General features: G+C 51.1%; 109 protein-coding genes, 8 tRNA genes, 2 other RNA genes and 1 riboswitch (2 of these 120 running past the window's edge). Of the genes, 55 read left to right on the top strand and 64 right to left on the bottom strand.

Annotated features, from left to right (window positions below; all coding sequences use genetic code 11):
* Window positions 1-2461 carry the 5' portion of an autotransporter domain-containing protein gene (locus A0G03_RS07845; RefSeq protein ID WP_048259243.1) on the bottom strand. 500 nt of this gene lie to the left of the window's left edge, so the window shows 2461 of its 2961 coding nt (coding positions 1-2461); its start codon is at window positions 2459-2461; its stop codon lies off the left edge, out of view.
* A 230-nt stretch (window positions 2462-2691) separates the two neighbouring features.
* On the opposite strand from A0G03_RS07845, the gene A0G03_RS07840 reads away from it, so the two are divergent.
* The 3 genes from A0G03_RS07840 (at window position 2692) to A0G03_RS07830 (ending at window position 5647) form a co-directional block, all read left to right on the top strand.
* Window positions 2692-2919, top strand: coding sequence for a DUF1272 domain-containing protein (locus A0G03_RS07840; protein WP_048259244.1), 228 nt, complete (start codon window positions 2692-2694; stop codon window positions 2917-2919).
* A gap of 167 nt (window positions 2920-3086) precedes the next feature.
* On the top strand, window positions 3087-3704 hold the full coding sequence (ypfH, locus tag A0G03_RS07835) for an esterase (RefSeq protein ID WP_048259245.1): 618 nt from the start codon (window positions 3087-3089) through the stop codon (window positions 3702-3704).
* A gap of 272 nt (window positions 3705-3976) precedes the next feature.
* Window positions 3977-5647 carry a methyl-accepting chemotaxis protein gene (locus A0G03_RS07830; RefSeq protein WP_048259246.1) on the top strand — a complete coding sequence of 557 codons (1671 nt, stop codon included), beginning with the start codon at window positions 3977-3979 and terminating at the stop codon, window positions 5645-5647.
* 98 nt (window positions 5648-5745) lie between these two features.
* Here the strand turns inward: A0G03_RS07830 and A0G03_RS07825 are convergent, their stop codons facing one another.
* The 6 genes from A0G03_RS07825 to A0G03_RS07800 form a co-directional block, all read right to left on the bottom strand.
* Window positions 5746-6924, bottom strand: coding sequence for an acetyl-CoA C-acetyltransferase (locus tag A0G03_RS07825; RefSeq protein WP_048259247.1), 1179 nt, complete (start codon window positions 6922-6924; stop codon window positions 5746-5748).
* An 11-nt stretch (window positions 6925-6935) separates the two neighbouring features.
* Entirely contained in the window at window positions 6936-7583 is a 648-nt protein-coding gene (locus tag A0G03_RS07820) for a 3-oxoacid CoA-transferase subunit B (RefSeq protein WP_048259248.1), read from the bottom strand.
* Window positions 7583-8239: an acetate CoA-transferase subunit alpha gene (atoD, locus tag A0G03_RS07815; protein WP_048259249.1), complete on the bottom strand. Its 657-nt coding sequence runs from the start codon at window positions 8237-8239 to the stop codon at window positions 7583-7585. Before atoD ends, A0G03_RS07820 begins: the two co-directional genes overlap by 1 nt.
* Before the next feature lie 163 nt (window positions 8240-8402).
* Window positions 8403-8702 (bottom strand): AtuA-related protein, encoded by a 300-nt coding sequence (locus tag A0G03_RS07810; protein WP_011092873.1) that lies wholly within the window; start codon window positions 8700-8702, stop codon window positions 8403-8405.
* Window positions 8702-10042 carry an acyclic terpene utilization AtuA family protein gene (locus tag A0G03_RS07805; RefSeq protein ID WP_048259250.1) on the bottom strand — a complete coding sequence of 447 codons (1341 nt, stop codon included), beginning with the start codon at window positions 10040-10042 and terminating at the stop codon, window positions 8702-8704. The genes A0G03_RS07810 and A0G03_RS07805 overlap by 1 nt, the downstream gene beginning before the upstream one ends.
* Before the next feature lie 60 nt (window positions 10043-10102).
* Entirely contained in the window at window positions 10103-11425 is a 1323-nt protein-coding gene (locus tag A0G03_RS07800; RefSeq protein ID WP_048259251.1) for a CitMHS family transporter, read from the bottom strand.
* A gap of 608 nt (window positions 11426-12033) precedes the next feature.
* Here A0G03_RS07800 and A0G03_RS07795 point away from each other — a divergent pair.
* The gene (locus A0G03_RS07795; RefSeq protein ID WP_048259252.1) at window positions 12034-12933 is read left to right on the top strand and encodes a LysR family transcriptional regulator; all 900 of its coding nucleotides are present in this window, start codon (window positions 12034-12036) and stop codon (window positions 12931-12933) included.
* Window positions 12934-12995: 62 nt separating this feature from the next.
* Here A0G03_RS07795 and A0G03_RS07790 read toward each other — a convergent pair whose 3' ends face one another.
* The 4 genes from A0G03_RS07790 to A0G03_RS07775 are packed head-to-tail and all read right to left on the bottom strand — an operon-like array spanning window position 12996 to window position 15370.
* Entirely contained in the window at window positions 12996-13190 is a 195-nt protein-coding gene (locus A0G03_RS07790; protein ID WP_048259253.1) for a YpfN family protein, read from the bottom strand.
* Between the two features lie 2 nt (window positions 13191-13192).
* Window positions 13193-13867: a M15 family metallopeptidase gene (locus tag A0G03_RS07785; protein ID WP_048259254.1), complete on the bottom strand. Its 675-nt coding sequence runs from the start codon at window positions 13865-13867 to the stop codon at window positions 13193-13195.
* Window positions 13864-14991: a succinyl-diaminopimelate desuccinylase gene (dapE, locus tag A0G03_RS07780; protein WP_048259255.1), complete on the bottom strand. Its 1128-nt coding sequence runs from the start codon at window positions 14989-14991 to the stop codon at window positions 13864-13866. The genes A0G03_RS07785 and dapE overlap by 4 nt, the downstream gene beginning before the upstream one ends.
* Before the next feature lies 1 nt (window position 14992).
* Window positions 14993-15370, bottom strand: a complete 378-nt coding sequence (locus A0G03_RS07775) for an ArsC family reductase (RefSeq protein WP_048259256.1) — start codon at window positions 15368-15370, stop codon at window positions 14993-14995.
* 233 nt (window positions 15371-15603) lie between these two features.
* Between A0G03_RS07775 and ypfM the strand changes: the two genes are divergently transcribed.
* On the top strand, window positions 15604-15663 hold the full coding sequence (gene ypfM, locus A0G03_RS22105) for a protein YpfM (protein WP_143485675.1): 60 nt from the start codon (window positions 15604-15606) through the stop codon (window positions 15661-15663).
* A gap of 361 nt (window positions 15664-16024) precedes the next feature.
* Here the strand turns inward: ypfM and A0G03_RS07770 are convergent, their stop codons facing one another.
* Window positions 16025-16732 carry an aspartate/glutamate racemase family protein gene (locus A0G03_RS07770; RefSeq protein ID WP_048259257.1) on the bottom strand — a complete coding sequence of 236 codons (708 nt, stop codon included), beginning with the start codon at window positions 16730-16732 and terminating at the stop codon, window positions 16025-16027.
* A 217-nt stretch (window positions 16733-16949) separates the two neighbouring features.
* Between A0G03_RS07770 and cspE the strand changes: the two genes are divergently transcribed.
* On the top strand, window positions 16950-17159 hold the full coding sequence (cspE, locus tag A0G03_RS07765; protein WP_005976270.1) for a transcription antiterminator/RNA stability regulator CspE: 210 nt from the start codon (window positions 16950-16952) through the stop codon (window positions 17157-17159).
* Between the two features lie 64 nt (window positions 17160-17223).
* Here the strand turns inward: cspE and crcB are convergent, their stop codons facing one another.
* Complete coding sequence (gene crcB, locus A0G03_RS07760) at window positions 17224-17607, bottom strand: fluoride efflux transporter CrcB (RefSeq protein ID WP_048259258.1); 384 nt, start codon at window positions 17605-17607, stop codon at window positions 17224-17226.
* Window positions 17608-17706: 99 nt separating this feature from the next.
* Window positions 17707-17812, bottom strand: a riboswitch (Fluoride riboswitch).
* A 254-nt stretch (window positions 17813-18066) separates the two neighbouring features.
* On the opposite strand from crcB, the gene tatA reads away from it, so the two are divergent.
* Window positions 18067-18264: a Sec-independent protein translocase subunit TatA gene (gene tatA / locus A0G03_RS07755; RefSeq protein WP_048259259.1), complete on the top strand. Its 198-nt coding sequence runs from the start codon at window positions 18067-18069 to the stop codon at window positions 18262-18264.
* A gap of 82 nt (window positions 18265-18346) precedes the next feature.
* On the opposite strand, the gene lipA is transcribed toward tatA, so the two are convergent.
* From lipA to leuS, 13 genes are all read right to left on the bottom strand, one after another.
* On the bottom strand, window positions 18347-19312 hold the full coding sequence (lipA, locus tag A0G03_RS07750; RefSeq protein WP_048259260.1) for a lipoyl synthase: 966 nt from the start codon (window positions 19310-19312) through the stop codon (window positions 18347-18349).
* Window positions 19313-19539: 227 nt separating this feature from the next.
* Complete coding sequence (gene lipB, locus A0G03_RS07745; protein WP_189315247.1) at window positions 19540-20223, bottom strand: lipoyl(octanoyl) transferase LipB; 684 nt, start codon at window positions 20221-20223, stop codon at window positions 19540-19542.
* Window positions 20224-20369: 146 nt separating this feature from the next.
* Entirely contained in the window at window positions 20370-20633 is a 264-nt protein-coding gene (gene ybeD, locus A0G03_RS07740) for a DUF493 family protein YbeD (RefSeq protein WP_048259262.1), read from the bottom strand.
* Window positions 20634-20769: 136 nt separating this feature from the next.
* The gene (gene dacA / locus A0G03_RS07735) at window positions 20770-21981 is read right to left on the bottom strand and encodes a D-alanyl-D-alanine carboxypeptidase DacA (RefSeq protein ID WP_048259263.1); all 1212 of its coding nucleotides are present in this window, start codon (window positions 21979-21981) and stop codon (window positions 20770-20772) included.
* 165 nt (window positions 21982-22146) lie between these two features.
* A complete protein-coding gene (gene rlpA / locus A0G03_RS07730) occupies window positions 22147-23265 on the bottom strand; it encodes an endolytic peptidoglycan transglycosylase RlpA (RefSeq protein WP_048259264.1) in 1119 nt (372 codons plus the stop codon).
* A gap of 13 nt (window positions 23266-23278) precedes the next feature.
* On the bottom strand, window positions 23279-24391 hold the full coding sequence (gene mrdB, locus A0G03_RS07725) for a peptidoglycan glycosyltransferase MrdB (RefSeq protein ID WP_048259265.1): 1113 nt from the start codon (window positions 24389-24391) through the stop codon (window positions 23279-23281).
* A gap of 9 nt (window positions 24392-24400) precedes the next feature.
* Window positions 24401-26305, bottom strand: coding sequence for a peptidoglycan DD-transpeptidase MrdA (mrdA, locus tag A0G03_RS07720; RefSeq protein WP_048259266.1), 1905 nt, complete (start codon window positions 26303-26305; stop codon window positions 24401-24403).
* 33 nt (window positions 26306-26338) lie between these two features.
* Window positions 26339-26809, bottom strand: a complete 471-nt coding sequence (rlmH, locus tag A0G03_RS07715; protein WP_048259267.1) for a 23S rRNA (pseudouridine(1915)-N(3))-methyltransferase RlmH — start codon at window positions 26807-26809, stop codon at window positions 26339-26341.
* A 1-nt stretch (window position 26810) separates the two neighbouring features.
* Window positions 26811-27128, bottom strand: a complete 318-nt coding sequence (gene rsfS / locus A0G03_RS07710) for a ribosome silencing factor (protein ID WP_005976293.1) — start codon at window positions 27126-27128, stop codon at window positions 26811-26813.
* A 194-nt stretch (window positions 27129-27322) separates the two neighbouring features.
* Complete coding sequence (nadD, locus tag A0G03_RS07705; RefSeq protein ID WP_048259268.1) at window positions 27323-28012, bottom strand: nicotinate-nucleotide adenylyltransferase; 690 nt, start codon at window positions 28010-28012, stop codon at window positions 27323-27325.
* The gene (holA, locus tag A0G03_RS07700) at window positions 27979-29004 is read right to left on the bottom strand and encodes a DNA polymerase III subunit delta (RefSeq protein ID WP_048259269.1); all 1026 of its coding nucleotides are present in this window, start codon (window positions 29002-29004) and stop codon (window positions 27979-27981) included. Before holA ends, nadD begins: the two co-directional genes overlap by 34 nt.
* Window positions 29001-29555 carry an LPS assembly lipoprotein LptE gene (gene lptE / locus A0G03_RS07695; RefSeq protein WP_048259270.1) on the bottom strand — a complete coding sequence of 185 codons (555 nt, stop codon included), beginning with the start codon at window positions 29553-29555 and terminating at the stop codon, window positions 29001-29003. Before lptE ends, holA begins: the two co-directional genes overlap by 4 nt.
* Before the next feature lie 14 nt (window positions 29556-29569).
* Window positions 29570-32152 (bottom strand): leucine--tRNA ligase, encoded by a 2583-nt coding sequence (leuS, locus tag A0G03_RS07690; protein ID WP_048259271.1) that lies wholly within the window; start codon window positions 32150-32152, stop codon window positions 29570-29572.
* Window positions 32153-32461: 309 nt separating this feature from the next.
* On the opposite strand from leuS, the gene A0G03_RS07685 reads away from it, so the two are divergent.
* Window positions 32462-32944 carry a zinc ribbon-containing protein gene (locus A0G03_RS07685; protein ID WP_048259272.1) on the top strand — a complete coding sequence of 161 codons (483 nt, stop codon included), beginning with the start codon at window positions 32462-32464 and terminating at the stop codon, window positions 32942-32944.
* A gap of 52 nt (window positions 32945-32996) precedes the next feature.
* On the opposite strand, the gene A0G03_RS07680 is transcribed toward A0G03_RS07685, so the two are convergent.
* The 9 genes from A0G03_RS07680 to miaB form a co-directional block, all read right to left on the bottom strand.
* Window positions 32997-33722: an amino acid ABC transporter ATP-binding protein gene (locus tag A0G03_RS07680; RefSeq protein WP_048259273.1), complete on the bottom strand. Its 726-nt coding sequence runs from the start codon at window positions 33720-33722 to the stop codon at window positions 32997-32999.
* Complete coding sequence (gene gltK, locus A0G03_RS07675; RefSeq protein WP_048259274.1) at window positions 33722-34396, bottom strand: glutamate/aspartate ABC transporter permease GltK; 675 nt, start codon at window positions 34394-34396, stop codon at window positions 33722-33724. Before gltK ends, A0G03_RS07680 begins: the two co-directional genes overlap by 1 nt.
* Before the next feature lie 3 nt (window positions 34397-34399).
* Window positions 34400-35140, bottom strand: a complete 741-nt coding sequence (locus A0G03_RS07670) for an amino acid ABC transporter permease (RefSeq protein ID WP_048259275.1) — start codon at window positions 35138-35140, stop codon at window positions 34400-34402.
* 220 nt (window positions 35141-35360) lie between these two features.
* Window positions 35361-36257: an amino acid ABC transporter substrate-binding protein gene (locus A0G03_RS07665; RefSeq protein WP_048259276.1), complete on the bottom strand. Its 897-nt coding sequence runs from the start codon at window positions 36255-36257 to the stop codon at window positions 35361-35363.
* Between the two features lie 449 nt (window positions 36258-36706).
* Window positions 36707-38236 carry an apolipoprotein N-acyltransferase gene (lnt, locus tag A0G03_RS07660; protein WP_048259277.1) on the bottom strand — a complete coding sequence of 510 codons (1530 nt, stop codon included), beginning with the start codon at window positions 38234-38236 and terminating at the stop codon, window positions 36707-36709.
* A gap of 7 nt (window positions 38237-38243) precedes the next feature.
* Window positions 38244-39122 carry a CNNM family magnesium/cobalt transport protein CorC gene (gene corC / locus A0G03_RS07655; protein ID WP_010285415.1) on the bottom strand — a complete coding sequence of 293 codons (879 nt, stop codon included), beginning with the start codon at window positions 39120-39122 and terminating at the stop codon, window positions 38244-38246.
* A 128-nt stretch (window positions 39123-39250) separates the two neighbouring features.
* A complete protein-coding gene (gene ybeY / locus A0G03_RS07650) occupies window positions 39251-39730 on the bottom strand; it encodes an rRNA maturation RNase YbeY (RefSeq protein ID WP_039275337.1) in 480 nt (159 codons plus the stop codon).
* On the bottom strand, window positions 39727-40785 hold the full coding sequence (locus tag A0G03_RS07645) for a PhoH family protein (RefSeq protein ID WP_048259278.1): 1059 nt from the start codon (window positions 40783-40785) through the stop codon (window positions 39727-39729). Before A0G03_RS07645 ends, ybeY begins: the two co-directional genes overlap by 4 nt.
* Window positions 40786-41107: 322 nt before the next feature.
* Window positions 41108-42532: a tRNA (N6-isopentenyl adenosine(37)-C2)-methylthiotransferase MiaB gene (gene miaB, locus A0G03_RS07640; protein ID WP_048259279.1), complete on the bottom strand. Its 1425-nt coding sequence runs from the start codon at window positions 42530-42532 to the stop codon at window positions 41108-41110.
* Window positions 42533-42763: 231 nt separating this feature from the next.
* Between miaB and ubiF the strand changes: the two genes are divergently transcribed.
* A complete protein-coding gene (gene ubiF, locus A0G03_RS07635; protein ID WP_048259280.1) occupies window positions 42764-43930 on the top strand; it encodes a 3-demethoxyubiquinol 3-hydroxylase in 1167 nt (388 codons plus the stop codon).
* A 25-nt stretch (window positions 43931-43955) separates the two neighbouring features.
* On the opposite strand, the gene A0G03_RS07630 is transcribed toward ubiF, so the two are convergent.
* The 11 genes from A0G03_RS07630 to nagB form a co-directional block, all read right to left on the bottom strand.
* Window positions 43956-44588 (bottom strand): hypothetical protein, encoded by a 633-nt coding sequence (locus A0G03_RS07630; protein WP_048259281.1) that lies wholly within the window; start codon window positions 44586-44588, stop codon window positions 43956-43958.
* A 134-nt stretch (window positions 44589-44722) separates the two neighbouring features.
* Window positions 44723-44797 (bottom strand) — tRNA-Gln (locus tag A0G03_RS07625).
* 6 nt (window positions 44798-44803) lie between these two features.
* Window positions 44804-44880: transfer RNA gene (locus A0G03_RS07620), tRNA-Met, on the bottom strand.
* 50 nt (window positions 44881-44930) lie between these two features.
* A tRNA-Gln gene (locus A0G03_RS07615) sits at window positions 44931-45005 on the bottom strand.
* Window positions 45006-45041: 36 nt separating this feature from the next.
* Window positions 45042-45116: transfer RNA gene (locus tag A0G03_RS07610), tRNA-Gln, on the bottom strand.
* Window positions 45117-45172: 56 nt separating this feature from the next.
* Window positions 45173-45257: transfer RNA gene (locus tag A0G03_RS07605), tRNA-Leu, on the bottom strand.
* Window positions 45258-45264: 7 nt separating this feature from the next.
* Window positions 45265-45341: transfer RNA gene (locus A0G03_RS07600), tRNA-Met, on the bottom strand.
* A gap of 218 nt (window positions 45342-45559) precedes the next feature.
* On the bottom strand, window positions 45560-47224 hold the full coding sequence (asnB, locus tag A0G03_RS07595; RefSeq protein ID WP_048259291.1) for an asparagine synthase B: 1665 nt from the start codon (window positions 47222-47224) through the stop codon (window positions 45560-45562).
* A gap of 203 nt (window positions 47225-47427) precedes the next feature.
* Window positions 47428-48651, bottom strand: a complete 1224-nt coding sequence (gene nagC / locus A0G03_RS07590; protein WP_048259454.1) for a DNA-binding transcriptional regulator NagC — start codon at window positions 48649-48651, stop codon at window positions 47428-47430.
* A 111-nt stretch (window positions 48652-48762) separates the two neighbouring features.
* Window positions 48763-49908, bottom strand: coding sequence for an N-acetylglucosamine-6-phosphate deacetylase (gene nagA, locus A0G03_RS07585; protein ID WP_048259292.1), 1146 nt, complete (start codon window positions 49906-49908; stop codon window positions 48763-48765).
* Between the two features lie 19 nt (window positions 49909-49927).
* Window positions 49928-50728: a glucosamine-6-phosphate deaminase gene (nagB, locus tag A0G03_RS07580; protein ID WP_048259293.1), complete on the bottom strand. Its 801-nt coding sequence runs from the start codon at window positions 50726-50728 to the stop codon at window positions 49928-49930.
* Window positions 50729-51088: 360 nt separating this feature from the next.
* Between nagB and nagE the strand changes: the two genes are divergently transcribed.
* The gene (gene nagE, locus A0G03_RS07575) at window positions 51089-52585 is read left to right on the top strand and encodes an N-acetylglucosamine-specific PTS transporter subunit IIBC (RefSeq protein WP_048259294.1); all 1497 of its coding nucleotides are present in this window, start codon (window positions 51089-51091) and stop codon (window positions 52583-52585) included.
* A gap of 163 nt (window positions 52586-52748) precedes the next feature.
* Window positions 52749-54407: a glutamine--tRNA ligase gene (glnS, locus tag A0G03_RS07570; RefSeq protein WP_048259295.1), complete on the top strand. Its 1659-nt coding sequence runs from the start codon at window positions 52749-52751 to the stop codon at window positions 54405-54407.
* 63 nt (window positions 54408-54470) lie between these two features.
* On the opposite strand, the gene fur is transcribed toward glnS, so the two are convergent.
* Together fur and fldA are read right to left on the bottom strand one after the other, a co-directional pair.
* On the bottom strand, window positions 54471-54920 hold the full coding sequence (gene fur, locus A0G03_RS07565) for a ferric iron uptake transcriptional regulator (protein WP_048259296.1): 450 nt from the start codon (window positions 54918-54920) through the stop codon (window positions 54471-54473).
* Between the two features lie 329 nt (window positions 54921-55249).
* Window positions 55250-55777 (bottom strand): flavodoxin FldA, encoded by a 528-nt coding sequence (gene fldA / locus A0G03_RS07560; protein WP_048259297.1) that lies wholly within the window; start codon window positions 55775-55777, stop codon window positions 55250-55252.
* An 889-nt stretch (window positions 55778-56666) separates the two neighbouring features.
* On the opposite strand from fldA, the gene A0G03_RS07555 reads away from it, so the two are divergent.
* Complete coding sequence (locus tag A0G03_RS07555) at window positions 56667-58334, top strand: methyl-accepting chemotaxis protein (RefSeq protein WP_048259298.1); 1668 nt, start codon at window positions 56667-56669, stop codon at window positions 58332-58334.
* A 115-nt stretch (window positions 58335-58449) separates the two neighbouring features.
* Here A0G03_RS07555 and ybfE read toward each other — a convergent pair whose 3' ends face one another.
* Window positions 58450-58731: a LexA regulated protein gene (ybfE, locus tag A0G03_RS07550; protein WP_010285457.1), complete on the bottom strand. Its 282-nt coding sequence runs from the start codon at window positions 58729-58731 to the stop codon at window positions 58450-58452.
* 290 nt (window positions 58732-59021) lie between these two features.
* Window positions 59022-59789, bottom strand: coding sequence for an esterase (gene ybfF, locus A0G03_RS07545; RefSeq protein WP_048259299.1), 768 nt, complete (start codon window positions 59787-59789; stop codon window positions 59022-59024).
* Window positions 59790-60062: 273 nt separating this feature from the next.
* Here ybfF and seqA point away from each other — a divergent pair, with 273 nt between their 5' ends.
* Together seqA and pgm are read left to right on the top strand one after the other, a co-directional pair.
* Window positions 60063-60599 (top strand): replication initiation negative regulator SeqA, encoded by a 537-nt coding sequence (gene seqA / locus A0G03_RS07540; protein WP_048259300.1) that lies wholly within the window; start codon window positions 60063-60065, stop codon window positions 60597-60599.
* A gap of 114 nt (window positions 60600-60713) precedes the next feature.
* A complete protein-coding gene (pgm, locus tag A0G03_RS07535; RefSeq protein WP_048259301.1) occupies window positions 60714-62357 on the top strand; it encodes a phosphoglucomutase (alpha-D-glucose-1,6-bisphosphate-dependent) in 1644 nt (547 codons plus the stop codon).
* Window positions 62358-62421: 64 nt separating this feature from the next.
* Here pgm and A0G03_RS07530 read toward each other — a convergent pair whose 3' ends face one another.
* From A0G03_RS07530 to kdpF, 7 genes are all read right to left on the bottom strand, one after another.
* Window positions 62422-62850: an EamA family transporter gene (locus tag A0G03_RS07530; RefSeq protein WP_048259302.1), complete on the bottom strand. Its 429-nt coding sequence runs from the start codon at window positions 62848-62850 to the stop codon at window positions 62422-62424.
* Between the two features lie 82 nt (window positions 62851-62932).
* Window positions 62933-63613, bottom strand: coding sequence for a two-component system response regulator KdpE (gene kdpE, locus A0G03_RS07525; protein ID WP_048259303.1), 681 nt, complete (start codon window positions 63611-63613; stop codon window positions 62933-62935).
* Window positions 63614-63618: 5 nt separating this feature from the next.
* A complete protein-coding gene (gene kdpD, locus A0G03_RS07520; RefSeq protein WP_048259304.1) occupies window positions 63619-66366 on the bottom strand; it encodes a two-component system sensor histidine kinase KdpD in 2748 nt (915 codons plus the stop codon).
* Between the two features lie 102 nt (window positions 66367-66468).
* Window positions 66469-67044, bottom strand: coding sequence for a potassium-transporting ATPase subunit KdpC (gene kdpC, locus A0G03_RS07515; protein ID WP_048259305.1), 576 nt, complete (start codon window positions 67042-67044; stop codon window positions 66469-66471).
* A gap of 19 nt (window positions 67045-67063) precedes the next feature.
* Window positions 67064-69208, bottom strand: coding sequence for a potassium-transporting ATPase subunit KdpB (kdpB, locus tag A0G03_RS07510; protein WP_048259306.1), 2145 nt, complete (start codon window positions 69206-69208; stop codon window positions 67064-67066).
* A gap of 15 nt (window positions 69209-69223) precedes the next feature.
* Complete coding sequence (gene kdpA, locus A0G03_RS07505; RefSeq protein WP_048259307.1) at window positions 69224-70912, bottom strand: potassium-transporting ATPase subunit KdpA; 1689 nt, start codon at window positions 70910-70912, stop codon at window positions 69224-69226.
* Window positions 70912-71001 (bottom strand): K(+)-transporting ATPase subunit F, encoded by a 90-nt coding sequence (gene kdpF, locus A0G03_RS07500; protein WP_039290783.1) that lies wholly within the window; start codon window positions 70999-71001, stop codon window positions 70912-70914. The genes kdpA and kdpF overlap by 1 nt, the downstream gene beginning before the upstream one ends.
* A gap of 411 nt (window positions 71002-71412) precedes the next feature.
* On the opposite strand from kdpF, the gene A0G03_RS07495 reads away from it, so the two are divergent.
* Window positions 71413-71619, top strand: coding sequence for a YbfA family protein (locus A0G03_RS07495; protein WP_011092929.1), 207 nt, complete (start codon window positions 71413-71415; stop codon window positions 71617-71619).
* Between the two features lie 136 nt (window positions 71620-71755).
* Here the strand turns inward: A0G03_RS07495 and A0G03_RS07490 are convergent, their stop codons facing one another.
* The 3 genes from A0G03_RS07490 to A0G03_RS07480 form a co-directional block, all read right to left on the bottom strand.
* Complete coding sequence (locus A0G03_RS07490) at window positions 71756-73411, bottom strand: ABC transporter permease (protein ID WP_048259308.1); 1656 nt, start codon at window positions 73409-73411, stop codon at window positions 71756-71758.
* 199 nt (window positions 73412-73610) lie between these two features.
* Window positions 73611-74591, bottom strand: coding sequence for an ABC transporter substrate-binding protein (locus A0G03_RS07485; protein WP_048259309.1), 981 nt, complete (start codon window positions 74589-74591; stop codon window positions 73611-73613).
* A 17-nt stretch (window positions 74592-74608) separates the two neighbouring features.
* A complete protein-coding gene (locus A0G03_RS07480) occupies window positions 74609-75301 on the bottom strand; it encodes an ABC transporter ATP-binding protein (protein ID WP_048259310.1) in 693 nt (230 codons plus the stop codon).
* Window positions 75302-75709: 408 nt separating this feature from the next.
* Between A0G03_RS07480 and A0G03_RS07475 the strand changes: the two genes are divergently transcribed.
* From A0G03_RS07475 to A0G03_RS07420, 13 genes are all read left to right on the top strand, one after another.
* Window positions 75710-76669: a YbgA family protein gene (locus A0G03_RS07475; RefSeq protein WP_048259311.1), complete on the top strand. Its 960-nt coding sequence runs from the start codon at window positions 75710-75712 to the stop codon at window positions 76667-76669.
* A 21-nt stretch (window positions 76670-76690) separates the two neighbouring features.
* On the top strand, window positions 76691-78184 hold the full coding sequence (gene phrB / locus A0G03_RS07470) for a deoxyribodipyrimidine photo-lyase (RefSeq protein ID WP_048259312.1): 1494 nt from the start codon (window positions 76691-76693) through the stop codon (window positions 78182-78184).
* Window positions 78177-78920, top strand: a complete 744-nt coding sequence (locus tag A0G03_RS07465) for a type 2 GTP cyclohydrolase I (protein WP_048259313.1) — start codon at window positions 78177-78179, stop codon at window positions 78918-78920. The genes phrB and A0G03_RS07465 overlap by 8 nt, the downstream gene beginning before the upstream one ends.
* Window positions 78921-79076: 156 nt before the next feature.
* Entirely contained in the window at window positions 79077-79733 is a 657-nt protein-coding gene (gene pxpB, locus A0G03_RS07460; protein WP_072062007.1) for a 5-oxoprolinase subunit PxpB, read from the top strand.
* The gene (gene pxpC / locus A0G03_RS07455) at window positions 79727-80671 is read left to right on the top strand and encodes a 5-oxoprolinase subunit PxpC (protein WP_048259314.1); all 945 of its coding nucleotides are present in this window, start codon (window positions 79727-79729) and stop codon (window positions 80669-80671) included. The genes pxpB and pxpC overlap by 7 nt, the downstream gene beginning before the upstream one ends.
* Window positions 80661-81398 (top strand): 5-oxoprolinase subunit PxpA, encoded by a 738-nt coding sequence (gene pxpA, locus A0G03_RS07450; protein WP_048259315.1) that lies wholly within the window; start codon window positions 80661-80663, stop codon window positions 81396-81398. Before pxpC ends, pxpA begins: the two co-directional genes overlap by 11 nt.
* 29 nt (window positions 81399-81427) lie before the next feature.
* Entirely contained in the window at window positions 81428-82075 is a 648-nt protein-coding gene (gene pcp, locus A0G03_RS07445; protein ID WP_048259316.1) for a pyroglutamyl-peptidase I, read from the top strand.
* A gap of 52 nt (window positions 82076-82127) precedes the next feature.
* Window positions 82128-82919 (top strand): endonuclease VIII, encoded by a 792-nt coding sequence (nei, locus tag A0G03_RS07440; RefSeq protein ID WP_048259317.1) that lies wholly within the window; start codon window positions 82128-82130, stop codon window positions 82917-82919.
* 151 nt (window positions 82920-83070) lie between these two features.
* Window positions 83071-83157: a hypothetical protein gene (locus tag A0G03_RS22100; protein WP_425273338.1), complete on the top strand. Its 87-nt coding sequence runs from the start codon at window positions 83071-83073 to the stop codon at window positions 83155-83157.
* A gap of 74 nt (window positions 83158-83231) precedes the next feature.
* On the top strand, window positions 83232-83441 hold the full coding sequence (locus A0G03_RS21910; protein ID WP_048259318.1) for a type I restriction-modification system subunit M N-terminal domain-containing protein: 210 nt from the start codon (window positions 83232-83234) through the stop codon (window positions 83439-83441).
* 2 nt (window positions 83442-83443) lie between these two features.
* Window positions 83444-85297, top strand: a complete 1854-nt coding sequence (locus A0G03_RS07430) for a DUF262 domain-containing protein (protein ID WP_048259319.1) — start codon at window positions 83444-83446, stop codon at window positions 85295-85297.
* Window positions 85290-86300: a virulence RhuM family protein gene (locus tag A0G03_RS07425; RefSeq protein ID WP_048259320.1), complete on the top strand. Its 1011-nt coding sequence runs from the start codon at window positions 85290-85292 to the stop codon at window positions 86298-86300. The genes A0G03_RS07430 and A0G03_RS07425 overlap by 8 nt, the downstream gene beginning before the upstream one ends.
* Before the next feature lie 4 nt (window positions 86301-86304).
* The gene (locus A0G03_RS07420) at window positions 86305-86556 is read left to right on the top strand and encodes a hypothetical protein (RefSeq protein WP_048259321.1); all 252 of its coding nucleotides are present in this window, start codon (window positions 86305-86307) and stop codon (window positions 86554-86556) included.
* 204 nt (window positions 86557-86760) lie between these two features.
* On the opposite strand, the gene A0G03_RS07410 is transcribed toward A0G03_RS07420, so the two are convergent.
* On the bottom strand, window positions 86761-88047 hold the full coding sequence (locus A0G03_RS07410) for a citrate synthase (RefSeq protein ID WP_048259322.1): 1287 nt from the start codon (window positions 88045-88047) through the stop codon (window positions 86761-86763).
* Between the two features lie 651 nt (window positions 88048-88698).
* Here A0G03_RS07410 and sdhC point away from each other — a divergent pair.
* The 24 genes from sdhC (at window position 88699) to A0G03_RS07290 (ending at window position 109708) form a co-directional block, all read left to right on the top strand.
* A complete protein-coding gene (gene sdhC, locus A0G03_RS07405) occupies window positions 88699-89088 on the top strand; it encodes a succinate dehydrogenase cytochrome b556 subunit (RefSeq protein ID WP_039275597.1) in 390 nt (129 codons plus the stop codon).
* Window positions 89082-89429 carry a succinate dehydrogenase membrane anchor subunit gene (gene sdhD / locus A0G03_RS07400; RefSeq protein ID WP_048259323.1) on the top strand — a complete coding sequence of 116 codons (348 nt, stop codon included), beginning with the start codon at window positions 89082-89084 and terminating at the stop codon, window positions 89427-89429. The genes sdhC and sdhD overlap by 7 nt, the downstream gene beginning before the upstream one ends.
* Window positions 89429-91195 (top strand): succinate dehydrogenase flavoprotein subunit, encoded by a 1767-nt coding sequence (sdhA, locus tag A0G03_RS07395; RefSeq protein WP_048259324.1) that lies wholly within the window; start codon window positions 89429-89431, stop codon window positions 91193-91195. The genes sdhD and sdhA overlap by 1 nt, the downstream gene beginning before the upstream one ends.
* Window positions 91196-91211: 16 nt before the next feature.
* The gene (locus A0G03_RS07390; protein WP_048259325.1) at window positions 91212-91928 is read left to right on the top strand and encodes a succinate dehydrogenase iron-sulfur subunit; all 717 of its coding nucleotides are present in this window, start codon (window positions 91212-91214) and stop codon (window positions 91926-91928) included.
* Between the two features lie 274 nt (window positions 91929-92202).
* Window positions 92203-95010 (top strand): 2-oxoglutarate dehydrogenase E1 component, encoded by a 2808-nt coding sequence (gene sucA, locus A0G03_RS07385; RefSeq protein ID WP_048259326.1) that lies wholly within the window; start codon window positions 92203-92205, stop codon window positions 95008-95010.
* A gap of 15 nt (window positions 95011-95025) precedes the next feature.
* Window positions 95026-96252: a 2-oxoglutarate dehydrogenase complex dihydrolipoyllysine-residue succinyltransferase gene (gene odhB / locus A0G03_RS07380; RefSeq protein WP_048259327.1), complete on the top strand. Its 1227-nt coding sequence runs from the start codon at window positions 95026-95028 to the stop codon at window positions 96250-96252.
* A 201-nt stretch (window positions 96253-96453) separates the two neighbouring features.
* Window positions 96454-97620 carry an ADP-forming succinate--CoA ligase subunit beta gene (gene sucC / locus A0G03_RS07375; RefSeq protein WP_011092948.1) on the top strand — a complete coding sequence of 389 codons (1167 nt, stop codon included), beginning with the start codon at window positions 96454-96456 and terminating at the stop codon, window positions 97618-97620.
* The gene (gene sucD, locus A0G03_RS07370) at window positions 97620-98492 is read left to right on the top strand and encodes a succinate--CoA ligase subunit alpha (protein WP_048259328.1); all 873 of its coding nucleotides are present in this window, start codon (window positions 97620-97622) and stop codon (window positions 98490-98492) included. The genes sucC and sucD overlap by 1 nt, the downstream gene beginning before the upstream one ends.
* 728 nt (window positions 98493-99220) lie before the next feature.
* Window positions 99221-100789: a cytochrome ubiquinol oxidase subunit I gene (gene cydA, locus A0G03_RS07365; RefSeq protein WP_048259329.1), complete on the top strand. Its 1569-nt coding sequence runs from the start codon at window positions 99221-99223 to the stop codon at window positions 100787-100789.
* Between the two features lie 13 nt (window positions 100790-100802).
* Complete coding sequence (gene cydB / locus A0G03_RS07360; protein ID WP_048259330.1) at window positions 100803-101942, top strand: cytochrome d ubiquinol oxidase subunit II; 1140 nt, start codon at window positions 100803-100805, stop codon at window positions 101940-101942.
* A gap of 16 nt (window positions 101943-101958) precedes the next feature.
* The gene (cydX, locus tag A0G03_RS07355) at window positions 101959-102075 is read left to right on the top strand and encodes a cytochrome bd-I oxidase subunit CydX (protein WP_011092952.1); all 117 of its coding nucleotides are present in this window, start codon (window positions 101959-101961) and stop codon (window positions 102073-102075) included.
* Window positions 102072-102365 carry a cyd operon protein YbgE gene (ybgE, locus tag A0G03_RS07350; RefSeq protein ID WP_039302106.1) on the top strand — a complete coding sequence of 98 codons (294 nt, stop codon included), beginning with the start codon at window positions 102072-102074 and terminating at the stop codon, window positions 102363-102365. Before cydX ends, ybgE begins: the two co-directional genes overlap by 4 nt.
* 133 nt (window positions 102366-102498) lie before the next feature.
* Window positions 102499-102903, top strand: a complete 405-nt coding sequence (gene ybgC, locus A0G03_RS07345; RefSeq protein ID WP_048259331.1) for a tol-pal system-associated acyl-CoA thioesterase — start codon at window positions 102499-102501, stop codon at window positions 102901-102903.
* Window positions 102900-103586, top strand: a complete 687-nt coding sequence (tolQ, locus tag A0G03_RS07340) for a Tol-Pal system protein TolQ (RefSeq protein WP_011092955.1) — start codon at window positions 102900-102902, stop codon at window positions 103584-103586. Before ybgC ends, tolQ begins: the two co-directional genes overlap by 4 nt.
* Before the next feature lie 12 nt (window positions 103587-103598).
* A complete protein-coding gene (gene tolR / locus A0G03_RS07335) occupies window positions 103599-104024 on the top strand; it encodes a colicin uptake protein TolR (RefSeq protein ID WP_011092956.1) in 426 nt (141 codons plus the stop codon).
* 64 nt (window positions 104025-104088) lie between these two features.
* Window positions 104089-105276 (top strand): cell envelope integrity protein TolA, encoded by a 1188-nt coding sequence (gene tolA, locus A0G03_RS07330; protein WP_048259332.1) that lies wholly within the window; start codon window positions 104089-104091, stop codon window positions 105274-105276.
* Between the two features lie 138 nt (window positions 105277-105414).
* Window positions 105415-106707 (top strand): Tol-Pal system beta propeller repeat protein TolB, encoded by a 1293-nt coding sequence (gene tolB, locus A0G03_RS07325; RefSeq protein WP_048259333.1) that lies wholly within the window; start codon window positions 105415-105417, stop codon window positions 106705-106707.
* Window positions 106708-106747: 40 nt separating this feature from the next.
* Complete coding sequence (pal, locus tag A0G03_RS07320; RefSeq protein WP_011092959.1) at window positions 106748-107257, top strand: peptidoglycan-associated lipoprotein Pal; 510 nt, start codon at window positions 106748-106750, stop codon at window positions 107255-107257.
* A 9-nt stretch (window positions 107258-107266) separates the two neighbouring features.
* On the top strand, window positions 107267-108043 hold the full coding sequence (cpoB, locus tag A0G03_RS07315; protein WP_048259334.1) for a cell division protein CpoB: 777 nt from the start codon (window positions 107267-107269) through the stop codon (window positions 108041-108043).
* A gap of 175 nt (window positions 108044-108218) precedes the next feature.
* A tRNA-Lys gene (locus A0G03_RS07310) sits at window positions 108219-108294 on the top strand.
* A 44-nt stretch (window positions 108295-108338) separates the two neighbouring features.
* Window positions 108339-108414, top strand: a tRNA-Lys gene (locus tag A0G03_RS07305).
* A gap of 52 nt (window positions 108415-108466) precedes the next feature.
* A non-coding RNA gene (locus A0G03_RS07300) (RtT sRNA) lies at window positions 108467-108595 on the top strand.
* A gap of 53 nt (window positions 108596-108648) precedes the next feature.
* Window positions 108649-108756: non-coding RNA, RtT sRNA (locus A0G03_RS07295), on the top strand.
* Window positions 108757-108991: 235 nt separating this feature from the next.
* Window positions 108992-109708, top strand: coding sequence for a DUF554 domain-containing protein (locus tag A0G03_RS07290; RefSeq protein WP_048259335.1), 717 nt, complete (start codon window positions 108992-108994; stop codon window positions 109706-109708).
* 13 nt (window positions 109709-109721) lie between these two features.
* Here the strand turns inward: A0G03_RS07290 and A0G03_RS07285 are convergent, their stop codons facing one another.
* Window positions 109722-110120, bottom strand: a complete 399-nt coding sequence (locus A0G03_RS07285) for a YjaA family stress response protein (RefSeq protein ID WP_048259336.1) — start codon at window positions 110118-110120, stop codon at window positions 109722-109724.
* A 214-nt stretch (window positions 110121-110334) separates the two neighbouring features.
* On the opposite strand from A0G03_RS07285, the gene nadA reads away from it, so the two are divergent.
* Together nadA and pnuC are read left to right on the top strand one after the other, a co-directional pair.
* Complete coding sequence (gene nadA / locus A0G03_RS07280; RefSeq protein ID WP_048259337.1) at window positions 110335-111396, top strand: quinolinate synthase NadA; 1062 nt, start codon at window positions 110335-110337, stop codon at window positions 111394-111396.
* A 58-nt stretch (window positions 111397-111454) separates the two neighbouring features.
* Complete coding sequence (gene pnuC / locus A0G03_RS07275) at window positions 111455-112180, top strand: nicotinamide riboside transporter PnuC (RefSeq protein WP_048259338.1); 726 nt, start codon at window positions 111455-111457, stop codon at window positions 112178-112180.
* Between the two features lie 7 nt (window positions 112181-112187).
* On the opposite strand, the gene zitB is transcribed toward pnuC, so the two are convergent.
* Window positions 112188-113135: a CDF family zinc transporter ZitB gene (gene zitB / locus A0G03_RS07270; protein ID WP_048259339.1), complete on the bottom strand. Its 948-nt coding sequence runs from the start codon at window positions 113133-113135 to the stop codon at window positions 112188-112190.
* 294 nt (window positions 113136-113429) lie between these two features.
* Between zitB and aroG the strand changes: the two genes are divergently transcribed.
* Entirely contained in the window at window positions 113430-114485 is a 1056-nt protein-coding gene (gene aroG / locus A0G03_RS07265) for a 3-deoxy-7-phosphoheptulonate synthase AroG (RefSeq protein WP_048259456.1), read from the top strand.
* A gap of 73 nt (window positions 114486-114558) precedes the next feature.
* Here aroG and gpmA read toward each other — a convergent pair whose 3' ends face one another.
* Window positions 114559-114645, bottom strand: partial view of a 2,3-diphosphoglycerate-dependent phosphoglycerate mutase gene (gpmA, locus tag A0G03_RS07260; protein ID WP_048259340.1) — the 3' portion only. It continues 666 nt past the right edge of the window; only the last 87 of its 753 coding nucleotides appear in the window; its start codon lies beyond the right edge, outside the window; it ends in the stop codon at window positions 114559-114561.

Here is a 114645-nt window from a genome sequence, read left to right as displayed (position 1 = left end):
TGCTGGAAACGGCTTCGACATTATTCAGCAAGATAGAACGCTTCAGCTTATCGCGGCCGTGCTGATAGCTCAGGTTGCCCTGAACGAACCATTCCGGCGTGAGGTTGTAGCGCGCGTAGGTCATTACTCCGTGCAGCTCATTCTCACTACTGCCGCCGCTACCGTCGTAGTCTGCTTTGATCTGGCTGTTGGTATAGGCAATCCCGGCGCGTAATCCTGGGGTGTTGAAATCGGTATCCGTACCGATGGCCGTCAGGGTGATATCGTAATGGCTACCCAGATAGCCGGACTGTTTCAGATCGCCGCGCAGCTTTCCGGTTTCAATCCATAGCCCGTAGTTCTTCCCGTTCCCTAACAGATCAAGTCGGTTATTCAGTAACTGGTTCTGGTAATCCAGGCTGTTAAACAGAATGGCATTGCTGGATGCATGCGCCTGACCAGACAGTGAATCCAGCGCGATGGCTGCGGCACTCGCGCTGCCTAACTGCTGGAATGCGGCGGCTTTCGTCAGCAAACTGGATTGCTGCTCGCTGGTCGAGGATAAGGCTGACCAGCGGTCGGCAACCTGTAGCGCCGATTCGATATTGGCAGCGGTCTGCAATTGTGCGGCGCTTTGCAAGCCGCTGTTGATGACCGCGTCTACGGTATTGAGGCGGCTGAATGCGCCCGTGACATCGTTGCTGCCGTAAGTCAGGTTTCCTGTCAGGAATAGCCCGAGGTCGGTGGTGCTAAAAGTGCCGCTGATGCCCTGATTGCTGTGCAGCAGCGTTTCCTGCGTTTGGACGATGTAGGTGTTGCTGGGCAGGCCAACGCGTAATCCACCATTTAACGTAGCCGTTCCCTCTATGGTAAACGGATTTGCCAGTGTCACGTTCAGCAGGCCGCTGCTGCCCTGAGTATAGTTACCTGCGACGGTCAGTCCGCCTTCTGCTGTGGTGGCAACGATACCCGTATTATTCACATTACCGCCAATCCGGCCTTTTCCTGCTAGCGTGCCGAAGCCGGATACGCTGGCGTTACCCGCAATTGATCCGTCAACGTACAAACGGTTGGCGGTGATTTGTGTATCACCTTTATAAGTGTTGGTGCCGGTCAAATGCAGAGTGCCACCCGCATTGCTGGCGCCGTTGACGATCAGGCCGTAGTCGCCGCTGATATCGTTAGCGAACGTGTAATCGCCTGCGGTTAAACGAGCGGTGAAGTTATCGGCATAAAACATTGCCGGGCCTTTTACGGCTTTATCGACGTCCAGATCGCCCCAGCCAAAGGTATCGTTATAAGGGCGTCCGTTGGCGGTATCGGCTACCGCGATATAAGCGGGATGGAAAATACTTCCTGTGACGTTACCTCCGCTGTCCCTGATGATTTCGTAGTAAGAATTCTCTGCGTCGTATCGGGTATAGCCATCGGTGTGGTAGGCCGCGGTGGTGAGTAATGTCTGTTGCAGGTTGTAGCCGGTCATCCACGGATAGGCCGCCTGTACTCGGGATGCCCCGCCTGCAACGCGTGGTGCGGCAAAAGAGGTGCCGTGCGAACGTTCAGACGAACTGCTGCCTGCAACGGGATAATCCACATAGCCTGGCGCACTCATGCAGTAGGCCGCGACATTGCCGCACTTATCAAAAAGGTAAAGTTCAGCAGGGCGCTCGGTTCCTTCCTGCCCGACCCATTCAGGGATGTAGCCAGTAACGGCGAGAATGCCTTTTTGCAGCGAGGCATCACCAAAAATCAGTGGGATCTGAGTATTAGGCGAGGGGGTGGAACCAGCATTATTCCCCGTGGCGACAATGCTCAGTGCTTCGGCATCGACGATGCTTTTCAATTCGTTACGGACTAAGAGATAGCTAAAGTTGTTACTGGCATTATTCAGCTCTGCGGTGGTGGTGAGTCGCTCATCCGCGGCGTAGGACATATTGATAATTTTCACGCCTGAATTGAGCAGCCAATTCACGGCGGACGTCGTGTTTTGATAGTTAAAGCGATTGTTTGCCGATGCTTGTGCGATGTAGAGTTCGCTATCTGGTGCCACGCCTCCCGCATAGCTTTCCGTCGCCAAACCAGCCAGCGCCAGTGCGACCAGCGTACCGTGCCCGTTAACGCCTTGATCATCGTTAAGTTGCGGGCTGCCTCCAATAAACGATGAAAAATGCAGGTTGCCGTAATTAAATTCTGGCCGACCAGCTTCCAGACCGGAATCAATAATTCCGACTTTAACGGCGGAGGCTGTCGGCGTTTCCGGCGTGGTTGGCGTCGTGGGTGTGGTAGGTGTCGTCGGTGTTGTTGGGGATGGTGACGTTGGCGCGACGCTGGCGGTTTCACCGCCGCCTCCTCCGCTACTGCCACAACCTGCCAACATCAGCAATGCGATACTGATATTGGCAGCGATGATGGATTGCCGAAATGTTTTTCTTTTTAACGACGCATTCTTTTTTAATGAAAATAGCTGCGCTGCTGCTGTCATTTTATTTTCCCTGCATTTCTAGAACATGGAACCGCCTCCCAAATAAAAAGGGATTTGGAAAGTAAGGTTGACGTTAATGCGATGCATTATTTCGGGGTATAAACCTTATTTGCATGAAGGGCGGTTTCTGGTAGAAAAGAACCTCAGTCTCCTTCACTGATCTTTGTGCAATAACCACGGAAAAGTGACAGCGAGAGCGCCATAATTTTTTGTTGAATCAGGATAAGCCGATGCTGGAATTACGCCCTAACTGTGAACATTGCGACTGTGATTTGCCGCCGGACGCCGAAACGTATATCTGCTCCTATGAGTGCACGTTCTGTCCTGACTGTGCGGATTCCGTATTTCACCACGCCTGCCCGAACTGCGGTGGGGGATTGGTCAAACGGCCGGTGCGTCCGGCGCGTTGTTTGACGAACGATCCAGCCTCAACGATCCGTATTATCAAACCGCACTGACAGGACGAGGCTGTGAGGTTTTCCCTCTGTCATTGCAAAAAATGGAACATCTCGTTCAGTAATTCCCGATTTCTCCTGTCAGTACGCGGCGTATAGTGAGAATTAACCCTACTTTATGACGACTGTCGCCAGGTGTTGCGTTTGACGCATGCCTTCAGGAGAGAAACGTGAATCAAGATTATGTTGTTGTTCAGCAACCCTCAGAAGCAAATCGATTAATCCTGCTGTTTCATGGCGTAGGTGATACCGCCGCAGGCATGGCGCAGATTGGGCGCTATTTTGCTGCCGCCTTACCGCAGGCGATTGTGGTCAGTATTGCCGGGCCGTTCAGTACTGGCTATGGCGACGGGCGGCAGTGGTTCTCTGTTCAGGGCGTCACGGAAGAGAATCGGTTATCTCGTATTGAAGCAAACTTGCCGCGTTTTGTGGATACCGTGCGCCACTGGCAGGAACAAAGTGGCATTAGCGCGGAACAAATCGTGCTGGTGGGGTTCTCGCAGGGGAGCATCATGTCGCTGGAAGCGTTGAAGTCTGAGTCCTCGCTGGCTGGGCATATTATTGCGTTCAGCGGCCGCTTTGCCGTTTTACCAGAAAAAGCCTTTGCTGATGTCGCGGTGCATCTGATTCACGGTGAAGCAGATGGCGTCATTGTGGTTGGGCATGCTCATGCTGCCGCCCATCGCTTTCAGGAACTCGGGACGTCGTTTACGTTGGATATCGCACCCGGTGTCGGGCACGGTATTGATGAGCAGATGCTGAAGCAGGCGCTGGTTTATCTGAAATAAATATACTCATCAGATTATCTTATTGGTGATGTTTGATGTGGCAGTGTTCGTTATCATTACGTACGGTGTGCGTAATGATTTTTCGGCGCTGCCACTATTTAATGTAGAGAGTATATTTTCTGGAATGAGATTTTATCCATATTAAAAATAATATAATCCATATTCTGATGTTAAATAATATAGGCAATGTTTTTATTTGTGTTGAGTGTTCAATATTTCCCTTCTTTTTTCGGATATAAATATCACATCCTTATGGAAAAAGAGGGTGTGCCATGTTTAAGCGTATAAAAGTCATTACTATCCTTGTTATTTTATTGTTTGTATTAGGAATATCTCAGTTTTTAACAGGGGCGCTATCCGTTCGAGCATTGATGAGCGATAGAGACAGTTTCCTTGTTTCTCAACGCTCTAACCAGAATGTGGCCGCCTTTACTGATGCCTGGATTATGATGAATCAGACGCGCATCGCTATCGGTTCTATTATACAAAACATGATGATGGGGAATGCGGATAAAGAGGCCATGCAGGCGCTTTTACAGCAGGCTAAATCACAACTGGCCGCCTCAGAGAGTAGTTATAAACACTATTTGTCTCTGCCTAATACACCCGGATTGGATGACGCGTTATCCAAAAAACTTGAGGCGAGTTATACCGCTTACGACAAACTACTGAATGATATTGTGGATTCGCTTTCCGGTGGATTGGCGGGGGCGGCGATGAAATTGAGTAGTGGGGCGACGCCGTTTAACGTGGCGATGCAGGATGCCTACATAACTTGGCGTGCGGCACAAAATCAGCTGTCGGATGATGGCTTACAGGAAAACCACGTCGCATTTGAAACGATGCTGTGGCTTTTGGGCGCACTGTCTGTGGTCGTCGTGCTGGTGATTATTCTCAGTTGGATCGGGTTGCAGCGCATTCTTTTGCACCCGCTGCGTACGCTCATGCGGCATATCAGCGCTATCGCCGAGGGTAATCTGACGCATCATATTGATACCGCAGGTCGTAATGAGATGAGCCAACTGGCGGCGGGGCTGCACGATATGCAGCAGTCATTAATCCGTACCGTGAGTCTGGTTCGTGACAGTTCCAACTCCATTCATTCCGGGGCCAGTGAAATTTCGGTAGGCAGCAACGATCTGTCTTCGCGTACGGAGCAACAGGCCGCATCGCTACAGGAAACGGCGGCCAGCATGGAGCAGCTAACCTCAACGGTGAAACAGAATTCAGACAACGCGCGTCAGGCTACGCTGCTGGCAAAAAATGCGTCAGAAACGGCCAACAAAGGTGGCACTGTCGTCGATAATGTCGTGAAAACGATGAATGAGATCTCTGACAGTTCACAAAAAATCGCCCATATTACCAGCGTGATTGATAGCATTGCTTTCCAAACCAATATTCTGGCGTTGAATGCGGCGGTAGAAGCGGCGCGAGCGGGTGAGCAGGGGCGGGGCTTTGCCGTGGTGGCGGGAGAAGTACGCACGCTGGCACAGCGCAGTGCTCAGGCTGCCAAAGAGATCAAATCGCTGATTGATGATTCGGTTAGTCGTGCCAATACTGGTTCTGTGCAGGTGAAAGACGCGGGCGATACGATGAAAGAAATCGTCAGCGCCGTGAGCCGGGTGACGGATATTATGGGCGAAATCGCGTCGGCGTCGGATGAACAAAGCCGAGGGATCGATCAGGTCGGGCAGGCGGTTAATGAAATGGATCGCGTTACGCAGCAAAACGCCTCGCTGGTTGAAGAATCGGCTTCTGCTGCGGCAGCATTGGAAGAGCAGGCTAGATTTTTGCAGAATGCGGTTGAGGTGTTCAAAATTGATCAGGCTGCTACGCAGGAACACCGTGCGGCGAGCGCACCTTCTCTTACTGCATTACCGAAATCGCTTTTGCCCAAACCCACATCTGCTGGCTCATCGAATGCGAATTGGGAAACGTTTTAACTGAGGAATCGTGTTGCTGTTCCCCAAAATGTGTAGCACGAAGAAAGCAATGCAGGCCGTAATGGCCTGCATTGTCTTTTGACTGGCAACAACCCGCTTTAAACGCGTTCGACGATCATCGCGATACCTTGCCCACCGCCGATGCACAGCGTCGCCAATCCCAGCGTTTTGTTATAGCTGTGCAGCGCATGTACCAGCGTGACGAGAATACGCGCACCGCTCGCACCGATAGGGTGGCCCAGAGCAATGGCACCGCCGTTCACGTTCACTTTCTCTGGATCGAGTTGCAGATCGCGCTGTACCGCTAGAAACTGTGCGGCAAAGGCTTCATTGGCTTCAATCAGGTCGATATCACCGATCGTCAGCCCAGCCTTGAGCAGCGCTTTCTGCGTTGCCGGAATCGGCCCCAGCCCCATTACTTCACTCGGTACTCCAGCAGACGCCCAACTGCGGATCCGCGCCAGCGGGGTAATCCCCTGTTTTTTCGCTTCGGATTCACGCATTAACACCAGCGTCGCGGCGGCATCGTTAATGCCGGACGCATTGCCAGCGGTGACTGTGCCGTTAGCGGAAAACGCCGGACGTAACGCAGCCAGCGATGCCAGCGTGGTATCTGCACGAGGGAATTCATCCCGATCGAAAATCCGCGTCTCTTTTTTGCTACGCAGTGACAGCGGGGTAATTTCGGCTTTGAAGCGACCCGCTTCAATCGCGGCGACGGCTTTCTGCTGCGATGCCAGCGCTACCTGATCCTGTTCTTCTCGCGTGAGCTGGTAGCGCTCGGCGATATTTTCCGCTGTGGTGCCCATGTGGTAATCGTTAAACGCACACCACAGGCCATCCTTAATCATGATGTCAACAAGCTTGCCGTCTCCCATGCGGTAACCGTGGCGCGCTTTCTCCAGCAGGTAAGGCGCGGCGCTCATGTTTTCCATCCCGCCAGTCACGCAGACCTGATTATCGCCGGACAGAATAGACTGTGCGCCCAGCACAACCGCCTTCAGACCGGAGCCACATACTTTGCTGATGGTCAGTGAAGGTGTTTCAAAAGACAGACCGGCAGCCAGGCTGGCTTGATGTGCGGGGTTTTGGCCCAGGCCGGCTTGCAGCACGTTGCCGAGAATCACTTCATCAATCGCCAGCGTGTCCGGCAGCGTAGACAGACAGTCACGGATGGTGGCAGATGCCATGTCGATGGCAGAGGTGTTGGCCAGACTGCCTGCAAATTTACCAATTGCGGTGCGCTTGGCATTAACAATAACAACGGAGTCGTTCATGATCGCCTCGATTAATGAATGCTGAATGGTTTTACATCGGCGGACACGATGAAGTTCGCCTCGGTTTTTTGGCGCAGTTCGTCCACGGTGATGTCGGGGCTGATTTCGGTCAGCACCATCTGCTGGTCGATAAACTGGAAGACCGCCAGTTCAGTGACGACCATGCTGACTTTATTGGCGGCGGTCAGCGGGTAGGTGCATTGGTGCAATAGTTTTGCATCGCCATTTTTGGCGCAGTGCTCAAGGGCGATGATGACCTTCTTCGCCCCGACCACCAGATCCATCGCGCCGCCCATGCCAGGCACCATTTTTCCCGGCACCATCCAGTTGGCGAGGTTGGCGTGTTCATCGACCTGCAAGCCGCCCAGCACGCAGACATCGACATGGCCGCCGCGAATCAGCGCAAAGGAAAAGGCGCTGTCGAACATTGCCGCACCCGGCACCATGCCGCATGCCTGACCTCCGGCGTTAACCAGATTGCCATCCGGTTCGGTAATCGCGCCGAGCCCTAAAAAGCCGTTCTCTGATTGGAAGGTAACTTCGATGCCGTGCGGCACGTAATTCGCGACTTTGGTGGGTAAGCCAATCCCTAAATTCACCACGTCACCGTTTTTCAGTTCCAGCGCGACGCGGCGGGCGATTAATTCTTTCGCATCCATTATTTCTCTCCCAAATAAAGGTGATCGACCAGCGCCGCTGGGGTGACAATACATTCCGGCGCAAGTTGGCCAACTGGAATAACTTGCTCGCATTGCGCTACGACTTTCTTCGCTGCTAGCGCAATAAGCGGATTAAAATTACGGGCAGTGAGGTGATAAATAAGGTTTCCGCTGGTGTCGGCAATGCTGGCCTGTAATATGGCGAGATCTGCCTTGATTGGCAGTTCTAATAAATAGGTAATATCGTCAATTGTTATTTTTTGTTTATTCTCTTCGACGATGGTGCCAACTCCGGTAGGTGTCAGAAAACCGCCTAAGCCCGCGCCGCCGCTGCGAATACGCTCCGCCAGCGTCCCTTGTGGCACCAGCTCTACGTCAAGCTCGCCGGAGAGCATACGGCGTCCGGTTTCCGGGTTAGTACCAATGTGTGAAGTAATCAGTTTTTTTACCTGACCACTGACAATTAACGGCCCAACGCCGGTATCGACAAACCCGGTATCATTTCCAATCAGCGTTAAATCAGAGACGCCGGATTTAATGATTTCATCTACCAATAATTTCGGTGTTCCGACGCCCATAAAACCACCGAACATAATTGTCATTCCGTCAAATAAATAAGAACGGAAATGTCTGGCATCAATGACTTTATTGTTCATTGCATATTTACTCTTAAATAATGACTCTGAAAGTTGTTGCTCTGAAAAATGGCCGCACGAATCCCCGCAGGTAAATAAATACCTGCTAATCATTGCGGCACATGTACGTTATTTAGCGGGAACAGAGGGAATTGAATAACTCCACCTGTTCCCTGTTATCGGATTAGATATCTATATCCAGTATGGCTGAGCTCAATCCTTTACCGTGCATGTCCAGCGCCAGTGAGCGCGTGACGCCGCCGCCGAGTGCGCCGTACATGACGAAGTTCAGTGCGCCGATGCTCGGTAGCTCATAGCGGACGACATCACCCGTCACGATATCGGCAAACCAGGATTTCACTTTTTCGGCAGTGATCTTCTCTTTTAGCACTTCATAATCTTCCGCACGGTAAGCAATCAGCGAAATATTGGAGGTATTTCCTTTATCACCGGTACGAGAGTGAGCAATTTCACGCAGTTTCATTATTTAATCTCCAGATAATCAACGGCTGGTGTGACGCAGGCGCGAGACAGCAGGGTGGAATCCATCGCCAGTATTTCTTTCACTGATTTGTTAACACCGCCGCCGCCTGCCGGGCCGTTGGTATAGAGCGTTTCGACTTCGTTGCCTACTTTCACCGCCTGTGCTCTGGAGGTGCAGCGTGCTGCGACGCGAGCGCGAACTTCATACGGCTCGCTGCTTTGCGACCGCTGTGCGCCGTGCAGTGAATCAACGCCGATCAAGTCGTAGCGCACTTCCTGAGGATCAAGCTGGCACAGGGCAAAACGTCCTTTGACGATATCCAGCGCTAAACGGCCACGCGCCACTGCACCGGGACCGGCGTAAGAAATTTCACCTTCGCCGATGAACCCGTCCTGATAGCCGACAGACACTTTCAGCGTGTCGGTTTTTGCGCGTCCGGTTGCACCCTGTACACGCACACGGTTCTCACCGTCTTGCGTAAATGTTACGTGGCTGAAATCGGCAATCACGTCTGGGGTGATGTAGCTGTCCGGGCGGTGGATTTCGTACAGCAGCTGTTCTTTACAGGTATCCACACAGACGCAGCCGCCGGAATCTTCAACCTTGGTGATCACGGCGCTGCCATCTTCGGTAATTTCCGCAATCGGGAAGCCCAGACGGTCAAGATTCGGGATGTCTTTAACACCGGGATCGGCATAGTAACCGCCAGTGATTTGTCCTGCGCATTCCAGCAGGTGGCCGAGGCAGGTGCCTTTGCCCAGACGATCCCAGTCATCGGCAGCCCAGTCGAATTCATACATCATCGCGGACAGAAACAGAGATGGATCGGAAACGCGACCGGCGATAATGACGTCCGCACCCTGACGCAACGCTTCAACCAGCGCATCTGCACCCAGATAGGCATTGGCGGAAAGAATGTCTTTACCGCAGCGTGAAACCGGTAGGCCAATCTCATCCAATTTGGAATCTTGTGCGATCAGCACCGAGTGCACATCATCACCAGTGACGATCGCAATCTTCAGCTTGTCTGCACCGAGTTCTTTGGCGATTTCCAATACGCGCTGACCGGCGGCGACAGGGTTCGCCGATCCCATATTGGTGATGATCTTGATACCTTTTTCCAGGCAGAGCGGCAGCACGGCGTGCATACGGTCGGCCAGTAGTTCGTTGTAGCCTTTTTCCGGGTTCTGCTGTTTCTGCTTTTGGCCGATAGCGATAGTACGCTCCGCCAGACATTCAAATACCAGATACTGAATGTCGCCTTTTTGAGCCAGTTCTACGGCCGGTTCGATGCGATCGCCAGCATAGCCAGCGCCAGAACCAATACGAATTGTTTTCATAAACTTACCTTTATCAATGAAATGTGTCTGTTGGCGTAATCAAGGGGAATCGTGTGTTCCCTACAAGGGGAAGACCCCGAAGATGACGCAGGCGAACGTCATGATGACGCTGGCGGCCCAGAGCACAGGAATAGAGAACTTCTGGTGGTCGGCGAGATCGACACCCGCGAGACTGACCAGCAGGAAGGTGGCTGGCGTCAGCGGGCTAACCGGGAAGCCGGTGGTCATCTGTCCTAATACGGAAGCTTGTGCGACCTGAATCGGCGGTACGCCCAGCATGTCCACGGTGTGGGCAATCACTGGCATGATGCCGAAGTAGTACGAATCAGGGTCGAACACCAGACTCAGCGGCATGGAGATCAGGCCGACGATAAACGGAATGTGGGAGGCAAAAGATTCCGGCACAAAGCTGACTGCCGAGAGCGACATGGCTTTCAACATGCCCGTACCGCTCATGATGCCGGTGAAGGCACCCGCCGCGAACAGAATGCTGGCCATCATCAGTGCGGCTTTAGCGTGGGCGTTAATACGCTCTTTCTGCATTTCAACGTTGGGGTAGTTGAACATCAGCGCCAGCGTCAGGGCGATCATGAAGGCGACCGTCGGTGAAATTTTGGTAAACACCATGGTGCCGATAACAGCAAGAACCAGCGCAATGTTGACCCAGAACATCTTCGGACGACGCAGCACTTTTTCTGCATCGGTCAGCTCTTTCACATGCTCTTCAGCCGTGATGGATCGCGAGCCACCTGCCAGTGGATTACCTGCTGCCAGCCCCAGACGTTTCTCTTCTTTCTTGCCCCAGTAATAGCCCATGAGCACCATGAACGTCAGGCCACAGACCTGTGCCGGGATGAGTGGAATGAACAGGTCGTGTGTGGTGGTGTTCAACGCGGCGGCGGCACGGATCATCGGCCCGGTCCACGGCAGGAAGTTAACCCCCGCGCTGAGTGCCGTAATGCCGACCAGAATACGCTTATCCATACCGAGCTTATTAAACAGCGGTAGCATGGCAGGAATGGTGATCAGGAACGTGACGGCACCGTTGCCGTCCAGGTGTGCAATCAGTGCTAACACGCCCGTACCGATAATGATTTTTACCGGGTTGGTGCCGACCATGCGTAAGATCCCTTTGATAATAGGATCAAACATACCGGCATCGGTGACTACACCGAAGAAGGCGATGGCAAAAACAAACATCGCTGCCATCGGTGCCAGCTTGGTGATGCCGTCCACGACGTATTTCGCGGTATCGGTGCCGCTACCTGCGGCAAGTGCACCGAGAACCGGAATAACGATGAGCGCCACCAGAGGCGACATTCGCTTTGTCATGATGAAAAATAGCAGGGTAGCTATGGTGAGTACCCCGATGAGAGCCAGCATAAAAGTTCCTCATTAGTATAATTTACCCGTCATACTTCACGCTGCTTGTGCGTTGGCCGCCCTTACTCACCCCAGTCACTTACCTGAGTAAGTTCCTGAGGATTCGCTCGGTTGCCGCCTTCACGCAACGCGAATTATTTAGGGGACTGTATGTTGCCCATATGTTTCATTTACAATAAATTAAACAACTCAATAACAATCCATGTAATAATTAACAAATAAAAAATGAATGCTTATCCCAGAGTCATTTGATTTTTTGTCTGCGCTATTTTTATCACCTCTGCCCCTCTTTATACTAACTCGTAATAGCAATGGTTTTATTCGTAAATCTGATGGGTTTATTTCATTTGTTAATGGAATTAATTGTTCTGGTTTTCTTATTAATGGCTAATTGGTTGATTTGGTTTGTATAGTTAGGTCTTTTTGTTCAATTGTTTTTTACGGTTTGTGATATTTATCTAGAATGTCCATTTTTATGAATGCCGGACGTTGTTTGAATGGAATTAAATAAATGCGGGAAGGATCATAAAAATAGTAGGTGCCATTCGTTTTCTATTGAATTTGTTCCTTTCTTACCGGAGACTTCATTTTATTTATATAAAAACACTATGAACCTATCGATAAAACAATTACGCGCCTTTATCGCACTGACTGAGACTGATAATTTCACGCGTGCCGCTCAGAAAATAAATCTCTCTCAGCCTGCATTTAGTTCATTAATTGCCGGGCTAGAGGAAGAAGTCGGCTATCGGCTATTTGACCGTGATACACGCAAAGTGCAGCTCAACGCCGACGGCCTCCATTTCATTGATATCGCCCGTCGACTGGTGCAAACCCACGATGATGCCGTGGGTGAAATCAAGTCTTATGCCACAGGCTATAAAGGGAAAATTGTGCTGGCGGTACTGCCGTCAATGGCGGTGGAATGGTTGCCTCAGGTGCTAGCGCAATATCACCGCGCTTACCCCAAGATTAAGGTTGAACTGCTGGATACGCAGTGGGATCGCTGTCTGAAAGCCGTGCTGGATGGGCGTGCCGACCTGGCGCTGACGGCAGGGCAGCCGTCAGCGGGAACGTTCAGCTCCCGTATGCTGTTCGCCGACAGTTTTTATTTGATCTGCCATAATTCGCATCCGCTGGCGCAGCAAAACAGTGTTGATGTGGTCGACGTGGCGCAATACCCGTTTGTCGGGTTTTGCAAAGGCACCAGCATCCGGCAGTACACCGATCAGCTTATCGAACCGGAGGGTTTTAACTACGTGCTGGAAGTGCGTCAGTTAACCACCATGATGGGGCTAGTGGCGGCAAATTATGGCGTAAGTATTGTGACGGGGCTGACGCTGTTCCAGTTCCAACACAAAGATATCGCGATTATTCCATTCCGGGATTTATCGTTGCAGCGTGGCATCTATCTGGTAACGGATAAAGAACGCCAGCTTTCGGTGTGCGCAAAAGAGTTTTATGATTTTCTTCTGGATCGTGCGGAAAGTTTTGTTCCCGCTGCGTGAGAATCCAAACTGCCTGCAACGCGAGCTTAGCTGGCGTGCAGACAGTTTGGTGATGACAGGCGTCAGGGTTTTTTCTTCGGCCAGTCGTCGTCTTCTTCATTGTCCCATTTATCGTTGTTGTCACGATGCGGCGGCAATTTCGGTTTGTTGAGCAGAAAACGCGTATGGTCAACGTTGCGTAATTCTTTGATGCCGTTAATCAGCATGCCTATCAGGATAATCAGGATTATCCACCAGTAATCAGCCAGCCATGCCATGGTCACGCCTCATCAACGTTATGAATGTAACGGGTAAACAGCTGCGGCAAGTGCTGGCAAAGCCAGTGGTAGCCTGCAATGTCTTCATCTTGCCAGGCGGCAAGGATGAGGTCCGGTGTAAGCTGTTCTTCCGCATACTGTGCTAATGGATAATAGCTGATATGCCAGGGTTCGACTGCGACACCGCCGAGATCGTGCGCATAAGGCCGGTAAAAACCGTATTCATGCATGTGCGCGCTCAGCCACGTGTTCAGTGCGGAAAAATAGCCACCTTCTTCATACTCCCACGGCTCCAACTGGAGCGCGCTGTCTGCGGGTAATAAATCCGGGTCGTAGATATCAAGATCGCTGCCCCAATGGTGACGGCTGGAGCCGGGCATCGCAGACCAGCGCAGAATGGCTTCACAGCGTTCGCCGTCGTCCAGAGACGAGATATCTAGCGGTTGGCTGTTGGCATCCATGACGGCACGTTCGCCACGAAACTTGCTATTCCAGATCTGACGCTGGCGCTCGAAATCGCGAAACGTGCTGGCGGGCTGTAGGTTAAATCCCGCTGTTTTTGCCGCATGCTGTAGCGCCAGAAACGCCGTTACTGCCTCCGGCTGAAGACGATGACGACCGTGTAAAGCGACCAGATGCTGGTCACTTTTACCGGTTAACATTGCTGGCGTCATCATGCGATGAGCTGCTCCATAATGCGCTGGTACATCCGGCTCAGTAGTTGCAGGTCTGCCGCGCTGACGCATTCGTCCACTTTGTGGATCGTGGCATTGACGGGGCCGAGTTCAACAACCTGCGCACCCATGCGGGCAATGAAACGGCCATCGGAAGTGCCGCCATTGGTCAGCAGCTCTGGGGTGACTTCGTTGTAATGTCTGACGGCATTCACCACGGCATCGACCAGCTCGCCGCGTGCGGTCAGGAATGGCTGTCCGGAGAGTTTCCAGTCGATGGTGTAATCAAGCTGGTGGCGATCCAGTAATTCCGCCACGCGCTGCTGGATTAACACATCCGTTAATTCGGTGCTGAAGCGGAAATTGAACTGCACAAACAGTTCGCCGGGGATGACGTTATTGCTACCTGTGCCGGCCTGAATATTGGCGATTTGCATGGTGGTTGGCGGGAAGAAATCGTTGCCCTGATCCCACTCGGTGGCGATCAGTTCGTTTAACGCTGGTGCTGCACGATGAACGGGGTTGTCCGCCAGATGAGGATAGGCAACGTGCCCTTGCACGCCGTGTACGCGCAGATTCGCGGTGATAGAGCCGCGACGACCGTTTTTCACCACATCGCCCACGACATGCGTGCTGGACGGCTCGCCGACCAGACAGTAGTCCAACCGCTCATTACGTGCCATCAGCGCGTCGACCACTTTTACGGTGCCGTTAACGGCACTGGCTTCTTCGTCTGACGTAATCAGAAACGCTAAGCGCCCCTGATGGTTAGGATGGGCTGCTACAAAGCGCTCGGCGGCAATCACCATGGCTGCCAGTGAACCTTTCATATCTGCCGCGCCGCGACCATACAGCATACCGTCACGAATGATGGGCTCAAACGGCGGATGCTGCCAGTGGCTTTCATCGCCGCTGGGAACTACGTCAGTGTGCCCCGCGAAGGCCAGAGTCTTCCCTGTGCCGCGCCATGCCCAGAAATTTTGGGTATCGCCAAAATCCATCGCTTCGACGGTAAAGCCAATTGCCGTCAGGCGTTCAATCATGAGTGCCTGACAGCCCTCGTCATTCGGACTGAGGGAAGGGCGTTTAAGTAACTGTTGAGCGAGCTCTATGACTGGGCAAGACACGTTATTTGTTCTCCGCAATAAATTTCTGATAGCTGTCGATACTAAATCCAAGCAGCGCATTGCCGTCATTGGCAATCAGTAAAGGCCGTTTAATCACTGCTGGCTGTTCCAGCATGATGTTTTTAGCGGCCTCTGCGCTGTCGAGAGTATCGCTGTTGATCCGTTCACGCAGTTCTTCGCTGAGCTTACGCCAGGTCGTTCCGCGCGTGTTGAGTAAAGCCTGAAACCCCAGTTGATCGATAAAACGCTGTAGCAACTGTGCATCCAGACCGTCGACGCGGTAATCATGAAACTGATACGCCACCTGTTGATCTTCCAGCCAGCGGCGCGCTTTCTTCATGGTGTCACAGTTTTTAATGCCGTATAGGGTCAGCGCCATAGGGGTAAAATCCTTTCTGCTTATTGAGTTGCATGACGATTGCTGTGTAGGACAGCATGGCCTGATTGGGCACAATCGTGCGATAGCCCAGCATGCCGAAAAAAGGCGGGGAGATCTACTGTGAACTGCGTTGCAGAAATAGACGGTAGTACACTTTTTATACTTTCATAACACTTTTACCTGATTAAAAAGTGTGCGTATAATATGTCGCCGTTAATCACCAAGAGGTTCGCATGGTAGAAGCAGAAGTGAGTACTTGGAAAGATTTTATTGAAGCAATGTTACGCAAATAATAACGAGAAGTACCGATAGTCATTGCATACCAGGAATAAAATCATACGAATAAAGCAGTATTGAGTCTCTCAATACTGCTTTTTTTCTATCCCCGTCATACTTCAAGCTGCATATACGTTGGCAATACTCGGTCCATATCTGAACCTCGCCCTGAAGGGCCACCGCTAGCGGCGTTCAAATTGGCTAAGCCAATCTGTCCTCGCTCACCCCAGTCACTTACCTGAGTAAGCTCCTGGGGATTCACTGTGTCGCCGCCTTCCTGCAACTCGAATTATTTAGGGGTAAAAAGGGGAAACTTGAGTAAATAAAAGAGGGTATTATTGGTCAGCGTGTGAATCTCGTTTTTCTCTATTTAATTCATCAGGATGACTGGTTAAGTGCAAATTTCGCTGCGGCGATGGCGTGGAGGTAACTGGTATCAAAAAGAGGAACTGTCGCATCTCCAGTGCTGATTAATAGCGGGATCTCTGTACAACCCAGAATGATGCCTTCCGCTCCTTGCTGTTCAAGCTGCTTGATAATTTCCCGATAAACCTGCCGCGATGTGTCGTTAATGTTCCCAAGGCACAGTTCGTCGTAAATGATGCGATTAACTAATTCTTTCCCCGTTTGGTCAGGAACAATCACGTCCACACCAAACCGTTCCTGAATGCGCTGGCGATAGAAATCCTGCTCCATTGTGTAGCGGGTACCGAGCAAACCGACTTTCTTCAATCCGTGCTGTTTCAGGCTGGCACCGGTGGCATCGGCAATATGCAAAAGGGGAAGCTGACTGGTGCGTTCAACCTCATCAGCGACTTTATGCATGGTGTTGGTACAGATGACGATAGCGTCTGCCCCCGCCTGGCGTAACCCTGCGGCGATATTACCCAGTACGGCTGCTGCCTGCGCCCAATCACCTTGTGACTGCAATTGTTCGATCTCATGAAAATCGACACTGTGCAGAATGATTTTGGCGGAGTGCAGGCCACCAAGTTGGTTTTTCACATATTCATTGATAATGCGGTAATACGGGATCGTGGATTCCCAACTCATACCCCCGATCAGACCCAGCGTTTTGCTTACCATGGTGCTTCCTTTGATATCATAAAAAGTGATGAATCGGTCCGAGCTGAGCTCTCTGCGTTCTGCATCGAGTTAAAATAGGGCAGCGAAGTCGCTCGGTATACATTTTTAGCGAATTTTATCACTTTTTATCCAACTTCAACTGGACAAAAGGTCAATCTATTGTTGTACTGTACCTGACACAGATTTTGTGTCTTTCATTCATGTAAAGGTAAGTTTGATGTCTAAGATTAAAGGTAGTGTTAAGTGGTTTAATGAGTCGAAAGGCTTCGGTTTCATTACTCCAGAAGACGGTAGCAAAGATGTGTTCGTACACTTCTCTGCAATCCAGAGCAATGGTTTCAAAACTCTGGCTGAAGGTCAGCGTGTAGAGTTCGAAATCACTGACGGTGCCAAAGGTCCTTCTGCTGCTAACGTTAACGCTATTTAATTATACCGATTTCGTGAAAAACCCGCCAATGGCGGGTTTTTTTTGCTTTATTTTCCACGTGATATCAGTGTGTTGTCACCCAGGTGACCAAGGTAAACGCCAATGCGGTCATAAGTAATGAGCCCGCCAAATTCAACAGCACGTGTAACCCCGCCGCAGCCAGCTGTCCGCTTTGCAGAAACATCACGACTTCTGCGGAAAAGGTCGAGAACGTCGTTAAGCCGCCGCACAGCCCAGTAGTAATCAATATTTTCCAGTCCTGATCGAGATGAGGATGGCGCAGGAAGAAGGCTAACGCGCCGCCAATAACGAAAGCCCCAATCAAGTTGGCAAGCAGAGTGCCCAACGGTAGCGTTGGATACAGGCTGTTAAACTTAACGCCCAACTGCCAGCGCGCCACGCTACCGACTCCGCCACCGATAAATACCGCGAGTAATGTACTAAACATAGAGACCTTTCTTGGATTGCTTTTGCATGGATTATTTTCGCATGGATTGTTTTGCGATCTCGGAGAGTCTTGGGCAGGACGCTACGCCCTCTCTGCGAGGTGGACGTAGACATCATTAGCCGAGCGGCGGTTGTACCCTATTTTTCAGGCCGCCAGCGTTTTTATCGGCGTTAGGGTAGGGAGGAATGTCATCTCCGCTTTAGTGTGAAAAGTTTACGCCGTCAGACGGGATTTTTGTAGTGATGCAGGGCGGAAAGTTGTAAAGCAATCTGAATGCACGCGAAAGCGCCGTCTTACTTTGTTACAGATGGCAATTGTGTCGTGCTGCGTAAGGTTTTACATAGAGGACATAGGATACAAAGAGTTTTTTCGACAACCATTTTTTCGACAACAATAGTTCGACAAGTACGTGTTCTCGTTCGCTGGCGTCTCCAGCCTCTGTAAATCAGGTAGGTTTGTATGGAAGGTATCAGTATTGCCAAACTGTTGGTAATTGGCGCATTAATCATTCTGCTGTTCGGTACGAATAAACTTCGTAGCTTGGGCGGCGATTTAGGTACGGCGATTAAAGGCTTCAAGAAGGCGATGAATGATGATCAACCAGCCAAGACGGATGAAACGGCTGCGCTGAATGATTCGTCTCGCAAAGAATCCTGATCGCACTCCAGATAAAAAAACGGACGGCAATTGCCGTCCGTTTTTTATTCCACACAAAAAATGTGTAAAAAACTATGAGCGCTTATTTTACTTCGATGCCCTTGGCCTGTAAGTCGGCATGGTAGGACGAGCGAACAAACGGGCCGCAGGCAGCGTGGGTAAAGCCCATCGCCATCGCTTCGGCTTTCATCTCATCGAACTCATCCGGGCTGACGTAGCGCTGCACGGGAAGGTGATGACGGCTCGGCTGTAAATATTGTCCCAGCGTTAGCATGGTCACCCCGTGGCGGCGCAGATCGCGCATAACTTCCACAATTTCAGCATTGGTTTCCCCCAATCCAACCATCAGGCCAGATTTAGTCGGGATATCCGGGTGCGCGCTCTTGAAGTTTTCCAGCAGCTTCAGCGACCATTCATAGTTCGCACCAGGGCGAACCTGACGGTAAACGCGTGGCACGTTTTCCAGATTGTGGTTGAACACATCAGGTGGCGTGGCGGTCAAGATTTCCAACGCACGATCCATACGACCACGGAAATCTGGTACCAGCGTTTCAATACGAATATGTGGATTTTTGCGGCGAATAGCGCTAATGCAATCCGCAAAGTGCTGAGCACCACCGTCGCGCAGGTCATCGCGGTCAACGGAGGTGATCACGACATAGCGTAAGCCCATATCGTGGATCGTCTGTGCCAGTTTCTCAGGCTCATTGGCATCCGGCGTGAGCGGGCGACCGTGGGCAACGTCACAGAACGGGCAGCGACGCGTACAAATGGCACCCAGAATCATGAAGGTCGCGGTGCCATGGTTGAAGCACTCGGTCAGATTCGGACAGGACGCTTCTTCGCAAACTGAGTGCAACCCGTTTTTGCGCATTGCCGCTTTGATTCCCTGAATACGGCTCGAATCTGCCGGAAGTTTAATCTTCATCCATTCAGGTTTGCGCAGAAGCTCTTGGCGTTCGGTGACGACGGTACGTACCGGAATTAGGGCCATCTTATCGGCATCGCGGTATTTGACACCGCGTTCGATCTGAATCGGTTTACTCATGTTTGCGTAAGTTCCAGTTCTGAATCGTTTCTTTAAATTTATTATTCAAATTCAAAGGATTATGTTTTTTGTTAAACTTTTTTTTAAAAAACTATAAAAATTATATCATCTTGCCTAATCACAATCAGCCCTTGCACGATCAAAATGAAGAAATTATGTGAATAAAATGTAATTTATCAAAAAACGGTCGTCTAACTAACTGATTTTTATTGACAGAATGAAACAGGTTAACCAAAAAGCGGCTTACCCTGAACGTCCAGATTCCACGGAATATATTCGGGTGCGGAATAGCCGACTAACTGCAAAAAGGTCTTCACCAGCACGGGCGAGGTGTCATCCAGCGTCACGCCTGGCACCAGATCGCTTAGCTGCGTCATTTCCATACCCGCGTAACCACAGGGGTTGATGCGCAGGAAAGGAGAGAGATCCATGGCGATATTGAGCGCAAGCCCGTGGAAAGAGCAACCTTTACGAATACGCAGCCCTAGCGAACAGATTTTACGCTCACCTACGTAGACGCCGGGTGCATCAGGGCGCGCATGGGCTTCAATCTGGAAATGTGCCAGTGTACCAATCACGGTATTTTCAATCGTGGTAACGAGTTGGCGAACGCCGAGCTTGCGACGTTTCAGGTCAATCAACACGTACATCACCTGCTGACCAGGGCCGTGGTAGGTCACCTGGCCGCCTCGATCGCTCTGAATCACGGGAATATCGCCGGGCATCAGTACATGTTCGGCTTTGCCAGCCTGACCTTGTGTGAATACGCGAGGATGCTGAACCAGCCAGATTTCATCTGGGGTTTTATCATCACGTCGGTCGGTGAAGTTATGCATCGCCAGAGAGACGGGTTCATACGGTTGCACGCCGAATTGACGTACGATGATCTTATCCTGTAGCAAGTGTGTCATCTTCAGGTTAAGGAAAGGTGGGGTGATTATAACGGCGGGAAGCCTCAGCGAACAGCACTATGCAAAATTACACAACACAAAGCTGTGGTCACAAAACCATAGTTACGCAGCCGTGCCGCACTCGCCAATGTTCCCGCACTGTCTTCTTACAACACCATCCGCACGATGTCGATATTGCCCAGTTCTTCGTACAGCGTTTCCACCTGCTCAATGTGAGTCGCCGTGATGGTGATGGAAACAGAGTGATAATTCCCTTTGCTGCTGGGTTTGATCTGCGCAGTGTAGTCGCCAGGCGCATGACGCTGTACCACTTCAACGACCAGATCGACTAACTCCGGCTTTGCTTCACCCATGACCTTGTAAGTAAAAACGCACGGGAATTCAAGCAGTTCGTTTAATTTGGTTTTCATTTGCGCTCCAGATAGGGTAATACCGTCGGTATTAGCACTGACATATGTACATCATACTAGAAAATATAACTCCCGCATTCTGCGGGAGTTAAGGATACGACTTATATGGGGACGTTTTGGCCCCAGACAAGGTGGATTAGCCGAACCAGTGATGGAACATCAGTTTGATGTAATCGATCATGCGGCCAAAGATTCCGCCTTCTTTCACTTCGTTCATCACCACCAGCGGGCGCTGATCGACGGTCTTGCCATCCAGTTGGAAGTTGATGGAACCCACAACCTGATTTTTGGCTAATGGTGCATGCAGTTCTGTGTTGTCCAGAACATAGCTGGCTTTCAGATCTTTCATGCGGCCGCGCGGAATGGTCAGGTAGGCATCTTTCTCCACGCCCAACGCAACGCGATCGTTGTCGCCAAACCAAACTGGCTCAGAAGCGAATTCTTTACCTGCTTTCAACGGTGCGACGGTTTCAAAGAAGCGGAAGCCCCAGGTCAGCAGTTTTTTGCTTTCTGATTCACGTCCTTTAGCATTACGCCCGCCCAGTACCGCCGAAATCAGGCGCATCTGGCCTTCTGTTGCCGAAGCGACCAGATTAAAGCCGGCTGATGACGTATGGCCCGTTTTGATGCCGTCAACATTCAGGCTGGAATCCCACAGCAAGCCGTTACGGTTAGGCTGGCGAATATTGTTGAACGTGAACTCTTTCTCTTTGTAGGTCGCGTACTCTTCTGGAACATCTCGGATTAACGCCTGACCGATCAAGGCCATATCACGCGCTGAACTGAACTGGCCGGGTGCATCCAGACCGTGCACGGTTTCAAAGTTGGTGTTTTGCAATCCCAGCGCTTTAACGTAACCGTTCATCAGGTTAACGAAAGCATCTTGGCTACCCGCAACGTAGTCGGCCATCGCGACGCAGGCATCGTTACCGGATTGCAGGATAATGCCGCGATTTAATTGGGAAACAGGCACACGGTCGCCTGGCTTCAGGAACATCAGGGAAGAACCCTGGAAGGTTGGGTTACCCGTTGCCCAGGCATCTTTACCGACGGTAACGATGTCGTTCGGGCTGATTTTTCCTGATTTAATCGATTGACCAATGACGTAGCTGGTCATCATCTTCGTTAAGCTGGCCGGATCGCGGCGCGTGTCGGCATTCATTTCCGCCAACACTTTCCCAGAGTTGTAATCAATCAGGATGTAGGATTCAGCATCGATTTGCGGGACGCCGGGGATCATCGTTTTAAGATTGATATCTTCGGCATAGGCAAAGGAAGAGGCACTAATGACGAGCAGTGCGCCAAGCGCAGTACGCTTAGTAAAACGAGACGTGTTTACAGTATTCATGATTGGAACAACAACATCCGTGGGTATGAGTTAAAAACGAGCCACACTATAGCAGATGGGGAAAGGGCAGGCATCAGGCATTACGTTACGTGATTTTGCAAAAGGGCGGTATGTTCAATGCCATAGCCGCCGCTTTTGCTTCGTGAGCCTGCCGATTATCCGTTACTAGAGAGTGCCGGGTGCGGCGGTAATAAACGACTGCTGCTGAGCTTCGACTGACAAACGTTGTTGAAGTTCAGCGGCTTGCTGACGATTCTGGAATGGCCCCAGTTGGATACGGTACAGCCCACCACTTGCCGTGACTTTACCCGCCACACGGAAGCGTTCACTTAGGCTGCGCTGCCAGGTTTGCGCTCGCTGCTGATCGCTCAAGGCACCGACCTGTACCACATAGCGACCTGTAGTAGCAGAGGACGTTGTTGCTGCAGGAGCGGTAACCGCAGCGGCAGCTGGCGCGATGTTCATTGGCGCAGTGGATGGTGTTGCGGTTGGCGTCACGTTTGACTCAACCACGCCAGCACGCAGTGCAGAAGGCGCCCCTAAAAAACCGCCGCCGTGCGATGGTGCGCTGCTCTGCGGCTGAGCATTTTCTGTTGGTGTGCTCAGGCTGCTATTGCTGATCGGGCGAACGGCGCTGTTGGCGGTGGGGGACGTCGTTTCCATCATGGGCGTACCCAGTCCGCTGGCACCAAAGCTCGGGCGTTCCGGCAGGGAGAAGCTTTGCTTGGCAACGGTGGTGCCTACGGTTCCTGGACCGGAGAGCGTGCCGTCAGGCGCGACGCTGATGAAATCCACTTTTACTTTGGTGTTGTTAGAAATGTTGAGTCGATCGCCTGCCGCTTTCGACAGGTCGATGATTCTGCCCGGCGTGTAAGGCCCGCGGTCGTTGACTCGAACAACCAGACGGCGACCGTTGCTTAGGTTAGTCACGCGCACATAGCTCGGTAGGGGCAGCGTCGGGTGGGCAGCAGTTATTGCATTAGGGTCAAAAACTTCGCCGATTGACGTGCGGTTACCGCTGGCTTCTTCGCCGTACCATGTTGCTAAACCCGCTTCGCTAAAGTTTTGCGGATCTTTGACAATTTTATAGGTCTTGCCTTTGATGCTGTAGTCTTGCAGAGTACCCTGATTGTAGGGTTCATAACGAGGTTCTGCACCACCGATCTCTTCCGTCGGTCCGCTGTAAACTTGGGTGACTGGCGGCGCTGGTTGCCGCTGTTCCGTTGTGGTACAGGCCGCAAGCGCCAGAGTTGCTACGCCGACCCAAAGCCAATCCTTACGCATTGCTCACCTCGTGTTATAAATTCTTAGATAGCAGTTTGCGGTGAGTATGTATCGACATGACGATACCGAACCCCGCCATTAAGACGACCAGCGCCGACCCGCCGTAGCTGATTAGCGGTAGCGGCACGCCAACGACAGGAAGTATACCGCTAACCATCCCGATATTGACGAAAACATAGAAGAACAGAATTAACATCAGCCCGCCGACCATAACCCGGCCAAACGAGGTTTGCGCATTAGCGGCGATCATCAGACCGCGCATGATCATGAACAGATACATCGCGAGCAGAATCAAGACGCCAATTAACCCGAGCTCTTCTGCCAGCACAGCAAAGATAAAGTCAGTGTGTCGCTCTGGCAGAAACTCTAACTGAGACTGTGTGCCATGCAGCCAGCCTTTTCCAGACAAGCCACCTGAGCCTATGGCAATTTTCGACTGAATAATATGGTATCCGGCACCGAGGGGATCGCTTTCTGGATCGAGCAGCATCATGACTCTGGCGCGCTGATAATCATGCATAAGGAAGAACCAGAGTAGCGGAATAAACGCGGCGAGTAGCAGCACGGCGATGCCAATTAAGCTCCAGCTCATCCCCCCTAGAAAAAGGACAAACAACCCGGATAACGCGACCAGAATTGAGGTGCCTAAATCCGGCTGTGCGGCAACCAACAACGTAGGAACAAAAATCAGAATCAGTGCGATCGCCGTATTTTTTAGCGACGGCGGGCACATATCACGGTTGATAAAACGAGCAACCATCAGAGGTACGGCGATCTTGGCTATTTCCGATGGCTGGAAACGAATGAAACCCAAGTCCAGCCAGCGCTGTGCGCCTTTACTGATTTGTCCAAAAATATCCACGATTAGCAGTAAAATCACACAGACTACGTAGAGATAGGGGGCCCAGCCTTCGTATACGCGCGGGGGGATTTGCGCCATCACGATCATCACCGTAAATCCCAGCACAATTTGAATGACTTTTCGCTCCATCATGCCGACGTCTTGCCCGCTAGCGCTCCACAAGACAAATAGGCTATAGCCCAGCAGTGCCAGAATGCAGAGAAGAAATGGCAGATCGATGTGGATTTTCGCCCAGAACGATCCCTTTTGTTGGCTATCGGTCATGAATGTCTGTTACTCACTTTCGCTACCCGGTGGCGCAGGTGGCGCACTAGGTAAATCGGTATTGTTATCACCCAGCAGGATATGATCGAGGATCTGGCGGGTGATGGTGCCAACGGTCGGGCCTGCGCCACCGTTTTCCAGAATAATCGACATCGCTACTTTAGGGTCCTTATACGGGGCAAACGCAACCATTAATTTATGGTCTCGCAGATGTTCTGCGATCTTGTGCGCATTATAGGTTTCGTTTTCTTTCAGGCCAAAGACCTGTGCCGTACCGGATTTTGCTGCAATTTTATAAGGTGCATCATCGAAACTTTTGTGGGCAGTTCCGTTAGGCCTATTCGCTACGCCATACATGCCGTCCTTCGCCACTTCCCAATAACCTGAGTGGATGTTGCCAATCTGCTGATTTTCGGTCTGTTTGAAAGGTATGATCGCGCCATTTTCCCGCGAGCTATAAAGCAGATGCGGCGTTTTGACCTGGCCGTCATTGATCAGCGTAACCAAGGCTTTATTCATCTGGATAGGCGTCGCAGTCCAGTAGCCTTGACCAATCCCGACTGGAATAGTATCACCCTGATACCAGGGTTTTTTGAATCGTCCTAATTTCCACTCTCGCGTTGGCATATTGCCTTTGCTTTCTTCCGAAATATCGATACCGGTTCTTTCGCCGTAACCAAATTTGGTCATCCATTCAGACAAGCGATCGATACCCATGTCATAAGCGACCTGATAGAAGAAGGTATCCGCGGACTCTTCCAATGATTTGGTGAGGTTAAGGCGACCATGGCCCCATTTTTTCCAGTCACGGAAGCGTTTTTCTGAGCCAGGCAATTGCCACCAGCCGGGATCGAACAGGCTGGTGTTAGTGGTGATCACACCTGCGGTCAGGGCGGAAACCGCGATATAGGGTTTAACGGTAGAGGCTGGAGGATAAATCCCCTGTGTTGCACGGTTGATCAACGGACGATTAGGATCGTTTTGTAATTTTGCATAATTTTTGGTGGAAATTCCGTCGACAAACAGGTTGGGGTCGTAACTGGGCGTGGAAACCATCGCCAGAATACCGCCGTCGCGTGGGTCGGTCACGATCACGGCGGCGCGGCTGCCTTCCAGCAATTTTTCAATGTAGATTTGCAGGCTTAGGTCCAGCGTCAGATAAATATCACGCCCAGCCTGCGGTGGCTGTTCGTGGAGCTGGCGGATCACTCGGCCACGGTTGTTAACTTCAACTTCTTCATAACCGGGTTTGCCGTGGAGCAGATCTTCGTAATGACGCTCAATACCCAGCTTGCCAATGTCACGCGTGGCGGCGTAATCGGCAATTTTTTCTTCTTTGGTCAGTCGCTCCACTTCTTTGTCGGTGATTTTGGAGACATAGCCTGTGACGTGGGTTAGTGCAGATCCATAAGGATAATAGCGGCGTTGATAGCCCTTAACCTCAACGCCGGGGAAGCGGTATTGGTTGACGGCAAAACGGGCAACTTGAATCTCATCGAGTCCGGTTTTTACCGGAATAGAGGTAAAGCGGCGTGAACGCTTGCGCTCTTTTTCAAAATTTTCCAGATCGCTATCGGTCAGATCGACGACCGGGCGCAGCGCTTCCAGCGTATCGTTAAGGTTGTCGACTTTGTCGGGCACCAGCTCTAATTGATAGATGGTGCGGTTCAACGCCAGCGGCGTACCGTTACGGTCGTAGATAATGCCGCGACTGGGCGCGATAGGAACCAGCTTAATGCGGTTCTCGTTGGAACGCGTGCGATAGTCATCAACACGCAAAATTTGCAGATGATAAAGATTAGCGACTAATACACCGGAAAGCAGCAAAATGCCCAGAAATGCCACCAAAGCGCGGCGCACGAACAGGGCAGACTCAGCCGTATAATCACGAAAGGGTTTACGTTCTACTTTCATCCAGTGTTATTTCACATGTTTCATCGTATCGCCTTACTCCCGGTGGTAAGGGTGATTAGTCGTAATGCTCCATGCACGATACAGGCTCTCCGCTACCAGTACACGCACCAACGGGTGTGGCAGCGTTAATGGTGAGAGTGACCAGCTTTGCTCCGCTGCGGCTTTGCACTCCGGCGAAAGCCCTTCAGGTCCGCCAATCAGCAGACTGACATCGCGCCCATCCTGTTTCCAGCGCTCCAACTGTTGCGCCAAATGCGGCGTCTCCCAGCGAGTACCTGGAATATCCAGCGTAACAATACGGTTGCCTTTGCCTACTGCCGCCAGCATCTGTTCGCCTTCGCGCTCCAGAATGCGTTTGATATCGGCATTTTTACCCCGCTTCCCCGCTGGGATTTCGAGCAATTCGAAAGGCATGTCTTTCGGGAAGCGCCGCATATAATCGGTGAAGCCAGTCTGCACCCAGTCGGGCATTTTGGTGCCAACGGCGACCAGTTGCAGTTTCATGCTAGCCCCACAGCTTTTCCAATTCGTATAACTGGCGGCTTTCTTCTTGCAATACATGAACCATCACGTCACCTAAATCGACAACAACCCAGTCAGAGGCATTTTCACCCTCAACGCCGAGTGGAATCAGACCCGCCGCGCGTGAGGATTGCACGACGTGGTCGGCAATAGATGCAACATGACGTGTAGATGTGCCCGTGCAGATAACCATGTAATCGGTGATGCTGGATTTACCCTGGACGTTGAGTACAACGATGTCCTGAGCTTTTAAGTCATCGACCTTATCAATAACGAAGTCTTGGAGTGCTTGACCTTGCAAAGGTTCCCCCTCAATGGCGTTCTGTCAGTAATTGATGAACGCGTGTGGCGCTGAATTGTTTAGGAAAAATGTAAATCACCGAGTAATTGCCGAGAATTTCCGTTTTTCCCGGTGATTGAAACCAGCCGCGGAGTATATCACGCGCTTTTGCCGAGTGGTATAAAGCCCGTGGCTGATGGGTGGGAAAACCTGCGCTATTGGTACAGGCTGTGTTCGTTGATGTAACGGAGTACGACAGGCGGTAATAAATCGTGGCAATCCAGACCTTGCTGGCGTCGCTGGCGAATATCCGTTGCGGAAATAGTGACCAGCGGTGTGTCTGCCAGGAAGATTCGCCCATGCGGTTGCTGATGAAGATCCTCAGGCATGTGAGTCTGATGATCGTCAAGCCACTGTTGTAATTCTGGCGTTTCCAGCGTCGAGCGATAGCCGGGGCGAGCGCACACGAGCAAATGACAAACGCCGAGCAGATCCTGCCAGCGGTGCCAGTGGTGTAGCGTCAGCAGCGAGTCTTGCCCGATGATAAATCCCAACGGCGCATCATGGCCTTTTTCAGCTCGCAGTGCTTCCAGCGTATCAATGGTGTAGGAGGGCGTTTGCCGTTGCAGTTCACGATCGTCCACGGTAAAGAGCGGGTTGCCTTCCACAGCCAGTTCAGCCATATGAAAACGCTGCCGGGAACTGGCTTCGGGTTGTTGTCGATGTGGCGGAACGTTATTGGGCATCAGGACGACCTGAGTCAATCCCACTAGCTTTGCCAGCGCGGTGACCGGCTGAAGGTGTCCGTAATGAATGGGATCGAACGTGCCGCCAAAAAATGCTGTTAACGATGGCACTGCGGTGGGCTTATTCAGATGAATGCCTCCGGCAAGGCTTTGCCGCACAGCAGCATGGCAAGTGATTCAAGTTCAGACCAAACGGACTGACCATAGTCTTGCTTTAACGTTATCTCCACCTGCGCCAGCAATCGCACGGCCTGCTGTAGCTGCTGAAGAGAGAGACGCTGTAGTGCCTGAGTGAGCAGGTCACGCCGGTTTTGCCATACTTTTTGCTGATCGAATAACGTGCGCAGCGGTGTGTCTGACATGCGCCGTTTCAGCGCCAACAGCTGTAGCAATTCACGCTGCAGCGTACGCAGTAAAATGACGGGTTCGCAATCTTCCTGCTTTAGCTGCTGCAAAATGTGCCACGCGCGTTTGCCTTTTCCTGCCAGTAACGCATCAAGCCAATGGAACGGTGTGAAGTGAGCGGCATCGTTGACTGCATTTTCTACGCGTGGCAGGGTCAGCTTGCCATCGGGGTAAAGCAGCGCGAGCCGTTCTAACGCCTGAGACAGTGCGAGAAGGTTGCCTTCATAGCAATAGCAAATGAGCTGCGTGGCCTGTTCATCCAGCGTCAACTTCATGACTTTGGCGCGTTGAGCAACCCAGCGTGGGAGCTGTGCCTGTTCTGGCGTCAGGCAATTTATATAGACACTGTCTTGTGCCAGCGCTTTGAACCAGGCGCTGTTTTCCTGCGCTTTAGTCAACTTATGACCGCGCAGAATCAGCAAAATGTCGGGGTGTAACAATCCAGAGAGCTTGACCAGATTTTCGCTCATCGCTGCATTCGGGCCGTTTTCCGGCAAGATCAGCAGGAGAGATTGGCGCGAAGCAAACAGGCTGAGCGCCTGACAGGTACCGAAAACTGCATCCCAGTCGGTGTGCAGGTCTAGGATGAAGCTGAAATGCTCGCTGAATTCGTGTTGTTGAGCGACCCGTTTAATGCTGTCGAGACTTTCCTGCAGCAAGAGCGGGTCTGTACCAAAGACCAAATAACAACCGCGCAGCCCCTCATGGAGCTGCGCGGTGAGTTGTTCGGGGTAAAGCCGAATCATGAACGCTTGGCGGAAGTGATTGAGTCGGTGGACTGCAGCCGATTTTTGACTTCCTGGCTACCGTTGATGGTCAGCAATTTACGTACTAACTGCTGGGCAGCCTGCTCACGCATTTCCTGACGGACGATGTCCTGTTCGGCATCTTTCGCCAGTGCAGCCAGCGGGTTATCAAAGAACGTGCGGAACACCGTCACACTGAGCGGATAAATATCTTCACCCGGCATCAGCACTTGCGCCTGCAACGTCAGCACCATTTGGTATTCCGCTGTTTTACCATCCTGAAAAATAGAGACGGTATCGCGCGTTTCGCTTGAGCCCAGTACCCGCAGAGACGGGATATCCTGACGCGTCGCGTCGTCAACGATTTTCACATCGCTGAGACGGAGCTGCTCGCGCACTGAACGCGTTAGCGGGCCATAAGGGTCACTGCTGTCGAGCACCAGCGTTTGTAACTGCGCAGGCACTTGTGTCGTGCCGCGCAGATGAAAACCACAGCCAGCGGTGATTAACACTGCTAGCCCCAGCACCAACGTGAATAGACGATGTCGCACAGTTCCTCCTTGCCTTAACCCACAACCAGGTTAAGCAGTTTACCAGGGACATAAATCACTTTACGAACTGTGACGCCGTCCAGATATTTCGCGACCAGCGGTTCCTGAGCAGCGCGTTCGCGAACCTGTTCTTCGCTGGCGTCAGCGGCAACGGTAATTTTACCACGTACTTTACCGTTAACCTGAACGACGACAAGCTTGGAGTCTTCTACCATCGCGTTCTCATCAGCAACCGGCCACGGCGCAGTATCAACGTCGCCTTCACCTTGCAGCGCTTGCCACAGGGTAAAGCAGACGTGCGGCGTGAACGGATACAGCATACGAACGACGGCCAGCAGCGTTTCCTGCATCAGCGCGCGATCCTGATCGCTTTCCTGCGGCGCTTTTGCCAGCTTGTTCATCAGCTCCATGATGGCGGCGATCGCGGTGTTGAAGGTCTGGCGACGGCCGATATCATCGGTCACTTTAGCGATAGTTTTGTGCAGATCGCGACGCAGTGATTTCTGATCTTCGGTCAGTGTAGTGATATCCAGTGCTGTTACAGCACCTTTCGCGGTGTGCTCGAATGCCTGTCTCCAGACGCGTTTCAGGAAGCGGTTCGCGCCTTCTACGCCGGATTCCTGCCATTCCAGCGTCATTTCTGCCGGAGAAGCAAACATCATGAACAGACGAACGGTATCTGCACCGTATTTCTCTACCATGACCTGCGGGTCGATGCCGTTGTTTTTAGACTTCGACATTTTACTCATGCCTGCGTAGACCACGTCACGGCCTTCGTTATCTACGGCTTTAACGATGCGTCCTTTCTCATCACGATCAACGGTAACGTCGGTAGGAGAAACCCAGTTGCGTTCGCCGTTATTACCCAGATAGTAGAACGCATCGGCCAGCACCATGCCCTGACACAGCAGACGTTTGGCAGGTTCATCGGACGTAACCAGACCAGCGTCGCGCATCAGTTTGTGGAAGAAGCGGAAATACATCAGGTGCATGATGGCGTGTTCGATACCGCCAACATATTGATCAACGGGCAGCCAATAGTTGGCAGCAGCCGGATCCAGCATTCCTTGATCGTACTGCGGGCAGGTGTAGCGCGCGTAGTACCAGGAGGATTCCATAAAGGTGTCGAACGTGTCGGTTTCACGCAGCGCTGGCTGACCGTTAACGGTCGTCTTCGCCCATTCTGGGTTAGATTTCAGCGGGCTGGTGATGCCATCCATCACGACATCTTCCGGCAGAATGACCGGTAACTGATCTTCTGGCGTTGGGACAACGGTACCGTCTTCCAGCGTCACCATTGGAATTGGCGCGCCCCAGTAGCGCTGACGGGAGACACCCCAGTCGCGCAGGCGATAGTTAACTTTACGCTCACCAATGCCTTTTTCTACCAGCTTATCGGCAATGGCATTGAATCCAGCCTCGAAATCCAGTCCATCAAATTCACCGGAGTTGAACAGGCTGCCTTTTTCTGTCATCGCCTGAGCGGACAGATCGGGCTCGCTGCCATCGGCATTCAAAATAACTGGCTTGATAGATAGATCATATTTGGTGGCGAATTCCCAGTCGCGCTGGTCGTGGCCCGGAACGGCCATCACTGCGCCTGTGCCGTATTCCATCAGAACAAAGTTGGCAACCCAGATAGCGACTTTTTCACCGTTCAGTGGGTGAATGGCATACAGGCCGGTCGCCATGCCTTTTTTCTCCATCGTCGCCATATCAGCTTCAGCGACTTTGGTATTACGGCATTCTGCAATGAAATCAGCCAGCGCTGGATTTGTTGCGGCAGCTTGCGCTGCGAGAGGATGACCTGCGGCAACAGCAACGTAGGTCACGCCCATGAACGTATCTGGGCGAGTGGTGTAAACACTCAGTTTCTCTTCACTGTCTGCCACGTCAAAGGTGATTTCCACACCTTCGGAACGGCCGATCCAGTTACGCTGCATGGTTTTGACCTGCTCAGGCCAGCTTTCCAGCGTATCCAAATCATTCAGCAATTGGTCTGCATAAGCGGTGATTTTGATAAACCACTGCGGAATCTCTTTACGTTCAACCTTGGTATCGCAGCGCCAGCAGCAGCCGTCGATAACCTGTTCGTTCGCCAGCACGGTCTGGTCGTTCGGACACCAGTTAACGGCGGAGGTTTTTTTATAAACCAGACCTTTTTCGTACAGCTTGGTGAAGAACCACTGTTCCCAACGATAGTAGTCGGGTTTACAGGTCGCGACTTCACGATCCCAGTCATAGCCAAAGCCCAGTAGTTTAAGCTGGTTTTTCATGTAATCGATGTTGGCGTATGTCCAAGGGGCTGGCGCAGTATTATTTTTGACCGCAGCACCTTCAGCAGGCAGGCCAAACGCATCCCAACCGATCGGTTGCAGAACGTTTTTCCCCAGCATGCGCTGATAGCGGGAAATCACGTCGCCGATGGTGTAGTTACGGACGTGGCCCATATGTAGTCGGCCAGAAGGGTAGGGCAGCATGGAAAGGCAATAGTATTTTTCCTTGCCGGGCTGTTCGGTGACTTTAAATGTCTGCTTCTCTTGCCAGTGAAGCTGGACGTCCGCTTCTATCTCTTCTGGGCGGTATTGCTCTTGCATGGCTGCCAGGGGTCCTGTTTAGTGAAGAATCGCTACGTGAGTAGCCTCTTCTGATTCATAACAAAAGATCCGCATAGCATAGCCGTAAGCGGCGCGGGCAACAACACCCAGCGCCCGACTGAGGAATATTTCTGATCTGTAAGCAACATACTGCGAGGGATTGCGCAAATTGGCGACAATTCCTCAGACAGGTGGAAAAAATAATCTAAAATAGAGAGAGATAGGCAACGTATCGGTTTTTGGCCTGATGTGTCAGACGGCGAATCGTCGTTCTTTATCACCTTTCAACCCGCTTATTCAGGAGGAAGCATGAATAAAATAGCCCGCTATTACCGCGAGTTAATGGCTTCAGTGACGGCTCGGCTGAACGACGGTGAACGCGATCTCGACAGTCTGGTGCTGAGCGCCCGTAAAACCTTGCAGGAAAGCTCGGAACTGACGCAGAAAGAAATAGAACAGATAATTCAAGCTGTTCAGCGCGATCTGGAAGAGTTTGGCCGCAGCTACAGTGAAAATCAGAATGAATTTACCGACAGCGTTTTTATGCGAGTGATCAAGGAAAGCCTGTGGCAGGAACTGGCGGATATTACGGATAAAACGCAGTTGGAGTGGCGTGAGATCTTCAAAGATGTGAATCATCACGGGGTGTACCACAGTGGTGAAGTCGTGGGGCTAGGTAATCTGGTCTGCGAAAACTGCCATCACCACATCGCGTTCTACACGCCTGAAGTGTTGCCGCTCTGCCCGAAATGCTCACATGATTTGTTCCATCGCCAGCCGTTTCAACCGTAAGGCTGTTGTAAGTGCTAAATAAGCGTGCCTCGCGGCACGCTGTATCTGATAATTAATGCAGGATTTTCGCCAGGAAGTCTTTCGCGCGTTCGGACTGTGGGTTATTGAAGAAATCATCCTTGCGGGTGTCCTCAACAATTTTTCCCTCATCCATAAAGATCACTCGGTGCGCCACTTTACGGGCAAAGCCCATTTCATGGGTGACGACCATCATGGTCATGCCTTCTTGTGCCAATTCAACCATGACGTCCAGTACTTCGTTGATCATCTCTGGGTCGAGCGCAGATGTCGGTTCATCAAATAACATTGCGATAGGATCCATACACAATGCGCGGGCAATTGCGACACGCTGCTGCTGGCCGCCGGAAAGCTGCCCTGGATACTTGTTAGCGTGCGCCGACAGCCCTACACGTTCCAACAGCTTCTGCGCTTTGGTTTTAGCTTCCTCGCGTTTGCGTTTTAGTACTTTTACCTGCGCTAGCGTCAGATTTTCGATAATCGACAGATGCGGGAACAGTTCAAAGTGCTGGAACACCATTCCCACTTTGGAACGTAACTGGGCCAGATTGGTTTTTTTATCGTTAACGATAATGCCATTGACGGTAATGTCACCTTTTTGAATTGGTTCCAAGCCGTTTACGGTTTTGATCAGGGTTGATTTGCCCGAGCCAGAAGGCCCGCAGACGACTACGACTTCACCTTTTTTTACTTCTGTGGAGCAGTCGGCTAGCACCTGAAATTGGCCGTACCATTTAGAGATATTTTTCAGGGAAATCATCAAACCGTCCTTTTTTTCAGGTAACTGACCAGCATTGAGGCAGTAATGCTGAAGAGAAAATAAATGAACCCAGCAAATAGGATCATTTCAACTTGTGTTCCGTCACGCTCGCCAATGGTTGAGGCGGTACGGAAGAAATCAGCGAGGCTGAGCACGTAAACCAGTGAGGTATCCTGAAACAGAACAATCCCTTGCGTCAGCAACAGTGGCACCATAGCGCGGAATGCCTGTGGCAGAATAACCAGCTTCATGGATTGCCAGTGTGTCATCCCTAATGCTAACGCGGCGGAGGATTGACCGCGCGATACGCTGAGGATACCCGCACGAATGATTTCCGAATAATAGGCTGCCTCGAACAGCGAGAAGGCTACCATAGCTGAAATCAGTCGAATATCGGTTTTCGGCGATAGCCCAAGCACATTTTGTAATAAGCTAGGAACGACCAGATAGAACCACAGCAGAACCATGACGAGCGGAACGGAACGGAATAGGTTCACATACAGTTTGGCGAACCAGCTAATCGCCTTTATCGGCGACAGGCGCATCACCGCCAGAACCGTCCCCCAGACAATCCCGAATACTACCGCTGTTAGTGTAATTTTGAGTGTGACTACCATCCCCTGAATCAGGTACGGCATGCTTGGCCCAATTGAGCTCCAGTCAAATTCATACATGGTTTATTTGCTCCCCATATTGCCCGGCAAACGGGTTTTTCGCTCAACGACCTGCATGATCAACATAATGATGGCGTTGATGCCAACGTACGCCAGCGTGATGGCGGTAAAGGATTCATACGCATGGGCGGAATAGTCCAGCAGTTTCCCTGCCTGTGCCGCCATATCAACCAGACCAATCGTGGATGCGATAGCCGAGTTTTTTACCAGATTCAGCATTTCTGACGTCAGCGGCGGAACGATCACGCGATACGCATTGGGCAGTAACACATAGCGGTAAGTTTGTGGCAGCGTCAGACCCATCGCCAGCCCAGCGGCTTTTTGCCCGCGAGGTAGCGATTGGATGCCTGCTCTCACCTGCTCACACACGCGTGCAGCGGTAAAGAGCCCCAGACAAATCATTGATGATAGGAAGAACTGAATATTGGGGTCTAACTCGGCTTTAAACCACATACCGATGTCGACGGGAAGTAGCTCAGGAACCACCAGATACCAGGTAAAGAACTGTACAATCAGTGGGACGTTGCGAAATAGCTCGACGTAGCAAGTACCAATGCTCGAAAGAAAACGGTTCGGAACGGTACGTAAGATTCCAAATAAAGAACCAATGAGGAAGGCGATAATCCAGGCACAGATAGATAATGTGACGGTGACTTGCAGACCGGACAGAATCCACCCGAGGTAGGTTGTGTTGCCGAAGGGGGCGTCTTGTAGAAATATGCCCCAGTTCCAATCTATTGACATAACGAACTCCGGTAAAAAAAGGGTAGCGAAGCTACCCTGAAGATTGATGAGCGGCCATATTCCCGTTCTTTTTCAAACTACAGGCGTATTGTTTATTTTCCTGTTTATCGAAATTTCTCGGGGCAACATGTGATGGGGAACGACCATCACATGCCTGTCTGTCCTGCCACGAATCAGCAATCAGAGGGCAGAGTGATTCTGCCCTTATTCTCATTATTAATTAGTTTAGCGCTTTGTCATTTGGCGCTTTGAACAGCGCTTTCATTTCGTCTGACAGTGCAAAGTTCAAGTTAAGATCTTTTGGTGGAATCGGTTGTTTAAACCAGCGATCAAACCATTTTTCTGCTTCGCCAGAGGTTTGTACTTCGGCGATGGTGTCATCAACCAGTTTCTTGAATTGCGGATCGTCTTTACGCAGCATACAGCCGTAGGCTTCTTCAGACTGGGCTTTACCAACGATATCCCACTGATCGGCACTTTTCGCTTTTGCACGTTCGCCAGCCAGCAGAGCATCATCCATCATAAAGGCTACAGCACGGCCGCTTTCCAGCGTACGGAAGGAGTCGCCATGATCTTTTGCACTGATGATGCGCATCTTCATCTGTTTTTCTTCATTCAGCTTGTTCAGCAGAACTTCAGAGGTTGTACCGGAGGTCACTACGACAGTTTTACCTGCCAAGTCTGGGAAGTCTTTTACGCCGGAATCTTTTTTGGCTAACAGGCGCGTACCGACAACGAAAATGGTGTTAGAGAACGCGGCTTGTTTCTGACGCTCCAGATTGTTGGTCGTCGAACCACATTCCAAATCGAATGTACCGTTCTGTAACAGAGGGATACGGTTCTGAGAGGTGATAGGAAGTAGTTTGACCTGCAGGTTAGGCGCATCCAGTTTTTTCTTAATCGCTTCGACAATTTTGTCAGAGTAGGCCTGAGAATAGCCGACGACTTTCTGCGTATTATCGTAGTAAGAAAAAGGGACGGATGATTCACGGTGGCCAATGACGATCACGCCATTATCTTTGACCTTTTTCAATGTACCGGCCAGATCTTCAGCCTGGGCTGCACTGGCGGCAGTGCCAAGCAGAATCAGTGATAATGCCAGTTTACGCATTTGCATGTTCTAACTCCTTTGCTGTCGTTGCTGCAATAGTTATAGCGCTGTCATCAATAACCATAAGGTTAATGTGTCCGTTATCTTCAAGTTAACACTGTCTTCAAGTTGACATCGTATCGCTGAAGCACTCATGACACGTTGCTACTTCTCAGTGATAACGTTGCACCGTTAAAGCGCGAAGTTACTGCGTACACAGTTAAAAAGTAGCTGATTGTAAATAGATTGAAATGGAAATGTTTTCTTTTTGCGATATCCGCCGCACCAAATGGCAGCAAAGTCAGAGGTTGGCACCAAGTTGGTGCGTTACTTGCCCTGCGAGAGGGCTTTACGCTGACGTAATATCCAAAAAAATACAGAAACAACCCTTTACAGGGTAATAAGAGGCAAATACCGTGCCATAAATAAAAAAGGCATGCAAAAGCATGCCCTTAGGGAAGTGAGGAGAGAGCAGATTATCGGCGACGTAAACCGAAGAAGACCGCAGTGATGCCACCCAGCAGCGTAACGAACCAGAGCGGCCAGGAACCGAAGCGTGCATAAGGCGTTATCCCGGTTGCAGGAACCACCTGCGTGTCCAACACGGCACGCGTAAACTGCGGCAGACTGGCACTGATCTTGCCATCTGGCGCAATCACTGCGGTGACGCCGTTGTTGGTGCTACGAACCAGAGGGCGCCCTAATTCCAGCGCGCGCATGCGTGCCATCTGAAAGTGTTGCCATGGGCCGATTGAGCGGCCAAACCAGGCGTCGTTCGAGATGGTCAACAGCATATCGGTGTCTGGCCGAAAATTATCGCGCACCTGTTGGCCTAAGATGATTTCATAGCAAATAGCGGCATTAAGTTTGAAACCATGGACAGAAAGCTGTGGCTGAACATAGTCACCTCGGCTAAACGACGACATCGGCAGATCGAAGAACGGAGCCAGCGGGCGTAACAGCGTTTCTAGCGGGACAAACTCGCCGAAAGGCACCAGATGATTTTTGTTATAACGGTTCGTCGTAGGGTAGCTGTACGGCTTTTTGTCGCCGAGTACGATAATTGAGTTATAGAAATCAGTCTTGTTGCCATCACGCCGAATATCGACGATACCCGTAATCAGGCTGCTATCACGGCTACGCAGGATATCGTCAATCTGCTTCAGATACGTACCCTGACGGCTTTCAATATCGGGAATAGCGGTTTCCGGCCAGATAACGATAGGCGCCTTGTCCATATAGGGCAGGCTGTTATCCAGATAGATCCTCAGTGTATTCAACAACTCATCTTGTTCCCACTTCATCGCCTGCGGGATATCGCCTTGTACCAGCGCGACATTGACGGCTCGTTCAGGTTGCAGGGTATACCACTGCACGTTGCGCAGCGGCCATGATAAAACGAAAACACCGATAGCGATGGCCGCGGGTGCGATTTTTCGCTGATTGATGGCATAAACGAGCAGTCCGCTGAGGCACATCAATAGGAAGGTAATGGTGTCGATACCCAGAATGGGCGCGATACCTTTTAACGGGCCGTCAATTTGGCTGTAGCCGAATTGCAGCCACGGAAAGCCGGTGAGCACCCAGCCGCGCAGAAATTCGGTTAGCTGCCAGAGTACGGGAGCGGCAAGCGCCAGACGCCACAGCGTTGTTTTAGGCCACAAGCGTGAGAGCAGGGCAGAAAACAACAGAGGATAGAGCGACAAATAGGCGGCGAGTAAAATGACTATCGCAACATTGACAGGGCCCGGCATTCCGCCAAATTGCGCGATACTGACGTAAACCCAGTTTACGCCGCTGCCGAATAGACCAAATCCCCAACAAAACCCTATCCAGGCTGACTGGCGAGCGGTGCGGTTTAGCGTCAGCGCCTGCAGACCCATGAGCGAGATAACCGCCGCAGGCCAGAAATCAAAGGGAGAAAACGCCAGCGTGCCACAGGCACCAAATAAGAGCGCCAGCAGGGCTTTAACCTGCTGGCGTTGTAGAAACGAAGCGACAACCATTGCCAAATTATTCTTCCAATTTTGGTTGAGGGGCATTGTCAGGGATTCTGACATGAACCTGAATAATACGGCGACTGTCTGCCATCGCAACCTTAAACAGGTAACCTTCTATGTCGATGGTTTCGCCACGAGCAGGAAGATGGCCGAAAGACTGCATAACCAAGCCACCAATGGTGTCGACCTCATCATCGCTGAACCGGGTGCCGAAAGCCTCGTTAAAATCTTCGATATCGGTTAACGCCCGAACGGTGTAAGTCTGACGATTAAGCTGACGAATATCTCTGTCTTCTTCATCGTCGTATTCATCTTCAATTTCGCCGACGATCAGCTCAAGGATATCTTCAATCGTGACCAAGCCGGATACGCCACCAAATTCATCGATGACAATCGCCATGTGATAGCGCAGCGAGCGGAATTCATTCAGCATTCTATCAACGCGTTTACTTTCCGGCACAACAACAGCGGAACGCAGAACTTTATCCATACTGAACGGTTCGGAATCGCTGCGCATAAACGGCAGCAAATCCTTGGCCATCAGGATGCCTTCAATATGGTCTTTATCTTCGCTAATGACGGGGAAACGGGAGTGGGCGGATTCGATAATCACGTCCAGACACTCTTCCAGCGTTTGATCGCGCTTGAGCGTAATCATCTGTGAGCGAGGGATCATGATATCGCGCACACGCTGGTCGGCGATATCCATGACGCCTTCGAGCATATCTCGTGTTTCAGGATCGATCAGTTCATTCTGTTCGGAATCACGAATCAGAGTGAGTAAACCATTACGATCTTTTGGCTCGCCGTGAAAAAGCTGATTAAGAATAAGAGAAAAGAAGCCCTTTTTGGGACTGGGTGCATCGCTGTTTTGAGAATGGTCGTCGCTCATGCGTTTTAATTAACATCACTCTTGTTAAAGGATTATTGCCAGCAACTGGAAGCGGCACAGTGGCTGATGTGGAACAGATAAGTACCCGATATCTTCCCGATCTCGGGCCATATAAAATGTATTTCTATTTATTCGGTGAGGCCATCTTTTTCTGCAAGGTAAGGATCGGCATAACCCATACTTTGCATAATCTCGGTTTCCAGCGCTTCCATTTCTTCGGCTTCGCTGTCTTCGATGTGGTCATACCCTAGCAGATGCAGGCTACCATGGACAACCATGTGCGCCCAGTGCTCTTCTACGGTTTTTTCCTGCTCTGCGGCTTCGCGTTCTACAACCTGACGGCAGATGATTAAATCTCCAAGCAGAGGAAGCTCGACTTCAGGTGGTGCCTCGAAAGGAAACGACAGCACGTTGGTCGGCTTGTCCTTACCGCGATAGGTGTTATTCAGGTCGCGACTTTCGGCCTCATCCACGATACGGATGGTGACTTCAGAGACTTCCTGAAACTGCGGCAGAACGCCTTCCAACCAGCGCTGAAAGTCTTTTTCTTCCGGCAATCCCTGTGCTTGCTCGCTGGCGATTTGTAAATCGAGAATCACCTGACTCATTTTTGCTCCTGATCTGATGCTGCAGCCTGTGCTTCCCGTTTACGCTGTTCTGCTAAGGCGTCTTTACGTTTCTGGTCGGCATTTTCCCATGCTTCATAGGCATTCACAATCCGCGCAACTACCGGATGGCGTACCACGTCTTCGCTGTGGAAAAAGTTAAAGCTGATCTCTTCCACATCGGCCAGCACTTCAATCGCGTGGCGTAAGCCCGATTTCAGATTCTTTGGCAAGTCGATCTGTGTGACGTCACCGGTGATGACGGCTTTTGAGTTGAAGCCGATACGTGTCAGGAACATTTTCATCTGTTCGATGGTGGTGTTCTGGCTTTCATCCAGAATGATAAAGGCATCGTTCAGCGTTCGGCCACGCATGTAAGCCAGTGGTGCAACTTCAATCACGTTACGTTCGATTAGCTTCTCGACACGTTCAAAGCCCAGCATTTCAAACAGAGCATCATAGAGTGGACGCAGGTAGGGATCGACTTTCTGGCTCAGATCGCCAGGCAGGAAGCCCAGCTTCTCACCGGCTTCGACCGCTGGGCGCGTTAACAGAATACGGCGAATATCCTGACGCTCCAATGCATCCACGGCGGCTGCAACGGCTAAGTAGGTTTTCCCCGTTCCCGCTGGGCCAACGCCGAACGTGATGTCGTGATCGAGGATGTTGGCGACATACTGCGCCTGATTCGGCGTGCGCGGTTTGATTACGCCGCGTTTGGTGCGGATATTGACCACTTTGCCATAGTCAGGAGTGTGTTCCGCAGACTGCTCCAGCACGCGAGATTCTTTAATCGCAAGATGAATTTGCTCAGGATCGATATCACCGATGACGCCGCGCACTGGAGCCGTATCGACATACAGGCGTTGCAGGATATCGGCGGCAGCTTGCGTCAGCAGGTTCTTGCCGACCAGTTTGAACTGATTGTCTCGGCGATTGATTTCGATGCCTAAGCGACGCTCTAACTGTTTAATATTGTCATCAAACGGGCCGCAAAGGCTGAGCAGGCGTTGGTTATCTGCGGGTTCAAGGGCAATTTCTTTTGTTGTTACGTTCAAATTATTCCTCTTGAGCGTTACGGTGCTGGCACTCTTTCTACCCGCACAAAATGAACTGTTATTAGATGGCCTGATGTATCCGCCATGTGAGTGAATTATTCATCGTGAATGCCCGATGCTGCAAGTCACAATAATGATATTGGGATGCTGTCTCGCAAAAGCAAATGCAAGTGCCTTGAAATTGAAACAGATTGAAGGATAAGAATAGCCTGCTGTAAAAAATGTAGGAGCAGCAGCCCAAAGGGGACAGCAATAGTAGTCAGCCATAAAAAATGGGTGACAAAGCCACCCATCATTGTGCTTAGACTGGAATCAACGTTGATTACGGCTGGTAGAACCCAACGCCGATTTCATTCTCTTTACGAGTACGAGCAATCACGGAAGACGGTGATTCATGTACGCGCAGATCCATTTGATCTTCGGTCCGCACTACGATGCCGCGCAGCGAGTTGGTATAAACGTCAACAATTTCAACATCGACGAATTTACCGATCATATCCGGCGTGCCTTCGAAGTTGACGACGCGGTTATTTTCCGTGCGGCCAGATAGCTCCATCACGCTCTTACGCGAGGTGCCTTCCACCAGAATACGCTGGACGGTGCCCAGCATGAGGCGGCTAAATCGCATTGCCTGCTGGGTGATGCGTTCTTGAAGAAGGTACAGGCGCTGTTTTTTCTCTTCTTCCGGCACGTCATCGACCATATCCGCAGCCGGTGTTCCCGGACGGGCGGAATAGACAAAGCTATAGCTCATATCGAAATTCACATCGGCAATCAGCTTCATGGTTTGTTCAAAGTCAGCCTGCGTTTCGCCAGGGAAGCCGATGATAAAGTCAGAGCTAATCAGGATACCTGGACGCGCATTGTGCAGCTTACGGATGATGGCTTTGTATTCCAACGCAGTATGACGGCGTTTCATCATCGTCAGAACACGGTCAGAACCGCTTTGCACTGGTAAATGCAGGAAGCTGACCAGCTCCGGTGTGTCTTCATAAACGCTGATAATATCGTCTGTAAATTCAATCGGATGACTGGTGGTGAAACGAACACGGTCGATCCCGTCAATGGCGGCGACCAGACGCAGCAGTTCGGCAAAAGAACAGATTTCACCGTCATAGGTTTCGCCGCGGTAGGCGTTAACATTCTGCCCCAGAAGGTTAACTTCACGCACGCCTTGCGCGGCTAGTTGAGCGATTTCAAACAGCACATCATCGCACGGGCGACTGACTTCTTCGCCTCGGGTATAAGGCACAACGCAGAATGTGCAATATTTATTGCAGCCTTCCATGATGGAAACGAATGCTGTCGGCCCATCGGCACGCGGTTCTGGCAGGCGATCAAATTTTTCGATTTCAGGGAAACTGATGTCAACGATGGGGCTACGTGTGCCCTGAACGTGATTAATCATTTCCGGCAGGCGGTGCAAGGTTTGTGGGCCAAAAATAACGTCAACGTAGTGCGCACGTTCACGAATGTGTGCACCTTCCTGTGAGGCAACGCAGCCACCGACGCCAATAATCAGCTTCGGATTAAGATCTTTCAGCGCTTTCCAGCGACCAAGTTGATGGAAGACCTTTTCCTGCGCCTTTTCACGGATCGAGCAGGTATTGAGCAGTAAAACATCGGCTTCTTCAGCGATTTCAGTAAGCTCATAGCCGTGCGTACTTCCCAGTAAATCAGCCATCTTTGATGAATCGTACTCATTCATCTGACAGCCCCAGGTTTTAATATGCAGTTTTTTTGTCATCGACTTGCCATTACTCAGTGCGGAAGGAATAGGAAAAATTCCCCTCATTTAGGATGGGTATTGTAATCGTTAGCTGACGTTGTGACCAGTGCTGGAAGCCGCGCTGATTTGATAACCCCTTACTTTCTATAAAAATGCGGCTTTTCTGAAAAGTTACCCGCAAATCCAGTACACTATTTTCATGCATTTTTACTGGTGTGAATAAACCAGAATCAGAGGGGATTAGCCAATATGCATTACGATGCGATTGTGGTTGGCGGTGGAATGGTTGGCGCGGCCGCGGCGCTCGGGCTGGCACAGCAAGGATTTCAGGTTGCGGTGATTGAGCAGGAAATACTAACGCCATTTGATGCCACCAGTCCGCCAGATTTACGGATCTCAGCAATTGGCTATGCGTCGGTTGCGTTACTGAAAGAACTGGGTGCATGGCAGCGAGTGCAGCAGATGCGCAGCGCGCCTTACCGCCGGCTGGAAACCTGGGAATGGGCGAACGCCAGAGTAGTTTTCGATGCTGCCGACATTCACCTGCCTGAACTAGGTTTTATGGTGGAAAACCGTGTGCTGCAACTGGCACTCTGGGAAAGTTTGCAGGAGGAGAAGCGTTGCCAATGTTATTGCCCAGCGACGCCGCAGGGTCTGCAACGCACGGATGATGGCTGGTGTTTACAGCTTGCTGACGGGCAGAAGCTAACGGCTTCGTTGCTGATTGGTGCTGATGGCGCGAACTCTCAGGTTCGCCAGTGGGCAGGGATTGGCATCAGCGGCTGGCAGTATCGTCAGTCTTGTATGTTAATCGGCGTTGAAACTTCACAACCCCAGCAGGATGTTACCTGGCAGCAGTTCACACCGAGCGGCCCGCGTGCGTTTTTGCCGCTGTTTGACCAATGGGGATCGCTGGTGTGGTATGACAGCCCACAGCGTATTCGCCAGCTTCAGGCGATGCCACTTGCACAGTTGGATAAAGAAATTGCTATCGCGTTTCCTGAGCGGTTGGGCTCGGTCAAGGCGCTCTCTGCTGGGTCATTCCCGTTGGTCAGACGCCATGCGCAAACCTATATCAAGCCTGGCTTGGTACTGTTGGGGGATGCCGCGCATACCATCAATCCGCTGGCGGGGCAGGGCGTTAATCTGGGATATCGCGACGTTGAGGCGCTGCTGGATGTGTTGATTAACGCGCGTAATGCGGGAGAAGAATGGGCTTCTGAACGTGTATTACGGCGCTACCAGTGCCGCCGTATGCCGGATAATTTGATGATGCAAAGCGGGATGGATTTGTTCTATAACGCGTTCAGTAACGCATTACCGCCGCTGAGTTTTGCGCGCAACATGGCATTGATGGTCGCACAGCGCGCTGGTGTGTTAAAACAGCGCGCATTGAAATACGCCATTGGCGTCTGACTGATGATCATAGGGACACCGCCCGCTACAGTGCTGGCTCGGCGGTGAAGATAATATCGGTGTCCGCATTAGTGGTTGCCTTAAAGCGAACATTTCCTATCTGCCGAACACCTTTACCCGAGGTCTGGCTATCCTGAAGCAGGCCGAACATCATTTCGGTCATCTCAGGGCTTTCGAGACTATTTCCACCTGATAACGCGCCCTCACCCAATAGCGCAGAAAACGCGGCAGTGACGATTTGCAGATTCTGCCTTGTTGCTTCTGGGGATTCTGACGCGGCATTGAGTATCACGAGTCCATTAAGCTGTTGGCTTTTACTCTCTATCGACCCAATTAATCCGACGTGCTCGTTAAAAATGTGCTGGAAATCATCGACGGATGTTCCCTTTTCCACGTTAATAGCCAGTTTGAGCGGGATATTGAGTTTCGTCAGATTAGCATTCATCCGGTCAGCGAACGTTTGCGCTGACATCTTGAAAGAAGCTACTCCGGCAGCATAAGTTGGTGTGAGAAAGCAAAACAGCAATGCCACGCTGAGTAACAAAGTGGTTAACTGCGCACGTATGGCTGATCGCCACGACTTGCTGACGTTATTCTGCCGTGGCACCACAATGTGGCTGAAATCATGAGTAACAGAGGATATAGATAAAACCTTCATGACTGCCCTTTTGGGAAAATCGAATAATTGATTTGGATATGTTAGCACTAGACTATGTTAATACCAGACATAACAAAACGGGGCGACGTCTTTCGACTGTCGCCCCGTTTCTTTGCTGTTTTATCAGCTTAATTTGGCTGGGGTACGAGGATTCGAACCTCGGAATGCCGGAATCAGAATCCGGTGCCTTACCGCTTGGCGATACCCCAAAAATTTGGTGGCTACGACGGGAATCGAACCTGTGACCCCAGCATTATGAGTGCTGTGCTCTAACCAGCTGAGCTACGTAGCCAAATGTACTGCTGTTATCACTTCACCTAAAAACTTCTACTATCAAGTAGATGGCTGGGGTACCTGGATTCGAACCAGGGAATGCTGGTATCAAAAACCAGTGCCTTACCGCTTGGCGATACCCCAATAGGACAACATATTTTTCTAACACACTATTTGAAATGGCTGGGGTACCTGGATTCGAACCAGGGAATGCTGGTATCAAAAACCAGTGCCTTACCGCTTGGCGATACCCCAATCACAACAAACACTAACAAGCTTCGAAAAGCAATGTCAAACCGAGAAGATGATAATGGTGCGGGAGGCGAGACTTGAACTCGCACACCTTGCGGCGCCAGAACCTAAATCTGGTGCGTCTACCAATTTCGCCACTCCCGCAGAAAGATGGTGGCTACGACGGGAATCGAACCTGTGACCCCAGCATTATGAGTGCTGTGCTCTAACCAGCTGAGCTACGTAGCCATCTTTCCGCTTCACCTTCATCGGCGTTGCGGGGCGCATTATGCGTAGTTGGCCTAATTGCGTCAACTAGTTTTTTCCCGAAAAGTGTCCTCAATGTATCGTTTGTTTGGGTTGTGAACAGTATGGTGAGAAAAACGTCAAAAAGCACGCATTCCCAATCAATTAAGCGCACAAAAACGGGCCATGAAAGGCCCGTTGACTGATGAAATTAAATCGAATTATTTGTAGGCTGATTGGTGTACACCAACCGCGCGGCCTGATGGGTCATCCAGTTTTTTGAAGGATTCATCCCACTCAATCGCTTTAGCCGACGAACAGGCGACTGACGGGCCACCAGGGACACACTCTGCTGCACTCGGAACGGGGAACAGCTCTTCGAAGATTTCACGGTACAGGTAGGCTTCTTTGGAGCCTGGCGTGTTGTACGGGAAGCGGAAGCGTGCAGTTTCCAATTGTTGATCGGTAACCTGATTTGCAGCCACTTCTTTCAGAGTGTCGATCCAGCTGTAGCCCACGCCATCGGAGAACTGTTCTTTCTGACGCCAGGCAACGCTGTGCGGCAGATCAGATTCAAAGCACTCACGCAGGATGTGTTTTTCCATCTTGCCGTTGCCGCACATTTTGTCGCGCGGGTTGATGCGCATGGCGACATCGAGGAAGTTTTTGTCCAGGAATGGCACGCGAGCTTCCACGCCCCAAGCTGACATCGCTTTATTAGCGCGAGCGCAGTCATACTGGTGAAGTGCCAGCAGCTTACGTACGGTTTCTTCATGCAGCTCTTTGGCGTTTGGCGCTTTGTGGAAATAGAGGTAGCCGCCGAATACTTCGTCAGAACCTTCGCCTGACAGCACCATCTTGATGCCCATCGCTTTGATTTTACGCGACATCAGGTACATCGGCGTTGAGGCACGAATCGTGGTGACGTCATAGGTTTCGATGTGATAAATCACGTCGCGAATCGCATCTAGCCCTTCCTGCACGGTGAAATGAATTTCGTGGTGCACGGTACCGAGGTGTTTAGCGACTTCCTGCGCGGCTTTCAAATCTGGCGCACCTTCCAAACCAACGGCGAAAGAGTGCAACTGAGGCCACCAGGCTTCGCTGCGCGCGTCATCTTCTACGCGACGTGCAGCATATTTTTTGGTGATCGCGGAGATAACGGAAGAATCCAGGCCACCAGAGAGCAACACGCCGTAAGGCACGTCAGACATCAGGTGGCTTTTCACCGCTTCTTCCAGTGCATCGTGCAGCGCTACTTTATCCGTTTCGTTGTCTTTTACGGCATCGTAATCAAACCAGTCACGCTGGTAATATTCACGGATTTCACCGTCTTTGCTCCACAGGTAGCTGCCTGCTGGGAATTCTTTGATGGTACGGCAAACTGGCACCAGCGCTTTCATTTCAGAAGCGACGTACAGGTTACCGTGCTCATCGTAGCCCATGTACAGCGGGATAATACCAAGATGGTCACGACCGATCAGGTAGGCGTCTTTTTCGCTGTCATACAGCGCAAAAGCGAACATGCCGCGCAGTTCGTCCAGGAATTCAGGGCCTTTTTCCTGATACAGCGCAAGGATGACCTCGCAGTCGGAGCCAGTTTGAAACGCGTAACGGTCACCGTATTGCTGACGCAATGCCTGATGGTTATAAATTTCACCGTTAACGGCCAGAATGTGGGTGCGCTCGGCGTTGTAAAGCGGCTGTGCGCCCGTGTTGACGTCAACGATAGACAGACGTTCATGAGCCAGAATCGCTTTGTCGCTGGCATAAACGCCGGACCAGTCTGGTCCGCGGTGACGCATTAAACGGGATAATTCCAGTGCTTTCTTACGCAGTTCAACAGGATCGCTTTTCAGATCAAGCACACCAAAAATAGAACACATACATGACTCCCAGTAATTACGAATTCGACCTTAGTGCCATTGATTTAGCATCAAAACGCCATAGGAATTCAATATTATTTAATGAAAAAAGCAATTGGTGTGGTGTTTCGTTAATTTATTGGCTTTTTTGGTGTTGATTCGTCAAATTAATGCAGAGGAAAGGCCGGGTTTTTAGTGATTACATAATCCGGCCAGAAAGGGAATCAGGCGTTTTCGAGCAATTGTTGTAGCAGAACACCGTTTAGCATCGCACGTTTGACCAATGCGAAGGCGCTGATAGCCGAAAGATGGTTGAGGCTGGAGATCTCAATTGGCAGATTATGACGAAATTCTTTCAGTACCTGCGTGTTGATGCAGCGTTGAATCGCAGGAAGCAGCGTTTTTTCTGCTTCGGTAATTTCACCGGCAATCACAACTTTTTGTGGATTGAACAAATTGATCGCGATGGAAAGCGCTTTACCGAGATTGAGTCCAACTTGTTCGATCACATCTCGGGCGAGGTCATCGCCTCGGTTAGCCGCTTTGCAAATTGCTGAAATCGAACTGTTATTCGCAGAAAGCTTGCTGGGATAGCCCTGACGGAGCAGATGCTGTACGCGTTGTTCAATTGCGCCGTTGGCGACGACGGTTTCCAGACAGCCAAAGTTACCGCAATGGCAGCGATCGCCGAGTGGATCGATCTGAATATGACCAATCTCGCCGACGTTGCCGTTACTGCCGAGAAAAATTTGTCCGTTGACGAGAATTCCTGCGCCTGTACCTCGATGCACACGTACCAGAATAGAATCCAGTGAGTCGTGAGTGGCACCAAAATAGTGTTCCGCCAGTGCCAGACTGCGGATGTCGTGACCGACAAAGCTGGTGACATTGAAGTGGCGTTGCAGATTTTCGACCAGTTTCCAGTTATTCACGCTGATATGCGGCATATAGCGGACGATACCTGCAACCGGATCAACCAACCCCGGTAGCACCACAGAGATCGCAATAAGCTCGCGGATACGGCGCTGGTGGCTGGTAATAAAGTCGCTGATAGACTGAAATAGCGTGGCTTCCAGCGACTCCTGTGTTTTCTCTTGCAGCTCGTAGTGCATTTCTTCCAGCGCTTTTCCCTGCAAATCGTACAACGCGATGGTGGCGTCATAACGACCGAGACGTACGGCGATGGTATGGAAAGGGCGGTTTTCGGTGATAATTGAAATAGCGCGTCTGCCGCCAGTTGAAGCCTGCTGATCGACTTCTCTGATGAGCCCGCGTTCCAGAAGCTGGCGGGTTATTTTGGTGACGCTGGCGGGAGCAAGTTGGCTCTGCTCTGCTATTTGAATCCGTGAGATCGGGCCTTGCTGATCAATCAGGCGGTAAACCACCGCGCTGTTTAATTGCTTAACCAGATCGACATTCCCTATCTGCGCCTGTCCGCCTGTGGTCATTAAAAGGTTACTCGCTTCTTTAGGTATAACGCGTTTTTTCGTCAACACGGGGTAAACCTTATCTTGGTTTCCCCCCACGTATTTCCGTTTTACCTCAAGACGCTTTTCGCTTTATCCCCAAACAGGATTGCCGTTAACAAACGTCTTGAGAATGTGATAATCACGATCAAATGCGGTTAGATTGGCCACTTTACCGCTTTCAATACTGCCTAACTGGTGATCGACGCCGATGGCGCGAGCCGGATAGAGCGTTGCCATCCGAATGGCTTCATCCAGCGCGATACCTGCGTGTTCGACGCTGTTACGTACGGCTTCGATCATCGTCAGGGCCGAACCGCTCAGAGTGCCGTGTTCATCGACGCAGAGACCATCACGGTAGTATATGGTTTTACCAGCAAAAATGAACTGGTCAATATCTGCGCCCGCTGGTGCGGTGGCATCGGTCACCAGCACCAGCTTATCGCCCTTGATACGCTTACTGTTGCGAATATTGGCCCAGTCTACGTGACGTCCATCCGCGATAATGCCGCAATAAACTTCCGGAGCATCGTAAATCGCGCCGACGAGCCCAGGTTCGCGGCCAGTCAGATAAGGCATGGCGTTGAACAGGTGGGTGGCGAAGCGAATGCCTGCGGCAAAACCCTGCTTAGCCTGTTCCCAGGTCGCGTTAGAGTGTCCGGCGGAGACGATAATGCCTGCCGCAGTTAACTGGCGGATAACTGCCGGTTCGACTTCTTCCGGTGCCAGCGTGATTTTCGTAATCACCTCTGCGTTGGCACACAGAAAATCGACGAGCGCTTGTGTCGGTTTGCGGATAAAGGCAGGGTCATGTGTGCCTTTTTTTATCACGTTCAGCCACGGGCCTTCGAGGTGCAATCCAAGCGCTTGATGCTTATTCTGCGCCAGCCAGTCTCTCATCACGTTGACGCTGTGTTTCATGAACGCATCGCTGGAGGTAATCAGCGTGGGTAAAAAACTGGTACAGCCCGAACGCTGGTTCGCCTGCTGCATGATCTCCAACGTTTTGACGGAGATCGTGTCCAGCGAGTCGTTAAATTGCACACCGCCGCAGCCGTTCAGTTGGAGATCGATAAACCCCGGAGCGAGAAACGCACCGGCCAGATCGTGTTGTTCAATGTCGGCTGGGAGCTCAGCAAGCGGGCAGACTCGCTCGATCAGCCCATTAGCAATCACGACAGCGTGATTATCCAGAATCTGATGGCCGGTAAAAATCCGGCTATGGGTTAACGCGTACATCATCGACTCCCGCGATCGGTTAGAGGTTCTTCATACTTTCCGTTTCTAACTCACGGAAGTATTTAACGGTTTTTACCTTGAGCTCCATCGTTGACGGTTCGTCGCAGACCATGATGGCTTTGGCATGAAGTTGCAGACAGCTGATAGTCCACATGTGGTTGACGTTGCCTTCTACCGCAGCCTGTAGCGCCTGCGCCTTGTTACGACCGGTCACCAAAATCATCACTTCTTCAGCATCCAGCAGCGTACCGACACCCACAGTCAGGGCAAATTTAGGCACCAGACTGACGTCCCCGCCGAAGAAACGGGAATTTGCGATACGGGTTTCTTCCGTCAACGTTTTGATGCGGGTGCGGGAAGCCAAAGAGGAGGCTGGCTCATTGAAGGCGATATGTCCGTCATTGCCCACGCCGCCCATGAAAAGATGAATTTTCCCGTAGGACTTTATTTTCTCTTCATAGCGGCGACATTCTGCTGTGGTGTCTTCTGCGTTGCCGTTCAACAGGTTAATGTTTTCACGCTGAATATCAACGTGATTGAAGAAATTCTGATGCATGAAGGTATGATAGCTTTCCGAATGATCGGTTGGCAGGCCGACATATTCATCCATATTGAAGGTCACAACGTGTTTGAAGTTCACCAGACCCGCTTTGTGCATGGCGACCAGCGATTTATAGGCTTCCAGTGGTGAACTGCCAGTCGGTAGTCCAAGAATGAAAGGGCGCTCAGCGCTGGGCTTGAAAGCGTTAATTTTCTCAACGATGTGGCGGGCGGCCCATTTTCCGACGTCGGCGGCGGTAGTTAAGGGAATGAGTCTCATCAGCGCTCTCCTGATTTTTTAGTGGAATTAAATACGTTATTGCGTAAATCGCGCCGGTTGCGCGTTTTGTCTATGCATTAAAATTAGTCTACTCCGTTTTTTTTAATCTTGAAATAAGTTGGGGTTTTATTCAGGTATAAACTTTTTGTATGCAGTTTTTTGGTGATTTTTATCACATAATTACGGGGTTTAATTTGTGTAGCGAATTATTTTTCTTACACTCCTCTAAGAACCCTCGCTGGGTCTGTTTTTTCGACAATGACGCTTTTTGACAGTGAAGTTTTTCGGCAGTGAAATTTATTGGCAGGTTTGTTTGCCCCACAACATTTCATTTACCTCGCAAAGGTAAGAGAGGGAAAAGTGAGTACTCTGAGCTATTTACAAAAAGTCGGTCGGGCATTGATGGTGCCTGTCGCGACACTGCCTGCTGCCGCTATCCTGATGGGTATAGGTTACTGGATCGATCCGGTTGGTTGGGGAAGCGAGAACGCATTGGCGGCACTTCTTATTAAATCGGGTGAGGCGATTATCGGGCATATGGCGGTACTGTTTGCGGTCGGTGTCGCTTACGGTATGTCGAAAGATAAAGATGGCGCGGCAGCATTGACCGGTTTTGTCGGTTATCTGGTGCTGACCACGCTGTGTTCACCCGCTGTTGTCGCCATGATTCAGCGGATCCCTGTTGAACAGGTGCCCGCTGCGTTTGGCAAGATTGAAAACCAATTTATCGGAATCCTGGTTGGTGTGATGTCCGCTGAACTGTATAACCGCTTTAGTCAGGTGGAATTGCCTAAAGCGCTGTCGTTCTTCAGCGGGCGGCGTCTGGTGCCGATTCTGGTTTCTTTCCTGATGATTCTGGTGGCGTTCATTTTAATGTACGTCTGGCCGGTGATTTACAATGCGCTGGTATCGTTTGGTGAACACATTCAACAGTTGGGGTCGGCTGGTGCTGGGGTTTATGCCTTCTTTAACCGCTTACTGATTCCTGTTGGGTTACACCACGCGCTGAATTCCGTGTTCTGGTTTGACGTTGCGGGTATCAACGATATCCCTAACTTCCTGGCTGGTCAGCAGTCTATCGATTCAGGCAAAGCAGTGGTAGGGATCACCGGACGTTATCAGGCGGGTTTCTTCCCGATTATGATGTTCGGCCTGCCGGGAGCCGCGTTAGCGATCTACCACTGCGCGCGTCCTGAGAACAAAAGTAAAGTTGCCGGGATTATGCTGGCGGCGGCGTTTGCTTCGTTCTTCACTGGGATCACCGAGCCGCTGGAATTCTCATTCATGTTCGTGGCGCCAGTGATGTATTTCCTGCATGCGTTACTGACAGGGTTTTCCGTCTTTATCGCTGCCAGTATGCATTGGATTGCCGGGTTTGGCTTCAGTGCTGGTCTGGTGGATATGGTGCTGTCCTCGCGTAACCCGCTAGCCACCCAGTGGTACATGCTGATTGCACAAGGGCTGGTATTCTTCGTCATTTATTATGTGGTGTTCCGCTTCACAATTACTCGCTTCAATCTGTTAACACCGGGACGTGAACTGGCCGTGAGCGGTAGCGAATCCGATGGATATGACGTGAGTACTGCATCTGCGGGTGAGAAATCAAGCGATACGGCGACGTTGGCGCGTGGTTATTTGCAGGCGCTGGGCGGCAAAGCCAATCTGATCGGCATCGATGCCTGTATCACGCGTTTGCGTTTGAATGTGGCTGACTCCTCTCTGGTTGATGAGGCGCAGGCGAAACGTCTTGGTGCGGCAGGTGTTATTCGTCTGAATAAGCAGAGCGTGCAGATTGTTGTGGGCACACAGGCTGAATCAATCGCAACCGCGCTGAAAGCGGAACATGATAAAGCGTAATATGACATCGTTACTTGTTTAACGCGGCGTTATGTCGATGAAAGTGATGGGCGAGATAGCAATCTCGCCCTTTTTTTCGTTATGAATAATTAACGGTTGTTTCCCAGCGTAGCTTGTTGGATCATTGTCGGTTATACGTCGTTTTAGCATTGAGGAATGAAGAATGAGTGAGGCTGAAGCCCGCCCGACTAACTTTATCCGTCAGATTATTGATGAAGATCTGGCGTCCGGTAAGCATGACCATATTCAGACGCGTTTCCCGCCAGAGCCGAACGGCTATCTGCATATTGGGCATGCGAAGTCTATTTGCCTGAATTTTGGTATCGCACGTGACTATCAGGGGCAGTGCAATCTGCGTTTTGATGACACCAATCCGGTGAAAGAAGATATCGAATACGTTGAGTCGATCAAACGTGACGTCGAGTGGCTGGGTTTTTCATGGAGCGGCAGCGTTCGTTATTCTTCTGATTATTTCGATCAATTGCACGCTTATGCGGTTGAGCTGATCGGTAAAGGGCTGGCTTACGTTGATGAATTGACGCCCGAACAGATTCGTGAATACCGCGGCACGCTAACGGCGCCGGGTAAAAATAGCCCTTACCGCGATCGTACCGTGCAGGAAAACCTGGCACTGTTTGAAAAGATGCGCAACGGTGGGTTTGCTGAAGGTACAGCTTGTCTGCGTGCAAAAATCGATATGGCATCGTCCTTTATCGTGATGCGCGATCCGGTGTTATATCGCATTAAATTTGCCGATCACCATCAGACGGGCAATAAGTGGTGCATCTACCCGATGTATGATTTCACCCACTGCATTTCCGATGCGCTGGAAGGGATCACGCATTCGCTGTGTACGCTGGAATTCCAGGATAACCGTCGTCTGTACGACTGGGTGCTGGATAACATCACTATTCCTTGTCATCCGCGTCAGTACGAGTTCTCCCGTCTTAACCTTGAATACGCGATTATGTCTAAGCGTAAGCTGAATCAGCTGGTTGTGGAAAATGTCGTTGAAGGATGGGACGATCCGCGTATGCCGACCATTTCGGGTCTGCGTCGTCGTGGCTATAGTGCGTCTTCTATCCGTGAATTCTGTGTGCGCATCGGTGTAACGAAGCAGGATAACAACGTGGAAATGGCCGCGCTTGAATCCTGTATCCGTGATGATCTGAATGAAAATGCCCCGCGTGCGATGGCAGTGCTGGATCCGGTCAAAGTGGTTATCGAGAATCTGCCAGCCGAGCACGAAGAGTTTGTTGCGATGCCTAACCATCCGAATAAGCCAGAAATGGGCTCACGTCAGGTAGCATTCAGCCGTGAAGTTTATATCGATCGTGCTGACTTCCGTGAAGAAGCTAACAAACAGTACAAGCGTCTGGTCTTGGGTAAAGAAGTTCGCTTGCGTAATGCCTATGTGATCAAAGCCGATCGCATTGAAAAAGACGAGCAGGGCACTATCACCACCATTTACTGTAGCTATGATGCGGAAACGCTGAGCAAAGATCCGGCAGATGGTCGTAAAGTGAAGGGCGTCATCCACTGGGTTTCTGCGGCGCATGCGGTGCAAGCGGAATTCCGTTTGTACGATCGCCTATTCAGTGTGGCAAACCCTGCGGCGGCGGATGACTTCCTGTCAACGATTAACCCAGATTCACTGAAAATTACGCAAGGTTTTGTAGAAGCGAGTTTGGCGCAGGCCGAAGTAGAGAAAGCGTATCAGTTTGAACGTGAAGGTTACTTCTGTGCCGATCGCGTTTACTCCAGTGCAGAACACCTGGTGTTTAACCGTACGGTTGGACTACGTGATACCTGGGTAGGCTAAGGCCACCGGTAAGAAGACAAAAATAAAACCGCCTCGGCGGTTTTATTTTTTTATGCAGTCGATTTATCGTGTGGCGTCGTGCAGGGTTTCATCCTCGCGGCAATCCCCTTCACTGCAATGCCCATAGAGATACAAACTGTGGTTGGACAGTTTAATGCCATGTCTTTCTGCGATCTCGCGTTGACGTGCTTCGATAGATTCATCGCGAAATTCAATGACTTTGCCACAGTCGAGGCAAATTAAGTGATCGTGATGATGCTGCTGCGTCAATTCGAAGACGGATTTGCCACCTTCGAAGTTATGACGGGTTACTATGCCCGCATCATCAAACTGGTTGAGTACGCGATAGACGGTAGCAAGACCGATCTCTTCGCCCATATCAATCAGTCTCTTATATAAATCTTCCGCACTGACGTGATGGCAGACAGGATCCTGTAACACTTCCAGTATTTTCAGTCTTGGAAGAGTGACTTTCAGGCCGGCCTTCTTTAATGCGGTATTGTTGTCAGTCATGCGGGTTTAGTCCTGTTGCTTACTTATCAATGGAGGCTGCCTAGCCTATGACATCGGTCGGCTTAAAAAATGTAATCACGTCTCAATTATAGAACCGCGCATACAAAATGAAAACAAGGGAATGTTAACAATATTGTCCCCATTCACACTACTGATATACAACGCAATCCGTTGTTGATGAATGAGGAAATGGTTATGCACGTATAAAACCGATGGGATTATTGTACAGGTTTACTGATAGAAGTTAAAAAAATGTATCAATTATTATGAAAGGTTTTACCTATCAATGCTGTTTTGGCTCTGATAGGGGATATCAGAGCCAAAATGGCTTAGCCAACGAGCTCTTTCAGATTCAGTTCATCACTGATTTGCTTCACCCACGTCGTCACGCGTTCGTTGGTGAGTTCAGGCTGACGGTCTTCATCGATAGCTAAACCAATGAAGTGATTGTCGTCGGCAAGCCCTTTAGAGGCTTCAAAATAATAGCCTTCTGTTGGCCAGTGGCCGACAATCGTCGCGCCGCGAGGTTCAATGATGTCACGAATGGTGCCCATAGCATCACAGAAGTATTCCGCGTAGTCTTCCTGATCGCCGCAACCAAACAGAGCAACCAATTTTCCTGTGAAATCAACTTCTTCCAGTGACGGGAAAAAGTCATCCCAATCACATTGAGCTTCACCGTAATACCAGGTTGGAATACCCAATAGCAGAATATCGAAACCTTCGAGGTCTTCTTTGCTGCTCTTGGCGATGTCATGAACATCCGCAACGCCGCTGCCTAACTGCTGTTGGATCGTTTTGGCAATGTTTTCAGTGTTGCCCGTATCGCTGCCAAAGAATATTCCGATGAGTGCCATGAATTGAATAACCTCTTGATTCCTAATGGTATGGTGTAATATTTCACCCACTTATCCGTTAATAATAACAGACACTCACATCTGGAGAAACTCGTATCGGTAAGGAGGCGTAAATCAAGAGCGGGTGACATGCGGAGGCAAGGAAGGGAAATGAAAACCATCACTGTTAATGTTAAATTCCACAGGGTTAATAAGGTTTATGTTATCGTCTGAGAGTAAACGCACATTTCCTTAATATCGTCGCGGTTATTTATTTATAACAATGTTTCATTTTTTATGAATGTGCTTTTTATTTTTACAACTTGTACCGGTTGTAATTAAAAGCAGGCTTCTTTTTGTGAAAAATAAAAGTCACGGAACGGAACGTTACTATTCAGGAGAATTAAAATACATACAAAGGATAATGTTTTTTAGCGAATTGAAAACCTGTAACATTTTGCGGGAATATTCCTAATGAAAGGAAATAAGAATTATAACCATTTGCAGCTGAAACGATGCAATGCTGTGGTGATGATTTTATTCTTTTGATGTTAAAGAATAAAATTAAAACTCACCTCTCATTGCCTTGCTGCGAGAAGGTATATCCTTGCCAGCAGGTCTGTGGCGAGTATGGATGATGCTCTTACTTGCAACCCTCTGATTAAAATCCTTATATCTATAAAATAGGTGGGTTTATTCTCAATGTGAAAAATTATATTAATAAATATAGCGATAACGCTAAATATTCTCTGTATTTAGCCGATGAGTTAGCGTGGTTTTTGAGTTTTCAACTCGGTGAAATTTGAACGCTAGGGAGAAGTGACCTGTTTCATGGTGTGAATTTTCTGATTCATATCGGTTGATTAGCGATAAAAATCTTTTTAACCATTTTCCTGATTTGGAGTGAGCTATGAGACTTATAAAAAATATTGCCATCAGAACCGCTATGCTATGGGTGCTGGGCATTTTTTGCGTTCTTTGGGGCGGCGTATCGATATATACCATGTTCTCTTTTAAAGAGATGACGGCGACCTCGAAGACCAGCACCTTGCTGGTTCAGAACATGAATTTTATCAACCAGGGCAACGATCAATACTTCCGTATGGTAACCCGTCTGGCGCGCGCTGTTGACGCTCGTCGTAGTGGCGATAACGCAACCGCAGATAAAGAGCAGGCATCGGCGTTAGTTGCACTGGATAAACTGAAGTCTGATCTGGTGGCGTTTAATGCTATCGATCATGCGAGTCTGGACGATGCGCTGGTACAGGCTGTCAGCCGTGACTGGAATAATCTGGTTGTTCAAGGCGTTGAGCCGCTTTACCAAAAGGCCGCAGCCAACGCGCTGGATGACTACCAAAATCAGGCCAAGAACGTTGTGCCGCCATTGAGTCGCCAGTTTGGCGCATCTCTATCCGCGTTCAGTAACGCCAGCGCAGAGAAATTCGATGCGGCGGGTGTGCGTTTTGAACAAATTACCACGATTGGGCAGAACATTTTGCTGAGCGGGTTGTTTATCGGCCTTATCATGCTGTTCCTGACCGACCGTTATCTGGTGGTGTGTCTGGTTCGTCCGTTAAATGACCTGCGCTATCACTTTGGCGTGATTGCATCTGGTCATCTGGGTAAGCCAATTCTGGACTTTGGTAATAACTGTGTTGGTCGCCTTTTCCCATTGCTGCGTGAAATGCAGGGAAGCCTGGCCAGTACTGTTAGTACCATCAGAAACAGCACGGACTCTATCTATCAGGGCGCTTCTGAGATTGCCGCAGGCAATAACGATCTGTCTTCACGTACCGAAGAGCAGGCTTCCGCACTGGAAGAAACCGCAGCCAGCATGGAGCAACTGACGGCAACGGTGAAACAGAACGCCGAAAACGCCAACCACGCCAGCCAACTGGCATTACAAGCCTCGACAACGGCGAAGAAGGGCGGTGAGATTGTTGAGAACGTGGTGAAAACCATGGCGGAAATATCCGGTAGCTCAAGAAAAATCGCAGAAATCACCACCGTGATTAACGGTATTGCTTTCCAGACCAACATTCTGGCACTGAACGCAGCGGTAGAAGCGGCGCGTGCGGGTGAACAGGGACGTGGGTTTGCCGTGGTAGCAGGAGAAGTTCGTAGTCTGGCGCAGCGCAGTGCGCAGGCAGCGAAAGAGATTGAAGGGCTGATTTCTGAATCGGTTCGCTGTGTGGATACCGGCTCCAATCTGGTTAGCGATGCTGGTGACACCATGCAGGATATCGTTCGTGCAGTTACCAACGTGACGGATATCATGGGTGAAATCGCCTCTGCCTCGGAAGAGCAGAGCAAAGGTATAGCGCAGGTTGGTCAGGCCGTGGCGGAAATGGACAGCGTAACGCAGCAAAACGCCGCGTTGGTTGAACAGGCTTCTTCGGCAGCCTTGTCGCTGGAAGAACAGGCGGCGTTGTTGAACCAGACCGTGTCGCTGTTCCAACTGTCCGATTCGCAGTCAGCGCTGCAAGTGGCTGCAAAACCGGTGCAGAAAGCGCAGGCGATTGCGCCGCGCGCAAGCAAAGCGCTACCGGCCAGTAGCGACAACTGGGAAAAATTCTAGCTGTCGCTTTAATCCAGGATGGTATTTTTAGTCTTGGGTTAACGTTCAGGCGGCGTCAGAAATGGCGCCGCACAAGATGTGAATACTGCATTATGTGAATCGCGTGTTACGTCAATCAGGACTGCTGTTCGGCCAATTGTGCCAACAGCATCTCTTCAATCAATTCACTGCGGCTAATGTTCCGCTCTTCAGCAAGGCTGTTCAGGATATCGACGGCATCGCTGTTAATTTTTAATTCAACACGGCGCAAGCCACGAACTTTATCGCGACGTAGTTGATTACGCTTGTTAATTCTTAGTTGTTCGTCACGAGTGAGCGGGTTGGTCTTGGGGCGGCCCGGACGACGCTCATCTGCGAACAGATCCAGTGTGGTACGATCCGTTTGTTCTTTTGCCATAAGTAATGATACTGCAAGGTATTCGGACCAAAATACACCGCGCTGCCTGTCTTGTTCACAAATAAAACCGATGCCTATTCTTATCCTGCAACAGGATTGTCAGGTTGCGGTTTGCCTATATGTGGAACATGCCGGGAAGTGATGCGTGCATTTTGATGAAGTGGTTACAATGCTTGTGGCTGAATCAGCCGTCCCTCTACTGCGAGCGCCATCATACCCTAGCCACACTGGCGGCGACAACGGTTAACTGCCGTCGTCGCCATGAATCCGCCAGTGTGCGTACCGTCTGGTTAATTCGCGTCCAGAAAACGGTGGATAGCACGCAAAACCGCATCGGGTTTTTCTGAGTGAACCCAGTGGCCAGCGCCGCTGATGACATGCGCACGCGCGGTTGGGAATTGGCGCAGCAGTGAATCACGGTAGCGATCGTCCAAATAAGGGGAATCACCGCCACGAATGAACAGAATTGGCCCTTGCCAGACCGGAACCTCTTGCCAGCCCACGATGTTTTCGTACTCATCCCACAACACCGGCACATTAAAACGCCACTCTCCCTGCTGGAAGGATTTCAGCAAAAACTGAATCACCCCTTCTTCTTTTATATGCTGGCGCATGAGTGCTGTCGCTTCGGTACGTGATGTCAGACCGGCTTCCGTTACGGCGCGTAGCGCAGCGAAAATAGTGTCGTGGCGGCGCACCTGATAATCCACTGGTGCGATATCAATCGCGACTAGCTTGTCCAGCCGTTCGGGAATCAGTGCGCTGAGCGCCATGGCCACTTTTCCGCCCATCGAATGGCCAATAACAATAGCGCGTTCGATGTTCAGCTCGTCCAGCAGCGCCAGCACGTCCTGTGCCATCGCAGGATAGTTCATCTGTGGTGAACGCGGCGACAAACCGTGATTGCGTAAATCGATTTGCAGAATGTCATGCGTGTTTTGCAAATCCCGACCCAATACGCCAAGGTTATCTAATGTGCCAAACAGGCCATGAATCAGGACAACAGGGAGTTTATCTGTGGGCTGGTGCGCATTTTGCCAGCGATGATTCAATTTCATGGTGAAGTTCATTCAGAGAGACATGGGCTTAGGGTATCATGACTTTAGAATCGACGTTGTCACTGAAGGAACAGCATAGCTACTCGAAGGAATGTGAAAGGCATTGGGGCATAGTCCGACTTTTGGTATTGTCCCATTATGCCGCTGTTCGATAATGTTTGAACGCCTGTATAATCCTTTTGATTTGAGTCATCTACCCACCGATGTCGGGTTGCAGGAGGGAAACGCCTCTGTAATTTGCATGATAATGGGTAAAAACAGCACTGGATAAAGATGAAAACTATTGAAGTCGACGAAGAGCTTTATCGTTATATTGCCAGCCATACACAGCATATTGGTGAGAGCGCATCGGATATTTTACGGCGCATGCTGAAATTTACTGCTGGGCAGCCTATCGCAGCGCCAGCAGTAGAGGCGACGGCAACGGTGATATCTCAGCCTGCCGCTGCGCCAAGCCCGCGCGATCGGGTACGAACCCTTCGTGAGCTGCTGCTGTCGGATGAATACGCTGAACAGAATAAGGCTATCAATCGCTTTATGCTGGTTCTGTGCACACTGTATACCTTGTCGCCACAGGAATTTGCTGCCGCGACGGAATCGCTTCATGGCCGCACACGAGTCTACTTCGCGGGCGACCAACAGACATTGCTTCAGCATGGCACACACACAAAGCCTAAACATATTCCGGGCACGCCATACTGGGTGATTACCAACACGAATACTGGCCGTAAACGTAGCATGGTTGAGCACATCATGACGACGATGCAGTTACCTGCGGAACTGACAGAAAAAGTGTGTGGAACCATCTAATCATCTATCTATGCCCTAAATAATTCGAGTTGCGCGAAGTCAACGCACGGATTAAGGGGATAACATTAACCACTTATCTAACAACACTAACTACAGCGTTAGGGAGAAGCGCCAATGGCTAATCACCCAAGGGCCGGACAGCCTGCCCAGCAGAGCGATTTGATTAATGTGGCACAGTTAACGTCACAATATTATGTGCTGCGCCCGGAAGTCGGCAACACAGCGCACGCGGTGAAATTCGGTACGTCGGGCCATCGTGGTAGCGCGGGACGTCATAGCTTTAATGAACCGCACATTCTGGCGATTGCACAGGCGATTGCAGAAGAGCGTAAAAAGCAGGGCATCAGTGGCCCGTGTTATGTCGGTAAAGATACTCATGCGCTCTCCGAGCCTGCATTTATTTCTGTGCTGGAAGTGTTGGCTGCCAACGGTGTGGATGTCATCGTTCAGTTGGATAATGGTTTTACCCCAACGCCTGCGGTGTCTAACGCGATTCTGGTTCACAATCGTCAGGGCGGTGCGCTGGCGGACGGCATTGTGATTACGCCGTCCCATAACCCGCCGGAAGATGGCGGCATTAAATATAATCCACCGAACGGCGGCCCTGCGGACACCAACCTCACCAGCGTGATTGAGACGCGGGCGAATGCGTTGCTGGCAGATGAACTGCGTGACGTGAAACGCATTACGCTGGATCAAGCGTTGCAAAGCGGGCATGTCCACGAGCAGGATCTGGTTCAGGCCTATGTGGAAGGTCTGGCTAGCGTGGTAGACATGGCGGCGATTCAGCGCGCCGGTCTGAAGCTGGGTGTCGACCCGCTGGGTGGTTCCGGTATTGCTTACTGGCAGCGCATTGCAGAGCACTACAAACTGGATCTGACGCTGGTTAACGATGCTGTCGATCAGACATTCCGCTTTATGTCGCTGGATCATGACGGCGTGATCCGTATGGATTGCTCGTCAGAATTCGCCATGGCTGGGCTGCTAGCGCTGCGTGATAAATTTGATCTGGCGTTTGCCAACGATCCTGACTATGACCGTCATGGTATTGTCACCCCGGCAGGGCTGATGAACCCGAACCATTATCTGGCGGTGGCGATCAACTATCTGTTCCAGCATCGTCCACAGTGGGGACAATCTGTTGCCGTCGGCAAAACGCTGGTATCCAGTGCGATGATCGATCGCGTGGTGGCAGATTTGGGCCGCAAGCTGGTGGAAGTACCGGTTGGCTTCAAATGGTTCGTTGACGGTCTGTATGACGGCAGCTTTGGCTTCGGCGGTGAAGAAAGCGCGGGAGCTTCTTTCCTGCGCTTTGACGGTACGCCGTGGTCGACGGATAAAGACGGGATCATCATGTGTTTGCTGGCAGCAGAAATTACTGCCGTGACGGGTAAAAACCCGCAGCACCATTATGATGAGCTGGCACAACGCTTTGGTGCGCCGAGCTACAACCGTATTCAGGCTTCTGCAACGCATGCACAAAAAGCCGCGCTGTCTAAACTGTCGCCTGAGCAGGTATCAGCCAGCACGCTGGCAGGCGATCCGATTACTGCTCGCCTGACCGCTGCGCCGGGCAACGGGGCATCGATTGGTGGCCTGAAAGTGATGACGGAGAACGGCTGGTTTGCTGCGCGTCCTTCCGGTACGGAAGAAGCCTACAAGATCTACTGTGAGAGCTTCCTCGGGGTCGAACACCGTGAGCGCATCGAGAAAGAAGCGGTAGAGATTGTTAGTGCGGTGCTGGCAAGCGCCAAATAAGTGAAAAAGGCGCTGCTTGCAGCGCCTTTTTTAATCTCGTACAACCAGAAAATGCAGAACGCCTTTATCCTAACGCGACAAGTAACGCTCCCACCGAAATGAGCGCAACGCCGGCTCCCGCCACCAGTGAAATTTTTTCTCCCAGCAGGATGACCGCCAACACGACGGCAAATACCACGCTGAGCTTATCGATTGGTGCGACCTGTGCGACGTTACCGGTCTTCAACGCAACAAAGTAAAACAGCCACGACAAGGCACCCGCGACGCCACTGAGCACAATGAACAACAGCGCTTTCTTATTGGCAATAATCTCGCCGACTAGCACCAGCTTACCTTGTGCGACCACCACTCCCACCAGAAAAAGTGCCATGATGACGGCACGAATTGCGGTCGCCGTATTAGCGTCCAAATTTTGCAAACCGATCTTGCCAAATATCGCGACCATCGCGGCGCATACCGCAGACAGCAAGGCGTAAATCAACCAACTACTCATGACGATGTATTCCTGAAGAAATGACGGGCACGTACCGCGGGAGAGATTCTCCATGGGCGTCGCCTGATACAGAAAGATGATTTTACGGCATAAATCGATAACCGATAGCGGTTTCAGTCAATAGATGGCGCGGTCTGGCGGGGTCGCTTTCCAGCTTCTGGCGCAGATGCCCCATATAAATACGCAGATAGTGGCTGTGCTCGACGGCGTTTGGCCCCCAGACCTGCGTTAGGAGCTGGCGCTGCGTCAGTACTTTGCCTGGGCTAGCGAGTAAGGTTGCCAGCAGGCGAAATTCGATGGGCGTCAGGTGCAATTCCTGACCATCGCGATTTACCTGTCGGTTAAGTAAATCGACGGTGATCGTACCGAAACTTACCAGCGGCGTTTCCTGCTGAGTATGGCTGTGGCGACGCAGCGCGACGCGCAATCGTGCCAGTAACTCACCGATGCCAAACGGTTTGGTTAGGTAATCATCGGCACCTGCGTCCAACGCGTCTATTTTATCCTGCTCATCAGTACGGGCAGACAGCACAATCACGGGCAGGCTGCTCCATTGGCGTAAATCACGGATGTAGTCGATACCGTTGCCGTCCGGCAGGCCTAAATCGAGAATAATCAGATCGGGTTTGCGGGTGGCCGCTTCTAACAGGCCGCGCTGCATCGTTTCTGCGTCAAACACGCGGCAGCCTTCGCCTTCCAGCGCCTGACGTACAAAACGACGGATCTCTTTTTCATCTTCAACGATCAGAATAGTGGCCTGCAATGGATTCAGTGCTCCTCAATATCTTCCGGTTCGAGATCTGGTGGTGCCGACAAGGGTAGGGTGAAATGGAAGGCTGCACCGCCACTTTCCGCATTCGTTGCCCAGATACGGCCGCCATGAATTTCCACAATTGCCCGGCAGATGGCTAGCCCCAGCCCGACACCGGGAATCGATGACTCCTTGTGGCCGCGGGAGAATTTATCAAAAATCATACTTTCCTGTCCGTGCTCAATCCCGGGGCCATTGTCCTGCACGATGATTTCCAGTTCGTTTTCCTGCGTATCGGTTTGCGTGGCGGTACTTATTGAAATAACGCTTGCTGAAATAGCGATCGTGGTCTGCTCTCCGGCGTACTTCAGCGCATTCTCCAACAGGTTAATGAACACGCGTTCCACTAAGCTGGCATCACAATAAACCAGAACCATCTCATCAGGTAGATTAACCTGAATGGTGTTTTTCGCCAGTGCGGTTTCCAGCTGTTGCAGGGCACTACCGATTAACTCCTCCGGCGTTTGCCACTCTTTGCGCAGGTTAAAACCATCCGACTGAATGCGCGCCATATCGAGCAGGTTATTCACCAGCCGCGTGGTGTTCAAAATGTGTTGGCGGATCTGGTTAGCCTGCTGGGCATAAGGCGAGTCTTCGCTCGCCAGATTCAGCGTCAGAATTTCAGCCTGACCAAAAAGTACGGTGAGCGGAGTGCGTAGATCGTGCGAAAGTGCGGCAAGCAGCGAGTTACGCAATTGCTCACGTTCGGCATCCAGTCGGGCATTTTCCGTACTCTGCATCAGATGCAGACGTTCCAGCGCATTGGCGATCAGCACGGTAAAGGTTTCCAACAGGCGCTGCTGCTCGGGAATCATCAACTGCCGTGCGTTATTGGGTTCTATCGCCAGCACACCGAAGATTTGCTGCGTGGTGGCAAGCGGCAGAATTTGATACGACACACCGGGCAGGGTGGATGTCCCCGCTCCGGCAGGCGCGCGATGGTCGAAACTCCAGCGAGCGATAGCATTATCGACAATCAGTTGCTGATTATCCCGTGCAGGTTGCGGCAAGTCGGGGGAGGTGTGATGCAGGCTATCGGCCAGCAGAACCGCGATCTTTGCCTGAAACGTGGTGCTGAGAAAATGCTGGCTGGCTTCGACGATATCGGCGCTGGACAGGCTACGGTTCAGCGCTTTGGACATCTCATACAGATGACGGACGCGCTGCTCGCGATAACGAGCGACTCTAGCCTGATAGCGCACGCCTGCCGTCAGGTTACCGACCAGCAGACCGACGCCGAGCATCACGGCAAAGGTCACCAGATATTGGGCATCGGATACGGCAAATGTGCCGCGTGGCAGAATAAAGAAGAGATCGAAACTGGCGACGTTGATGACAGCAGCGAATACCGACGGCCAGCGGCCAAAGAAAAGTGCGACAACCACGACGGCCAGCAGATAGATCATCACCAGATTGACCGGCTCCAGCATGGCAAACGGCGACCATGAGGCGAGCAGAGTGATAAAGGCACACAGTAGCGTTGCCAACCCGCAGCCGAATAACTGCATGCGCCATTTTTCTACCAGCCCGCGCGCATCGGGCGTTTTAATCGGTGTGGCAGACACATTGTCCTGCACGGCGACCACAACCAGATCGAGATCTGGCCCCAGTCTGCCGAGTCGTTCGGCAAAACGCGTGCGCCACCACCAGCCGAAACGCTGCTCCACATGGCGACCAATGACGATTTTTCCGAGGTTATGTTCACGCGCGTAGCGCAGGACGGCAAGCTCTTCATCGGGTTCGGACAGCGTAACGGTTTCGGCTCCGAGATCCTGCGCCAGTTTTAATGCACGTAAAATGGCACGTCGCTGCGGTTCGGGTAAGCGATGCAGGCGCGGCGTTTCGACATAAACGGCGTGCCAGGCGCTGCCTAAGCGCGCCGCTAACCGTGCTGCTGTACGCACTAGTTTTTCATTGCCCGTGCCGTGGCCGATGCATAACAGAATAGCGTCGCGGGTATGCCAGACCTGCTCGCGACCTTGTCCGGCACGCATAGCGCGCATTTGATCGTCAACCCGATCGGCCATGCGCCGTAGTGCCAGCTCGCGGAGGGCGATCAAATTGCCTTTACGGAAAAAATTCTCGACGGCACGTTCGGCCTGAAGCGGCAAATACACTTTGCCTTCATTCAAACGCTGCCGCAGGTCGTCTGGCGGCAGATCCACCAAAATGACTTCGCTAGCCTGATCGAAGATCGGATCTGGCACCGTTTCCCGCACCCTGATCCCCGTGACGCCACCAACCACGTCATTCAGGCTTTCCAGATGCTGAACGTTCACCGTGGTAAAGACGTCGATACCAGCATCGAGCAGTTCCTGCACATCCTGCCAGCGCTTGGGGTGGCGCGAACCGTTGACGTTGCTGTGCGCCAGTTCATCGATCAGAATCAGTGCCGGACAGCGTGCTAGCGCGGCATCCAGATCGAATTCGACAGTATGGCGACCGTGATGACGAAGATGTTTGAGCGGCAGTTGCGGCAACTTATCCAGCAGCGCGGCGGTTTCGCTACGTCCGTGGGTTTCGACCACGCCAACAAGAATATCCAATCCCTGCGCCCGTAGCCGTTGCGCTTCCTGCAACATGGCATAGGTTTTCCCTACGCCCGCGCAGGCGCCAAAGAAGATTTTCAGCTTCCCACGCGGTGGCGCACCAACCTGTGCCAGCAGGCTATCGGGATCTGGGCGGCGATCTTCACCGTCAATCATGATCTATCCCTTATTGGAGCGGCCTGAACAGATGTCAGGCCGCAGCAAAGACGGCGGGGAGTCTGGCTCCCCGTATAATAATTAATAGTAACGCACTGTCGATTATGGCAGCGGTTTTTCCTTATCCAGCGCTAAATTCAGCAACAGAACATTGACCGCTGGCTGCCCGATGAAGGCGGGCTTGCTGGTCTCAGTAAAGCGATCGATCAATTGCTGTACTTGCTGGAGCGACATCCCTCTGGCCTGCGCGATGTAGAGCGCCTGATAGCGTGCCGCCTCCGGAGAAATCTGCGGATCCAGCCCGCTGCCGGATGCCGTCAACAGCTCAACTGGAACCGGCTGCTGATTGCCGATGGCCTGATGCCAGTAAGTGGCGCGTTCACCAATCTGTTTATCCAACGCCGGATTGCTGGCGGCCAAGTTGCTACCGCCGGACGCCAGCGAGTTATAAGGTGCATCTGACGTCGCGGAAGGACGCCCCTGAAAATAGCCAGCCTGACTGAATGACTGCCCGATCAGAGATGAACCGACGACGGCATTGTCACGATAAATCAGCGAGCCGTTTGCCTGTGTCGGGAACAGCCACTGTGCCAGCACGGTCGTCAGCAGCGGGTACGCCAGACCGGTAACCAGCAGTAATAACAAGAATAAAAACAAAGAAGAACGTAAATAGCGCATAGCGTATACCCGTCAGTCCTTAAGCCAGATTCAGCCCGGTCAGTAACATATCAATGAGCTTGATACCGAGGAACGGCACCAGCAGCCCGCCAAGACCATAAATCCACAGATTGCGACTTAACTGTGCCGCCGCGCTCATGGGTCGATAGCTAATCCCTTTAAGCGCCAGCGGGATCAGAAATACGATAATTAACGCATTGAAGATCACCGCCGACAGCATGGCCGACGTGGGGGAGTGCAACTGCATCACGTTTAGCGCATTGAGCTGCGGATAGGTGGCAGCAAAAGCGGCCGGGATAATGGCGAAATATTTCGCCACGTCGTTGGCGATACTGAATGTCGTCAGCGAGCCGCGCGTCATCAGCATCTGTTTACCGATATGCACCACTTCAATCAGCTTGGTCGGGTTGGAATCCAGATCGACCATGTTGCCCGCTTCTTTCGCTGCTTGCGTACCGGAGTTCATGGCAACCGCCACGTCTGCCTGCGCTAGTGCGGGAGCATCGTTGGTGCCGTCGCCAGTCATTGCCACCAGCCGACCTTCGGCCTGATATTGGCGAATCAGCGCCAGCTTGGTTTCCGGTGTCGCTTCCGCCAGAAAATCATCGACGCCTGCTTCCGCGGCAATCGCCGCCGCCGTGAGCGGGTTATCACCTGTGATCATCACGGTTTTGATCCCCATGCTACGCAGTTCGGCGAAGCGTGCCTTGATACCGCTTTTCACGATATCTTTCAGTTCCACCACGCCAAGCACGCGTTTGCCTTCTGCAACGACCAGCGGCGTCCCTCCACTGCGTGCGACGTTGGATACCGCTTCCTCTACCTGATGCGGGAAATCGCCATTGTTTGCTTCAATGTAGCGACGCAGGGCATCGACAGCGCCTTTACGAATGGTACGTTGGCCGAAATTGACACCGCTCATACGCGTCTGGGCAGTAAAGGGAACAAAGGTCGCGTCTAATTGTTGTAAGTCTTGTTCCGCCAGATTAAAGCGCTGCTTTGCCAGCACCACGATGCTGCGGCCTTCGGGTGTTTCATCGGCTAACGAAGCGAGGCGTGCGGCGTCAGCCAGCGCTTGCTCGGTGACGCCCGGCGCGGGCAGGAAGGCGGAAGCCTGGCGGTTACCCAGCGTAATGGTGCCAGTCTTATCAAGCAGAAGAACGTCGATATCGCCCGCCGCTTCGACAGCACGCCCGCTGGTGGCAATGACGTTCGCTCCCAACATTCGGCTCATCCCCGCTACGCCGATAGCCGACAGCAGGCCACCGATAGTGGTTGGGATCAGACAGACGAGCAGGGCGACAAGTACCGTCACTCCGACGACATCGCCGCTGTGATTAGCCTGTACGCCAAACCAGGAGAACGGGTAGAGCGTGGCCGTGACCAGCAGGAAGATGAGCGTTAACTCGATCAACAGGATGGTCAGTGCGATTTCGTTTGGCGTTTTACGACGCTGCGCCCCTTCAACCATGGCGATCATTCGGTCGAGGAAGGTTTCACCGGGGTTGACGCTACACTGAATCACCAGCCAGTCGGACAGCACGCGTGTACCGCCAGTGACGGAAGCGAAATCGCCACCGGACTCGCGGATGACGGGGGCGGATTCCCCAGTAATGGCGCTTTCATCGACGGACGCGCCGCCTTCCAGTACCTCACCGTCGCACGGGATAGTTTCACCCGCGCTCACCAGTACGATATCGCCTTTACGCAGGCTGTCGGCCGGAACCGATTCCGAGCTGGCATCGTGATTCGGCGCAGAGAGCTTGTTCGCCCAACTGGTTTTCTTTACGCCTTTCAGCGCGTTTGCCTGTGCTTTACTGCGACCTTCCGCCAGCGCCTCGGCCATGTTGGCAAATAGTACGGTAAACCATAACCAGAGTGATACCAGCCCGGTAAACACGGCATTGCCTTCCGTTTTACCCGCCAGAATAGCCAGCCAGACGAGGGTCGTCAGCATGCTGCCAAGGTACACCACAAACATGACCGGGTTGCGCCACTGCACGCGCGGGTCTAGTTTCTTCAGCGCATCTTTCAGCGCCGAGCGGATTAACGTTCTGTCAAACAGCGTTTGTTGTTTACGCTTGCCAACGTGGCGGGAGGCCTCACCCTGTTGAGATGAGGTCGGTTCCTGTGTTGCCTGATGATTCATCGTGTGACGGGTCATAAAGAGTCTCCAGCCTTAGTGAGTTAGGCCGAACTGTAAGTGTTCAGCAACTGGCCCTAATGCCAGTGCAGGGATAAATGTCAGTGCGCCAATCAGCAGAACGATAGCGATGAGCATGCCGATAAACAGCGGGCTGCGCGTAGACAGTGAACCTTTGCTTTCTGGCTGGCGCTTTTTCACGACCAGCGAACCGGCGATCGCCAGCACGGGCACCATAACGGCAAAACGGCCCAGCAGCATGGCGACAGCGAGCAAGACGTTATAGAACGGCGTATTGACGCTCAGGCCAGCAAATGCGCTGCCGTTGTTGTTCGCGGCGGAAGATACGGCATAGAGCACTTCACTGAAGCCGTGCGCGCCGGGGTTCAGAATGCCGCTGCGACCGGCTTCTGTACTCAGCGCCAGCGCGGTGCCGAGTAACACCAGTGCGGGGGGAATCAGAATCGCCAGCGCCGTCATCTTCATCTCATAGACTTCGATCTTTTTGCCCAGATATTCCGGTGAGCGACCAATCATCAGGCCAGCGATAAAGACGGTCAGAAGTACGAATAACAGCATGCCGTACAACCCAGAGCCGACGCCGCCGAACACCACTTCACCAATTTGCATCAGCCACAGGGGAACCATACCGCCGAGTGCAGTGAAGGAGTCGTGCATGGCGTTCACCGCACCTGTCGACGTCGCCGTGGTGACAACGGCATACAGGCTGGAAGTCAGAACGCCAAAACGTGTCTCTTTGCCTTCCAGATTTGCCGCGCTGTCCGCCCCTAATGCCAGCAGATGCGGGTTACCGGTGACCTCCATTTTCATCACTACGGCAGCTGCGACGATAAATATCAGTGCCATCGCCCACAGCAGCGCATGACCCTGACGCTTGTCGCTGACGGCTTTACCAAAAGCGAAGCACAGCGCCGTAGGAATCAGCAGGATCGCCAGCATTTGCACGATGTTGCTGAGTGCCGTCGGGTTTTCAAACGGATGCGCCGAGTTTGCGCCAAAGAAACCGCCGCCGTTGGTACCCAGCAGTTTAATCGCTTCCTGTGAGGCGACCGGCCCCATCGGCAGCGTTTGGGCTGTGCCGCCCAGTGTGGTCAGGTGTTGATAAGGTAGTAGGTTTTGCAACACACCCTGACTGACGAAGAACAGCGCCAACAGCAGCGACAGCGGCAGCAACACGTACATAGTTATACGCAACAGGTCGAGCCACGCGTTGCCCAGTGTATCGACACAACGACGGGAAAATGCGCGGATTAACGCGAAGGCCACTGCAATACCGCTGGCGGCGGAAAGGAAGTTTTGTACCGTTAGTCCGACCATCTGGCTCAGGTAGCTCAGCGTGTTTTCACCGCTGTAAGCCTGCCAGTTGGTGTTGGTGACAAAGCTGACTGCCGTGTTTAACGCTAAATGCCACGACAGACCTGGCATATTTTCTGGGTTAAGCGGCAGATAGCCCTGCGCCATTAACAGCACAAACAGGACGATAATGCCGATCAGGTTGAGGGTCAGAATAGCCGCAGCATACTGCTGCCAGCGCATCTCCGTTGTATCCAGAGCGAAGACGCGCGCCGTCCCCGTTTCGAATTTTTGCAAGAGCGCCCCTGTTTCGCCCTCAATCAGGCGAGCCAGCCCACTCCCCAACGGCTGGGCTACGATCAGCACCGTGAGCAGCAGGCCAAAGATCAGTAAAAAAGCGTCAGCAGCCATCAGAATTCCTCCGCCTTCAATAAGGCATAAACCAGATAGGCCAGTAACAGCAGCACGAGTAGGCCGCCTAAGACGATGCTAAGCGTCACAACACACCTCCAGAACAAAATAGACAGCATCAGGGTAGGAAAACGCAGGAAAAGAAGGTGCAAATTTCCCGCCTGTGGGCGTAAAAAAAGTATAAAAATGGAGTGAAAAGTAGACGCTGGAGGTGGTGATGGCGGTTACGGTGTTAACAAAATCAGATGTAGTGAGAAGGCGGGAGTAAATTGATCCAATCTAAAAACCATAAATTAACTAACGGTAAGTTTATTTTTAACCTTATTGTAACTTAATGACGTGATGGCGAAAAAAGTTGGCGATTATTTCATCTTTTACTGGTCAGATGAGTAGTAAACTTTCAGAAAAGGCGGTAAAATTTTAACCAATGTCACAGTTCTTATTTTATCGTTATGAAAAGCGCTTCTGAAAAAGAGTGCTTATCCCAGAGGAGGATCGTTATGTCGCTTTATACTACTTATCCCTTGCACCGTATTCTCCTGCGTCGCGCTGCCGTGATTGCTATCGGCGTGCTGGCGTTACCGGTGATGCTGTTCCGCCGCGATCGTGCGCGCTTCTACAGCTATTTACACCGAGTCTGGCTGAAAACCAGCGATAAACCGGTATGGATGGCGCAGTCCGAAGCCGCCGCCTGCGATTTCTATTAATATTATTGATGTTGTCGTTGACTACCCTGTGCGTGTAATGGTGACGTCAGTACATTGCGTACTGACGTCACTCGTTTGAAAAAGCATCACATTTAACGGCAACCATTAAGTGCCAAATCCGCAGCGGAAATGGCGCTTATTTTGTTTTTAGCGCATGAAATCGTAACGCCAGCAACATCACCGATAGACTGATAAACACCGCAACGCTTGCCATTGCCATACCATCCCCGACTGAACCTTGCTCGAACTGACGCCAGACAAAAATGGATACCGTCTGCACGCCAGCAGGTGATAGCAAGAGTGACGTCACCAGCTCACGTGACGCGACGGCAAAGACCAACATCATGGCTGCCAGCAGGCTGGGAAATACCAACGGGAAAACAATCAGCCGTAATGCTGCCATTGCGCTAGCACCGTGAACGCGTGCTGCAGACTCCAAATTACTGCCAATTTGCGCCAATGCCGCACTGCTATAGCGGACGGGGTAGGGTAAAAGCAGGCAGCTATATGACAGTAGCAAAATTACCCAGGTGTTATAGGGCGTTATCGGCCAGAAGCTTTGATTCCAGGCAAGAATCAATCCCACCCCGACAACAATTCCCGGTAGGGCAGCAGGTAACATCGACAGCCCATCCAGCACTGCCGCCCCTCGAATACGCTTGGCGACGACAAACCAGGCTGCGAGAAAGCCGACGGTTCCCGTCAGTAAAGCACTGCCGACAGCCAGCCCCAGACTGGTCGTTAATGCGGGTAGTGCTTCGTTTTCGTAATCAATCAACATGGTGAAGTGCTGCCAGGTTAAATTTTGCCAGGAAATAGTGCTGGAGATGGTGGCAGAAAACGCCGTAATCAGCATGGAGGCAAGTGGAATACCTACGGCCAGCAACCCCACGACGCTAAACAGCATTAACACCGGCCAGCGCCATATTCCTAATGGACGAGTGACAATGGCGGCGGGTTTGCCTGTGGTCGTTTCCACATTGCTACCGGCGACGATCGCCCGCTGTAGGGTAAATGCACATAGCGCGATAGCAACCAACAGCAAAGACAGCACCGCTGAGCCGGAGAGATCGATCGGCCAGTCCGCCAGACGCTGCTCGATATTTGTCGTCAATACCTGAATACCTGCACGCGATCCCAGTGCTGCGGGTATGCCGTACTCTTCGATCGCCAGCGTGAAGGCGAGTAGCAGGCTGGCCGCTGTCGCAGGTAGAGACAATGGCAGCGTGACCCGTAAGAATGCCTGCCAGCCGCTGGCACCGTGAACGCGTGCGACATCGGCAAGGCGGTTTCCGCTCGCGGCCATACTGCGTGAAACGGCGAAATAGACTACCGGGAAAATATTTAGCGTCATTACGCCAATCATGCCAGGTAATGAAAACAGAGCCTCGCCCAGTTGAATAGGCAATATCTGTTCGGCATAACCCCTTGGCTGTAGAGCCAGCATCCACGATAGTCCGGCGATATAAGGTGGGATCAGGAAGGGAATGAGAAACAGTAAATCCCAAAATTTTGCCAGCGGTAGCGCAAAGAGCCCGCGCAGCGCACCGAGTGGAATAGCAATTACCGCACAACACAGCGCAACACCAAGTCCAAGCAGTAGCGTATTTTTCAACAAAGCAAACAGTCGCGCTTGCGCGAAAACGTCCGCAAAGGCCGAGAACGGATTCGAAAAAGAACCGGCACCTAAATTTGGGAAGATTGCCTGTAGCGCAACAAACAATACGGGAATGCCAACCAGAATAAAAAGTACCGCCACCGTAAGCAGTGGCAGTAGAGCAAACTTGTTCATCTGATACTCCAGCCTTGCTGACTGTTGCCAGCAAGGCATTATCGATACTCGTCATCCTTCAAGCTGTTGAGCACTTGCTTGGTTGCTCGATCCCTCCGTGGATTCGTGCATGTATTGCTCAGAAATATCGCGTTGTTCAACACGCGAACATTGTGTCCTACAGCTCGAACTATCCAAGGTATGTCATGACTGAACAGGCTTAGCGTTGACCAAACAAGGCGGCAAAGCGATCGAGAACGGCTGCACGGGAAGCTGAAGCGCTATCGCCTTCCGGCAGTAACGTCAGGTTCTTAAACAGAGGGCGCTTGGCTTCAATATCCTGACGCGCTGGCATCAACCAGGCTTCCGCCACGGCTTTCTGGCCTTCAGGCGACAACATGTAGTTGATGAAGTCTTTTGCCTGCTGTTGGTTTTTGCTGCTTTTCAGGATCATCATTGGGCGAGGGGCAATGACGGTGCCGCTGGAGGGGAAAATGACTTTAATTGATTCACCGGATTCCATGCTGCCGTAAGAAACGTAGTCTACCGCACCGAAAACGGCGGCTTTCGCGCCCTGCAACACGGGCGTTAATGCCTGTGCATTCGGGCCTGCGATGATCATGCCGTTGGCTTTTAAGCGATCGAACATCTCCCACGCTTTATCTTTTTCCGCATTTTGCAAACCAATCAACAGATCGAGCGAAGCGCCGGACAGCGCAGGATCGGGTGTCGTGACTTTATCTTTAAATTCAGGCTTGGTCAGGTCGTTCCAGTCTTTAGGTTCTGGGGTACCACTCTTGCTATTCCACACAATGCCCAGCGCGGAAATGCCCTGTGCCACGTAGAAAGGGGTTTTGAACTGTGCAGGCACGGTGGCCGCATTCGGGCTATCAAATTCCAACAGCCAACCGCGTTGCTGCAAATCTGTTGCGGTATCCCAAGAGGCAGAAATCAGGACATCTGCACGTGGATTGGCTTGTTCGGCTTCCAGTCTGGCCATGACTTTACCGGTTGTTGCCTGAAAAACATCGACTTTCACGCCAGTCTGTTTTTCATAACCGGCTGCCAGTTTCTTTGCCAGTGCTCCCGGTCCAGCGGTATACAGCGTCAGGGCATGTGCGCTGCCTGTCACCGCGGCTAATGAGAGAGCTATACCCATAATGATGCCTCGTTGATTCATGGTAAACAGTGTGTTTTTCATTGCATTTTTCCCCAAAGTTAGCGTGTGGTGATATCAGTAATGTGGCCTTGCGACATGTGAACAATGCGGTGTGCCAGTATGTTGGCTTCGCCTCTGTCGTGGGTGACATAGACCGCGGTGGTACCAAGATGGCGTAAGAGTGATGCCATTTCCTGACAAAGCGATTCACGTAGATCCCGGTCGAGATTGGATAACGGTTCATCAAATAGCAGGATGTTTGGTTCCGCGATAATGGCGCGAGCCAGAGCGACTCGCTGTTGCTGACCACCGGATAAATCGGCAGGTTTACGATCGGCAAAATCGGCCAGACCGACGCGCGCTAGCGTGACGTCAAGCCGTTGGCGGCAGATATCGCGTGGGACCTTCCTCATCAGCAGCGGGAACACGACGTTTTGTGCCACGGTCATATGTGGCCATAGGGCGTAGTCCTGAAATACCATGCCAAGATTGCGCTGTTCAGGCGGTAGGGATAGCTGGTGACCAGCAACCTGACGATCGCCAAAATGGATGGTGCCTGCATCTGGCTGTAGCAACCCAGCTAGCAACTTTAGCAACGTACTTTTGCCGCAGCCGGAAGGCCCCAACAAGGCCAGAATGGTGCCTTTCGGCACATTGAGGCTGATAGAGTCGAGAACCGTTTTTCCTGCGAAAGCGTGGGATAATCTGTCGATCGCAATCGCGGTGGGCGTGGCGAGTTCAGCCGTGGTCATCATCACCTCCGTGCAATAACGGGAGGCGATATCCATTGTGATATCGATGGAGCAGACGAGCGCTTTTGGGCTGCCAGTTTAAAAGGCATAGCAAAGCGTCCCGCCAGTAAAGCAGGGGAAAAAACATGGGGTATCCTCTTTGGGACTCTATATCGGAATGGGGATTGTAGTCGGGGAATAAGGCTATTTGATGACAGATAAAAATAGAGTAGCAGTGTGTCTTTCTGATATGAATTCTGGCCGCAGAGAACTCGTCCCTATTTGATCGACATAATCCATCAATCTCATGATTTATTACTTTATTCTTCACTGCAACTACACAGAATCGTGGTGAAATCCGCTATGCTGATCAGAGGGTTTGCAGAATGTCATCAAGGCAAGCCACATTGACAAGCGTGAGGATAAATCATGACGTTCGAACTCATCCCTATTGGTATCAGCGCCTGTCTGCTCGGCAACCCCGTGCGGTTTGATGGCGGACACAAGCGTCTGACGTTTGCCGCTGAACAGCTGGCGCCTTATTTTCGTTTTGAACCCGTTTGCCCGGAAATGGCGATTGGTTTACCCGTACCGCGTCTTGCACTCAGGCTAGTGCGAGAGGGGGAAAACCACATCACACTACGTGCCAGCAACGGCTCATCGCTGGATGTCACCCAGCAGATGACGGTGTTTTCTGCTGACAAAGTCAGTCAGCTTCAGCATTTATGCGGGTATATCGTCTGCGCTAAATCGCCAAGCTGTGGCATGGAGCGCGTGAAAGTTTACGATGAAGCGCAAAAGGATGCGCGTAAAAGTGGAATCGGCCTGTTTACGCAGGAGTTGATGCGGCAAATGCCTTGGCTACCGGTTGAAGAAGACGGACGCCTGCACGATCCCGGCTTGCGGGAAAATTTCATTGAACGCGTTTATGCGCTGCACGAACTGAATCAGCTATGGAAAAACGGGCTGAGCCGTGGCGCGCTTATTGCCTTTCATAGCCGCTATAAATTACTGCTGCTGGCGCATTCCCAGCCAGAATATCGTGAGCTGGGGCCGTTTGTTGCGGGGATCGATAAGTGGGAATCGCTGGAAGACTACATTGTTGAATATCGGACGCGGCTGATGAAGCTGTTGTCGACGCCAGCGACGCGGCGCAATCATACCAATGTGCTGATGCATGTGCAGGGCTACTTCAGACGTCAGTTGAATTCTCAACAGCGACAGGAATTGGCTCTGCTCATCGATCGCTATCGGCAGGGCTTGCAGCCGCTATTGGCACCGATCACGTTGCTAAAACATTACATGGCGGAATACCCCGATGCGTATCTGGCTCAGCAACGTTACTTTGAGCCATACCCGGAAGCATTGCGCCTGCGTTACGGACACTAGTTTGATCGCCCGAGGAATTTCATGACCACGCATGCCGTTACACATCATGCCGTTACACATGTAGTCTGGCTGCGCAATGACCTGCGCATTACTGATAATCTGGCGCTGTACTCGGCCTGTCAGGATCCGAATGCGACTGTGCTGGCGGTATTTATTGCGACGCCCGCACAGTGGAAAAAGCACGATATGGCACCGCGTCAGGCGGCCTTTCTGCTAGAAAATCTGACGCTGGTGCAGCACGCGCTGGCCGAGAAAGGCATCCCGCTGCATTACCATGAATGTGATGATTTTGCGGCATCGGTTGACTGGCTGGTGCAGTTTTGTGCACAGCAGCAGGCCACCGATCTTTTCTACAACCATCAGTATGAAATTAACGAGCGCCTGCGTGATAAGCAGGTGAAAGATCGGCTGGCCGATAGCGTGGTTTGTCACGGCTATCATGACAGCCTGTTGCTGCCGCCGGGTAGCGTGCTGACGGGCAATGGCGAGATGTATAAAGTGTTCACGCCATTTCGCCAAGCCTTTATCAAGCGCCTGTTGGAAGCGGATACCACGTGCGTACCGGCACCTGATACACGCGGCGAGCCGATAAATAACGTGCAGGCAATGACGCCGTTCAGCTATCCGCAGCGCGAAGTGGATAGCAACGATTTTCCCAGCGGTGAACGTGCGGCGTTGCAGCAGTTGCGCCGTTTTTGCCGCGAGCAGGTGCAGGATTACGATCAACAGCGAGATTTTCCGGCGCTGCCCGGCACCAGCAAATTGTCTCCGTATTTGGCGCTTGGAATCGTATCGCCTCGCCAATGTTTTAACCGCCTGCGTACCGAATGCCCGGAGCTGCTGGAACGGCGTGAGGGCGGGGCATTTACCTGGTTTAACGAGTTAGTCTGGCGTGAATTTTACCGCCACCTGATCGTCTCCTGGCCGCAGTTATGTAAACACCGTCCGTTCACCGTGTGGACGCAGTGGGTTAAATGGCGGGAATCACCAGCGGATTTAGCTGCCTGGCAACAGGGCAAAACGGGCTATCCAATTGTAGATGCCGCGATGCGTCAACTGAATGAAACGGGGTGGATGCATAATCGACTGCGTATGATCTGTGCCAGTTTTCTCGTCAAAGATTTACTGATCGATTGGCGTGAAGGCGAGCGCTACTTTATGTCGCAGTTACTGGATGGCGATTTGGCAGCGAATAACGGCGGCTGGCAGTGGGCGGCGTCGACGGGTACCGATGCGGCACCTTATTTTCGTATTTTTAATCCGACAACGCAGGGCGAGCGTTTCGATCCCGAAGGTCGGTTTATTCGTCACTGGCTGCCCGAACTGGCTGCGGTGCCGGATAAAGACATTCATCAGCCCCACCGCTGGGCCGACAAACAACATTTTAAGCTGAACTATCCGCTGCCAATTGTTGACCATAAAACCGCCCGCCAGGATACTCTGGCGGCGTTTGAAGCGGCAAAAAATATCGGCATGGCGAATAACGATCGAGAAGAGAAGGATAAGTATGCGTAATACGGAACTGGAAAGCGTCATTAATGAGAAACTGAGTACGGCGGCGTTTCAGGATTACGCGCCTAACGGTTTACAGGTTGAGGGGCGTGCCGAAGTAAAACGTATTGTGACGGGTGTCACCGCCTCGCAGGCGCTGCTGGATGCGGCGGTAGAGAAGCAGGCCGATGCGATTCTGGTTCACCACGGCTATTTTTGGAAAAACGAACCGCAGATTGTTTGTGGTATGAAACGTAACCGACTGAAAACGCTGTTGCTTAATGATATCAACCTGTACGGCTATCACCTGCCGCTGGACGCACACCCAGAATTAGGGAACAACGCCCAACTGGCGGCGCTGCTGGAAATTCAGGTGCAGGGCATGATCGAGCCGCTGGTGCCGTATGGCGAGCTGGCACAGCCCATGACAGCAGAGGCGTTTTGCCGCCGTGTAGAAAAACGGCTGGGGCGCACTGTGCTGCATTGTGGGGATAATGCACCGCAACAGATACGGCGCGTAGCGTGGTGTACCGGCGGCGGTCAGGGTTTTATTGAGCAGGCCGCACGATTCGGGGTCGATGCTTTTATCACTGGCGAAGTGTCTGAGCAAACTATCCATATCGCTCGCGAGATGGGGCTGCACTTCTTCGCAGCCGGACACCACGCTACCGAGCGCGGCGGCATTCGCGCATTGGGTGAATGGCTAGCGGCGCAGCATGGTTTCGATGTGACATTTATTGATATTCCTAACCCAGCCTGATGGGCTGAAAGTGTCGGTATAGCACATAAATCATGGCGCATTTTTTATGTTGGCATCGTTGTTGCTTAACTATTGAGAAGAGAGTGTATCAGTAAGCAAGGCTAATCATTTGACCCTGTTCACCATGATGGATAAAACGCGATTCAGGAGGAAAGATTGCAACGAGCACGGTGTTATCTTCTGGGCGAGAGAGCTGTCGTACTAGAACTGGAACCGCCAATGTCGCTGGAGAGCCAGCAGCGGATATGGGGACTTGCTGAGCGCCTGAATCACCATGAAGAGGTGCTGGAGGCGATTCCGGGCATGAACAACCTGACGGTGTTGTTGGCGCATCCGCAACAGGTGGCGTTGGATGCGATTGAACGTTTGCAGAGCTGGTGGGAAGAAAGCGAATCGCTCGCGTTTGATCCACGATATATCGACATTCCTGTCATTTATGGCGGAGAGGCGGGGCCGGATTTGACGGAGGTTGCTGTTCACAGTGGCCTGACGGTGAGCCAGGTTGTTGAAGCGCATGCGGCTGCACAGTACGTGGTCTACTTTTTGGGCTTTCAGCCGGGGTTTGCCTACCTCGGCGGGTTAAATGAGAAACTGCATATGCCGCGTCGTGCCGAACCTCGCCTGCGTGTGCCTGCGGGATCGGTCGGGATTGGTGGCGCGCAGACGGGTATCTATCCGCTGGCAACGCCGGGTGGCTGGCAGCTGATCGGCCGCACCTCATTGAAGTTGTTTAATCCGCAAACGATGCCGCCAACGCTGCTGCGCCCTGGAGATAACGTTCGGTTTCTGCCACAGAAGGAGGGCGTATGCTGAAAGTTATCCATGCCGGATTGCATACATCAGTGCAGGACGGTGGTCGCGTCGGCTTTCGTCGTTTGGGAATCAGCCAGTCAGGTGCGCTTGATCTACCTGCCTTGCAAATGGCTAACCTGCTGGTGGGCAACGCGGAGAACGCCGCTGCACTGGAAATTACACTGGGCAAGTTTACCGCAACGTTCACCACGGCCTGCTGGGTGGCGCTGACCGGTGCGGACTGCCACGCTGAGCTGGATGGAAAGCCGCTCTGGACTGGCTGGCGTTTTGCGGCAAAACCGGGGCAAACGTTGAAAATGCGTCTGCCGCGTAACGGAATGCGTAGCTATTTGGCCTTGTCCGGCGGTGTGGATGTGCCAGAAGCGCTCGGCTCGCGCAGTACCGATTTGAAAGCTGGATTTGGTGGTTTTGACGGGCGTTTACTCATGGATGGCGATGCGCTTCCGCTGGGAACCCCGACTCGCGAACTGACACGAGAAGTCGGAATCAAGCAGTTGTTATTCAGCAACCGCGTGCGGGCATTGCCTGGGCCGGAGTATCAGGAGTTCAGCGAAGAGATGCAGGAGCTGTTCTGGCGAACCTCCTGGCAGTTGAGTCCGCAAAGTAACCGCATGGGTTACCGTTTGCTGGGCGCTGAACTACAGCGCACCACATCGTCAGGCAATAAACCCCGCGAACTACCCTCACATGGGCTGCTGCCGGGCGTCGTGCAGGTTCCACATAATGGTCACCCTATTGTACTGCTGGCAGATGCGCAGACTACGGGGGGGTACCCGCGTATTGCGAGCGTGATCGAAACTGACTTATTCCATCTGGCTCAAATTCGACTCGGTGAACCCATACATTTTATTCACTGTACACAGGCTCAGGCGCAAAAAGCTGCTGACGAACAGCGGCGTTACCTCGAACAACTGGCGTGGAGGCTGCATGACTATTGATCTGAATGCCGATCTGGGCGAGGGCGGTGAGAATGACGAAGCGCTGCTGAAGTTGGTGACCTCTGCCAATATCGCCTGTGGATTTCACGCGGGTGACGCGCAAACCATGCGTCAGTCGGTACGCTGGGGAATAGGTTATGGCGTCGCGCTTGGTGCACACCCCAGTTTTCCCGATCGTGAAAATTTTGGCCGCAAGGCGATGAATGTGCCTGCGGAAATTGTCTTTGCGCAGGTGGTGTATCAGCTTGGCGCGCTCAGCGCGATTGTCGCTGCTGAAGGGGGGGCGCTGTCCCACGTTAAGCCTCACGGTATGCTTTACAATCAGGCCGCGAGCGATCCAGCGTTGGCTGATGCGGTAGCCAAGGCGGTGAAGGTCGTTAATCCGGCGTTGCGTTTGGTCGGGCTGGCGGGAAGTGAGTTGATTCATGCCGGAAAACGACTAGGGCTAGAAACTCGTCAGGAAGTGTTTGCCGATCGCTGTTATTTGCCAGACGGATCGTTGGTGCCGCGTACTCAGGCTGGGGCGCTGATTAATAGCGATGAACTGGCGTTGGCGCAAACGCTGGAAATGATTCAACGTCAGCGGGTTAGGGCGATTGACGGTTCTTGGGTTAACGTACACGCGGATACCGTGTGCATCCACGGCGATGGGCAGCACGCGCTGCTGTTTGCTCGCAAGTTACGTAACTGCTTTAGCCAGCACCAGATAGCGGTTGCTGCGACATAATCATTATTTTTGTATGACGGGGATAATAGATGAAAACCGTTTTGATCACGGCATTTGAACCTTTTGAGGGCGAAGCGATTAATCCCTCATGGGAAGCGGTAAAAGACCTCCATCAGCGAGAAGTCGGCGGTGCGCGAGTGGTTGCTTGCCGTTTATCTTGCGTCTTTGATCTGTCACTGGAGCAGCTTTATCGTGCGATAGCCGAATGGCAGCCGGAAGTGGTGATCGCGGTGGGGCAGGCGGGCGGCCGTGCTGATATTTCTGTCGAACGCGTGGCGATTAATATTAATGATGCCCGAATTGCGGATAACCGAGGCAACCAGCCGATTGATACGCCTGTGGTGGAAAAAGGGCCAGCAGCATATTTCTCGACGCTGCCGGTGAAAGCGCTGGTGCAGACATTACGCGTAGCGGGAATTCCAGCCTCAGTGTCGCAAACCGCAGGGACGTTTGTCTGCAATCACGTAATGTACGGGCTTTTACATCAGTTACATCAGCAGGGTGATGTGGTTCGCGGCGGATTTGTTCATATTCCGTATTCACCTGAACAGGCTGCACGACACCCCGGAGAACCGAGCATGCCAACACCGTTAGTCACGGCGGCGCTGGAAGTGATGATTAAGCAATCGCTGGTGCAGCAGGTTGATGTGGCGGTCACTGGCGGGGCATTACATTAATTTAGCGAATCGCTCAGTCGCAGAGCATCTGATTTTCAGGGAGTAGTCCAGTATGCCGGAAGGGCCGGAAATTCGCCGAGCGGCCGATAAGCTGGTTGAGGCCGTCGTGGGAGAAACGCTGACGCGCGTCTGGTTTGCGTTTCCAGAGCTGAAACCGTACGAAACAGAATTAGTCGGACAGCAGGTCAGGCAGATCGAAACGCGCGGGAAGGCGCTGCTGACCTATTTTAGCAACGATCGGGTGCTGTATAGTCATAATCAGCTATATGGTGTGTGGCGAGTCGTGAATGCGGGTGAATCGCCGGAAACGAAGCGGGATTTACGCATCCGGCTGGAGACGCAGGATCGCGCCATTCTGCTCTACAGCGCGTCAGATATTGAAATGCTGACACGGGAGACACTGACTACGCACCCTTTCCTGCAACGTATTGGGCCGGATGTATTGGATCTTTCCCTGACGCCAGAGCTGGTGTGTGAGCGTTTGTTATTACCGCGTTTCCGTCGTCGTCAGTTCAGCGGGCTGTTGCTGGATCAGGCTTTTCTTGCGGGCTTAGGGAATTATCTGCGCGTTGAGATTCTGTGGCAGGCACAGCTGGCACCGCAGCATACGGCTTCGCAGTTGAATGAGGAACAGTTGCAGACGTTGAGTCGAGCGCTGCTGGATATTCCTCGGTTGTCCTACAACACGCGCGGCACCGTGGATGACAATCGACATCATGGGGCAATTTTTTCGTTCAAGGTTTTCCATCGTGAAGGGGAAAATTGTGAGCGCTGCGGCGGAACCATCGAAAGAACGATGCTGTCATCACGCCCGTTCTATTGGTGCCCGCACTGCCAGAGTTAAAAGGAAGTGGGGAAGTGATATAATCAGCGCAATTTTTCATATTCAATGTGCTGATTATAATGACTAACAACAATTTTTCTTCAATAGCCGCATTTTTATGGTCGGTGGCTGACCTCTCCGTGGTGATTTCAAGCAATCTCAATACGGACGTATCATTCTCCCTTTCACGCTTCTAAGACGTTTAGAGTGTATGCTTGACGCCACAAGCCAGACGTGTTGGCAAAATACGAAGCAGTAAAAGCAATGCCGATTGAGGCGCAAGATAAACTGCTCACCCACGCAGCGCAGTGAAGCTTTTACAATACCTCAAAAATGGATTTGAACCGCCTTGGTGAAACAGGCGTAGCGAGCAACCTAGAGAGTTATATTCAATCTTTTAGTCCCAACGCTCGTGAGATTTTCGAGCACTTTGATTTCTTTAACACCATTGACAAACTGCAAGAAGCGGATCTGCTTTACAAAGTAGCGAAGCGCTTTGCGATCACCGATCTTCACCCGAATTGGCAACCACAAGGAGTTTAGGGATGAGCCGTTTAGAAAATAAAATAGAAGCCAATAACCGATCTGTTTTTGAAGTGCTTGATAACAAAAAATATACTGTTGATTACTATCAGCGTGAGTATAGCTGGGAACAAACTCACATCGAACAACTGGTCACTGACCTGTGTAATGCGTTTTTAGATAACTATGCCCCAGAACACCAACGCCAAGATGTTGCAGATTACAACAGCTACTACTTAGGGCCATTTGTCCTAAGTGAAAAATCAGGTAAGCGCAGTATAATTGATGGTCAACAACGTTTAACTTCACTCACACTATTCCTTATCTATCTCAATAATAAACAGAAAGAAATAGGCTTGAATGAAGCAATCTCTGGAATGATCTTTTCAGAAAAGTTTGGGCAAAAGTCATTCAACATTGATGTGCCGGAGCGAACAGCGTGCCTTGATGCATTATTTAAGCAAGGAGAATATTCCCCAACTGAAGATGCAGATGCTTCTACCATTAATATGGTAGCTCGCTATCAAAACATCTGCGAGGCATTTCCCGTTGATCATATTGATGAGAATGTATTACCCCTGTTTCTTGATTGGCTTAAAGAGTTAGTGGTGCTAGTCGAAATCGTGGCGTACAGCGATGAAAATGCCTACACCATTTTTGAAACAATGAACGATAGAGGCTTAAACTTAACGCCAACAGAAATGTTAAAAGGCTTCTTATTATCAAAGTATCGCAATGATGCAAAGCGACAGCAGTCCAATGATTTCTGGAAACAAACGATTACTGACCTCAAAGTTTTCGATAAGGAAGAAGATCAGCGTTTTATTCAGGCTTGGCTAAGAGCAAAGTATGCCGAATCAATCCGTCAGAGCAAAGCGGGTTCATTCAACGAAGACTTTGAAAAAATTGGTACTCGTTTCCACAACTGGGTGAGAGATAATCTATCTCGTATGAACCTCGCTAAAGCGGGTGAGAATGAATTTGATGCCTTCATCAATACCGAGTTCAAATACTATGTGAATGCGTATAAACGCCTTCGTAAAGCAGAAGAAATAATTACGCCTGAACTCGACTCAATTCATTACATCTACCAGTGGGGTATCGCAACCTCTCTGAGCTACCCTCTGATGCTTGCGCCACTAAAAACAACAGATTCCGTTTATTTAGCAAATAAAAAAATGAACCTTGTGGCGAAGTATATTGATATTTTCTGTGTTCGTCGATCCATCAACTTCCGAAACTTTTCCGCTAGCTCAATTCGCTACACTATGTACAACTTGGTTAAAGAAATACGTAACAAAGATTACAGCGAGTTACTTGCCATTTTCGATAAAAAGCTAGACGAAATGGATGAACAGTGGAATGGCTTTGAGTGGTTCCGTCTACATGGTCAAAATGGCCGTTTCGTTAAATACTTACTTTCACGCCTATCGGGTTATGTAGATGGTTTAGCGGGTGCAAACACCGACTTTGCTACTTACTTTCACGCTGCCAATGGCAAGCCTTTTGAGATTGAGCATTTATGGGCAAACAACTTTGAAAACCATAAAGACGAGTTCGAGCAACAAAATGATTTTTACGATACTCGCGATAGTATTGGAGGGCTGGTACTGCTACAACGAGGTACAAATCAATCATACAGCGATAAACCTTATGTAGATAAGCTCCCTCACTACATTAAAGAAAACTTGCTGGTGAAGTCTTTGCATCCGCTGACCTATGAGAACAACCCGAACTTCAATAAGCTTTCATCTTGCAATGGACTAGTGTTTAAAGCTCACCCAGAAATGAAAACGGCTGATATCAAAGAGCGATGTGGTTTGTATCGCCAGATAGCAGAGCAAATATGGTGCTTGGAGGAGGGTATTAATGACTGATATTTCTCAAAATTCACAAGGCCAATTTATCCTGTTTCAAAGTGCTGATGGTCAAGCAAACGTTGAGTGTTTATTTGAGTCTGACAACTTATGGCTGACACAACAGCTAATTGCCGAACTTTATCAAAAAAGTGTCCCAACGATTAATGAACACTTGAAGCATATTTATGCTGAAGGTGAACTTGGACAAAATTCAACCATTAGGAATTTCCGAATAGTTCGTCAGGAAGGGAGTCGCCAAGTGAGCCGAGACGTTGCTCACTACAATCTTGAAGCGATTTTAGCCGTGGGTTATCGAGTCCGTTCTCAGCAAGGAACACAATTTCGTCAATGGGCAACTCGGACACTACAGGAGTATTTGACCAAAGGCTTCGTGATGGATGATGAGCGCTTAAAAAATCCTGATAACAGTCAGTATTTTGATGAGTTGCTTCACCGTATTCGTGACATTCGTTCATCAGAAAAAATCTTCTGGCGTAAAGTGTGTGATATTTATGCAACCAGCATTGATTATGATGGCAACGCTCAAACCAGCATGCAGTTTTTCGCTCAGGTGCAAAACAAAATGCATTGGGCAGCACACGGCCATACCGCTGCTGAATTGATATTTAAACGTGCGGATGGCGATAAGCCTCATATGGGGTTGACCAGTTATAAAGGAACAGAACCGACCCGCAAGGAAGTCGTTACGGCAAAAAATTATCTCTCTGAAAAAGAATTAGATACGTTAAACCGCTTAGTTAACGCCTACCTTGAATTTGCTGAACTACAAGCAAGACAAGGCAAGCTGATGAAAATGGTGGATTGGGCAGCAAAGCTTGATGATTTTCTAAAACTGAGTGATTTTAATATATTAATACACGCTGGGAAAATCTCTGCCGAACAAGCGAAACAGAAAGCCAAGCAAGAGTACGATAAGTTTAGGCGTGTGATCGATGCAAACCCAACCCAAGTAGACCGTGATTTGGCCGTGGCGCTTAAAAAATTAGAACAAAAGAAATAAGCTTATGACATCTGATAAATCAGTTAGAGAGCAGCAATTTCAAAACGATATTCTGAACCAAATGCAGTCTCACGGTTGGTTGTTAGGCGAGTCTAACAAATGCAACAAAGAGCTAGCTCTTTACCCCGATAATGTGATCGTTTTTGTGAACGTTTCACAGCCTGAGCAATGGAAAAAGTTGGCACAACATTTCCCTGCAACTTCGCAGCAACACCAAAGAACAAGCGATGCTCGGTCAATTCCCAGAGTCAATTAACAACGCCATTATTGAGAGTATGGACGTACATAATGAGATGGCGATGAAACTTCTGTCGAATGAGCAATAGCGAAACGCTTTGCTGGACTGATGTTTGATGTATTGATGAAAGGGCTGGGTAAATCTAACGAAGTGTAGATCTAACTAGTATGGGATAAAAACAAAGGCCGGAAAATCCGGCCTTTTTGATGCGTACTGAATGAATTAATCGTGTTTCAGATTAGACGAGAAGTCACGTTTGTCGTAGCCGGTGTACAGCTGACGTGGACGGGCAATTTTGATGCCGTCGTCGTGCATTTCGCTCCAATGCGCAATCCAACCTACGGTACGCGCCATCGCGAAGATAACGGTAAACATGGACGACGGAATCCCCATCGCTTTCAGGATGATACCGGAGTAGAAGTCCACATTCGGGTACAGTTTCTTCTCAATGAAGTACGGGTCGTTCAGCGCGATATGTTCCAGCTCCATCGCCACTTCCAGCAGGTCGTCTTTTCTGCCCAGTTCTTTCAGCACTTCATGGCAGGTTTCACGCATCACTGTGGCGCGTGGATCGTGGTTTTTGTACACACGGTGACCGAAGCCCATCAGGCGGAAAGAGTCGTTCTTGTCTTTTGCACGTTCGATAAACGCTGGGATGTGTTCTACGCTGCTGATTTCTTCCAACATACGCAGACAGGCCTCGTTCGCGCCGCCGTGCGCCGGTCCCCACAGCGAGGCGATCCCCGCGGCGATACAGGCAAACGGGTTTGCACCAGACGAACCAGCAGTACGTACGGTAGACGTCGAGGCGTTTTGTTCGTGATCGGCATGCAGGATCAGAATACGGTCCATCGCACGTTCCAGCACCGGATTCACAACATATTCTTCACAAGGTGTGGAGAACATCATGTGCAGGAAATTACCCGCATAGGACAGGTTGTTTTTCGGATAAACAAACGGCTGGCCCAGTGAGTATTTGTAGCACATTGCCGCAACGGTCGGCATTTTGGACAGCAGGCGATAGGCCGCGATTTCGCGGTGGCGCTCAATGTTGATGTCCAGTGAATCGTGGTAGAACGCCGCCAGTGCACCGGTAACACCGCACAGAACCGCCATTGGGTGTGAGTCGCGACGGAAACCGTGGAACAGACGAGTAATCTGCTCATGGATCATGGTGTGACGAGTAACGGTCGTCTTGAAGGTTTCATACTGTTCTACGGTCGGGGTTTCGCCGAACAGCAGAATGTAACACACTTCAAGATAATTAGATTTTTCAGCCAGTTGGGCAATTGGGAAGCCACGGTGCAGCAGAATGCCTTCGTCACCGTCAATATAAGTAATCTTGGATTCGCAAGATGCGGTAGAGGTAAAGCCGGGGTCAAATGTGAAGTAACCTTTGGAACCGAGGGGACGAATATCAATCTCATCATATCCTAGCGTACCAGATAGGACATTTAGCTCAATCGGTTCTTTACCTTCTAGGGTAAGTGTTGCTTTTTTATCAGCCATTTACAGTCTCCTTAGCGCTTTTAATTTTAAAAATTTTCACTGAAGAAATACCGTCATGCCTGCGCACCGGACGAAAAATGACCAGTGAAACTCTGTTGTGACACAGTCGTCAAATAGGATACAGAGTAAGGCGGATAGCCGCATTCAGGATGAAAAATTCGTTCTCCAGGTAATTAGCGATCTTCAGGCAATTAACCATGCTCTGAATAGATTGTAGTCATTACCTATGACTTTTACGTGGACTCTCTTCACTGTTACATAAGTTAGGTCAGTGTGGAAGTGTCGCCGTCGTGCTTTAACACATCATAAGAAATTCAATCCCCTATTTGTAATTGAAATGTTGAACTTTTGTCAAATCAGATAATTAATTTTATATAAATTGTGAAATTCGTGATCTAAATCACTGTTCGGGGCAAATGTCACCAAACAGTTTGTATGGGAATTGTAATGGGAATGTGAAGGACCTATACTCCCGCCAGGTCTCCGGAATCACCCTGCAGTAGGAGCACCCAGTATGAAAGGATCATGCGCTGTTTAGACACCGGAATGTCGATGTTTGAGCGCGTATCATAAACCCACTCTCAGGGCTGTAACTTTCATACTGTCTGACCTCACATCAGGCCCGGAGGAAGAAACAATAATAAAAGCTGTGTGGGCAAATCCGTGAAAAAACAAAGACCTGTCAATCTGGAATTGCAGACGATTCAGTTTCCCGTTACTGCGATAGCATCTATTCTTCACCGCGTCTCCGGCGTTATCACCTTTGTCGCTGTCGGTATTTTACTGTGGCTGTTAGGCACTTCTCTTTCTTCCGAGGAAGGATTCCTGCGCGCTGCGGAAATTATGGATAGTTTCATCGTCAAATTTATCGTTTGGGGCATCCTCGTCGCGTTGGCTTATCACATTGTTGGTGGGATACGTCACCTGTTGATGGATTTCGGCTATATAGAAGAAGACCTTGCCGCAGGTAAGCGTTCTGCAAATATCTCCTTTATTATTACTGTCGTGCTTTCAATTCTGGCTGGAGTCCTCGTATGGTAAGCAATGCTTCTGCGTTAGGACGCAATGGCGTACACGATTGGTTACTGATTCGCGCTTCCGCCATCGTCATTGTTCTGTATGTAATTTATCTCATTGGCTTTATTGCTACGGCTGGCGACATCACTTATGAAATCTGGCATGGTTTCTTCGCGATGGCCCTCACCAAAGTATTCACACTGCTAACGTTATTTTCCATTCTGGTTCATGCCTGGATAGGGATGTGGCAAGTGCTGACCGACTACATTAAACCGCTGGCCTTACGCCTGACTTTACAGTTGGCGATTGTGATAGCGCTGTTGGTGTACGTCATTTATGGAACTATTGTGGTGTGGGGTGCGTGATGAATTTGCCAGTCAGAGAATTTGATGCAGTGGTTGTGGGTGCGGGTGGCGCAGGTATGCGTGCCGCACTGCAAATCTCCCAAATGGGCCTGTCCTGTGCCCTGTTATCTAAAGTGTTCCCAACCCGTTCCCATACTGTGTCCGCGCAGGGCGGTATTACCGTTGCGCTGGGTAACACCCATGAGGATAACTGGGAATGGCACATGTATGACACCGTAAAAGGGTCGGATTACATTGGCGATCAGGACGCAATTGAATATATGTGTAAAACCGGCCCGGAAGCGATTCTGGAACTGGAACACATGGGATTACCGTTCTCCCGTCTGGATGATGGCAGCATTTATCAGCGTCCGTTCGGTGGTCAATCCAAGAATTTTGGCGGCGAGCAGGCCGCACGTACCGCCGCCGCCGCTGACCGTACTGGCCATGCGCTGCTGCATACGCTGTATCAACAGAATCTGAAAAATCACACCACTATTTTCTCCGAATGGTACGCACTCGATCTGGTGAAGAATCAGGATGGTGCGGTTGTCGGCTGTACGGCGATTTGTATTGAAACCGGCGAAGTCGTTTATTTCAAAGCGAAGGCAACCGTGCTGGCAACCGGCGGTGCGGGGCGTATCTACCAGTCCACGACCAATGCGCACATTAATACTGGCGACGGTGTGGGGATGGCGTTGCGTGCCGGTGTTCCGTTGCAGGATATGGAAATGTGGCAGTTCCACCCAACCGGGATTGCGGGTGCGGGTGTGCTGGTAACCGAAGGTTGTCGTGGTGAAGGCGGCTATTTGCTGAATAAGCACGGTGAGCGTTTCATGGAACGCTATGCGCCAAATGCGAAAGATCTGGCAGGCCGTGACGTTGTTGCCCGTTCTATTATGATCGAAATTCGTGAAGGCCGTGGCTGTGAAGGCCCGTGGGGACCACACGCCAAGCTGAAGTTGGACCATCTGGGTAAAGACGTTCTGGAATCCCGCCTGCCGGGTATTTTGGAATTGTCGCGCACGTTTGCTCACGTCGATCCGGTGAAAGAGCCGATCCCTGTTATCCCAACCTGCCACTATATGATGGGCGGTATTCCGACCAAAGTCAGTGGTCAGGCGTTGACGGTGAATGATAAAGGCGAAGATGTGGTGATTCCAGGGCTGTTTGCCGTGGGTGAAATTGCCTGCGTATCCGTCCACGGTGCCAACCGTCTGGGCGGTAACTCACTGCTCGACCTGGTGGTATTCGGCCGCTCGGCGGGTATCCACCTGAAAGAGTCTCTGGAAGAGCAGGGCGAAAGCCGTGATGCCAGCGAATCCGATATTGAAGCGTCGCTCGACCGCATGAATCGTTGGAACAATACCCGTTCTGGTGAAGATCCGGTGGAAATCCGCAAAGCGCTGCAATCCTGTATGCAGAACAACTTCTCGGTATTCCGCGAAGGTGATGCGATGGCGAAAGGGTTAGAAGAGCTGAAAGTCATTCGTGAGCGCCTGAAAGACGCGCGTCTGGATGACACATCAAGCGAGTTCAACACCCAGCGCATTGAGTGTCTGGAACTGGATAACCTGATGGAAACCGCGTATGCAACGGCAGTTTCGGCTAACTTCCGTACTGAAAGTCGTGGGGCCCATAGCCGCTTCGATTACCCGGAGCGTGATGATGAGAATTGGCTGTGCCATTCGTTGTATCTGCCGCAGACCGACAGCATGACGCGCCGTGAGGTGAACATGCAGCCTAAATTGCGTCCGGCGTTCCCGCCGAAAATACGTACTTATTAATTGCGGAGATCAAACGATGAAAGTCGAATTTTCTATTTATCGTTACAACCCGGATGTTGATGATGCTCCGCGGATGCAGGATTACCAGTTGGAGGCGGAAGAAGGCCGCGACATGATGCTGCTGGATGCGCTGATGCTGCTGAAAGAGCAGGATCCGACGCTCTCATTCCGTCGTTCCTGCCGTGAAGGCGTCTGTGGTTCCGACGGCGTTAACATGAACGGCAAAAATGGGCTGGCCTGTATTACGCCCGTTTCTGCGTTACGGCGCGGGAACAGCAAAATTGTTATCCGTCCTTTACCTGGATTACCGGTTGTACGTGATTTGGTAGTGGACATGGGGCAGTTCTATGCCCAATATGAGAAAATAAAGCCTTACCTGTTGAATAATGGGAAAAATCCGCCGGCGCGTGAACATCTGCAATCGCCTGAACAACGTGCCAAACTGGATGGATTGTATGAGTGCATTATGTGTGCCTGCTGCTCAACATCCTGCCCGTCGTTCTGGTGGAACCCAGACAAATTTGTTGGGCCTGCGGGGTTGTTGGCTGCGTACCGTTTCCTGATTGACAGTCGTGATACGGAAACCAAGCCACGACTGGACGATTTGGATGATGCGTTTAGCGTCTTCCGCTGCCACGGCATCATGAACTGCGTCAGCGTTTGTCCGAAAGGGTTGAACCCGACCAAGGCTATTGGTCATATTAAATCGATGTTGCTGCACCGTAGCGCGTAACTGATGGTTAATACGTAACGCGTTATTGCATAAAGATTAAGTAGTAAAACATGTATCTCCCTCTGAAGTTGCTATTCTTCAGAGGGAGCGCAGGAAACCTTTAAAAACCGGCTTATGCGCCGAACCGGTTTTTAAAGGTTCCTTAGGGGGATGGATACCCTAAGCGCGTACCGATTGTACGACAAGTGAACCGTTTGTATGGCGAACGATATACGGACACTAATTACATGTTAACCACGGCGAAAACTGAAGCTTATTAGCTTAAGGGATCATAATGCAGAACGGCGCGATGAAGGCCTGGCTGGATTCCTCCTATTTGGCGGGTGCGAATCAGTCCTACATAGAGCAACTCTATGAAGATTTTTTAACCGATCCTGACTCGATCGAACATAGCTGGCGCTCGATCTTCCAGCAATTGCCTACGAGTGGGGTCAAACCGGATCAACTCCATTCCAAAACGCGTGACTATTTCCGCCGTCTGGCGAAAGACTCTTCGCGCTTTACCTCATCAGTCACCGATCCCGATATTGATGTCAAGCAGGTCAAGGTATTGCAGCTGATCAATGCGTTCCGCTTCCGCGGGCATCAGCAGGCCAATCTGGACCCGATTTTCCTGCGCCCTCAGGAACCTGTGGCAGAACTGGATCTGGATTATCATAACCTGACTCAGGATGACCTGCAGGAATCCTTCAACGTGGGTTCTTTTGCCATCGGCAAAGACACCATGAAGCTGGAAGATCTGTATGACGCGCTGAAACGCACCTATTGCGGTTCTATCGGTGCGGAATATATGCATATCACCAGCACGGAAGAGAAACGCTGGATCCAGCAACGTATTGAATCGGTAACCGGTCAGGCGTCGTTTACGGTAGAAGAAAAGCGCCGTTTCCTGAAAGAGTTAACCGCGGCCGAAGGGCTGGAGCGTTATCTGGGGGCCAAATATCCTGGCGCTAAGCGCTTCTCGCTGGAAGGCGGTGATGCACTGGTTCCCATGCTGAAAGAATTGATTCGCCATGCAGGTGCAAACGATACTCGCGAAGTCGTATTGGGGATGGCACACCGTGGTCGCCTCAACGTGCTGATCAACGTATTGGGCAAAAAATCTCAGGATCTGTTCGACGAATTTGCCGGTAAGCATAAAGAACACCTGGGTACTGGTGACGTGAAATATCACCAGGGCTTCTCGTCTGAATTCGATACCGCTGGCGGTCTGGTGCATTTGGCGCTGGCGTTTAACCCTTCGCATCTGGAAATCGTCAGCCCGGTCGTGACGGGGTCGGTACGTGCACGTCTCGATCGTCTGAATAGCCAGAGTGGTCCACGTGTTTTGCCGATCACCATTCACGGCGATGCGGCAGTCAGTGGTCAGGGCGTGGTGCAGGAACTGTTGAACATGTCGACAGTGCGTGGTTATGAAGTTGGCGGTACGCTGCGTATTGTAATCAACAACCGTATCGGCTTCACGACCTCTAATCCGCTGGACATTCGTTCCACCGAATACTGTACCGATATCGGCAAAATGGTGCAGGCACCCATTTTCCACGTTAATGCCGATGATCCAGAAGCGGTGGCGTTTGTTACGCGTCTGGCGCTGGATTTCCGCAACGCCTTCAAACGCGATGTGTTCATCGATCTGATTTGTTATCGTCGTCATGGTCATAACGAAGCTGATGAACCAAGTGCAACACAGCCGATGATGTACCAGAAGATCAAAAAACATCCTACGCCGCGTAAGGTCTATGCCGATCGTCTGGAACAAGAAAAAACCATCACGCTGGAAGATGCCACCGAAATGGTCAATCTGTACCGCGATGCGCTGGATGCTGGTGAATGCGTGGTGGAAGAATGGCGTGAGATGGATATGCAGTCCTTTACCTGGACGCCGTATCTCAATCATGAATGGGATGAGCCTTATCCGCACAGTACGGAAATGAAACGTTTGCAAGAGCTTGCAAAACGTATCAGTGAAGTACCGGAAGGGATTGAGATTCATCCTCGTGTTGCTAAAGTTTATTCCGACCGTGCCGAAATGGCCGCTGGCAATAAACCGTTCGACTGGGGTGGTGCGGAAACGCTGGCCTACGCCACGTTGGTTGATGAAGGGATTCCGATTCGCTTGTCTGGTGAGGACAGCGGTCGCGGTACGTTCTTCCATCGCCATGCTGTCGTGCATAACCAGAAAAATGGTTCCAGCTACACGCCGTTGAACCATGTACATAATGGACAGGGCGAGTTCAATGTGTGGGACTCCGTGCTATCCGAAGAAGCGATCCTCGCGTTTGAATACGGTTATGCGACCGCAGAACCGCGCACGCTGACTATCTGGGAAGCGCAGTTTGGTGACTTTGCCAACGGTGCGCAGGTGGTGATCGATCAGTTCATCAGCTCCGGTGAGCAGAAGTGGGGCCGGATGTGTGGTCTGGTCATGCTGCTGCCACATGGTTATGAAGGGCAGGGCCCAGAGCACTCGTCTGCCAGACTGGAGCGTTATCTGCAGCTGTGCGCTGAGCAAAATATGCAGGTCTGTATTCCGTCAACACCGGCACAGGTTTATCACATGCTTCGCCGTCAGGCGCTGCGCGGTATGCGCCGACCGCTAGTGGTGATGTCGCCGAAATCCCTGTTGCGCCATCCGTTGGCAATCTCTTCATTGGATGAACTGGCAAATGGTTCATTCCAGCCAGCGATTGGTGAAGTAGAAGAATTAGATCCGGCAGCCGTGAAGCGTGTCGTGCTTTGTTCCGGTAAGGTCTACTATGATTTGCTGGAACAGCGCCGCAAGAATGAGCAAAAAGATGTCGCAATCGTCCGTATTGAACAGCTTTATCCGTTCCCGCATCAAGCTGTTCAAGCGGCACTGGAACCTTTTTCCCAAGTTCATGATTTCGTATGGTGTCAGGAAGAGCCACTGAATCAGGGAGCCTGGTATTGTAGTCAGCACCATCTCCGTGAAGTAATTCCGTTTGGATCTTCTTTACGTTACGCAGGACGCCCGGCGTCTGCATCACCCGCCGTTGGCTATATGTCCGTACACCAGAAACAACAGAAAGATCTGGTCGATGACGCGCTGAACGTTGATTAAATAAAAGGATAGATAATGAGTAGCGTAGATATTCTTGTACCCGACCTGCCTGAATCTGTAGCTGACGCCACTGTTGCTACCTGGCGCAAAAAGCCCGGCGATAGCGTTCAGCGTGATGAAGTATTGGTTGAAATTGAAACTGATAAAGTTGTGCTGGAAGTTCCAGCTTCTGAAGCCGGTATTCTGGATGCCGTGCTGGAAGACGAAGGAGCGACCGTCATGTCTCGCCAACTGCTGGGTCGTATTCGCCGTGGCGATAGCTCCGGTAAAGAAACTGGCGAGAAATCTCAGAGTAAAGAATCGACACCGGCACAGCGTCATACCGCTGGTCTGGAAGAAGAGAACAGCGATGCACTCAGCCCGGCAATTCGCCGCCTGATTGCCGAGCACGATCTCGATGCGTCTGCCATCAAAGGCAGCGGTGTCGGTGGTCGAATTACCCGTGAAGACGTAGATAAGCATTTGGCTACCCAGAAGAAAGATTCTGGTAAAGCCGCTAAGTCTGAGGCTCCGGCGGCGTCTCCTGCACCAGCTCTGGGCGCGCGCAGCGAAAAACGCGTACCGATGACGCGTCTGCGTAAGCGTGTTGCAGAACGTCTGCTGGAAGCGAAAAACAGCACGGCAATGTTGACGACGTTTAACGAAATCAACATGCAGCCGATCATGGACCTGCGCAAGCAATACGGCGAAGCCTTTGAGAAGCGTCACGGTGTACGGTTGGGCTTCATGTCCTTCTACATCAAAGCCGTCGTTGAAGCGCTGAAACGTTACCCTGAAGTGAATGCCTCTATTGATGGCGAAGATGTGGTTTACCACAACTATTTCGATGTCAGCATTGCGGTTTCTACCCCGCGTGGTCTGGTCACGCCAGTACTGCGTGATGTGGATGCACTGGGCATGGCCGATATCGAGAAGCGCATCAAAGAGCTGGCCGTGAAGGGTCGTGACGGCAAACTGACGGTTGAAGAATTGCTGGGTGGTAACTTTACGATTACCAACGGCGGTGTCTTTGGTTCTCTGATGTCTACCCCGATCATCAACCCGCCACAGAGCGCGATTCTGGGTATGCACGCCATTAAAGATCGCCCAATGGCGGTTGATGGCCAAGTGGTTATTCTGCCGATGATGTATCTGGCGCTGTCTTACGATCACCGCTTGGTCGATGGTCGTGAATCCGTCGGCTTCCTCGTGACGGTGAAAGAGATGTTGGAAGATCCAGCGCGTCTGCTGTTGGACGTGTAGTCCGACAGCTAGCGTTTTCTTTCGGGTGGTTAGCCCTGACGGTTTTCCGCCCGAAACACAAATTATGTGCTATGCAGGCCGTTTTTTCTCAACGGCGTTATCCAAATATATCAGAGAGTTTATGGCGCTTTTTTCTACCGCAAGAGTCGGTGAGGGAAGCTGTCTGCCGACTTATCTCCAAACCTAAATGGATAGAACATCATGAATTTACACGAGTATCAGGCAAAACAACTCTTTGCTCGATATGGTTTACCGGCACCGACCGGCTATGCCTGTACTACACCGCGTGAAGCAGAAGAAGCCGCATCTAAGATTGGCTCGGGCCCGTGGGTTGTAAAATGTCAGGTTCACGCAGGCGGTCGCGGTAAAGCGGGCGGCGTTAAAGTGGTCAGCAACAAAGAAGACATTCGCGCTTTTGCTGAAAACTGGCTGGGTAAAAAACTCGTTACTTATCAAACTGACGCGCAGGGCCAACCGGTTCATCAGATTCTGGTTGAAGCGGCAACGGATATCGACAAAGAGCTTTATCTGGGCGCGGTTGTTGACCGTGGTACGCGTCGTGTCGTGTTCATGGCGTCCACCGAAGGTGGCGTAGAAATTGAAAAAGTTGCGGAAGAAACGCCGGAACTGATCCACAAAGCTGCCATCGATCCACTGGTCGGCCCACAGCCTTATCAGGGGCGTGAACTGGCCTTCAAACTGGGTCTGAGCGGCAAGCAAGTTGCCCAGTTCACCAAAATTTTCATGGGCTTGGCGACGCTGTTCCTTGAGCGTGACCTGGCGCTGGTAGAAATCAACCCGCTGGTTATCACCAAGCAGGGCGATCTGATCTGTCTGGATGGCAAACTGGGCGCGGATGGTAATGCACTGTTCCGTCAGCCTGAGCTGCGTGAAATGCGTGACCCAAGTCAGGAAGATTCCCGTGAAGCGCATGCGGCACAGTGGGAACTGAACTATGTTGCGCTGGACGGCAACATCGGCTGTATGGTGAACGGTGCTGGTCTGGCGATGGGAACCATGGACATCGTGAAACTGCACGGCGGTTCGCCTGCTAACTTCCTCGATGTTGGCGGTGGCGCGACGAAAGAACGTGTGACTGAAGCATTCAAAATTATCCTGTCTGACGACAAGGTAAAAGCCGTCTTTGTTAACATCTTTGGTGGCATCGTACGTTGCGATTTGATCGCTGACGGTATCATCGGCGCGGTAGCCGAAGTGGGCGTTAGCGTGCCGGTTGTGGTACGTCTTGAAGGAAACAATGCGGAACTGGGTGCCAAGAAACTGGCGGATAGCGGCCTGAATATTATTGCCGCGACCAGCCTGACGGGTGCAGCTCAGCAGGTTGTTGCAGCAGCGGGAGATAAATAATGTCCATTCTGATTAATAAAAATACCAAAGTTATCTGTCAGGGTTTTACTGGTAGTCAGGGGACATTCCACTCTGAGCAAGCACTTGCTTACGGTACGCAAATGGTCGGTGGTGTGACGCCAGGTAAAGGCGGCACGGAACATCTGGGTCTGCCCGTATTTAATACGGTGCGTGAGGCAGTAGAAGCGACGGGCGCAACGGCATCCGTTATCTACGTTCCGGCACCGTTCTGTAAAGACTCCATTCTGGAAGCGATTGACGCAGGTATCGAGCTGATTATCTGTATCACCGAAGGCATTCCGACGCTGGATATGCTGACGGTGAAAGTGAAACTCGACCAGAGCGGCGTGCGCATGATCGGCCCGAACTGCCCAGGGGTGATCACGCCGGGCGAATGTAAGATTGGCATCATGCCGGGCCATATTCACCTGCCGGGTAAAGTCGGTATCGTTTCTCGTTCAGGCACACTGACGTATGAAGCCGTGAAGCAAACGACTGATGCCGGGCTGGGTCAGTCCAGCTGTGTCGGTATCGGTGGCGACCCGATCCCAGGCTCTAACTTCATTGATATTCTGAAGCTGTTTGAACAGGATCCACAGACAGAAGCCATCGTCATGATCGGTGAAATCGGTGGTACAGCGGAAGAAGAAGCGGCGGCGTACATTAAAGAGCACGTGACTAAACCCGTTGTTGGTTACATCGCGGGTGTGACGGCACCGAAAGGCAAACGTATGGGCCATGCTGGCGCTATCATTGCCGGCGGTAAAGGCACTGCCGATGATAAATTCGCAGCGTTAGAAGCGGCAGGTGTTAAAACCGTTCGCAGCCTGGCGGATATCGGCGATGCTGTAAAAGTGATACTAACACGTTGATCGACTAGTCGATTAAACACGCTAGCCACCCTCGGGTGGCTTTTTTATGCATAAGAGGATGACATCCAGAAGGAGCAAATATGAGAAATATTGTTAATTTCAGCAACAATTATAAAACAATAAATGAACGGAATAATAAGTAATAAAATAATGAAAATCATACAGAAAAAAGAATAAAAGAAATGCGTTTTATTGCATGTGAATAATCGAACTTCAAAGTAAATAATATATTGCGGAATTAATCATTCTTAAACCGCGGGGTCACATTGCATTAACAATTGGTGCAATAAAGAAATTAATGCAACGCGCCAATCACGAGAAAAGCGTTAAATTGTTTTAGATCAAAAAACGCCTCTGGATATAATTTATGAAATAGGCTTAAATTGCGCGAGGTCAATTATCGTCTTTTGTGTTGTTTAGTGGAAAAGTTGATTTGAAGCCAAAAACCTAGTCTAGGTCACGTAAAAACCTATTTATTGTAGGGGATTACAGGCGTAATATACGGCTACCTCCTTACGGGGTACGCTATTTGTAATACTTGTGATTTATCTTGAGCTTGCTGTCGGGGCGTCGCGGTGTGACTGCCTTGGTGAACGTATTTTTAGCGTTTGTTACAGCCTGTGTTAAAGCAATTCTTGTTGTGTTCTTTTTGGGTGTAATGGCCGGATGTTTGGCAGCTTGTTAGCGTTTGCAAGCTAATCCCTTCCTGCGAGGAGCAAGGAGTCAAAATGTTTGATGTAGTCGAACTGTCACGTTTACAGTTTGCCTTAACCGCAATGTACCATTTTCTATTCGTACCATTAACGCTGGGGATGGCGTTTTTGCTGGCGATTATGGAAACGGTATATGTGCTGTCCGGCAAACAAATCTATAAAGATATGACCAAATTCTGGGGCAAGTTATTTGCAATTAACTTCGCTCTGGGGGTTGCGACCGGATTGACCATGGAGTTTCAATTCGGGACCAACTGGTCATATTTCTCTCACTACGTCGGGGATATTTTCGGCGCACCGCTAGCGATTGAAGGCCTGATGGCATTCTTCCTGGAATCGACCTTTGTTGGCTTGTTCTTCTTCGGTTGGGACCGTTTAGGAAAAGTGCAGCATATGGCCGTTACCTGGCTGGTTGCACTGGGCTCTAACTTCTCTGCACTGTGGATTCTGGTCGCCAATGGCTGGATGCAAAATCCTATCGCATCGGATTTCAATTTCGAAACCATGCGTATGGAAATGGTGAGCTTCGCCGATCTGGTGCTGAACCCGGTTGCTCAGGTGAAATTCGTTCACACGGTTGCCGCAGGTTACTGTACCGGCGCGATGTTCATTCTGGGCATCAGCTCCTACTATCTGCTGAAAGGCCGCGACATTGCGTTTGCCAAGCGTTCATTCGCCATCGCAGCAAGCTTCGGTCTGGCTTCTGTTCTGTCCGTTATCGTACTGGGTGATGAATCCGGTTATGAAATGGGTGACGTGCAGAAAACCAAACTGGCAGCGATTGAAGCAGAATGGGAAACACAGCCCGCTCCTGCATCCTTTACGCTGATTGGCATCCCGAACCAGGATACGATGGAAAATAACTATGCCATCAAGATTCCTTACGCTCTGGGGATCATTGCCACCCGTTCGACTGACAAAGAAGTCACAGGTCTGAAAGAACTGATGGCGATGCATGAAGTGCGTATTCGTAATGGTATGCAGGCTTACCACCTGCTGGAAGAATTACGTGCGGGCAATACCGACCCTGAGGTTAAAAAAGCGTTCGATCAGTCTAAGCAAGATCTGGGCTATGGCCTGTTGCTGAAACGCTATACGCCGAAAGTCTCTGATGCGACAGAAACGCAAATTAAGCAGGCGGTTAAAGACTCTATCCCACGCGTTGCGCCGCTGTACTTCTCATTCCGTATCATGGTGGGCTGCGGCATTCTGATGCTGTTGATCATCGGCCTGTCTTTCTGGACCGTTCTGCGTGGCAAAATTGGTCAGAAACGCTGGCTGCACCGCATCGCACTGTATGGTATTCCGCTGCCGTGGATTGCTATCGAAGCAGGCTGGTTTGTCGCTGAATATGGTCGTCAACCTTGGGCCATCGGTGAAATTCTGCCAACGGCTGTCGCGACGTCATCACTGACAGCAGGGGATATCCTGTTCTCAATGGCGCTGATCTGTGGTCTGTATACGCTCTTCTTGGTCGCAGAAATGTATCTGATGTTCAAATATGCACGTTTGGGGCCAAGCAGCCTGAGAACGGGGCGTTACCATTTTGAACAACCTATAGCGGCTGCGCAGGAAGCACGGTAAACAGGAGTCCACTATGTTTGAATATGAAGTCTTACGTTTTATCTGGTGGCTGTTGATCGGTATTTTGCTGATTGGCTTCGCTATCACTGATGGTTTTGACATGGGTGTGGGCATTCTGGTCCGTCTGATGGGCCGTGGGGATACCGAGCGTCGTGTCATGATTAACAGTATTGCTCCGCACTGGGACGGTAACCAGGTATGGTTGATCACCGCAGGTGGCGCGCTATTTGCTGCCTGGCCGATGGTTTACGCTGCCGCGTTCTCCGGTTTCTACATTGCCATGATTCTGGTGCTGGCCTCACTGTTCTTCCGTCCTGTTGGCTTCGATTACCGTTCAAAAATCGAAGATCCGCGCTGGAGAGGGATGTGGGACTGGGGCATCTTCATCGGTAGCTTTGTCCCGCCAGTTGTCATTGGTGTCGCGTTTGGCAACCTGTTGCAGGGGGTACCGTTCCACGTCGATGAATATCTGCGTCTTTACTACACCGGAAACTTCTTCCAACTGCTGAATCCGTTTGGTTTGTTGGCTGGTGTTGTGAGTCTGACAATGATTCTTACTCAGGGGGCAACTTACCTGATGATGCGGACCACGGGCGACCTGCACGTGCGTTCCAAATCTGCCGCGCAGATTTCTGCGCTGGTGATGATGGTGACGTTTGCTCTGGCTGGCGTGTGGGTGATTTACGGTATTGATGGTTATGTGGTGACGTCTGCGATTAATACCGCGGCTGAGTCTAACCCACTGCGTAAAGAAGTTATTCAGCAGGCGGGTGCCTGGCTGGTTAACTTCAATAACCATCCGGTATTGTGGGCTATCCCTGTGCTGGGCGTGGTGTTGCCGGTGCTGACTACCCTCATGGCGCGCGCAGAGAAAGGGGCATGGGCATTCTTATTCTCTTCTCTGACTATCGCTTGTGTGATTCTGACTGCTGGGATCGCTATGTTCCCGTTCATCATGCCGTCAGTCACTGTGCCTAACGTCAGTTTGACGGTATGGGATGCGACATCGAGCCTGCTGACGCTGAAAGTGATGACAGTGGTGGCGATTATTTTCGTTCCTATCGTGCTTTCTTATACCGCATGGTGCTACTACAAGATGTTCGGTCGCATTACCAAAGAGCAGGTTGAGCAAAACACTCACTCTATGTACTAAGTAAGGAGCTTAATTTATGTGGTATTTTGCCTGGATACTCGGAACGCTTCTTGCTTGCTCACTGGGGATCATCACGGCCCTGGCTATTGAGCAGAGTGAGGCAAGCAAAGCGGCTGAAGAAGATAAGCAATGAGTGATCTGGTCGATAAACTCTATCGCCTGATGGATAAGAGCCCGATAAGGGCTCTTTCCCTCATCATGGCGTTGCTGTTGGCTGGCTGTGTGTTCTGGGATCCAACGCGCTTTGCGGCGCGTACCAGTGAACTTGCTGTTTGGCAGGGGCTGCTGTTGATTTGGGCCGTTTGCGCCGGCGTTGTTCATGGCGTTGGTTTCCGTCCACACCGTCTGCTTTGGCGCGCGTTTTTCGCACCACTTCCCGCCTTTGTGATCCTGTGCGCAGGATTGTACTATTTCTTCGGCTAAAATAGCCTCCTATTCCATTTAGTTATGGGTTGCTTGCAGCCCATAATTATTTTCTCTCCGTTGTCACAATCCATTCCAAACCTCATTTCTCTTGCGTATAGTAGCGAGGTTTAATGCATTACTGGGATGTAGAGTGAGTAATTCGTTGTTTCGCTGGCCAGTTCGAGTCTACTTTGAAGACACTGATGCAGGTGGTGTTGTCTACCATGCACGCTATGTTGCCTTTTATGAAAGGGCAAGGACTGAGGCGTTGCGTGAGCGCAACTTTCACCAACAAGCCTTGCTAAGTGAACATGTCGCGTTTGCTGTTCGTCGGATGACGGTGGAGTATCTTGCTCCTGCGCGCCTCGACGACATGCTGGAAGTACAGAGCGAGGTTATCTCGCTGCGTGGTGCTTCTCTGACTTTCGCACAGCGTATTCTCAATGCTCATGGCACCCTGCTAAGCCATGCTGAAGTTTTGATCGCATGCATCGATCCACATCAAATGAAGCCAATTGCGCTTCCTAAGTCTATTGTCGCGGAGTTCAAGCAGTGACTGACATGAACGTTTTTGATTTGTTCCTGAAGGCAAGCCTTCTGGTTAAACTAATCATGCTGATTTTAATCTGTTTTTCTATCGCTTCCTGGGCGATCATCATTCAGCGTACCCGAATTTTAAATGCGGCAACGCGTGACGCCGAGGCGTTCGAGGACAAATTTTGGTCGGGCATCGAACTGTCGCGTCTCTATCAGGAAAGCCAGACTCGTCGCGATAGCCTGACGGGCACTGAACAAATCTTCCATTCAGGTTTCAAAGAATTTGCGCGGTTGCATCGTGTTAATAGCCATGTGCCGGAAGCGGTGGTAGAAGGTGCATCCCGTGCGATGCGTATTTCAATGAATCGTGAATTGGAAACGCTGGAGACACACATTCCTTTCTTGGGCACCGTGGGTTCTATCAGTCCGTATATCGGCCTGTTCGGTACCGTTTGGGGGATTATGCACGCTTTCATCGCGCTGGGCGCAGTGAAGCAGGCAACCTTACAAATGGTTGCGCCTGGTATCGCCGAGGCCTTGATTGCTACAGCAATCGGTTTGTTTGCGGCTATCCCTGCGGTCATGGCGTATAACCGCCTGAGCCAGCGGGTAGGCAAACTGGAGCAGAACTACGACAACTTTACGGAAGAGTTCATCGCGATACTGCACCGTCAGGCATTCTCCATCGACAACAGCAAGTAATCAGGGGGGATCATGGCACGAGTACGCAGAGGCCGTCGTGAGCTGAAATCCGAGATCAACATTGTTCCGCTGCTGGACGTGCTGTTGGTACTGTTGCTGATTTTTATGGCGACAGCGCCGATTATTACGCAGAGCGTTGAGGTAGATCTGCCGGATGCGACCGACTCAAAAACGGTCTCCAGCAACGACAATCCGCCCGTGATCGTAGAGGTTTCAGGCGTAGGACAATATAGCTTGGTTGTTGAGCAAAACCGTATGGAACAGCTTCCGGCAGAGCAGGTGGTTGCCGAAGCGCAATCACGGCTGGCAACCAACCCCAAGACGGTCTTTTTGATTGGTGGCGCTAAGGATGTTCCTTATGATGAGATCATTAAAGCGTTGAATTTGTTGCATCAGGCTGGCGTAAAATCCGTTGGTTTGATGACACAACCGATTTAAATGAGCACATCACGGTAATGATCGTTAAGCCTATTTCTGGCAACACTGTTTTTGGGAATCGCTTGTGTTAAAGGCAAACGAACAAAACGATAAGCTGAAACGCGCCGTTATTATCTCGGCTGTTTTGCACATCATACTGATTGCTTTGCTGCTCTGGAGTTCGTCGACGCAAACGATGGATGCCAGCGGGGGCGGCGGAGGCTCGTCAATTGATGCAGTGATGGTCGATCCGAGCGCAGTGGTGGAACAGTATAACCGCCAGCAGCAGCAGCAGACTGATGCGAAACGTTCTGAACAGCAGCGTCAAAAGCAGGCTGAACGGCAGGCCGAAGAGCTTCAGCAGAAGCAGGCCGCTGAACAGCAGCGGCTAAAAGAGCTGGAAAAAGAGCGTCTGCAAGCGCAGGAAGAGGCGAAAAAGCAGGCTCAGGAACAGGCTGAACAGCGTAAGCAATCTGAAGCTGCTGCTCAGCAGGCAAAAGAACAGCAGAAGCAAGCCGAAGCGGCTGCAGCAAAAGCGAAGGCTGAAGCTGAACAGCAGGCAAAAGCGGCAGCAGACGCTAGAAAGAAAGCAGAAGACGAAGCGAAGAAACAAGCTGCTTCGGCCGCTGCGGCTAAGAAGCAGGCGGAAGAAGAGGCTAAAGAAAAAGCCGCTGAAGCCGCCAAGCAGAAGGCAGCAGAAACCGCCAAAGCAGAAGCTGCAAAGGCTGCCGCAGAGGCAGCAAAAGAGGCCGAGCAGGCTAAGCAAAAAGCAGCTGCTGAGGCAGCTAAACAGAAATCTGACGCTGAAGCCACGAAGAAAGCTGAAGCAGCCGCAGCGGCTAAGAAAGCCGCTGATGATAAAAAGAAAGCGGCAGCAGAGGCCGCTAAGCAGGAAAACGCCGTCGATGATTTGCTGGGCGGTTTGGCGTCATCGAAAAATGCGCCGAAATCCGGCGGTGGTGCACCTGCGGGTACAGGTAACAATAAGAAGAGCGGTGCATCAGGTGCAGCGCTTGATAGTTATGGTGGTCAGGTTCGCTCAGCCATTCAGAGCAAGTTTTATGACTGGCAGCTCTACAAAGGGCGTACCTGTACATTACGGATTAAGCTGGCGCCAGATGGTCTGCTGATTGATGTCACGGCTGAAGGTGGCGATCCGGCGTTATGCCAGGCAGCTATTGCGGCTGCCAAACAGGCCAAAATACCGAAGCCGCCAAGTACGGATGTTTATGAGGCTTTCAAAAATGCGCCAATAGACTTTAAACCGCAGTAACCGGGCTGTTTACCCAATAGATTTAAGATTATTACGATGGTAAATGAACCAGGTTATGTTGTTTTGTTGACATTGGTTTGTTTTTGTTAAAATTCTGCTAATTTATCGTAGACTTCGCGTCTGGATAAGGGAGATGAGATGAAGCAAGTACTGAAAGTTGCGGTAGGCTTTTTAATGCTGTGGGCAGCGGTGCTGCACGCGGAAGTACGTATAGAGATTACCCAAGGGGTAGACTCTGCACGCCCTATTGGTGTGGTTCCGTTTAAATGGGCCGGGCCGGGCGCTGCGCCTGAAGACGTAGGCGGCATCGTGGGTGCTGATTTGCGTAACAGCGGTAAATTCAACCCGATCGACGCAAACCGTATGCCTCAACAACCTGCAACAGCATCTGAAGTGACGCCTGCTGCATGGACTGCGTTGGGTATTGATGCTGTTGTGGTTGGTCAGGTTCAACCGAGTGCCGATGGTAGTTATCTGGTTTCTTACCAACTCGTTGATACGTCAGGTAACCCAGGTAGCGTATTGGCTCAGAACCAGTTCAAAGTCACCAAACAGTGGTTGCGCTATGCTGCGCACACGGCCAGTGATGAAGTATTTGAAAAACTGAGCGGTATTAAAGGTGCGTTCCGTACTCGTATCGCTTACGTCGTACAAACCAACGGTGGTCAGTTCCCTTATGAACTGCGCGTTGCGGACTATGACGGTTACAACCAGTTTGTTGTTCACCGTTCACCACAGCCGCTGATGTCCCCGGCTTGGTCCGCAGACGGCAGCAAACTCGCCTATGTAACATTTGAAAGTGGCCGTTCAGCGCTGGTTATCCAAACGCTGGCAAATGGTGCGATCCGCCAAGTTGCGTCTTTCCCACGTCACAACGGCGCACCTGCTTTCTCTCCTGATGGCAGCAAACTGGCATTTGCTCTGTCTAAGAGTGGTAGCCTGAATCTGTATGTGATGAATCTGGGATCGGGTCAGATCAGTCAGGTGACTGATGGCCGCAGCAATAACACGGAACCAACCTGGTTTCCAGACAGCCAGACCTTGGCCTATACTTCAGACCAAGCTGGCCGTCCTCAAGTTTACAAAATTAATGCTAACGGCGGTGCTGCACAACGTGTGACCTGGGAAGGTTCTCAGAACCAAGACTCAGATGTGAGCGCCGACGGGAAATTTTTGGTAACGGTGAGTTCTAATGGTGGGGCTCAGCATATTTCCAAACTGGATCTGGTAACGGGTGCCGTACAAGTATTAACGGACACGTTCCTGGACGAAACGCCAAGTATCGCACCGAATGGCACGATGGTGATCTACAGCTCCAAACAAGGGCTGGGTTCAGTGCTACAGTTGGTTTCGACAGATGGACGTTTCAAAGCGCGTCTTCCGGCTACTGATGGACAGGTTAAATTCCCTGCCTGGTCGCCGTATCTATAAGTACAGATATGTACAATAAACTCGTCAAAGGACATAAGAAATGCAATTCAATAAAGTGCTGAAAGGCCTGATGTTGGCTCTGCCGGTACTGGCAGTGGCCGCTTGTAGCTCCAACAAGAACGCAGACAATGACCAATCTTCCATGGGTGCTGGCAACAACGGCATGATGGACGGCGGCAACGCGTCTTCTTCTGAGCAAGCTCGTTTGCAGATGCAAGAATTACAGCGCAACAACATCGTTTACTTCGGTCTGGACAAGTATGATGTGAGCTCTGAATTCGCTCAGATGCTGGACGCACACGCTGCATTCCTGCGTAGCAACCCGTCTTACAAAGTGACTATCGAAGGTCACGCGGACGAACGCGGCACGCCAGAATACAACATCGCTCTGGGTGAACGTCGTGCCAACGCGGTACAAATGTACCTGCAGGGCAAAGGCGTTTCTTCCGATCAGATCTCTATCGTTTCTTACGGTAAAGAGAAACCAGCTGTTCTCGGTCATGACGAAGCGGCATATGCCAAAAACCGTCGTGCCGTTCTGGTATATTAAGAGAATCGCATGAGCAGTAACTTCAGACATCACCTGTTGGGTCTGTCGTTACTGGTTGGCGTAGCGGTCCCTTGGGCCGCTACTGCCCAAGCGCCAATCAGTAATGTCGGCTCAGGCTCGGTCGAAGACCGTGTCACTCAATTGGAGCGTATTTCTAACGCTCACAGTCAGCTTTTAACCCAACTTCAACAGCAGCTCTCTGATAATCAGCGTGACATTGACAGTCTCCGTGGGCAGATTCAGGAAAGTCAGTATCAGTTGAATCAGGTTGTTGAACGGCAAAAACAGATCTATCAGCAGATTGATGGATTAAGTTCGCAATCATCTTCTACACCGACGACAGGCAGCACACCTGCCGCTGCGGTGGGTACTGATACCGGTGCAGCCAACACGGCCGCACCGGCCAGTACGGGTGATGCAAATAGCGATTACAATGCCGCAGCCGCGCTCGTGCTGGAGAAGAAACAGTACGATCAGGCTATTAGTGCGTTTCAGGCATTCGTCAAGAAGTACCCTGATTCAACCTATCAACCTAATGCTAACTATTGGCTTGGTCAGTTGAATTACAACAAAGGGAAAAAGGACGATGCGGCGTACTATTTCGCCAACGTTGTTAAAAATTATCCCAAGTCACCGAAAAGTTCCGAAGCCTTGCTGAAGGTTGGGGTGATCATGCAGGAAAAAGGTCAGGCTGATAAAGCCAAAGCCGTTTACCAGCAAGTTGTAAAAATGTACCCCAATACGGAAAGTGCAAAGCAGGCGCAAAAGCGTTTAGCGGGATCGTAATACCGTATTAATTGGCACAAAAATTGCGCACCATGAGCGGTTTTTGTGCCTAAACGTCTTAAGAGTAAGCAATCAAACAGTTTTTTAAGAAAATAGGTTGCGCTGAAAATTTAAATCAGTAATATGTGCCGCCGTTGCCAAGGCAAACAGCAAAGCGCTGAAGCAGCATGAAATTGGGTCGTTAGCTCAGTCGGTAGAGCAGTTGACTTTTAATCAATTGGTCGCAGGTTCGAATCCTGCACGACCCACCAATTTCAAACGTAGTGTCATTTAGTATCAAGTAGTTCCGCATTGCGGGTCGTTAGCTCAGTCGGTAGAGCAGTTGACTTTTAATCAATTGGTCGCAGGTTCGAATCCTGCACGACCCACCACTTTCTAGCAATAAAATTCCACACTATGTAATCTTCGCTTATCTTGTTATTCGCATAACGAACACCGTGACTTTTAATCAATTGATCGTAGGTTCGAGCCGAGCGAAGCGAGACAGCAACGCGTCAGCGTTGACCCCGAAGGGGCGAAGCCGAAGGCTGAGTAATCCTGCACGACCCACCACCACTTCAGCAGTAAAGCTCCTTCGTTGAATAAATTCATTTTAAATTACATATTGCACGTGTCGTGTCTGTAGTTGAAAATCTGTGCTCAGGTTTGAGCCGAGCGAAGCGAGACAGCAACGCGCCAGCGTTGACCCCGGATGCATCCTGCACTACCTATCATTTCAGCCGTAGAATTCCTTCCTCGAATAAATTCACTTTAAGATGACTATCGCACGTATCGTGCCGATGAGATAAAACCCATTATCATTCCTGCTCGTTAAGCCTTTGGAGTATATTAGGTCTTTACCCCTCTCTATGGACTATATAACCCGTCAGGAACTGTTTTCTAATCCTATCGAGCAGGGATGGAGTCATTGCCACAGGGAAGTGCGTATAGCCCTGTTTAGGAAGATATATGATTGGTCCGTTGATTAATGGTGCCGCTATCTTGATTGGTAGTGGTTTGGGCATTGCTTTACGTCGCTTTATCCCTCAGCGGTTGCAGGATGGTCTGCCTCCCGCGTTTGCGATGGTGTCGATTGCAATGGGTATCACGCTGGTTGTTAAAGTCCAGCAACTACCCGCAGTGGCACTTGCTATCGTGATTGGTGTTGCGTTAGGCGAACTGCTACGCATGGAATCCGGCGTCCAGCGTGCGGGTACGATGATTCAGAAAGGATTAAACCGCGTTCTGCCCGCACAGGAGCATCGCTTACCGCAGGATGTTTATACTCAGAATTTTACCGCCTTAATCGTTCTGTTTTGTGCCAGCGGTACAGGTGTAGTGGGGGCGTTGACGGAAGGATTAACCGGTGACTATCAACTGCTGATTATTAAATCTGCTTTGGATATTTTTACCGCGCTGATTTTCTCTATCACGCTTGGCCTTGCTGTGATGTCGATTGCGATACCGCAGATGATTGTCCAGACGCTGTTGTTCTTCTCCGCCAAATTGATTATGCCCTTTATGACAGAGGTCACCATGGGCGATTTTTCTGCCTGTGGCGGGATTATCATGATTGCGGTAGGGCTGAGGATTGCGCAGATCAAATCATTTGCGGTAGTTAACTTCCTGCCTGCTTTAGTTCTGGTTATTCCTATCTCTCTGTACTGGCATCGCTTCTTCGCCTAAAGCGCCCGTCTGATTAGCGGCTGACGATCGATGGCATGTCGCCGCTAAAAATTTGTATAACTTCCTGGTCGGTAAGCGGCACATTTTTGCTACACACATAAATATGCTTTCCTTGCGGGCTGATACTTTTGGCTAGTTCTATATAGCTGGCAAACTCTACTTGGCTATGGCCGCCTTCATTCATCTCCATGGGATGGATGATGACGTTGTGTGAGCAGAACAGATCAATTAGTCGTTTGGCTGCCACCTTACGTGTGAGTCGATCCAATAGCTTCATTGCAGGAATCATCTGCCCGAGCAGTAAGCGTGTGGTTGTAAAAGGCACTTCTGATTGCTCAGTCACCTCTTTTTTCGTGTCCACGTTTCTGACCGTCAGGGTATCGCGATATAGTCTGATATAGAGGCTGGCCATGCCATTTCTCTCCTTGTCTCTCTTCTGCCGATAACACCATCCACGCACTTCATATTATTATTTTAAGCATAGTAAACAAAATAGTGGGTTTTATGGAAAAAACACCGCGACTTTAGGCGGGGTTTTCGGTATTTTGTTTAGGATAAAAAACTCCGGACTGATAATAAATCAGTATCAGGTGTTACAACCCGACTTGTCATCGTGGAAATCCGTAATGAGTATTCTTTTTGATAGCAATGAGACCATTTATCCCTTTCCGCCGAAGCCTAGACCCTTATCGGCTGATGCAAAACAGCATTATCGTAGCAGGATAAAGACGCTGCTGCGGGAAAGAAACGCTGTCATGGTCGCGCACTACTATACTGATCCTGAAATTCAGGCGCTGGCTGAAGAAACCGGTGGTTGCGTAGCGGACTCGCTGGAAATGGCGCGGTTTGGTAGCACCCATTCAGCATCGACGCTGTTGGTGGCAGGTGTACGCTTTATGGGGGAAACCGCCAAGATACTCAACCCAGAAAAGACGATTCTGATGCCCACGCTGGAAGCAGAATGCTCGCTCGATCTCGGTTGTCCCGTCGATGAGTTCAGCCGTTTTTGCGATGCGCATCCAGACCGAACGGTGGTGGTGTATGCCAATACCTCCGCGGCGGTAAAGGCGCGTGCAGATTGGGTGGTTACATCCAGTATCGCGGTGGAGTTGATCGAACATCTGGATAGCCTGGGAGAAAAAATTATCTGGGCGCCTGACCGCCATCTGGGAAGCTATGTACAAAAACAGACGCAGGCAGATGTACTGTGCTGGCAAGGCGCATGCATTGTGCATGACGAGTTTAAAACGCAGGCGCTGCAGCGCATGAAGATTTTGTACCCCGATGCGGCAATTTTGGTGCATCCGGAGTCGCCACAGAGCGTGGTAGAGATGGCTGATGCGGTTGGGTCAACCAGCCAGCTGATTCAGGCGGCGAAAACGCTGCCACAGCGTGAACTGATTGTGGCGACCGATCGCGGCATTTTCTACAAGATGCAACAGGCCTGCCCAGAGAAAACATTACTGGAAGCGCCGACAGCGGGTGAAGGGGCAACCTGTCGCAGCTGTGCTCACTGTCCATGGATGGCGATGAATGGGCTGGAGGCGATTGCTAACGGCTTGGAGCAAGGTGGCGATGCACATGAGATACATGTTGATGCCGCTTTGCGAGAAGGCGCGCTAATCCCGTTGAATCGCATGCTGGATTTTGCGGCTTCGCTAAAATTGCGCGTGAAAGGGAATGCCTGACGGCGCTCCGGGGTAGCTTGATAGACGTTTCTTACAATAATTGAGACAGGGTGGTGAGATGGATTTTTTTAGTACCAGTAATATTTTAATTCATATCCCTTTGGGGGACGGGGGATACGACCTTTCCTGGATTGAGGCGATTGGCACGCTATTTGGGTTGCTGTGTATCTGGTTTGCGAGCCAGGAAAAAACCATCAACTATCTGTTTGGGCTAATTAACGTCACGCTGTTTGCTGTGATCTTTTTCCAGATTCAACTTTACGCCAGCCTATTGCTGCAAATCTTCTTCTTTGCCGCCAATATTTATGGCTGGTACGCCTGGACGCGCAAGACGGATGCGCAAGAAGTGGAATTACGCATTCGCTGGCTACCGGTGCAGAAGCTCATTGGCTGGTCGGTCGCCTGCGTAGTCGCGATTGGTTTGATGACGTTCTACATCGATGCGGTGTTTGCTGTGCTAACGCGTATTGCCGTTTCTGGCATGCAGGGGCTTGGATTGGCGGTACAAATGCCGAACCTTCAGCCGGATGCGTTCCCATTCTGGGATTCCACCATGATGGTGTTGTCGATTGTGGCGATGATCCTGATGACGCGCAAATACGTCGAGAACTGGCTGCTGTGGGTGGTGATTGATGTGATAAGCGTGGTGATTTTTGCTTATCAGGGCGTGTATGCGATGGCGGTAGAATACGCGATTCTGACGCTGATTGCCCTGAACGGCTCTTGGCTGTGGATTCAGAGCGCGAAGGAAAATCGCGTCAGCGTGGTTTCAAACGGCGTGTAATCCAAACTTAATGCTTGTGGTGATGGCCTTCACCATCATGAATAGCCGAATGATGGTTTTCCTGATGAAAAGAGCAGTGGTCATCATCACAGCGTTGATATTCCATCTGAATTGTCGCGTGTTCAATCTGGTAATGCTTCAGTAAGTATTCCTGAATACGCCTTAGCAGCGCATCGTGATCGTGAGGCGGTACCACCTGTGCGTGCAGCGTCATCATCGGTTTTTCGCCAACCTGCCATAAATGAACATGGTGGATGTTCCTGACCTCGGGAATATTCAGCGTCAGATCTTTCTGTAGCGCCTCAACGCTGAGCTGGCTCGGCGTGCCTTCCAACAGTTCGTGAATACTCTCTTTCAATAGCGCCCAGGCGCTACGCAGCACCAGACACGACACCAAAATAGAGAGAATCGGGTCGATAGGCGTCCAGTTGGTATAAAGGATGATGACGGCGGCAGCAATCGCGCCTACGGAGCCTAACAGATCGCCCAGCACATGTAGGGCTGCTGCGCGGACGTTAATATTTTTCTCTTCGCTACCGTGATGTAACAGCCAAAACGCCACGATGTTTGCCAGTAGTCCTGCAATGGCGACAAGCAGCATGGGGATGCCAGCAACGGGCTGAGGATCATAGAAGCGTTCAATCGCTTCCCAGAAGATAAAGGCAGTAATCAGTATCAGCGTTAGCGCGTTCACAAAGGCGGCAAGGGTAGTGAGCCGCAGATAACCAAAGGTATGGCGCGCATTCGGTTTACGCTGTGCGAAACGCACGGCGACAAGCGCGACGAACAGCGCAGCGGCATCGGTCAGCATATGGCCTGCATCCGCGAGCAGCGCCAGAGAGCCGGACAGCAGGCCACCAATAACCTCTGCCACCATAAACGTGGCGGTAATGATAAACGCGGCTAGCAGACGTTTACTGTTGCCTGATTCTGTGTGGCTGTGGTTATGTGCCATAAATCACCCTGAGTTACGTTTTCATTCCACTTTACTGAAACCCACAGAGAAAACCTACCCTGTGTTCACCGACCTGTCGGTTAGGCTATTTTTTGGTGAAAATAGGACGGATGCGGTATCTGAGAGCATTTGATCGCGCAAATCCCACTGATTTCAGCGTCCTGATAACAGCAGCTTGACATATAATAATCAATCTTCAATATGAAACATCCCGTTTCTCAAGCTACCTGCACTGGCGGGATGGCGCGTATTGGATGGGGCTAACATACCGTTTCGGAACCGATGGATTTATTTATGAATTACCAAAATGATGATTTAAGAATTAAAGAAATTAATGAACTTTTGCCGCCGGTTGCTTTGCTAGAAAAGTTTCCAGCCACGGAGAAGGCCGCGGAAACGGTATCGTTCGCGCGTACTGCTATCCATAAAATTCTTAACGGCAATGATGACCGCCTGCTGGTGGTGATTGGTCCTTGCTCGATCCACGACACGAAAGCGGCGAAAGAATATGCCGCGCGTCTGCTGACGCTGCGTAACGAGTTGAGTGACGATCTGGAAGTGGTCATGCGGGTTTATTTTGAAAAACCACGCACCACGATTGGCTGGAAAGGGCTAATCAACGATCCGCATATGGATAATAGTTTCCAGATCAATGATGGCCTGCGCATTGCGCGCCAGTTGCTGCTGGAAATTAACGATATCGGTTTACCCGCTGCGGGTGAATTCCTCGATATGATTACCCCGCAATACCTGGCGGATCTGATGAGCTGGGGCGCTATTGGCGCACGTACTACAGAATCTCAGGTACACCGTGAGTTGGCATCTGGCCTGTCATGTCCTGTTGGCTTTAAAAATGGCACTGATGGCACGATCAAAGTAGCAATTGATGCAATCAACGCCGCCAGTGCGCCGCACTGCTTCCTGTCTGTCACCAAATGGGGGCATTCGGCTATCGTGAATACCAGCGGTAACAACGATTGCCACATCATTCTGCGCGGTGGTAAAACGCCGAACTATAGCGCTGAGCACGTTAAAGACGTGAAAATTGGTCTGGAAAAAGCGGGCCTGACACCGCAGGTCATGATCGATTTCAGCCATGCGAACAGCAGCAAGCAGTTCAAAAAGCAGATGGAAGTCTGTACTGATGTCTGCGGACAGATCGTACAGGGCGAAAAAGCGATCATGGGCGTGATGGTGGAAAGCCATCTGGTTGAAGGCAACCAGAATCTGGAAAGTGGTGAGCCGCTGGTTTATGGCCGTAGCGTTACCGATGCTTGCATTGGCTGGGAAGATACAGAATCCCTGCTGCGCCAGTTAGCATCTGCCGTACGCGAGCGCCGCAATAAGTAATATCGAATAGCGTGACAGATAGCGGACAATAAAAAACCCGGCGCAGGCCGGGTTTTTTCATTTCAACGGTAAATTACTTCGCTTTACCCTGATTCGCTACTGCGGCAGCTTTTGCGGCGATTTCGTCCGCGTTGCCCAGGTAGTAACGTTTGATTGGCTT

Source organism: Pectobacterium peruviense, from assembly GCF_002847345.1.
GTDB lineage: Bacteria > Pseudomonadota > Gammaproteobacteria > Enterobacterales > Enterobacteriaceae > Pectobacterium > Pectobacterium peruviense.
Note: the sequence above shows the minus strand (reverse complement) of the source record. Positions and strands in the feature narration are given on the sequence as shown.

Excerpts from the sequence above, each read along its gene's own strand:
- A0G03_RS07840 (WP_048259244.1), top strand. The coding sequence starts at position 2,692 with ATGCTGGAATTACGCCCTAACTGTGAACATTGCGACTGTGATTTGCCG.
- A0G03_RS07830 (WP_048259246.1), top strand. The coding sequence starts at position 3,977 with ATGTTTAAGCGTATAAAAGTCATTACTATCCTTGTTATTTTATTGTTT.
- A0G03_RS07825 (WP_048259247.1), bottom strand. The coding sequence starts at position 6,924 with ATGAACGACTCCGTTGTTATTGTTAATGCCAAGCGCACCGCAATTGGT.
- A0G03_RS07820 (WP_048259248.1), bottom strand. The coding sequence starts at position 7,583 with ATGGATGCGAAAGAATTAATCGCCCGCCGCGTCGCGCTGGAACTGAAA.
- atoD (WP_048259249.1), bottom strand. The coding sequence starts at position 8,239 with ATGAACAATAAAGTCATTGATGCCAGACATTTCCGTTCTTATTTATTT.
- A0G03_RS07810 (WP_011092873.1), bottom strand. The coding sequence starts at position 8,702 with ATGAAACTGCGTGAAATTGCTCACTCTCGTACCGGTGATAAAGGAAAT.
- A0G03_RS07805 (WP_048259250.1), bottom strand. The coding sequence starts at position 10,042 with ATGAAAACAATTCGTATTGGTTCTGGCGCTGGCTATGCTGGCGATCGC.
- A0G03_RS07800 (WP_048259251.1), bottom strand. The coding sequence starts at position 11,425 with ATGCTGGCTCTCATCGGGGTACTCACCATAGCTACCCTGCTATTTTTC.
- A0G03_RS07795 (WP_048259252.1), top strand. The coding sequence starts at position 12,034 with ATGAACCTATCGATAAAACAATTACGCGCCTTTATCGCACTGACTGAG.
- A0G03_RS07790 (WP_048259253.1), bottom strand. The coding sequence starts at position 13,190 with ATGGCATGGCTGGCTGATTACTGGTGGATAATCCTGATTATCCTGATA.
- A0G03_RS07785 (WP_048259254.1), bottom strand. The coding sequence starts at position 13,867 with ATGATGACGCCAGCAATGTTAACCGGTAAAAGTGACCAGCATCTGGTC.
- A0G03_RS07775 (WP_048259256.1), bottom strand. The coding sequence starts at position 15,370 with ATGGCGCTGACCCTATACGGCATTAAAAACTGTGACACCATGAAGAAA.
- A0G03_RS07770 (WP_048259257.1), bottom strand. The coding sequence starts at position 16,732 with ATGGTAAGCAAAACGCTGGGTCTGATCGGGGGTATGAGTTGGGAATCC.
- cspE (WP_005976270.1), top strand. The coding sequence starts at position 16,950 with ATGTCTAAGATTAAAGGTAGTGTTAAGTGGTTTAATGAGTCGAAAGGC.
- crcB (WP_048259258.1), bottom strand. The coding sequence starts at position 17,607 with ATGTTTAGTACATTACTCGCGGTATTTATCGGTGGCGGAGTCGGTAGC.
- tatA (WP_048259259.1), top strand. The coding sequence starts at position 18,067 with ATGGAAGGTATCAGTATTGCCAAACTGTTGGTAATTGGCGCATTAATC.
- lipA (WP_048259260.1), bottom strand. The coding sequence starts at position 19,312 with ATGAGTAAACCGATTCAGATCGAACGCGGTGTCAAATACCGCGATGCC.
- lipB (WP_189315247.1), bottom strand. The coding sequence starts at position 20,223 with ATGACACACTTGCTACAGGATAAGATCATCGTACGTCAATTCGGCGTG.
- ybeD (WP_048259262.1), bottom strand. The coding sequence starts at position 20,633 with ATGAAAACCAAATTAAACGAACTGCTTGAATTCCCGTGCGTTTTTACT.
- dacA (WP_048259263.1), bottom strand. The coding sequence starts at position 21,981 with ATGAATACTGTAAACACGTCTCGTTTTACTAAGCGTACTGCGCTTGGC.
- rlpA (WP_048259264.1), bottom strand. The coding sequence starts at position 23,265 with ATGCGTAAGGATTGGCTTTGGGTCGGCGTAGCAACTCTGGCGCTTGCG.
- mrdB (WP_048259265.1), bottom strand. The coding sequence starts at position 24,391 with ATGACCGATAGCCAACAAAAGGGATCGTTCTGGGCGAAAATCCACATC.
- mrdA (WP_048259266.1), bottom strand. The coding sequence starts at position 26,305 with ATGAAAGTAGAACGTAAACCCTTTCGTGATTATACGGCTGAGTCTGCC.
- rlmH (WP_048259267.1), bottom strand. The coding sequence starts at position 26,809 with ATGAAACTGCAACTGGTCGCCGTTGGCACCAAAATGCCCGACTGGGTG.
- holA (WP_048259269.1), bottom strand. The coding sequence starts at position 29,004 with ATGATTCGGCTTTACCCCGAACAACTCACCGCGCAGCTCCATGAGGGG.
- leuS (WP_048259271.1), bottom strand. The coding sequence starts at position 32,152 with ATGCAAGAGCAATACCGCCCAGAAGAGATAGAAGCGGACGTCCAGCTT.
- A0G03_RS07685 (WP_048259272.1), top strand. The coding sequence starts at position 32,462 with ATGAATAAAATAGCCCGCTATTACCGCGAGTTAATGGCTTCAGTGACG.
- A0G03_RS07680 (WP_048259273.1), bottom strand. The coding sequence starts at position 33,722 with ATGATTTCCCTGAAAAATATCTCTAAATGGTACGGCCAATTTCAGGTG.
- gltK (WP_048259274.1), bottom strand. The coding sequence starts at position 34,396 with ATGTATGAATTTGACTGGAGCTCAATTGGGCCAAGCATGCCGTACCTG.
- A0G03_RS07670 (WP_048259275.1), bottom strand. The coding sequence starts at position 35,140 with ATGTCAATAGATTGGAACTGGGGCATATTTCTACAAGACGCCCCCTTC.
- A0G03_RS07665 (WP_048259276.1), bottom strand. The coding sequence starts at position 36,257 with ATGCAAATGCGTAAACTGGCATTATCACTGATTCTGCTTGGCACTGCC.
- lnt (WP_048259277.1), bottom strand. The coding sequence starts at position 38,236 with ATGGTTGTCGCTTCGTTTCTACAACGCCAGCAGGTTAAAGCCCTGCTG.
- corC (WP_010285415.1), bottom strand. The coding sequence starts at position 39,122 with ATGAGCGACGACCATTCTCAAAACAGCGATGCACCCAGTCCCAAAAAG.
- ybeY (WP_039275337.1), bottom strand. The coding sequence starts at position 39,730 with ATGAGTCAGGTGATTCTCGATTTACAAATCGCCAGCGAGCAAGCACAG.
- miaB (WP_048259279.1), bottom strand. The coding sequence starts at position 42,532 with ATGACAAAAAAACTGCATATTAAAACCTGGGGCTGTCAGATGAATGAG.
- ubiF (WP_048259280.1), top strand. The coding sequence starts at position 42,764 with ATGCATTACGATGCGATTGTGGTTGGCGGTGGAATGGTTGGCGCGGCC.
- A0G03_RS07630 (WP_048259281.1), bottom strand. The coding sequence starts at position 44,588 with ATGAAGGTTTTATCTATATCCTCTGTTACTCATGATTTCAGCCACATT.
- asnB (WP_048259291.1), bottom strand. The coding sequence starts at position 47,224 with ATGTGTTCTATTTTTGGTGTGCTTGATCTGAAAAGCGATCCTGTTGAA.
- nagC (WP_048259454.1), bottom strand. The coding sequence starts at position 48,651 with ATGACCACAGGCGGACAGGCGCAGATAGGGAATGTCGATCTGGTTAAG.
- nagA (WP_048259292.1), bottom strand. The coding sequence starts at position 49,908 with ATGTACGCGTTAACCCATAGCCGGATTTTTACCGGCCATCAGATTCTG.
- nagB (WP_048259293.1), bottom strand. The coding sequence starts at position 50,728 with ATGAGACTCATTCCCTTAACTACCGCCGCCGACGTCGGAAAATGGGCC.
- glnS (WP_048259295.1), top strand. The coding sequence starts at position 52,749 with ATGAGTGAGGCTGAAGCCCGCCCGACTAACTTTATCCGTCAGATTATT.
- fur (WP_048259296.1), bottom strand. The coding sequence starts at position 54,920 with ATGACTGACAACAATACCGCATTAAAGAAGGCCGGCCTGAAAGTCACT.
- fldA (WP_048259297.1), bottom strand. The coding sequence starts at position 55,777 with ATGGCACTCATCGGAATATTCTTTGGCAGCGATACGGGCAACACTGAA.
- A0G03_RS07555 (WP_048259298.1), top strand. The coding sequence starts at position 56,667 with ATGAGACTTATAAAAAATATTGCCATCAGAACCGCTATGCTATGGGTG.
- ybfE (WP_010285457.1), bottom strand. The coding sequence starts at position 58,731 with ATGGCAAAAGAACAAACGGATCGTACCACACTGGATCTGTTCGCAGAT.
- ybfF (WP_048259299.1), bottom strand. The coding sequence starts at position 59,789 with ATGAAATTGAATCATCGCTGGCAAAATGCGCACCAGCCCACAGATAAA.
- seqA (WP_048259300.1), top strand. The coding sequence starts at position 60,063 with ATGAAAACTATTGAAGTCGACGAAGAGCTTTATCGTTATATTGCCAGC.
- pgm (WP_048259301.1), top strand. The coding sequence starts at position 60,714 with ATGGCTAATCACCCAAGGGCCGGACAGCCTGCCCAGCAGAGCGATTTG.
- A0G03_RS07530 (WP_048259302.1), bottom strand. The coding sequence starts at position 62,850 with ATGAGTAGTTGGTTGATTTACGCCTTGCTGTCTGCGGTATGCGCCGCG.
- kdpD (WP_048259304.1), bottom strand. The coding sequence starts at position 66,366 with ATGATTGACGGTGAAGATCGCCGCCCAGATCCCGATAGCCTGCTGGCA.
- kdpC (WP_048259305.1), bottom strand. The coding sequence starts at position 67,044 with ATGCGCTATTTACGTTCTTCTTTGTTTTTATTCTTGTTATTACTGCTG.
- kdpB (WP_048259306.1), bottom strand. The coding sequence starts at position 69,208 with ATGACCCGTCACACGATGAATCATCAGGCAACACAGGAACCGACCTCA.
- kdpA (WP_048259307.1), bottom strand. The coding sequence starts at position 70,912 with ATGGCTGCTGACGCTTTTTTACTGATCTTTGGCCTGCTGCTCACGGTG.
- A0G03_RS07495 (WP_011092929.1), top strand. The coding sequence starts at position 71,413 with ATGTCGCTTTATACTACTTATCCCTTGCACCGTATTCTCCTGCGTCGC.
- A0G03_RS07490 (WP_048259308.1), bottom strand. The coding sequence starts at position 73,411 with ATGAACAAGTTTGCTCTACTGCCACTGCTTACGGTGGCGGTACTTTTT.
- A0G03_RS07485 (WP_048259309.1), bottom strand. The coding sequence starts at position 74,591 with ATGAAAAACACACTGTTTACCATGAATCAACGAGGCATCATTATGGGT.
- A0G03_RS07480 (WP_048259310.1), bottom strand. The coding sequence starts at position 75,301 with ATGACCACGGCTGAACTCGCCACGCCCACCGCGATTGCGATCGACAGA.
- A0G03_RS07475 (WP_048259311.1), top strand. The coding sequence starts at position 75,710 with ATGACGTTCGAACTCATCCCTATTGGTATCAGCGCCTGTCTGCTCGGC.
- phrB (WP_048259312.1), top strand. The coding sequence starts at position 76,691 with ATGACCACGCATGCCGTTACACATCATGCCGTTACACATGTAGTCTGG.
- A0G03_RS07465 (WP_048259313.1), top strand. The coding sequence starts at position 78,177 with ATGCGTAATACGGAACTGGAAAGCGTCATTAATGAGAAACTGAGTACG.
- pxpC (WP_048259314.1), top strand. The coding sequence starts at position 79,727 with ATGCTGAAAGTTATCCATGCCGGATTGCATACATCAGTGCAGGACGGT.
- pxpA (WP_048259315.1), top strand. The coding sequence starts at position 80,661 with ATGACTATTGATCTGAATGCCGATCTGGGCGAGGGCGGTGAGAATGAC.
- pcp (WP_048259316.1), top strand. The coding sequence starts at position 81,428 with ATGAAAACCGTTTTGATCACGGCATTTGAACCTTTTGAGGGCGAAGCG.
- nei (WP_048259317.1), top strand. The coding sequence starts at position 82,128 with ATGCCGGAAGGGCCGGAAATTCGCCGAGCGGCCGATAAGCTGGTTGAG.
- A0G03_RS21910 (WP_048259318.1), top strand. The coding sequence starts at position 83,232 with ATGGATTTGAACCGCCTTGGTGAAACAGGCGTAGCGAGCAACCTAGAG.
- A0G03_RS07430 (WP_048259319.1), top strand. The coding sequence starts at position 83,444 with ATGAGCCGTTTAGAAAATAAAATAGAAGCCAATAACCGATCTGTTTTT.
- A0G03_RS07425 (WP_048259320.1), top strand. The coding sequence starts at position 85,290 with ATGACTGATATTTCTCAAAATTCACAAGGCCAATTTATCCTGTTTCAA.
- A0G03_RS07420 (WP_048259321.1), top strand. The coding sequence starts at position 86,305 with ATGACATCTGATAAATCAGTTAGAGAGCAGCAATTTCAAAACGATATT.
- A0G03_RS07410 (WP_048259322.1), bottom strand. The coding sequence starts at position 88,047 with ATGGCTGATAAAAAAGCAACACTTACCCTAGAAGGTAAAGAACCGATT.
- sdhD (WP_048259323.1), top strand. The coding sequence starts at position 89,082 with ATGGTAAGCAATGCTTCTGCGTTAGGACGCAATGGCGTACACGATTGG.
- sdhA (WP_048259324.1), top strand. The coding sequence starts at position 89,429 with ATGAATTTGCCAGTCAGAGAATTTGATGCAGTGGTTGTGGGTGCGGGT.
- A0G03_RS07390 (WP_048259325.1), top strand. The coding sequence starts at position 91,212 with ATGAAAGTCGAATTTTCTATTTATCGTTACAACCCGGATGTTGATGAT.
- sucA (WP_048259326.1), top strand. The coding sequence starts at position 92,203 with ATGCAGAACGGCGCGATGAAGGCCTGGCTGGATTCCTCCTATTTGGCG.
- odhB (WP_048259327.1), top strand. The coding sequence starts at position 95,026 with ATGAGTAGCGTAGATATTCTTGTACCCGACCTGCCTGAATCTGTAGCT.
- sucC (WP_011092948.1), top strand. The coding sequence starts at position 96,454 with ATGAATTTACACGAGTATCAGGCAAAACAACTCTTTGCTCGATATGGT.
- sucD (WP_048259328.1), top strand. The coding sequence starts at position 97,620 with ATGTCCATTCTGATTAATAAAAATACCAAAGTTATCTGTCAGGGTTTT.
- cydA (WP_048259329.1), top strand. The coding sequence starts at position 99,221 with ATGTTTGATGTAGTCGAACTGTCACGTTTACAGTTTGCCTTAACCGCA.
- cydB (WP_048259330.1), top strand. The coding sequence starts at position 100,803 with ATGTTTGAATATGAAGTCTTACGTTTTATCTGGTGGCTGTTGATCGGT.
- cydX (WP_011092952.1), top strand. The coding sequence starts at position 101,959 with ATGTGGTATTTTGCCTGGATACTCGGAACGCTTCTTGCTTGCTCACTG.
- ybgE (WP_039302106.1), top strand. The coding sequence starts at position 102,072 with ATGAGTGATCTGGTCGATAAACTCTATCGCCTGATGGATAAGAGCCCG.
- tolR (WP_011092956.1), top strand. The coding sequence starts at position 103,599 with ATGGCACGAGTACGCAGAGGCCGTCGTGAGCTGAAATCCGAGATCAAC.
- tolB (WP_048259333.1), top strand. The coding sequence starts at position 105,415 with ATGAAGCAAGTACTGAAAGTTGCGGTAGGCTTTTTAATGCTGTGGGCA.
- pal (WP_011092959.1), top strand. The coding sequence starts at position 106,748 with ATGCAATTCAATAAAGTGCTGAAAGGCCTGATGTTGGCTCTGCCGGTA.
- cpoB (WP_048259334.1), top strand. The coding sequence starts at position 107,267 with ATGAGCAGTAACTTCAGACATCACCTGTTGGGTCTGTCGTTACTGGTT.
- A0G03_RS07290 (WP_048259335.1), top strand. The coding sequence starts at position 108,992 with ATGATTGGTCCGTTGATTAATGGTGCCGCTATCTTGATTGGTAGTGGT.
- A0G03_RS07285 (WP_048259336.1), bottom strand. The coding sequence starts at position 110,120 with ATGGCCAGCCTCTATATCAGACTATATCGCGATACCCTGACGGTCAGA.
- nadA (WP_048259337.1), top strand. The coding sequence starts at position 110,335 with ATGAGTATTCTTTTTGATAGCAATGAGACCATTTATCCCTTTCCGCCG.
- pnuC (WP_048259338.1), top strand. The coding sequence starts at position 111,455 with ATGGATTTTTTTAGTACCAGTAATATTTTAATTCATATCCCTTTGGGG.
- zitB (WP_048259339.1), bottom strand. The coding sequence starts at position 113,135 with ATGGCACATAACCACAGCCACACAGAATCAGGCAACAGTAAACGTCTG.
- aroG (WP_048259456.1), top strand. The coding sequence starts at position 113,430 with ATGAATTACCAAAATGATGATTTAAGAATTAAAGAAATTAATGAACTT.